Source organism: Nonomuraea sp. NPDC049309 (assembly GCF_043196965.1).
Taxonomy (GTDB): domain Bacteria; phylum Actinomycetota; class Actinomycetes; order Streptosporangiales; family Streptosporangiaceae; genus Nonomuraea; species Nonomuraea fastidiosa.
The window spans coordinates 744,428-856,009 of sequence record NZ_JBICSH010000003.1 but is presented as its reverse complement, the minus strand read 5'-3'; the positions used below and the strand labels follow the sequence as shown (position 1 = coordinate 856,009).

Annotated in this window: 108 protein-coding genes, 1 tRNA gene and 1 riboswitch (2 of these 110 only partly in view); of the genes, 38 read left to right on the top strand and 71 right to left on the bottom strand. The window is 71.3% G+C overall.

Annotated elements, in window-relative coordinates; genetic code table 11:
* From ACGFIM_RS24535 to ACGFIM_RS24525, 3 genes are all read right to left on the bottom strand, one after another.
* A protein-coding gene (locus ACGFIM_RS24535; RefSeq protein ID WP_393203923.1) for a [protein-PII] uridylyltransferase crosses the window boundary here: on the bottom strand, nt 1–1,932 show its 5' portion. Its footprint begins 294 nt before the window's first position; 1,932 of the gene's 2,226 nt are visible here — the first part of the coding sequence; its start codon is at nt 1,930–1,932; its stop codon lies off the left edge, out of view.
* A 160-nt stretch (nt 1,933–2,092) separates the two neighbouring features.
* Nucleotides 2,093–2,431, bottom strand: coding sequence for a P-II family nitrogen regulator (locus ACGFIM_RS24530; RefSeq protein WP_364061248.1), 339 nt, complete (start codon nt 2,429–2,431; stop codon nt 2,093–2,095).
* Nucleotides 2,428–3,744 carry an ammonium transporter gene (locus ACGFIM_RS24525; RefSeq protein WP_393203920.1) on the bottom strand — a complete coding sequence of 439 codons (1,317 nt, stop codon included), beginning with the start codon at nt 3,742–3,744 and terminating at the stop codon, nt 2,428–2,430. Before ACGFIM_RS24525 ends, ACGFIM_RS24530 begins: the two co-directional genes overlap by 4 nt.
* Nucleotides 3,745–3,948: 204 nt before the next feature.
* On the opposite strand from ACGFIM_RS24525, the gene ACGFIM_RS24520 reads away from it, so the two are divergent.
* The gene (locus ACGFIM_RS24520; RefSeq protein WP_393203918.1) at nt 3,949–4,875 is read left to right on the top strand and encodes an ABC transporter substrate-binding protein; all 927 of its coding nucleotides are present in this window, start codon (nt 3,949–3,951) and stop codon (nt 4,873–4,875) included.
* Nucleotides 4,876–5,020: 145 nt separating this feature from the next.
* Here ACGFIM_RS24520 and ACGFIM_RS24515 read toward each other — a convergent pair whose 3' ends face one another.
* The 7 genes from ACGFIM_RS24515 to ACGFIM_RS24485 form a co-directional block, all read right to left on the bottom strand.
* Nucleotides 5,021–5,782 carry an MOSC domain-containing protein gene (locus ACGFIM_RS24515; protein WP_393203916.1) on the bottom strand — a complete coding sequence of 254 codons (762 nt, stop codon included), beginning with the start codon at nt 5,780–5,782 and terminating at the stop codon, nt 5,021–5,023.
* 75 nt (nt 5,783–5,857) lie between these two features.
* Nucleotides 5,858–6,799: a sigma-70 family RNA polymerase sigma factor gene (locus ACGFIM_RS24510; protein WP_364061236.1), complete on the bottom strand. Its 942-nt coding sequence runs from the start codon at nt 6,797–6,799 to the stop codon at nt 5,858–5,860.
* A gap of 167 nt (nt 6,800–6,966) precedes the next feature.
* Nucleotides 6,967–7,653, bottom strand: a complete 687-nt coding sequence (locus tag ACGFIM_RS24505; protein WP_393203914.1) for an SDR family oxidoreductase — start codon at nt 7,651–7,653, stop codon at nt 6,967–6,969.
* Between the two features lie 232 nt (nt 7,654–7,885).
* Nucleotides 7,886–8,689, bottom strand: a complete 804-nt coding sequence (locus ACGFIM_RS24500) for a MurR/RpiR family transcriptional regulator (RefSeq protein ID WP_393203912.1) — start codon at nt 8,687–8,689, stop codon at nt 7,886–7,888.
* Between the two features lie 120 nt (nt 8,690–8,809).
* The gene (locus tag ACGFIM_RS24495) at nt 8,810–10,516 is read right to left on the bottom strand and encodes an ABC transporter ATP-binding protein (RefSeq protein ID WP_393203910.1); all 1,707 of its coding nucleotides are present in this window, start codon (nt 10,514–10,516) and stop codon (nt 8,810–8,812) included.
* Between the two features lie 566 nt (nt 10,517–11,082).
* On the bottom strand, nt 11,083–11,841 hold the full coding sequence (locus ACGFIM_RS24490; RefSeq protein WP_393203908.1) for a hypothetical protein: 759 nt from the start codon (nt 11,839–11,841) through the stop codon (nt 11,083–11,085).
* A gap of 103 nt (nt 11,842–11,944) precedes the next feature.
* The gene (locus ACGFIM_RS24485) at nt 11,945–12,649 is read right to left on the bottom strand and encodes a FadR/GntR family transcriptional regulator (protein ID WP_393204184.1); all 705 of its coding nucleotides are present in this window, start codon (nt 12,647–12,649) and stop codon (nt 11,945–11,947) included.
* A gap of 123 nt (nt 12,650–12,772) precedes the next feature.
* Between ACGFIM_RS24485 and ACGFIM_RS24480 the strand changes: the two genes are divergently transcribed.
* From ACGFIM_RS24480 to ACGFIM_RS24450, 7 genes are all read left to right on the top strand, one after another.
* On the top strand, nt 12,773–14,143 hold the full coding sequence (locus tag ACGFIM_RS24480; RefSeq protein WP_393203906.1) for a glutamine synthetase family protein: 1,371 nt from the start codon (nt 12,773–12,775) through the stop codon (nt 14,141–14,143).
* 9 nt (nt 14,144–14,152) lie between these two features.
* Complete coding sequence (locus ACGFIM_RS24475; protein WP_393203904.1) at nt 14,153–15,496, top strand: aldehyde dehydrogenase family protein; 1,344 nt, start codon at nt 14,153–14,155, stop codon at nt 15,494–15,496.
* A 5-nt stretch (nt 15,497–15,501) separates the two neighbouring features.
* Nucleotides 15,502–16,266 carry a 3-oxoacyl-ACP reductase gene (locus tag ACGFIM_RS24470; RefSeq protein ID WP_393203902.1) on the top strand — a complete coding sequence of 255 codons (765 nt, stop codon included), beginning with the start codon at nt 15,502–15,504 and terminating at the stop codon, nt 16,264–16,266.
* Nucleotides 16,267–16,279: 13 nt separating this feature from the next.
* Nucleotides 16,280–16,972: a gamma-glutamyl-gamma-aminobutyrate hydrolase family protein gene (locus ACGFIM_RS24465; RefSeq protein WP_393203900.1), complete on the top strand. Its 693-nt coding sequence runs from the start codon at nt 16,280–16,282 to the stop codon at nt 16,970–16,972.
* Between the two features lie 68 nt (nt 16,973–17,040).
* Nucleotides 17,041–17,138: riboswitch (glycine riboswitch) on the top strand.
* Nucleotides 17,139–17,268: 130 nt separating this feature from the next.
* Nucleotides 17,269–18,354 (top strand): glycine cleavage system aminomethyltransferase GcvT, encoded by a 1,086-nt coding sequence (gcvT, locus tag ACGFIM_RS24460; RefSeq protein ID WP_393203898.1) that lies wholly within the window; start codon nt 17,269–17,271, stop codon nt 18,352–18,354.
* Nucleotides 18,351–18,740: a glycine cleavage system protein GcvH gene (gcvH, locus tag ACGFIM_RS24455; RefSeq protein ID WP_364061203.1), complete on the top strand. Its 390-nt coding sequence runs from the start codon at nt 18,351–18,353 to the stop codon at nt 18,738–18,740. Before gcvT ends, gcvH begins: the two co-directional genes overlap by 4 nt.
* A gap of 57 nt (nt 18,741–18,797) precedes the next feature.
* Nucleotides 18,798–20,174 carry an L-serine ammonia-lyase gene (locus ACGFIM_RS24450; RefSeq protein ID WP_393203895.1) on the top strand — a complete coding sequence of 459 codons (1,377 nt, stop codon included), beginning with the start codon at nt 18,798–18,800 and terminating at the stop codon, nt 20,172–20,174.
* Here ACGFIM_RS24450 and ACGFIM_RS24445 read toward each other — a convergent pair.
* Both ACGFIM_RS24445 and ACGFIM_RS24440 read right to left on the bottom strand, forming a co-directional pair.
* Nucleotides 20,155–20,670: a hypothetical protein gene (locus tag ACGFIM_RS24445; RefSeq protein WP_393203893.1), complete on the bottom strand. Its 516-nt coding sequence runs from the start codon at nt 20,668–20,670 to the stop codon at nt 20,155–20,157. The two genes, ACGFIM_RS24450 and ACGFIM_RS24445, sit on opposite strands and share 20 nt — an antisense overlap.
* Nucleotides 20,671–20,734: 64 nt before the next feature.
* Nucleotides 20,735–21,337 (bottom strand): DUF6286 domain-containing protein, encoded by a 603-nt coding sequence (locus tag ACGFIM_RS24440; protein WP_393204182.1) that lies wholly within the window; start codon nt 21,335–21,337, stop codon nt 20,735–20,737.
* Nucleotides 21,338–21,474: 137 nt separating this feature from the next.
* Here ACGFIM_RS24440 and ACGFIM_RS24435 point away from each other — a divergent pair, with 137 nt between their 5' ends.
* A complete protein-coding gene (locus ACGFIM_RS24435) occupies nt 21,475–22,668 on the top strand; it encodes an amino acid deaminase/aldolase (RefSeq protein WP_393203891.1) in 1,194 nt (397 codons plus the stop codon).
* 53 nt (nt 22,669–22,721) lie between these two features.
* Here ACGFIM_RS24435 and ACGFIM_RS24430 read toward each other — a convergent pair whose 3' ends face one another.
* Nucleotides 22,722–23,048, bottom strand: a complete 327-nt coding sequence (locus ACGFIM_RS24430) for a DUF3618 domain-containing protein (RefSeq protein ID WP_393203889.1) — start codon at nt 23,046–23,048, stop codon at nt 22,722–22,724.
* A gap of 178 nt (nt 23,049–23,226) precedes the next feature.
* Between ACGFIM_RS24430 and bcp the strand changes: the two genes are divergently transcribed.
* Nucleotides 23,227–23,700: a thioredoxin-dependent thiol peroxidase gene (gene bcp / locus ACGFIM_RS24425; protein WP_393203887.1), complete on the top strand. Its 474-nt coding sequence runs from the start codon at nt 23,227–23,229 to the stop codon at nt 23,698–23,700.
* 302 nt (nt 23,701–24,002) lie between these two features.
* Nucleotides 24,003–24,075, top strand: a tRNA-Leu gene (locus ACGFIM_RS24420).
* 55 nt (nt 24,076–24,130) lie between these two features.
* On the opposite strand, the gene ACGFIM_RS24415 is transcribed toward ACGFIM_RS24420, so the two are convergent.
* Nucleotides 24,131–24,649, bottom strand: a complete 519-nt coding sequence (locus tag ACGFIM_RS24415; protein ID WP_393203885.1) for a hypothetical protein — start codon at nt 24,647–24,649, stop codon at nt 24,131–24,133.
* Nucleotides 24,650–24,813: 164 nt separating this feature from the next.
* Here ACGFIM_RS24415 and ACGFIM_RS24410 point away from each other — a divergent pair, with 164 nt between their 5' ends.
* The 4 genes from ACGFIM_RS24410 to ACGFIM_RS24395 all read left to right on the top strand — a co-directional run bounded on the left by ACGFIM_RS24410 (nt 24,814) and on the right by ACGFIM_RS24395 (nt 30,056).
* Nucleotides 24,814–26,013 carry a sensor histidine kinase gene (locus ACGFIM_RS24410; RefSeq protein ID WP_393203883.1) on the top strand — a complete coding sequence of 400 codons (1,200 nt, stop codon included), beginning with the start codon at nt 24,814–24,816 and terminating at the stop codon, nt 26,011–26,013.
* On the top strand, nt 26,010–26,699 hold the full coding sequence (locus ACGFIM_RS24405; protein WP_393203881.1) for a response regulator transcription factor: 690 nt from the start codon (nt 26,010–26,012) through the stop codon (nt 26,697–26,699). The genes ACGFIM_RS24410 and ACGFIM_RS24405 overlap by 4 nt, the downstream gene beginning before the upstream one ends.
* Nucleotides 26,700–26,809: 110 nt before the next feature.
* Entirely contained in the window at nt 26,810–27,568 is a 759-nt protein-coding gene (locus ACGFIM_RS24400; RefSeq protein WP_393203879.1) for an ABC transporter ATP-binding protein, read from the top strand.
* A 1-nt stretch (nt 27,569) separates the two neighbouring features.
* On the top strand, nt 27,570–30,056 hold the full coding sequence (locus tag ACGFIM_RS24395; RefSeq protein WP_393203877.1) for an ABC transporter permease: 2,487 nt from the start codon (nt 27,570–27,572) through the stop codon (nt 30,054–30,056).
* A gap of 274 nt (nt 30,057–30,330) precedes the next feature.
* Here ACGFIM_RS24395 and ACGFIM_RS24390 read toward each other — a convergent pair whose 3' ends face one another.
* The 5 genes from ACGFIM_RS24390 to rph all read right to left on the bottom strand — a co-directional run bounded on the left by ACGFIM_RS24390 (nt 30,331) and on the right by rph (nt 34,940).
* Nucleotides 30,331–30,600 carry a hypothetical protein gene (locus ACGFIM_RS24390; protein ID WP_393203875.1) on the bottom strand — a complete coding sequence of 90 codons (270 nt, stop codon included), beginning with the start codon at nt 30,598–30,600 and terminating at the stop codon, nt 30,331–30,333.
* Nucleotides 30,597–31,328, bottom strand: a complete 732-nt coding sequence (locus ACGFIM_RS24385) for a toxin glutamine deamidase domain-containing protein (RefSeq protein WP_393203873.1) — start codon at nt 31,326–31,328, stop codon at nt 30,597–30,599. The genes ACGFIM_RS24390 and ACGFIM_RS24385 overlap by 4 nt, the downstream gene beginning before the upstream one ends.
* A 193-nt stretch (nt 31,329–31,521) precedes the next feature.
* A complete protein-coding gene (locus ACGFIM_RS24380; protein WP_393203871.1) occupies nt 31,522–33,234 on the bottom strand; it encodes a molybdopterin-dependent oxidoreductase in 1,713 nt (570 codons plus the stop codon).
* 399 nt (nt 33,235–33,633) lie between these two features.
* Nucleotides 33,634–34,224: an RdgB/HAM1 family non-canonical purine NTP pyrophosphatase gene (gene rdgB / locus ACGFIM_RS24375; protein ID WP_393203869.1), complete on the bottom strand. Its 591-nt coding sequence runs from the start codon at nt 34,222–34,224 to the stop codon at nt 33,634–33,636.
* A complete protein-coding gene (rph, locus tag ACGFIM_RS24370; protein ID WP_393203866.1) occupies nt 34,221–34,940 on the bottom strand; it encodes a ribonuclease PH in 720 nt (239 codons plus the stop codon). Before rph ends, rdgB begins: the two co-directional genes overlap by 4 nt.
* A gap of 53 nt (nt 34,941–34,993) precedes the next feature.
* Between rph and ACGFIM_RS24365 the strand changes: the two genes are divergently transcribed.
* Nucleotides 34,994–36,250 carry an MFS transporter gene (locus ACGFIM_RS24365; protein ID WP_393203865.1) on the top strand — a complete coding sequence of 419 codons (1,257 nt, stop codon included), beginning with the start codon at nt 34,994–34,996 and terminating at the stop codon, nt 36,248–36,250.
* Between the two features lie 162 nt (nt 36,251–36,412).
* Here ACGFIM_RS24365 and ACGFIM_RS24360 read toward each other — a convergent pair whose 3' ends face one another.
* The 3 genes from ACGFIM_RS24360 to ACGFIM_RS24350 form a co-directional block, all read right to left on the bottom strand.
* Nucleotides 36,413–37,165, bottom strand: coding sequence for an MBL fold metallo-hydrolase (locus ACGFIM_RS24360; RefSeq protein ID WP_393203863.1), 753 nt, complete (start codon nt 37,163–37,165; stop codon nt 36,413–36,415).
* On the bottom strand, nt 37,162–37,986 hold the full coding sequence (gene murI / locus ACGFIM_RS24355) for a glutamate racemase (protein WP_393203861.1): 825 nt from the start codon (nt 37,984–37,986) through the stop codon (nt 37,162–37,164). The genes ACGFIM_RS24360 and murI overlap by 4 nt, the downstream gene beginning before the upstream one ends.
* A 159-nt stretch (nt 37,987–38,145) precedes the next feature.
* Nucleotides 38,146–38,937: a thioesterase family protein gene (locus ACGFIM_RS24350; RefSeq protein WP_393203859.1), complete on the bottom strand. Its 792-nt coding sequence runs from the start codon at nt 38,935–38,937 to the stop codon at nt 38,146–38,148.
* Between the two features lie 102 nt (nt 38,938–39,039).
* Between ACGFIM_RS24350 and ACGFIM_RS24345 the strand changes: the two genes are divergently transcribed.
* Both ACGFIM_RS24345 and ACGFIM_RS24340 read left to right on the top strand, forming a co-directional pair.
* Complete coding sequence (locus tag ACGFIM_RS24345) at nt 39,040–39,366, top strand: hypothetical protein (RefSeq protein WP_393203857.1); 327 nt, start codon at nt 39,040–39,042, stop codon at nt 39,364–39,366.
* 84 nt (nt 39,367–39,450) lie between these two features.
* Nucleotides 39,451–41,334 carry a DUF3352 domain-containing protein gene (locus ACGFIM_RS24340; protein ID WP_393203856.1) on the top strand — a complete coding sequence of 628 codons (1,884 nt, stop codon included), beginning with the start codon at nt 39,451–39,453 and terminating at the stop codon, nt 41,332–41,334.
* A gap of 232 nt (nt 41,335–41,566) precedes the next feature.
* On the opposite strand, the gene ACGFIM_RS24335 is transcribed toward ACGFIM_RS24340, so the two are convergent.
* The 5 genes from ACGFIM_RS24335 to clpS form a co-directional block, all read right to left on the bottom strand.
* Entirely contained in the window at nt 41,567–42,514 is a 948-nt protein-coding gene (locus tag ACGFIM_RS24335; RefSeq protein ID WP_393203854.1) for a PLP-dependent cysteine synthase family protein, read from the bottom strand.
* 1 nt (nt 42,515) lies between these two features.
* Nucleotides 42,516–42,788: a MoaD/ThiS family protein gene (locus tag ACGFIM_RS24330; RefSeq protein ID WP_364061134.1), complete on the bottom strand. Its 273-nt coding sequence runs from the start codon at nt 42,786–42,788 to the stop codon at nt 42,516–42,518.
* Nucleotides 42,789–42,994: 206 nt separating this feature from the next.
* A complete protein-coding gene (locus ACGFIM_RS24325) occupies nt 42,995–43,396 on the bottom strand; it encodes a Mov34/MPN/PAD-1 family protein (protein ID WP_378786812.1) in 402 nt (133 codons plus the stop codon).
* Nucleotides 43,397–43,405: 9 nt separating this feature from the next.
* A complete protein-coding gene (locus ACGFIM_RS24320) occupies nt 43,406–43,930 on the bottom strand; it encodes a DUF2017 domain-containing protein (RefSeq protein ID WP_393203851.1) in 525 nt (174 codons plus the stop codon).
* 112 nt (nt 43,931–44,042) lie between these two features.
* Entirely contained in the window at nt 44,043–44,342 is a 300-nt protein-coding gene (gene clpS, locus ACGFIM_RS24315; RefSeq protein ID WP_393203849.1) for an ATP-dependent Clp protease adapter ClpS, read from the bottom strand.
* A gap of 85 nt (nt 44,343–44,427) precedes the next feature.
* On the opposite strand from clpS, the gene ACGFIM_RS24310 reads away from it, so the two are divergent.
* From ACGFIM_RS24310 to ACGFIM_RS24300, 3 genes are all read left to right on the top strand, one after another.
* The gene (locus tag ACGFIM_RS24310; RefSeq protein WP_393203847.1) at nt 44,428–45,666 is read left to right on the top strand and encodes a nicotinate phosphoribosyltransferase; all 1,239 of its coding nucleotides are present in this window, start codon (nt 44,428–44,430) and stop codon (nt 45,664–45,666) included.
* Between the two features lie 15 nt (nt 45,667–45,681).
* Nucleotides 45,682–46,251: a nicotinamidase gene (locus ACGFIM_RS24305; RefSeq protein ID WP_393203845.1), complete on the top strand. Its 570-nt coding sequence runs from the start codon at nt 45,682–45,684 to the stop codon at nt 46,249–46,251.
* 166 nt (nt 46,252–46,417) lie between these two features.
* Nucleotides 46,418–46,942 (top strand): hypothetical protein, encoded by a 525-nt coding sequence (locus tag ACGFIM_RS24300; protein WP_393203843.1) that lies wholly within the window; start codon nt 46,418–46,420, stop codon nt 46,940–46,942.
* A 200-nt stretch (nt 46,943–47,142) separates the two neighbouring features.
* On the opposite strand, the gene ACGFIM_RS24295 is transcribed toward ACGFIM_RS24300, so the two are convergent.
* From ACGFIM_RS24295 to ACGFIM_RS24265, 7 genes are all read right to left on the bottom strand, one after another.
* Nucleotides 47,143–47,520: an STAS domain-containing protein gene (locus tag ACGFIM_RS24295; protein WP_393203841.1), complete on the bottom strand. Its 378-nt coding sequence runs from the start codon at nt 47,518–47,520 to the stop codon at nt 47,143–47,145.
* A 641-nt stretch (nt 47,521–48,161) separates the two neighbouring features.
* Complete coding sequence (locus ACGFIM_RS24290; protein WP_393203839.1) at nt 48,162–49,913, bottom strand: DEAD/DEAH box helicase; 1,752 nt, start codon at nt 49,911–49,913, stop codon at nt 48,162–48,164.
* Nucleotides 49,914–50,037: 124 nt separating this feature from the next.
* Nucleotides 50,038–51,453 (bottom strand): hypothetical protein, encoded by a 1,416-nt coding sequence (locus ACGFIM_RS24285; RefSeq protein WP_393203837.1) that lies wholly within the window; start codon nt 51,451–51,453, stop codon nt 50,038–50,040.
* 94 nt (nt 51,454–51,547) lie between these two features.
* Nucleotides 51,548–52,933 (bottom strand): MFS transporter, encoded by a 1,386-nt coding sequence (locus ACGFIM_RS24280; protein WP_393203835.1) that lies wholly within the window; start codon nt 52,931–52,933, stop codon nt 51,548–51,550.
* 23 nt (nt 52,934–52,956) lie between these two features.
* Complete coding sequence (locus ACGFIM_RS24275) at nt 52,957–53,904, bottom strand: zinc metalloprotease (RefSeq protein WP_393203833.1); 948 nt, start codon at nt 53,902–53,904, stop codon at nt 52,957–52,959.
* A 75-nt stretch (nt 53,905–53,979) separates the two neighbouring features.
* Complete coding sequence (locus tag ACGFIM_RS24270) at nt 53,980–54,237, bottom strand: DUF3039 domain-containing protein (protein ID WP_364061098.1); 258 nt, start codon at nt 54,235–54,237, stop codon at nt 53,980–53,982.
* Between the two features lie 138 nt (nt 54,238–54,375).
* Nucleotides 54,376–55,971: an MFS transporter gene (locus ACGFIM_RS24265; protein WP_393203831.1), complete on the bottom strand. Its 1,596-nt coding sequence runs from the start codon at nt 55,969–55,971 to the stop codon at nt 54,376–54,378.
* A gap of 152 nt (nt 55,972–56,123) precedes the next feature.
* Here ACGFIM_RS24265 and ACGFIM_RS24260 point away from each other — a divergent pair, with 152 nt between their 5' ends.
* Nucleotides 56,124–56,747 (top strand): TetR family transcriptional regulator, encoded by a 624-nt coding sequence (locus ACGFIM_RS24260; RefSeq protein ID WP_393203829.1) that lies wholly within the window; start codon nt 56,124–56,126, stop codon nt 56,745–56,747.
* A 39-nt stretch (nt 56,748–56,786) separates the two neighbouring features.
* Here the strand turns inward: ACGFIM_RS24260 and ACGFIM_RS24255 are convergent, their stop codons facing one another.
* On the bottom strand, nt 56,787–57,365 hold the full coding sequence (locus ACGFIM_RS24255) for a YqgE/AlgH family protein (protein ID WP_393203827.1): 579 nt from the start codon (nt 57,363–57,365) through the stop codon (nt 56,787–56,789).
* Between the two features lie 109 nt (nt 57,366–57,474).
* On the opposite strand from ACGFIM_RS24255, the gene ACGFIM_RS24250 reads away from it, so the two are divergent.
* Nucleotides 57,475–57,993 (top strand): hypothetical protein, encoded by a 519-nt coding sequence (locus tag ACGFIM_RS24250; protein ID WP_393203825.1) that lies wholly within the window; start codon nt 57,475–57,477, stop codon nt 57,991–57,993.
* Between the two features lie 49 nt (nt 57,994–58,042).
* On the opposite strand, the gene ACGFIM_RS24245 is transcribed toward ACGFIM_RS24250, so the two are convergent.
* The gene (locus ACGFIM_RS24245; protein WP_393203823.1) at nt 58,043–58,663 is read right to left on the bottom strand and encodes a TetR/AcrR family transcriptional regulator; all 621 of its coding nucleotides are present in this window, start codon (nt 58,661–58,663) and stop codon (nt 58,043–58,045) included.
* Between the two features lie 97 nt (nt 58,664–58,760).
* On the opposite strand from ACGFIM_RS24245, the gene ACGFIM_RS24240 reads away from it, so the two are divergent.
* The 3 genes from ACGFIM_RS24240 (at nt 58,761) to ACGFIM_RS24230 (ending at nt 62,616) form a co-directional block, all read left to right on the top strand.
* Entirely contained in the window at nt 58,761–59,510 is a 750-nt protein-coding gene (locus tag ACGFIM_RS24240; RefSeq protein ID WP_393203821.1) for an IclR family transcriptional regulator, read from the top strand.
* Between the two features lie 74 nt (nt 59,511–59,584).
* Nucleotides 59,585–61,069: a glycerol kinase GlpK gene (gene glpK / locus ACGFIM_RS24235; RefSeq protein ID WP_393203819.1), complete on the top strand. Its 1,485-nt coding sequence runs from the start codon at nt 59,585–59,587 to the stop codon at nt 61,067–61,069.
* Entirely contained in the window at nt 61,066–62,616 is a 1,551-nt protein-coding gene (locus ACGFIM_RS24230) for an FAD-dependent oxidoreductase (protein ID WP_393203817.1), read from the top strand. The genes glpK and ACGFIM_RS24230 overlap by 4 nt, the downstream gene beginning before the upstream one ends.
* A 1-nt stretch (nt 62,617) precedes the next feature.
* Here the strand turns inward: ACGFIM_RS24230 and rodA are convergent, their stop codons facing one another.
* The 4 genes from rodA to ACGFIM_RS24210 form a co-directional block, all read right to left on the bottom strand.
* Nucleotides 62,618–63,787 carry a rod shape-determining protein RodA gene (gene rodA / locus ACGFIM_RS24225; RefSeq protein ID WP_393203815.1) on the bottom strand — a complete coding sequence of 390 codons (1,170 nt, stop codon included), beginning with the start codon at nt 63,785–63,787 and terminating at the stop codon, nt 62,618–62,620.
* Complete coding sequence (gene mrdA, locus ACGFIM_RS24220; RefSeq protein WP_393203813.1) at nt 63,784–65,706, bottom strand: penicillin-binding protein 2; 1,923 nt, start codon at nt 65,704–65,706, stop codon at nt 63,784–63,786. The genes rodA and mrdA overlap by 4 nt, the downstream gene beginning before the upstream one ends.
* A 503-nt stretch (nt 65,707–66,209) precedes the next feature.
* Nucleotides 66,210–66,992 carry a rod shape-determining protein MreC gene (gene mreC / locus ACGFIM_RS24215; RefSeq protein WP_393203811.1) on the bottom strand — a complete coding sequence of 261 codons (783 nt, stop codon included), beginning with the start codon at nt 66,990–66,992 and terminating at the stop codon, nt 66,210–66,212.
* A 146-nt stretch (nt 66,993–67,138) separates the two neighbouring features.
* On the bottom strand, nt 67,139–68,167 hold the full coding sequence (locus ACGFIM_RS24210; protein ID WP_393203809.1) for a rod shape-determining protein: 1,029 nt from the start codon (nt 68,165–68,167) through the stop codon (nt 67,139–67,141).
* A gap of 192 nt (nt 68,168–68,359) precedes the next feature.
* On the opposite strand from ACGFIM_RS24210, the gene ACGFIM_RS24205 reads away from it, so the two are divergent.
* Nucleotides 68,360–68,857: a hypothetical protein gene (locus ACGFIM_RS24205; protein ID WP_393203807.1), complete on the top strand. Its 498-nt coding sequence runs from the start codon at nt 68,360–68,362 to the stop codon at nt 68,855–68,857.
* A 76-nt stretch (nt 68,858–68,933) separates the two neighbouring features.
* On the opposite strand, the gene ACGFIM_RS24200 is transcribed toward ACGFIM_RS24205, so the two are convergent.
* From ACGFIM_RS24200 to ACGFIM_RS24185, 4 genes are read right to left on the bottom strand one after another with little or no spacing between them, the layout of a single operon-like run.
* On the bottom strand, nt 68,934–70,343 hold the full coding sequence (locus ACGFIM_RS24200) for an NAD-dependent malic enzyme (RefSeq protein ID WP_393203805.1): 1,410 nt from the start codon (nt 70,341–70,343) through the stop codon (nt 68,934–68,936).
* A 56-nt stretch (nt 70,344–70,399) separates the two neighbouring features.
* Complete coding sequence (locus tag ACGFIM_RS24195) at nt 70,400–71,029, bottom strand: AAA family ATPase (protein ID WP_393203803.1); 630 nt, start codon at nt 71,027–71,029, stop codon at nt 70,400–70,402.
* Nucleotides 71,030–71,038: 9 nt separating this feature from the next.
* On the bottom strand, nt 71,039–71,971 hold the full coding sequence (locus ACGFIM_RS24190; RefSeq protein WP_393203801.1) for a tetratricopeptide repeat protein: 933 nt from the start codon (nt 71,969–71,971) through the stop codon (nt 71,039–71,041).
* Nucleotides 71,955–72,506: a MarR family winged helix-turn-helix transcriptional regulator gene (locus ACGFIM_RS24185; RefSeq protein WP_393203799.1), complete on the bottom strand. Its 552-nt coding sequence runs from the start codon at nt 72,504–72,506 to the stop codon at nt 71,955–71,957. The genes ACGFIM_RS24190 and ACGFIM_RS24185 overlap by 17 nt, the downstream gene beginning before the upstream one ends.
* A 229-nt stretch (nt 72,507–72,735) precedes the next feature.
* Here ACGFIM_RS24185 and ACGFIM_RS24180 point away from each other — a divergent pair, with 229 nt between their 5' ends.
* From ACGFIM_RS24180 to ACGFIM_RS24165, 4 genes are all read left to right on the top strand, one after another.
* The gene (locus ACGFIM_RS24180) at nt 72,736–74,124 is read left to right on the top strand and encodes a hypothetical protein (protein ID WP_393203797.1); all 1,389 of its coding nucleotides are present in this window, start codon (nt 72,736–72,738) and stop codon (nt 74,122–74,124) included.
* A gap of 102 nt (nt 74,125–74,226) precedes the next feature.
* Nucleotides 74,227–74,898 (top strand): DUF4230 domain-containing protein, encoded by a 672-nt coding sequence (locus ACGFIM_RS24175; protein WP_393203795.1) that lies wholly within the window; start codon nt 74,227–74,229, stop codon nt 74,896–74,898.
* A 154-nt stretch (nt 74,899–75,052) separates the two neighbouring features.
* Nucleotides 75,053–75,205: a hypothetical protein gene (locus tag ACGFIM_RS24170; RefSeq protein WP_393203793.1), complete on the top strand. Its 153-nt coding sequence runs from the start codon at nt 75,053–75,055 to the stop codon at nt 75,203–75,205.
* A 208-nt stretch (nt 75,206–75,413) separates the two neighbouring features.
* Nucleotides 75,414–75,716 (top strand): hypothetical protein, encoded by a 303-nt coding sequence (locus ACGFIM_RS24165; protein WP_393203791.1) that lies wholly within the window; start codon nt 75,414–75,416, stop codon nt 75,714–75,716.
* Nucleotides 75,717–75,850: 134 nt separating this feature from the next.
* On the opposite strand, the gene ACGFIM_RS24160 is transcribed toward ACGFIM_RS24165, so the two are convergent.
* Nucleotides 75,851–77,038: an acetyl-CoA C-acetyltransferase gene (locus tag ACGFIM_RS24160; protein WP_393203789.1), complete on the bottom strand. Its 1,188-nt coding sequence runs from the start codon at nt 77,036–77,038 to the stop codon at nt 75,851–75,853.
* 85 nt (nt 77,039–77,123) lie between these two features.
* Here ACGFIM_RS24160 and mce point away from each other — a divergent pair, with 85 nt between their 5' ends.
* The 3 genes from mce (at nt 77,124) to ACGFIM_RS24145 (ending at nt 80,497) form a co-directional block, all read left to right on the top strand.
* The gene (gene mce, locus ACGFIM_RS24155) at nt 77,124–77,546 is read left to right on the top strand and encodes a methylmalonyl-CoA epimerase (RefSeq protein WP_393203787.1); all 423 of its coding nucleotides are present in this window, start codon (nt 77,124–77,126) and stop codon (nt 77,544–77,546) included.
* Between the two features lie 204 nt (nt 77,547–77,750).
* Nucleotides 77,751–79,058 (top strand): DivIVA domain-containing protein, encoded by a 1,308-nt coding sequence (locus ACGFIM_RS24150; protein WP_393203785.1) that lies wholly within the window; start codon nt 77,751–77,753, stop codon nt 79,056–79,058.
* A gap of 143 nt (nt 79,059–79,201) precedes the next feature.
* A complete protein-coding gene (locus ACGFIM_RS24145) occupies nt 79,202–80,497 on the top strand; it encodes an AI-2E family transporter (RefSeq protein ID WP_393203783.1) in 1,296 nt (431 codons plus the stop codon).
* 815 nt (nt 80,498–81,312) lie between these two features.
* On the opposite strand, the gene ACGFIM_RS24140 is transcribed toward ACGFIM_RS24145, so the two are convergent.
* From ACGFIM_RS24140 to ACGFIM_RS24110, 7 genes are all read right to left on the bottom strand, one after another.
* Nucleotides 81,313–81,726 (bottom strand): VOC family protein, encoded by a 414-nt coding sequence (locus ACGFIM_RS24140; RefSeq protein ID WP_393203781.1) that lies wholly within the window; start codon nt 81,724–81,726, stop codon nt 81,313–81,315.
* Between the two features lie 5 nt (nt 81,727–81,731).
* Nucleotides 81,732–82,157, bottom strand: coding sequence for a helix-turn-helix domain-containing protein (locus ACGFIM_RS24135; protein WP_393203779.1), 426 nt, complete (start codon nt 82,155–82,157; stop codon nt 81,732–81,734).
* Nucleotides 82,158–82,671: 514 nt separating this feature from the next.
* Nucleotides 82,672–83,415 carry an alpha/beta fold hydrolase gene (locus ACGFIM_RS24130; protein ID WP_393203777.1) on the bottom strand — a complete coding sequence of 248 codons (744 nt, stop codon included), beginning with the start codon at nt 83,413–83,415 and terminating at the stop codon, nt 82,672–82,674.
* Between the two features lie 613 nt (nt 83,416–84,028).
* Complete coding sequence (locus ACGFIM_RS24125; protein WP_393203775.1) at nt 84,029–87,232, bottom strand: LamG-like jellyroll fold domain-containing protein; 3,204 nt, start codon at nt 87,230–87,232, stop codon at nt 84,029–84,031.
* Between the two features lie 430 nt (nt 87,233–87,662).
* A complete protein-coding gene (locus tag ACGFIM_RS24120; RefSeq protein ID WP_393204180.1) occupies nt 87,663–88,367 on the bottom strand; it encodes an alpha/beta hydrolase in 705 nt (234 codons plus the stop codon).
* Nucleotides 88,368–88,378: 11 nt separating this feature from the next.
* A complete protein-coding gene (locus ACGFIM_RS24115; RefSeq protein WP_393203773.1) occupies nt 88,379–88,669 on the bottom strand; it encodes an ATP/GTP-binding protein in 291 nt (96 codons plus the stop codon).
* On the bottom strand, nt 88,666–90,120 hold the full coding sequence (locus ACGFIM_RS24110; protein WP_393203771.1) for a 3-hydroxyacyl-CoA dehydrogenase family protein: 1,455 nt from the start codon (nt 90,118–90,120) through the stop codon (nt 88,666–88,668). Before ACGFIM_RS24110 ends, ACGFIM_RS24115 begins: the two co-directional genes overlap by 4 nt.
* A gap of 36 nt (nt 90,121–90,156) precedes the next feature.
* Here ACGFIM_RS24110 and nucS point away from each other — a divergent pair, with 36 nt between their 5' ends.
* The 3 genes from nucS (at nt 90,157) to ACGFIM_RS24095 (ending at nt 93,045) form a co-directional block, all read left to right on the top strand.
* Nucleotides 90,157–90,819, top strand: coding sequence for an endonuclease NucS (gene nucS, locus ACGFIM_RS24105; protein WP_364061003.1), 663 nt, complete (start codon nt 90,157–90,159; stop codon nt 90,817–90,819).
* A gap of 66 nt (nt 90,820–90,885) precedes the next feature.
* Nucleotides 90,886–92,358 carry an aldehyde dehydrogenase family protein gene (locus ACGFIM_RS24100; RefSeq protein WP_393203769.1) on the top strand — a complete coding sequence of 491 codons (1,473 nt, stop codon included), beginning with the start codon at nt 90,886–90,888 and terminating at the stop codon, nt 92,356–92,358.
* 144 nt (nt 92,359–92,502) lie between these two features.
* Complete coding sequence (locus ACGFIM_RS24095) at nt 92,503–93,045, top strand: TetR/AcrR family transcriptional regulator (RefSeq protein ID WP_393203767.1); 543 nt, start codon at nt 92,503–92,505, stop codon at nt 93,043–93,045.
* A gap of 112 nt (nt 93,046–93,157) precedes the next feature.
* On the opposite strand, the gene ACGFIM_RS24090 is transcribed toward ACGFIM_RS24095, so the two are convergent.
* From ACGFIM_RS24090 to ACGFIM_RS24075, 4 genes are all read right to left on the bottom strand, one after another.
* Nucleotides 93,158–93,475: an STAS domain-containing protein gene (locus tag ACGFIM_RS24090; RefSeq protein ID WP_393203765.1), complete on the bottom strand. Its 318-nt coding sequence runs from the start codon at nt 93,473–93,475 to the stop codon at nt 93,158–93,160.
* A gap of 79 nt (nt 93,476–93,554) precedes the next feature.
* Complete coding sequence (locus ACGFIM_RS24085; protein WP_393203763.1) at nt 93,555–94,526, bottom strand: sensor histidine kinase; 972 nt, start codon at nt 94,524–94,526, stop codon at nt 93,555–93,557.
* Nucleotides 94,527–95,636, bottom strand: coding sequence for an ABC transporter permease (locus tag ACGFIM_RS24080; RefSeq protein WP_393203761.1), 1,110 nt, complete (start codon nt 95,634–95,636; stop codon nt 94,527–94,529).
* Complete coding sequence (locus ACGFIM_RS24075) at nt 95,633–96,541, bottom strand: ABC transporter ATP-binding protein (protein WP_393203759.1); 909 nt, start codon at nt 96,539–96,541, stop codon at nt 95,633–95,635. Before ACGFIM_RS24075 ends, ACGFIM_RS24080 begins: the two co-directional genes overlap by 4 nt.
* Before the next feature lie 127 nt (nt 96,542–96,668).
* Between ACGFIM_RS24075 and ACGFIM_RS24070 the strand changes: the two genes are divergently transcribed.
* A complete protein-coding gene (locus ACGFIM_RS24070) occupies nt 96,669–97,259 on the top strand; it encodes a cob(I)yrinic acid a,c-diamide adenosyltransferase (protein WP_393203757.1) in 591 nt (196 codons plus the stop codon).
* A 46-nt stretch (nt 97,260–97,305) separates the two neighbouring features.
* Here ACGFIM_RS24070 and ACGFIM_RS24065 read toward each other — a convergent pair whose 3' ends face one another.
* The 15 genes from ACGFIM_RS24065 to ACGFIM_RS23995 all read right to left on the bottom strand — a co-directional run.
* Nucleotides 97,306–97,623, bottom strand: a complete 318-nt coding sequence (locus ACGFIM_RS24065) for a DUF2550 domain-containing protein (RefSeq protein ID WP_393204178.1) — start codon at nt 97,621–97,623, stop codon at nt 97,306–97,308.
* Nucleotides 97,624–97,718: 95 nt separating this feature from the next.
* Nucleotides 97,719–98,120 carry a F0F1 ATP synthase subunit epsilon gene (locus ACGFIM_RS24060; protein ID WP_393203755.1) on the bottom strand — a complete coding sequence of 134 codons (402 nt, stop codon included), beginning with the start codon at nt 98,118–98,120 and terminating at the stop codon, nt 97,719–97,721.
* A 66-nt stretch (nt 98,121–98,186) separates the two neighbouring features.
* Nucleotides 98,187–99,635, bottom strand: a complete 1,449-nt coding sequence (atpD, locus tag ACGFIM_RS24055) for a F0F1 ATP synthase subunit beta (protein WP_393203753.1) — start codon at nt 99,633–99,635, stop codon at nt 98,187–98,189.
* 1 nt (nt 99,636) lies between these two features.
* Nucleotides 99,637–100,539 (bottom strand): F0F1 ATP synthase subunit gamma, encoded by a 903-nt coding sequence (locus ACGFIM_RS24050; RefSeq protein ID WP_393203751.1) that lies wholly within the window; start codon nt 100,537–100,539, stop codon nt 99,637–99,639.
* A 3-nt stretch (nt 100,540–100,542) separates the two neighbouring features.
* Nucleotides 100,543–102,192 (bottom strand): F0F1 ATP synthase subunit alpha, encoded by a 1,650-nt coding sequence (atpA, locus tag ACGFIM_RS24045; protein WP_393203749.1) that lies wholly within the window; start codon nt 102,190–102,192, stop codon nt 100,543–100,545.
* A 23-nt stretch (nt 102,193–102,215) separates the two neighbouring features.
* Nucleotides 102,216–103,025: a F0F1 ATP synthase subunit delta gene (locus ACGFIM_RS24040; protein WP_393203747.1), complete on the bottom strand. Its 810-nt coding sequence runs from the start codon at nt 103,023–103,025 to the stop codon at nt 102,216–102,218.
* 88 nt (nt 103,026–103,113) lie between these two features.
* A complete protein-coding gene (locus ACGFIM_RS24035) occupies nt 103,114–103,662 on the bottom strand; it encodes a F0F1 ATP synthase subunit B (protein ID WP_393203745.1) in 549 nt (182 codons plus the stop codon).
* 28 nt (nt 103,663–103,690) lie between these two features.
* Complete coding sequence (gene atpE, locus ACGFIM_RS24030) at nt 103,691–103,921, bottom strand: ATP synthase F0 subunit C (protein WP_020546689.1); 231 nt, start codon at nt 103,919–103,921, stop codon at nt 103,691–103,693.
* 78 nt (nt 103,922–103,999) lie between these two features.
* On the bottom strand, nt 104,000–104,797 hold the full coding sequence (gene atpB, locus ACGFIM_RS24025) for a F0F1 ATP synthase subunit A (protein ID WP_393203743.1): 798 nt from the start codon (nt 104,795–104,797) through the stop codon (nt 104,000–104,002).
* Nucleotides 104,798–104,864: 67 nt separating this feature from the next.
* A complete protein-coding gene (locus ACGFIM_RS24020) occupies nt 104,865–105,080 on the bottom strand; it encodes an AtpZ/AtpI family protein (RefSeq protein WP_355429926.1) in 216 nt (71 codons plus the stop codon).
* A gap of 66 nt (nt 105,081–105,146) precedes the next feature.
* The gene (locus ACGFIM_RS24015) at nt 105,147–105,569 is read right to left on the bottom strand and encodes a hypothetical protein (protein WP_393203740.1); all 423 of its coding nucleotides are present in this window, start codon (nt 105,567–105,569) and stop codon (nt 105,147–105,149) included.
* Nucleotides 105,570–105,700: 131 nt separating this feature from the next.
* The gene (locus ACGFIM_RS24010) at nt 105,701–106,993 is read right to left on the bottom strand and encodes a glycosyltransferase family 4 protein (protein WP_393203738.1); all 1,293 of its coding nucleotides are present in this window, start codon (nt 106,991–106,993) and stop codon (nt 105,701–105,703) included.
* A 57-nt stretch (nt 106,994–107,050) separates the two neighbouring features.
* Nucleotides 107,051–108,316: a serine hydroxymethyltransferase gene (glyA, locus tag ACGFIM_RS24005; protein WP_393203736.1), complete on the bottom strand. Its 1,266-nt coding sequence runs from the start codon at nt 108,314–108,316 to the stop codon at nt 107,051–107,053.
* Between the two features lie 569 nt (nt 108,317–108,885).
* Nucleotides 108,886–109,263, bottom strand: coding sequence for a hypothetical protein (locus tag ACGFIM_RS24000; protein WP_393203734.1), 378 nt, complete (start codon nt 109,261–109,263; stop codon nt 108,886–108,888).
* A protein-coding gene (locus ACGFIM_RS23995; RefSeq protein ID WP_393203732.1) for a hypothetical protein crosses the window boundary here: on the bottom strand, nt 109,263–111,582 show its 3' portion. Its footprint extends 824 nt past the window's final position; 2,320 of the gene's 3,144 nt are visible here — the last part of the coding sequence; its start codon lies off the right edge, out of view; it ends in the stop codon at nt 109,263–109,265. The genes ACGFIM_RS24000 and ACGFIM_RS23995 overlap by 1 nt, the downstream gene beginning before the upstream one ends.

Below are 111,582 nucleotides of genomic sequence, written 5' to 3'. Positions count from 1 at the left end.
CGCGCGGCGGGCCAGCCGTTGCTCGATGTCAAGACGTCCAGCAAGGACGAGACGGAGGTCGGACTCCAGCGCCGCGGGGTCCGGCGGGGACCCGTACTCGGGGACGACGGAGAACTCGATCACCGCCGTGGAGCCGGCGGACGCCGACGAGGCCGAGCGCACCACGAGCCGGTGGGCCGACAGCACGCCCGCGGCGCTCCACAGCAGCCCCACCCGGTCGGGCGCGACGACCGTGACCGCTCCCCCGACCACGCGGACCGCTCCACCGCCGTGGCGGGCCAGCGCGGCCTGCTCGGGCGAGAGCGTCGGCGGCTTGGGCGGGGGCGAGCCGGCCAGCACCGAACGGACCCGGCGCACCAGATCGGCCACCAGACCGGCCTTCCACGAGTTCCAGGCGGCCGGGCCCGTCGCGACCCCGTCGGCCACCGCCAGCGCGGCCAGCAGGTCGAGCACCTCGCGCGAGCCGACCGTGGCCGCGACCTTCTCGATCGTGACGGGGTCGTCGAGGTCCCTGCGGGTGGCCGTCTCGGGCAGCAGCAGATGGTGGCGTACGACGGTGGCGAGCGTCTCGACGTCGGCCGGCGGCAGCCCGATGCGGGTGCCGATGTCGCGGACCACCACCTCGCCGGTCGCCGAGTGATCGCCCGGCCAGCCCTTGCCCACGTCGTGCAGGAGCGCGGCGATCAGCAGCAGGTCGGGCCTGGAGACCTCGCGGGTGTGGCTGGCGGCGTTGGCGGCCGCCTCGATAAGGTGGCGGTCGACCGTGAACCGGTGGATCGGGTTGCGCTGAGGGCGGTGGCGCACGCGTTCCCAGTCGGGGAGAAGCTTGACGAGGATGCCCGCCTGGTCCAGCTCCTCCCAGACGGGCACGGCGGCGCGGCCCGCGCCGAGGATCGACACCAGGGCGTCGCGGGCCTCCTCCGGCCAGGGCACCGGCATCGGCGGCGACTGAGCCGCGAGCACGGACACCGTGGCGGGTGCGAGCGGCAGCCCGGAGTCCGCCGCGGCCGCCGCGGCGCGCAGCACCAGCACCGGATCCTTGCGCGGATCGACACCCCTGGCGAGCACCACCTCGCCCCCGTGCTCCACCACGCCGTCCGCCAGCGGGCGGCGCCCGCGCGGAGCCGGCCCCGACACGAGCCTGTCGACCGTGCGCCAGGTGGCGTCGAAAGCATGTGAGATCGTGCGGCCCGCCTCGGCCAGCCGGCGCATCAGCGCCTCGGCGTCGAGGAGGCCGAGCACCCCGGCCACCGCGTCCTGCTCCTGGAGGACCAGCCGGTCGGTGCCGCGTCCGGTGACGATGTGCAGCGCGTGCCGCACATCGAGGATGAAGTCGTACGCCTCGCGGGCCCGCGGCCCCGGCGCCGAGGCGACCCAGGCGGCGGCCACCGCCTGCATGGCCTGGACGTCGCGCAGCCCGCCGCGTCCGTCCTTGAGATCGGGCTCCAGCAGGAACGCCAGCTCCCCGCTCACCTGAGCCCGCTGATCGGCGGCCTCCCGCAGCTCGCCCAGCCTGCGGCGCGAGTCGGCCCGCCATTCGGCCAGCACCGCCTCCCTGGCCTTCCTGGTCAGGTCGGGGTCGCCGGCCACGTGCCTGGCCTGGATCAGGCCCAGCACGGCCTTGAGATCCTGCCGGGCCACCGAGACCGCCTCTTCCACCGTGCGTACGGAATGGTCGAGGCCGATCGCCGCGTCCCAGATCGGGTACCAGATCCGGTCGGCGATCCTGGCCACATCGGCCCGGCCGTTGTGGAGCAGCACCAGGTCGAGGTCGCTGCCCGGTGCCGGCTCCCCCCTTCCCAAACTTCCGACGGCGACCAGTGAGACGTGGTCGCCGTCGGTCGCCGTGCGGAAGAGATCCTTGAGCCAGCGATCGGTGTCCGCGGTCCGCTCCTTGCGGGCCGCGGCGAACGAACGGGCCTCTCCCCTCACTCCTGTGCCCCCTTGCCGAGCTCCGCCCGGACGCCGTTGTCCAGGCTTCGCCTCGGATCCATCACAACCCTGTGAATTCCCCGCCGGACATCGTCGGCCGTGCGGGGCTCGCTCCGCGCGGACGCCCTCCGAGGGGTGCCCGCGCTTCGCCGCGGAATCATCACAGGGCTTCCGGACCCCGTTCGCCGGTGCGTACGCGGACGACGGTGTCGACCGGCACCGACCAGACCTTTCCGTCGCCGATCTTCCCGGTGTGCGCCGCCTTGGTGATGACGTCGATCACGTCCTCGGCGTCGTCCTCCTCGGTGAGGACCTCAAGGCGGACCTTGGGCACCAGGTCGACCTGGTACTCGGCGCCCCGGTAGACCTCGGTGTGGCCGCGCTGCCGGCCGTAGCCGCTGGCCTCGCTGACCGTCATGCCCTTGATGCCGAACTGTTCGAGCGCGGCCTTCACGTCATCGAGCTTGAACGGCTTGATGATCGCCGTGATGAGCCTCATGCGTCCACCTTCTTCGTGGCGGGAGCCGTGGTGACGGGACCGTTAGGGGAGCTCACGCCGGACGCGTGAACGGTGCCGAGGTCGTAACCGGTCTCGGCGTGCGTGGTGATGTCGACACCGGTGATCTCGTCCTCGGGCTTGATCCGGAAGCCCATCGTCTTGTCGATGATCTTGCCGATGATCCAGGTGATGACGAAGGAGTACAGGCCCGTGGCCACCGGGCCGAGCACCTGCAGGCCGAGCTGGCCGAAGCCGCCGCCGTAGAACAGGCCCTCGCTCTGCTCGTCGGTGGCGGGGTAGGCGGCGAAGAACCCGAGGGCGACGGCGCCGATCACACCGCCGACCATGTGGACGCCCACCACGTCGAGCGAGTCGTCGTAGCCGAGCTTGTACTTCAGGCCCACGGCGTAGGCGCAGATCGCGCCGGCGAGGAGACCGATGACCATCGCGGCCCAGGGGTCCACGAAACCACAGGCGGGGGTGATGGCGACCAGGCCGGCGACCGCGCCGGAGGCCGCGCCGAGGCTGGTGGCGTGGCCGTCACGCAGCTTCTCCACGACCAGCCAGGCGCCGACCGCGACCGCGGTGGCGACCTGCGTGTTCATGAAGGCGAGACCGGCGATGCCGTCGACCACCAGCTCGGAGCCGGCGTTGAAGCCGAACCAGCCGAACCACAGCAGCGCCGCGCCGAGCAGCACCAGCGGGAGGTTGTGCGGCCGCATCGGCTCCTTGCGCCAGCCCTGCCGCTTGCCGAGCACGAGGGCCAGAGCCAGGGCCGCGGCGCCGGCGTTGATGTGGACGACCGTGCCGCCCGCGAAGTCCTCGATGCCCATCGAGTTGAGCCAGCCACCGCCCCACACCCAGTGGGCGACGGGGAAGTAGACGATCGTGGCCCAGATGACGCCGAACAGCATCCACGCGCCGAACTTCGCGCGGTCCGCGATGGCACCGCTGATCAGTGCGACGGTGATGATGGCGAACGTCATCTGGAAGGCGGAGAAGACGAGGCTCGGCATGCCCGTGCCGTCGTCACTGGTCGCGGTCTCCACCAGGCTCTGCAGGCCTAGGGCGTCGAAGCCGCCGACGAAAGAGTTGAGCGCTGAGATGGGGTTTTCCGTGAATGCCAGTGAGTGCCCGTAGAGCATCCAGGCGACGCTCACGACGACGATGGCGCCGAACGACATCATCATCATGTTCAGGACGCTCTTGGCCCTGGTCATGCCCCCGTAGAAAAGCGCGAGGCCCGGAGTCATCAGCAGCACCAACGCGGTGGCCGCGAGCATCCAGGCAGTCGTGCCGCTGTCGATCTTCACGACGCGACCCTCCTTACGTGTGACGTGTGGCCACAGCGTGTTCGCCTGGAGTTTCGTGGCTCGACCAGGTGTGTTTCACATTCGTGAATCTCGCCGCACAGGTGTTTCGCCGACGTTTCGGATGCCTCACGGGCCTGATTTCGGCACAGCGATATCGGCCATGCGATACTTAGGCTAGCCTAACCTAACGATCAAGGACCGCCCATGCGCCTCCGCTTGGCCATCGCCGCCATGCTGCCCGTTCTGGCCCTCGCCGCCTGCGGCACCTCCACCGCGACGCAGGACGCGGGCCCCACCCGTACCGTCGAACACGCCATGGGTGAAACGAAGGTCCCCATGGCGCCGAAGCGGGTCGTCGTGCTCGACACCGACAAACTCGACTCGATGGTCTCGCTCGGCCTCGCCCCCGTGGGGGCCGCCCAGGCACAGGAGAACCAGACCTGGCCCGACTACCTCGGCTCCGCCCTGGCGAACACCAAACCCGTCGGCACCCTTCAGCAGCCCAACATCGAGGCCATCATGGCGCTGAAGCCCGACCTGATCCTCGGCTCGAAGTTCCGCCAGGCCGCCTTCTACGACAAGCTCTCCAAAATCGCCCCGACCGTGTTCACCGAGCGGGTCGGCATCACCTGGAAGGAGAACTTCCTGCTCGACGCCGAGGCGCTCGGCAAGAAGGAGCAGGCGCAGCAGCTGCTGTCGGCGTACGAGGCCAGGGCCAAGGAGGTCGGGGCCAAGTACTCCAAGCTGCAGGTCAGCATCGTGCGGTTCATGCCGACCGAGATCCGCATGTACGGGCCGGAGTCGTTCAGCGGCATCGTCCTCAAGGACGCCGGCATTCCCAGGCCCGAGGTCCAGCAGCTCAAGGACCAGGAGGACCGGCGCTTCGGCAAGCTGAGCCAGGAGAACATCGCCAAGGCCGACGCCGACGCGATCTTCTACACCGCGTACGGGGAGAACGCCGCCAAGGCGCAGGCCGAGGTCACCGGCGGGCCGCTGTGGAAGAACCTCAAGGCGGTCAAGTCGGGCAACGCCCACAACGTGGACGACGAGATCTGGATGACCGGCATCGGCGTCACCGCGGCCGGCAAGATCCTCGACGACCTCGACAAGTACCTCGCCCCACTGGCCTGACGCCAGGGCCCCGGCCGCTCGTGAAGACCCCCGCCGCGGGGAAGACTCCGGCCGCCCGGGAGATTCCGGCCGGCCGGAAGACCCCGGCCGGCCGGAAGGCCTCCGCCACTCGGGAAGACCCCGGCCGCGGGGAGCACCCGGTCGCTCAGATCAGGGTGACCGGATCGCCCGCTCTGATGCGGCCGGGGCGGGTCACCCGGGCGTACACGCCCGCGCACGGCTGCGGCTCCATGCCGAACACCGGCACCCTGTTGTGCCTGGCCACCGTGCGCAGCGCGTCGGTGTCACGCTCCAGCGCGCCGTGCGCGAGCGTCGGCACCGCGCAGCGCGGGGTGGCCACGATGACGTGCAGCTCCACCTCGTCGCCGACACGCAGCCGCCGCTCCACCCAGTCGTTCTCGACGAACCCGTCGCCTTCTGTGGCGATCACCAGGTTGGGCCGGTAGCGCTCGGCCTCGACGCGCCCGCGCGGCCCGAGCGCGCCGATCCTGCGCAGGGCCGAGGTGGTGATGAGGTGCACGGGCGCGAAGTCGAAGAACGTCCCCTCGGGAGCGCCCGCCCCGACCGGGCTCACCGTGTACGGCACCTCCGCCTCGATGCCCTCGGCCAGCACCTGCTCCGGCACCGACCGCAGCATCTCGGCGCCCTCGGGCGGCACGTCGATCAGCCGCACCTCCCGTCCGAGCAGCTCCGACAGCTCCGCGTCTCCGGGCGCCCGCGCGCCTTCGACGGTGAGCAGCCGCCGCCACAGCCGCGGGTTCTTCGCGCTGGCGATCCTGCCGGTCGCCACGTCGAGCACCGCTCGCGCCCGATCGCCCGCCAGCCCGCGCTCGGTCACCTCGGTCTCGGCGAGCTCCTCCCCCAGCATCGACTTCACCGGATAGCGCCTCAGGGCCTCGACATGCATGCCGCACAGCCTAGGGCCCGCCGGCGCCCTCCCCCTAGGGACGCCGGCGGGCCCTGAGTCCCCGCTGCCGCGCCGTCAGGCGGCCGCCGTGGCCATCTTGCGCAGCCGCGCCAGCGCGTCGCGCTCGATGCGGCGGGCGCGGTCGCGGCCGATGCCGTAGCGCTCGCCCACCTCGGTGAGCGTGTGCTCGCGCCCGTCGACCAGGCCGTAGCGCCAGCGCAGCATCTCGCTGGTCGGCCCCTCGAGCCCGGTGAGCCACTGGTCGAGCCGCTCGCGCTCGAGGATGTCGATCGCCTGCTGCTCGGGGTCGGCCCACGTCTCGTCGGCGATCATGTCGCCGAGCTCGGTCTCGTCCTCGTCACCCACGCCGAGCTGCAGCGACACCGGGTCGGACGCCCAGCGCCGCAGCTCCCGCACCCGCTCGATCGGCAGGTCGAGAATGCCGGCGAGGTCGTCGTCGGTCGGCTCCATGTCGAACTCGGCCAGCATGTCGCGCCTGACCCGCATGAGCCGGGTCATCTGCTCGCCCGCGTGGGTCGGGAGCCGTACCGGCCTCGCCTGCTCGTGGATGGCACGCCCGACGGCCTGCCTGATCCACCACGTGGCGTAGGTCGAGAACTTGTAGCCCCGCCGGTAGTCGAACTTCTCCACCGCCCGCACCAGGCCCAGGTTCCCCTCCTGGACCAGATCGATCAGCGGCATCCCCCGGCCGGAGTACTTCCTGGCCACCGCCACCACCAGGCGCAGGTTGGCCTGGATGAACTCCTCCTTCGCCCGCCGGCCGGATATCGCCAGCCGTTCGAGCTCCTCGTCGGCCGCGTCTCCGATGCGCGGCTCCGTGCCCCCGCTGTCGAGCAGCTGCTCGGCGAACAGGCCCGCCTCGATCCTCTTGGCGAGCTCAACCTCTTCCTCCGCCGTGAGCAGCGGGACCCGGCCGATCTCGGCCAGGTAGGTCCCCAGCAGATCGCGCTCGGCGATGTGCTGCTCCTGCGTGCGACTCCCCGTAGGCCTTGCCATCCCCAGGCACCTCGTTCCGCAGCTGCGTTCTATACCCGGGCAACGTCCGGCCAGAAGCAAAGATTCCCTAAAGCACTACGCCTGCGGGAGGGTTCTGCATGTCCTCCTCAAGGAGGAGGCCGCGATGAAACGCCTGGTGAACGAGGGGGAGCGCGGTCGAGTCCCGGTCAGTTGACCGGGCCGCCCCTGGGACGCACGGTCACCTCGGTGAGGTGGGCGTCGGGTCCGGCGGTGATGGCGGCGACGACGGCCCGCGCCACGGTCTCCGGCGTGAGGTAGCGCTCCGGCTCGAACGCGCCGCCCTCGTACTCCCGCACGCCGCGCTGCATGTCGGTCGCGACCCTGCCAGGGTAGACGGTGGTGACCCTGAGCAGGGGCTCCTCCAGCCGCAGCGCGTCGGCGAACGCCTTGAGCGCGAACTTGCTCGCCGCGTACGACGCCCAGTGGGGGTTGGCCCGCTGCCCCGAGCCGGAGTTGACGCACACGACGTGCCCTTCCGCCCGCCTGAGCGCGGGCAGCAGCAGCCTGGTGAGCTCGGCGACGGCGACGACGTTCACCTCGTACGTACGCCGCCAGGTGTCGGCGCTCAGGTCGGCGATGCGGCCGAGGGTGGCGATGCCCGCGCTGTGCACGAGCACGTCCAGCCGGTCGATGCCCGCCACGTCGGCGGCCGTCACCTTCGTCAGCTCCACCGGCCACGACCGCGCCCCGGGCAGCTCGGCGGCGAGCGCGGCCAGCGCCTGCTCGTCGCGGCCGCCGAGCAGGACGTCGTGGGTCGGAGCGAGGGCCCGCGCGACGGCCGCGCCGACACCCCGGGAAGCGCCGGTGACCAGCGCCTTCGGTCGTTCAGTCATAGCGGCAGCTTATTGACCTTGGCCGCCCCGCCGGTAGGAGGGCGGGCGCGCCCGGATGAGGCGCACGCCGTGTCTGGGCCGTGCCCGGCCCAGACACGGCCCAGGCCCGGCCCAGACGCGGCCCAGACACGGCCCAGACACGGCTCAGGACGCGGCCCAGCGCGGCCCAGGCCCGGCACGAGCACGGCCCAGGCCCGGCACGAGCACGGCCCAGGCCGGCCACGGGCGCGGCTCAGGTCGGGCCGGCGGTGCGGAAGGTGCCGTTCTCCTCGGCCATCCGGTCGTACTCCTCAAGCCTGGCCCGCGTGCGCAGCGGTACCGCCTCGGCCATGGCCTCCACCAGCGCCATGGCGAGGGCGAGCGGCGCTGCGTGCGAGTTGAAGACCAGCCCGTCCCCCACGGGCGCGTCGAGCACGACCTCGGCGGGCAGGCCGGCCCTGTCGGTGATGGCGGCGACCCGCAGGCCGAGCTTGGCGGCGTACTCCAGCGCGTCCAGCGTCTCGGCCGGGTAGCGCGGCAGCACCACGGCCACCACCCACTCGGCCCCCGCCCGCTGGGCCGCGTGCAGCCCTTCCGCCAGCTCGGAGCCGCCGTGGACGAGCAGCCGCACGTCGGGATGTATCCGGCGGGCGTAGTAGGCGAACGTGGTGGCGAGCCCGCAGGAGGCGTGCAGGCCGAGCACCGGCAGCGGCTCGGTGGCGGCGAGGTGCTCGCCCAGCTCCTTGATCGGGAAGGCGGACAGGCGTTCCCTGACGGTGGCGAGGTTGCGGATCTCGCAGTCGATGGCCCCGCGCAGCAGGCTGTCGTGCGGCGACTCCGGGCCCCCGCCGAGCACGAGGGGGCGCAGCGCCTGGCGCAGCTCGGGGTATCCGGCGAAGCCCAGCACCATGGCGAAGCGGGTCACCGAGGGCTGGCTGACCCCGGCCCGCTCGGCCAGCTCGACGCTGGACAGGAAGATCGCCTCATCCAGGTGCTCGCTGAGGTAGTCGGCGATCCTGTGCTGAACGGGAGACAGCCTCCGGCCGTCCAGCAGCATGTCAAGCCCACCGCGAAATCCGTCCGCCACGCAACGTGCAACGCACGGGACCCGCCGTTCTCATCCCGCGCACCAGTGGCGAAACGCGCCGCAGGTCACGTCAGCGCTGGTCAGAGCCTGTCACCCGACGAGGAACTGGGTGGCGGCCAGCTCCCGGTAGAGCTCGTCCTCGCCCACCAGCTCGTCGTGGCGGCCGACCGCGCGTACGGCGCCGCCCTCCATCACCACGATCCGGTCGGCGCCCGTCACCGTGGACAGGCGGTGCGCGATGACGAGCACGGTGGTCTCCTGCGCGACCTCGGCGATGACCTCGCGCAGCCGCAGCTCGTTGACCGCGTCGAGCTGCGAGGTGGCCTCGTCGAGCAGCAGCAGCCTGGGCTTGCGCAGCAGCGCCCTGGCGATGGCCACGCGCTGCCGTTCGCCGCCCGACAGCAGCACGCCGCGGTGGCCGACCGGGGTCTCCAGCCCGTCGGGCAGCCGGGCCACGAGGTCGTCGAGGCGGGTGCGCGCGATGACGGAGCGCAGCTCGTCCTCGGTGACGTCCTGGGCGGCGAACAGCAGGTTCTCGCGCAGCGTCCCGGCCAGGACGGGGGCGTCCTGCTCGACGTAGCCGAGCGCGGCGCGCAGCTCGCCGAGCGGCCAGTCGCGGATGTCGCGCCCGTCCACCAGAATTCGCCCGTCCTGGTGGTCGTAGAAGCGTTCGAGCAGCGCGAACACCGTGGACTTGCCCGCTCCCGACGGGCCGACCAGCGCGGTCAGCCCGCCCGCCGGCACCTCGAAGGTGACGCCGTTGTGCACGATCGGCCGGTCGTCGCCGTAGCGGAAGACGACGTCGCGGAACTCCACGCCGATCGGCGTGCTCTCCTCGTGCGGTACGACGCCCGCGGGCTCGGCCGGCAGGTCCTCGATCTCCTTGATGCGCCTGAGCGCGGCGAGGCCCTGCTGCAGCTCGACCGCGCCGTTGACGAGCTGCCCGATCGGCGCCACCAGGTAGAACAGATAGAGCAGGAACGCGATCAGCGACGAGACCTCCAGCGCGCCCGACGCGACCCGCGCGCCGCCGACGGCCAGCACGGCGAGAAACGCGATCTGCACCGTCATCCACGTCGCCACTCCCGCGAGCGACGTCCAGCCGGCGACCTGAAGGCCCCGGTCGCGGGCGCGCGTGGCGGCCCCCGCGACCTCGGCGATCTCGCGCTCCTCGGCGCCGCTGGCCTTGACCGTCCGGTACGCCTGCAGCGCCCGGTCGAGCACGGCGCCCATCTCCCCCACGGCCTCCTGGGCCTGGGCCTGCGCCCGCTGGATGCGCGGCATGATGAGCCCGACGAGACCGCCGATCACCACCACGACGAGCAGCGTCACCAGCAGCAGCACGCCGTCCATCGCGGCCATCATGACGATCGCGCCGACCAGCATGAACACCGAGCCGATCGAGTCCACCACGCCGTTGGTCAGCACCGAGCGCAGCAGCGTCGTGTCGCCGGTCACCCGCGACAGCAGGTCGCCGGGCTTGAGCCGGTCCACGTCGGCCACTTTGAGCCGCAGCATGCGGTCGACGAGCCTGCGCCGGGCGCCGAGCACGATGCCCTCGCCGGTGCGCTCCATCAGGTAGCTGCCTCCGGCCGAGACCGCGGCCCCGACCACCACCGCGATGGTCAGCCCGAGTAACGGCCCCGCCATGGAGGCGTTCCGGCCGAAGGCGTCCACGACGTACTTGGCCAGCAGCGGCATGGCCAGGCCCGCCGCCGAGCCGATCAGGCCGAGCAGCCCGCCGACGATGAGGATCTTCCGGTGCGGACGAAGGTAGGCGAGCAACTCCTTGACCACCGCGGCTCCTTTCACGACATTTCTCGACTCCCCCAACGAACGGGACCGCGCGATCCGCACCCGGGTGCAGCAGTCAACTTAGATTGACGACCTGAGTATGTCAACTTTGGTTGACTCTCCTCCTTGAGGAGGAGGCGGCGGGGCGACTTCTCCGGCGCTCCCGCGACAGCCCCGCGATCTCCGCATCCGGCGGCATCCGGTGCGGTCTTGGCGGACGACCAGGGCGTCGAGGAGCCCGGGACCGAGGCGAGCGTCTCGGCGCGCAGCCGGCCAGAAGCGCGCCCGGCCAGAAGGCGCCCGGCAACAGGGTCGCCCCGCGAAAACCCGCAAAGGATGCAACCGGCGAAAGGACGGGAACGGAAGGGACGGCCGAGAAAGGAGACGGCGAACGGAAGGAGCGGCCGGCGGAAAGGACGGCGAACGGAGGGGACCGCCGATGGAGAGGACGGCGAGCGAAAGGGACGGCCGACGGAAGGGGGCGAACGGGAGGGGCGGCGGGCGGCGGCGTCGCAGGTGATGGCGCCGGGGCCGCACATCCCGCCCCTAGAACGCGTTCCAGCCGGAGGCTACAGGGCCGAGCGGCGGGTGCGGCGGCTGGAGGGGAGGTCGTGGCGGCCGGACAGGAACTCCTGGAATGCGATCTTCGCCCGGATGACCGGCCGCCGCCACCGCTCCTCCCGGTGCACGGCCTTGGCGAGCTTGCGCGGCGAGCGCTCGACGATGAACCATCGCGCCCACGGCGACCCGGGCCGCGCCAGCCTGATGGCGCCGACGAGCAGCATGGGCGGCACGAACAGGCCTGCCATCCCCGTCCAGATCTTGCCCTTGAGCAGGGTGATGACGGCGAGCACGAGGTTGGCCACGATGAGCGCGGCGGGGTTGATGACGGGCGGGCCGTACTCCCAGGTGAGGGGGCGCAGGCCGATGAGCAGCAGGCCGCTGACGGCGATCGCGATGAAGACGGCGTCGACCGAGGTGCGGCCCTCTTCCTCCCAGTAGACGTCATGCAGGTGCAGGATGAGCGCGAACTCGTCGAGCACGAGGGCGGAGCCGATGCCGAAGATGGAGGCGGCGATCGCGGTGCCGGTCTGGGAGCCGGGCGAGACGATGAGCGTGACGCCGCCGATCAGCATGAGGATGACGCCGAACACCACGTGGTGGATGTGCATCTCGCCCACGGTGAAGTTGCGGAACCAGCCGACCTTCGCCCTGATGAGGCGGACGTTGATGCGGGTGGCGATGAACGACACGATGAGCATGACGAAGTAGCAGAACAGCGGCAGCCGTCCTGTGGCGACGATGCTGTGTTGAAACCAGTTCCCCATGGCTCTCGCCCTCGATGGTACGAGCCGTGCCGGGCCGTCGCGCCCGTCGTCCCCGCGCACATCCCGCCGTCACACCCCGCATCACATGGGGCGAACCCGCGCCTCACGCCAGGAAGCCGCGCAGCAGTGCGGCCGTGCCTTCCAGGTGCTCGGCGACTGCCCGTCCGGCGGCTTCGGGGTCGCCGGCGAGTATGGCGTCCACGATGGCCCGGTGCTGGACGGCGGCGTGGTCGAGGTTGACCTGCAGCATGGGGATGGCGTTGAGCAGGTCGCTGACCCGGGAGCGGGCGTCGGCGCAGGTGGCGGCGAGCAGGCCGGAGCCGGTCAGCTCGGCGATGGACAGGTGGAACGCGGTGTCGAGCCGGCGGTAGTCGTCGAGCCCGGCCGCGTTCAGCTCGTCGAGCCTGCGCAGCAGCAGCGCGCGCCCCGCGTCGTCGAGCTTTGAGGCGGCGAGCACCTGGGCGGCGCCGCTTTCGACGGCGAGGCGGAAGGTGAGCGCGTCGGCCAGCTCGTCGGGCCCCATCGCGTTGACGGCCTGACGGGCGGCGCCGGCGTCGGGCTCGGGCGGCCGGTACGTGACGAACGCCCCGCCGTACCGGCCCCTGCGGACGTCGAGGTAGCCGGCGTCGGACAGCGCCCTGATGGCCTCGCGCAGCGTCACCCTGCTGATGCCGAGCCGTACGGCCAGCTCGCGCTCGGGCGGCAGCTTGCCGCCGGGCGGGACGACGCCGAGCTTGATCGCCTGGAGCAGCCGCTCGACCGTCTCCTCGAAGGCGTTGCCGGCCCTGACCGGCCGCAACACCGTCATCAAGCGTGCCGACTCGTCCAACACGTCCTCAGACCTTGACAAGCGATCCCACCATGCACCTCAATGGTCTGAGACTAGCCCAATCAGCGGGTAAGCGCCCTGGCCGGATGGGAGCGACATACCGTGAGCGATGGAGCGAGCAGCGGGTTCCTGTCGGTGGCCGAGTTGCGCGACGAGGTCGCCGCGGGCCGGATCGACACCGTGCTCCTCGCGATCGCCGACATGCAGGGCAGGTTGCAGGGCAAGCGGCTGTCGGCGCGCTACTTCCTCGACGAGGTGCTGCACCACGGCAGCGAGGGCTGCAACTACCTGCTTGCGGTCGACGTCGACATGAACACCGTCTCCGGCTACGCCATGTCGTCCTGGGACAGGGGCTACGGCGACTTCGTCATGAAGCCCGATCTGAGCACGCTGCGCCGCATCCCGTGGCACGAGGGCACCGCGCTGCTGATGGCCGACCTGGCCTGGGCGGACGGCTCGGAGGTCGCCGCCTCGCCGCGCCAGATCCTGCGCCGCCAGCTCGCCAGGCTGGCCGAGCGCGGCCTGGCCGCGTACGTGGGCACGGAGCTGGAGTTCGTGATCTACGACGACAGCTACGAGGACGCCTGGAAGCGCGGGTACCGCGACCTGACCCCGGCCAACCTCTACAACGTCGACTACTCGCTGCTCGGCACCGCCCGCGTGGAGCCGCTGCTGCGCAGGATCCGGCGCGAGATGGAGGGCGCGGGCCTGTACGTCGAGTCCGCCAAGGGCGAGTGCAACCTCGGCCAGCACGAGATCGCCTTCCGCTACGCCGAGGCGCTGACGACCTGCGACAACCACGTCATCTACAAGACGGGGGCCAAGGAGATCGCCGCCCAGGAGGGCCGGTCGATCACGTTCATGGCCAAGCCGAACCAGCGTGAGGGCAACTCCTGCCACATCCACATCTCGCTGCGCGGCGTGGACGGCGAGCCGGTGCTGGCGGGCGAGGGTCCGTACGGGCTCTCCCAGCTCGGGGCGCGCTTCGTGGCCGGGCAGCTCGCCTGCATGCGGGAGCTGACCCTGCTGTACGCGCCCAACATCAACTCCTACAAGCGCTTCGTGCCCGGCAGCTTCGCCCCCACGGCGCTCAAGTGGGGGGTGGACAACCGCACCTGCTCGCTGCGCCTGGTGGGCCGCGGCCTGTCGCTGCGGGTGGAGAACCGCGTGCCGGGCGGCGACGTGAACCCGTACCTCGCGGTGGCGGCACTGATCGCGGCGGGCCTGCACGGCATCGACGAGGAGCTGCCGCTGGAGGAGCCGTACGCGGGCAACGCCTACACCTCGGGGGCGGAGACCGTGCCGCTGACGCTGCGCGACGCGCTGGCCGCGTTCGAGGGGTCGAAGCTGGCCAAGGCCTGCTTCGGCGAGGACGTGGTCGAGCACTACGCGAACAACGCGCGCGTGGAGCTGGCCGCGTTCGACGCGGCGGTGACGGACTGGGAGATGTTCCGTGGTTTCGAGCGCATGTGACGGGGGCGCATGAAGATCATCAATCCGGCCACGGAGGAGGTCCTGGCCGACGTCGAGCTCGCCGGCGCCGCCGAGGTCGACCGGGCCGTGGAGCGTGCCAAGAAGGCCTACGCGGGCTGGCGCGCGGTGGCGCCGGGCGACCGGGCGCGGCTGCTGCGCAGGTTCGCCGAGGTGGTGGACGCCCACGGCGCCGAGCTGGCCGAGCTGGAGCTGGCCAACGCCGGTCATCCGATCGGCAGCGCCCGCTGGGAGGCGGGCGCGGTACGCGACGTGCTGCACTTCTACGCGGCGGCCCCCGAGCGCCTGCACGGCAAGCAGATCCCGGTGCCGGGCGGCGTGGACATCACCTTCCACGAGCCGCTGGGCGTGGTCGGGGTGATCGTGCCGTGGAACTTCCCCATGCTGATCATGTCGTGGGGCGTGGCGCCCGCGCTGGCGGCGGGCAACACGGTGATCGTCAAACCGGCCGAGTGGACCCCGCTGACCGCCTTGCGGCTGGCCGAGCTGGCCCTGGAGGCGGGCCTCCCCGAGGGGGTGCTCCAGGTGCTGCCTGGGGCAGGGGAGGTCGCGGGCGCCCGATTGGTCGAGCATCCCGACGTACCCAAGATCGTCTTCACCGGCTCGACCGAGGTGGGCAAGGAGATCGCGGCCAAGGCCGCGCGCCACGTCAAGCGGGTCACGCTCGAGCTGGGCGGCAAGTCGGCGAACATCGTGTTCGCGGACGCCGACCTGGACAAGGCCGCGGCGACGGCGCCGTACGCGGTGTTCGACAACGCGGGGCAGGACTGCTGCGCCCGCTCCCGCCTGCTCGTCCAGGCGAGCGTGTACGACGAGTTCATGGCCCTGCTCGCCCCCGCCGTGCTCGGGGTCAAGGTCGGCGACCCGCGCGACGAGGCCACCGAGATGGGCCCGCTCATCAGTGCCGAGCACCTGGCCCGCGTGGCGGGCTTCGTCGAGGGCACCCCCTACCTGCAGGGCTCCTGCCCGCAGGGCAAGGGCTTCTGGTTCCCGCCCACCGTGCTGACCCCGGAGGTCACCGACCGGGCGTTCACCGAGGAGATCTTCGGTCCCGTGGTGTCGGTGGCCAGATTCGAGGACGAGGCCGAGGCCGTGCGCATCGCCAACGACACCCCGTACGGGCTGAGCGGCTCCATCTGGACCCGCAACGTGGGGCGGGCGCTGCGCGTGGCCAGGGCCGTCGAGTCGGGCGCGCTGTCGGTCAACTCCCACTCGTCCGTCCGTTACTGGACCCCGTTCGGCGGCTTCAAGCAGTCCGGACTCGGCAGGGAGCTCGGCCCTGACGCCCTGGCGGCGTTCACCGAGGTCAAGAACGTCTTCATCGCAACGGAGTGACACGGATGCAGCGCTTGCAGGATCGGGTGGCGGTCATCACGGGGGCGGCGAGCGGGATCGGGCTGGCCACGGCCCGGCGCTTGGCCGAGGAGGGCGCCAGGGTGGTCTGCGCGGACATCGACGAGGACGCGGGCGCCAAGGCCGCGAGCGAGGTCGGCGGCCTGTTCGTGCGGGCCGACGTGACCCGCGAGGACGACGTGGTCCGCATGTTCGCCACCGCCCACGAGACCTACGGCAGCGTGGACATCGCGTTCAACAACGCCGGCATCTCGCCGCCCGACGACGACTCGATCCTGGAGACCGGGCTGGACGCCTGGCGGCAGGTCCAGGAGGTGAACCTCACCAGCGTCTACCTGTGCTGCAAGCACGTCATCCCGTACATGCGGCGGCAGGGCAAGGGCTCGATCATCAACACGGCCTCGTTCGTGGCGGTCATGGGGTCGGCGACCTCGCAGATCTCCTACACCGCGTCGAAGGGCGGCGTGCTGGCGCTCTCGCGCGAGCTGGGCGTGCAGTTCGCCAGGGAGGGCATCAGGGTGAACGCGCTGTGCCCCGGCCCGGTGAACACGCCGCTGCTGCAGGAGCTGTTCGCCAAGGACCCGGAGCGGGCGCAGCGGCGGCTGGTGCACGTGCCGATCGGGCGCTTCGCCGAGGCGTCGGAGATCGCGGCGGCGGTGGCGTTCCTGGCCAGCGACGACGCGTCGTTCATCACGGCCAGCGAATTCCTGGTGGACGGCGGCATCTCGGGCGCGTACGTCACACCGCTGTAGGAGGGGGCACGCCATGCGGCGTCCGGTCATCGGCATCACCTGTTACGTCGAGCAGGCCACGTTCACGGTGTGGCGGGACACGCCCGCCGCGCTGCTGCCGTACGGCTACGTGGAGAAGGTGGCGGCGGCGGGCGGGCAGCCGGTGGTGCTGCCGCCGATCGGCGATCCGGCCGCGCTCGTGGACCGGCTCGACGGGCTGATCCTGGCGGGCGGCGGCGACATCGACCCGGCGAGGTACGCCGCGGCGCCGCACGAGCGCACCGGCTACGTGCGGGAGTTCCGCGACGCGGCCGAGTTCGCGCTGCTGCGCGCGGCGCTCGACGCGGGCCTGCCCTACCTGGGCATCTGCCGGGGCCTTCAGGTGCTGAACGTGCTGCTCGGCGGCAGCCTGCACCAGCACCTGCCGGACGTCGTGGGCCACACCGATCACTGCCCGGGCCCCGGCCGGTTCGGCGACCTGCCGGTCACACCCGTGCCCGGCTCGCGGCTGGCGAAGGCGCTGGGCGAGCAGCCGCTGCCGGTCCCCCACTACCACCACCAGGCCGTGGACCGCCTCGCGCCCGGCCTGGCGGTGACCGCGACGGCGGCGGACGGCGCGGTCGAGGCGGTGGAGCTGGACCGGGACGCCCTCACGATGGCCGTGCAGTGGCACCCGGAGGTGGCGGCCGACCCGAGGCTCTTCGAAGCCCTGGTGGCGGCCTGCTGAACGGCCCGCACCGGACGGGGAACGCGACAAGACCCCCATAACACCACTAGGCTGGCGGACATCACCGACGAAACCGTGCGGGAGAGCGCCCTGACAGCCGGTCAGGGCCCCTGAAGGAGCAAGCCCTCCCCGCGAACCTCTCAAGGCAAAGGACCGCACGGCTACGGTGTCTCTGGAAAGCAGGCCCCCGGGGCCTCGCCGAAGGTGAAAGTCCGGCAAAAGTCGGGCGAAGCTCTCAGGCACCGATGACAGAGGGGGAGGATGCTGGCATCCACTCCTGTCCTGAGGTGCGATCAATGTCCCGACCGACACCGCTCCGAGACGTTCACGAGAGCCTCGGCGCCACCCTGACCGACTTCGCCGGCTGGCTCATGCCGCTCCGGTACGGCAGCGAGTCCGCCGAGCACCGCGCCGTCCGCGAGGCGGCCGGGCTGTTCGACCTGTCGCACATGGGCGAGATCTTCGTCACCGGCCCGCAGGCCGGCGAGGCCCTCGACTACGCGCTCGTCGGCCACCTGTCGGCGCTGGCCGTCGGCCGGGCCCGCTACACCATGATCGTCAATGAGCGCGGCGGGGTGATCGACGACCTCATCGTCTACCGGCTCGGCGACGAGGAGTTCATGGTCGTCGCCAACGCCTCCAACTACGAGAAGGTCGCCGCCGAGCTGACCGAGCGCGCGAAGGCGTACGACGCGGTCGTCGAGGACCGCTCAGACCAGTACGCGCTGATCGCCGTGCAGGGCCCGCGCTCGCAGGAGATCCTGGCCACGCTCACCGACGCCGACCTGGACGGCCTCAAGTACTACGCCGGCCTGCCCGGCACCGTGGACGGCCGCGAGGCGCTCATCGCCCGCACCGGCTACACCGGCGAGGACGGCTTCGAGCTGTTCATCCGCAACGAGGACGCCGTCCCGCTCTGGCACGCGCTCACGGCCGCGGGCCAGCCGCACGGGCTCAAGCCGGCGGGCCTGTCCGCCCGCGACACGCTCCGCCTGGAGGCCGGCATGCCGCTGTACGGCAACGAGCTGACCACGGAGCTGACCCCGTTCGACGCGGGGCTCGGCAGGGTGGTGAAATTCGACAAGCCCGGTGACTTCGTCGGCCGGTCCGCGCTGGAGGCGGTCAAGGACGACCGGCCCAGGCGCAGGCTCGTCGGCCTGGTCGCGCGGGGCCGCCGGGTGCCGCGCCACGGTTACCCGGTCACCCGAGACGGCGCGGTGGTCGGCGAGGTCACCAGCGGTGCGCCTTCCCAGACCTTGGGCAAGCCCATCGCGATGGCCTACGTGGACAGCGGCGCCGATTCTGGCCTGGCTGTGGACATCCGGGGCAGCCATGAACCTGTGGACCTGGTCGAGCTGCCCTTTTACAGGAGGAACAAGTGAGCAACATCCCAGACGACCTGAGCTACACCAAGGAGCACGAGTGGGTGCGGGGCGTCGAGGACAGCGTCACCGTGACCGTCGGCATCACGGACTTCGCCGCCGAATCCCTTGGTGACGTCGTCTACGTGCAGCTCCCGGAGGTCGGCAGCAACGTCGAACCGGGCGACTCCGTCGGCGAGGTGGAGTCGACCAAGTCCGTGAACGAGGTCTACACGCCGGTCGGCGGCGAGATCGTCGAGGTGAACCAGGCGGTCGTGGACGACCCGAGCCTGGTCAACAGCGACCCGTACGGCGAGGGCTGGATGTTCAAGGTCCGTGTGGAGGGCGACCCCGAGGACCTGCTCTCGCCTGAGGAGTACGCCGCGCTCACCGCGGGCGACTCCTGACCCACCCGCCGGGGCCCGCACGGCCGGGCCCCGGCCTTTCATGAAAGGCGCACATCAATGGCGATCAGCGTCTTCGACCTGTTCAAGATCGGCATCGGCCCGTCGAGCTCGCACACCGGCGGCCCGATGGCCGCCGCGCACAAGTTCGCCCGCGGCCTGCACCAGGACGGCCTGCTCGACCGGGTGGCCCGCGTGGAGGTCATCCTGTACGGCTCGCTGGGCCTGACCGGCAAGGGCCACGGCAGCGACAAGGCCGTCCTGCTCGGCCTGTCGGGCGACAAGCCCGAGCTGGTCGACGTGGACACCGTGGACGCCCGCATCGCCGCCATGCGCGAGTCGGGCACCGTGCGGCTCTTCGGCCTCCGCGAGATCCCCTTCGTCGTCGGCGAGCACCTCGTCTTCGAACGCAAGATCACGCTGCCCGAGCACCCCAACGGCATGCGCTTCACCGCCTGGTCGGAGTCGGGCGAGCGGCTGCGGGAGAAGGTCTACTTCTCCGTCGGCGGCGGCTTCGTGGTGGACGAGCGGGCCACCGGCGCCGACCGCATCAAGCCGGACGACACCGTGCTGCCGTACCCGTTCGGCACCGCCGAGGAGCTGCTCAAGCACTGCTCGGCCACCGGCCTGTCGATCTCCGCGCTGATGCTGGAGAACGAGAAGGCGTTCGGCCGCACCGAGGAGGAGATCAGGAGCGGCCTGATGAACCTCTGGCGGGTCATGTCGGAGTGCGTCGCGCGCGGCATCTCCAAGGAGGGCGTGCTGCCCGGCGGGCTGAAGGTCAGGCGCCGCGCCAACCAGCTCCACCGCCGCCTGCAGTCGGAGCCGCCGGAGAAGGACCCGCTGCAGGCGATGGACTGGGTGACGCTCTTCGCGCTGGCGGTCAACGAGGAGAACGCGGCCGGCGGCAGGATCGTCACCGCCCCCACCAACGGCGCCGCCGGCATCATCCCGGCCGTGCTGACGTACTACACGCGCTTCGTCCCCCACGCCGACGACGACGGCGTCATCCGCTTCCTGCTCACGGCGGGCGCGATCGGGGTGCTGTTCAAGCAGAACGCCTCGATCTCCGGAGCCGAGGTGGGCTGCCAGGGCGAGGTCGGCTCGGCCTGCTCGATGGCCGCCGCCGGGCTCACCGAGGCCCTGGGCGGCACGCCCGAGCAGGTGGAGAACGCCGCCGAGATCGGCATCGAGCACAACCTGGGGCTGACCTGCGACCCGATCGGCGGCCTGGTGCAGATCCCGTGCATCGAGCGCAACGCGGTGGCCTCCAACAAGGCCATCACCGCGGCCAGGATCGCGCTGCGCGGCGACGGCCGGCACTTCGTCTCGCTCGACCGGGCGATCAAGACGATGCGCGACACCGGCCGCGACATGCTCGACAAGTACAAGGAAACCTCGCGCGGCGGCCTCGCGGTCAACGTGATCGAGTGCTGACCTGACGCCGTACGTGGAGCCGGACCACGGCCGGGCACTCGTCGTCGCGGACCTCGCGCCGGATCCGGCCCACGATGTCCTGGTCGAGCTTGCTCACGATCGCGCCGACGTCGGCGGCGGCCGGGCAGGTCAGGCCGATGCGCAGGCCGTCGGCGGCGACCCGGACGCCGGCCCTGCTCAGCCCGTCCACGCCCTTGAGCCCGACGAACAGCATCGCGGTGCCCGTGCCGTTGTGGGCGCCGCGGCGGCCCCAGCCGAGGCTGAGCAGCAGCCAGCGCAGCGCGAGCAGGGTGAGCAGCAGCAGGCCGAACGCGACGAACCACAGCGGCCACGGACTGTCGGCGAGCGACTTGCGTATGTGGGCGGGCAGCACCTTCGCGCCCGACGGCAGGTCGAAGAAGCGGTCCTGTCCGCGCAGCCACGCGTACGCGCCGAGTGCCAGCAGGATCGCCCCGACGACGGCGAGTCCCACACGGTTGCCTGCGTATTGGCGCATCAGACGGCCCTCCCGCTGCCTGCGTACCGGCCCATGACGGCCCTCCCGCCGCCTGTGTACCTGCTCATCGCACGGCCCTCCGGCGCAGGCGGACCACGACCTCGCAGGTGGTCAGTGTGCCGACGCCGGCCAGGCGGTCGCCCACGACGGTGCCGACCTGCCTGAGCATCTGGCCCGAGCTCTCGCCGTTCGTCATGACCGTCACCTCGATCGTGCGGCGGCGCAGCCGTACGCTCGCCCGCTCCACGCCGTTCACCTGCTGGGCCGCCGCGCGCAGGGTGCGGCGCAGCCCCGAGCGGGTGATGCCGATGACGATGAGCGGGTCACTGGTCTCCACCGGCACCAGCCGCGGACGGCCCGGCAGGATCGCGAGCAGCAGCATGAGCGCGCCCGCCCCCGCCAGGGCCAGCGCGAGCGTCTCCAGCTCCGGCCAGGTGCTCCGGCCGGCCAGCTCGATCAGCTCGTTGACCGGCACCCAGCCGAGCGGCGCGCCGAGCAGCGCCGCGACCACTTCGGCCGTCGTCGCCCCGAGCCCGGTCGCCAGCGTGAGCGCCACCAGGGCGCCCGGGACGGTACGCGCCGGCCGCAGCGCCCTGGTCGCCCTGCGCAGCCCGGTGCTCCGCGGGGCGACGACGGCATCGGGCAGGAGCTGCTGAAGCGTGGTCATCACACCGACAGACGTACATGGGCAGCGCCCGGCCCACACCGCGCCCTCGCCGCCGCTTTGCCCGATCCTTACGGGGACGAAGATTAAGGCGAACAAGCCTCATATTCTTTTGCCCGATATGCGGTTACGCTGCCGTTATGGATGACCGGCAGCGTTACGACCGGGCCACGGCCGGCCTCGAACCGCCGTTCGCGCTCCTCGACCTCGACGCCTTACGGGCCAACGCCGCCGACCTCGTGCGCCGCGCCGCGGGAAAGCCCATCAGGGTGGCCAGCAAGTCCGTGCGGTGCCGGGCGGTACTCGACCGCGTGCTCGCCATGGACGGCTTCCGCGGGCTGATGGCCTACACGCTGCCGGAGGCGCTCTGGCTCGCCGGGCACGGCCACACCGACATCCTCCTCGCCTACCCCACCGCCGACCGGCAGGCCCTGGCCGCCCTGGCGGCGGATCCGAAGGCCGCCGCGAGCATCGCCGTCACCATCGACTCGGCCGCCCATCTCGACTACATCGAGGCCGCCGTCTCCGGCGTGCGGCCGCGCGCCGAGATCAGGCTCTGCCTCGACATCGACGCCTCGTACGTCGCCTTCGGCGGCACATTCAGGGCCGGCGCGCTGCGCTCCCCCATCCGCGAGCCCGAGCAGGCCGCCGATCTCGCCGCGAGCATCGCCAAGCGTCCCGGCTTCCGGCTGGCCGGGCTGATGGCGTACGAGGCGCAGATCGCCGGGGTCGGCGACGACCCGCCGGGCAGCGCCGTCTACGCCCGGCTCATCAGGCTCATGCAGGCGCTGTCGGCCAGGGAACTGGTGCTGCGCAGGGGCAGGATCGTCAACGCCGTACGCCAGGTCGCCGAGCTGGAGTTCGTCAACGGCGGCGGCACCGGCTCCGTCGAGCGGACCGTACGCGAGAGGGCCGTCACCGAGGTGGCCGCGGGGTCCGGGCTCTTCCACCCCCGGCTGTTCGACTTCTACCGGAACTTCACCGGGCGGCCGGCCGCGCTCTTCGCGCTGCCCGTGGTCCGCCGCCCCGCCGGGGACGTCGTCACCGTGCTCGGCGGCGGCTACATCGCCTCAGGCCCCACCGGGCCCAGCCGGGTGCCGCAACCGTACCTGCCCGCCGGGCTGCGCTACGCGCCCGACGAAGGGGCGGGCGAGGTGCAGACCCCGCTGCTCGGCCAGGCGGCCGAGGACCTGCGGATCGGCGACCGGGTGTACTTCAGGCACGCCAAGGCGGGCGAGCTGTGCGAGCGGTTCGACACGCTGCACCTGGTCGAGGGGGACACGCTGGTCGCGTCGGTGCCGACGTACCGGGGCGAGGGCCGCACCTTCCTCTGACCCGCACTCGCACCACGCCGGGACCTGGGCCGCGCCCGGGGCAGGACCCCGGGTCAGCGGCGCCTGCGGCGGCGCAGGAGGACGATGGCCGCACCCACGACCAGCACCGCGCCGATGCCGATCAGCACAGGGCCCAGGTCGGGCTGCTCGTCCTCCCACACCTGGCCGTCGTCGCCGGGCCGCGCCGGCCGCGCCGCACCCCCCAGCGCGTCGCCGACCGCGGCGACGAAGTGACCTGCCCTGCTCTTGACGTCGGCGACCGTGCGCTCGGCGACCCTCTTGGGGCTCACCCGGTCGACGATGGCATCGACCGTCCGCGCCAGCTCCGCGCGCGTCCGCGCGATCTGCCGCTCCAGCTCGTCGGGATCGGTGTCGGCCATGGCTCTCCTTTCGACCGTACGCGTGCCCTCGCGGCGGGCCCGTCCGTTCTGGTCGCGATCAGTCTGTCAGGTCGGCGCACCGGACGGCACGGCGACCGTCGCGCACGGTGAGCCGGGCGACGCGGCGGGGCCGGTAGGTTGAGCCGGTAAGTTGGCGGCAGGTAATCAGGAGGGCCAAGTGACCGAAACCAAGCTCGCGCCCGGCGACGCCGCACCGGAGTTCACGCTCCCCGCCGCCGACGGCGCCACCGTCTCGCTCGGCGACTACCGCGGCAAGCGCGTGATCCTCTATTTCTACCCCGCCGCGATGACCCCCGGCTGCACCAAACAGGCGTGCGATTTCCGTGACAACCTCGACCAGCTCACCGCCGAGGGTTTCGTCGTTCTCGGTGTGTCCAAGGACAAGCCGGAGAAGCTGGCCAAATTCGCCGAGCGCGACGCACTGACCTTCCCCCTGCTGTCCGACCCCGAGCTGGCCGTCCACAAGGCCTACGGCGCCTACGGCACGAAGAAGCTGTACGGCAAGGAGGTCGTGGGCGTGATCCGCTCGACGTTCGTCATCGACGGCGACGGCAAGATCGAGCAGGCGCTCTACAACGTGAAGGCGACGGGCCACGTGGCCTCGCTCAAGAAGAAGCTCGGCCTGGCCTGACGCCCCGGCCCACGACGGCACCCGGAACGGTCCCGCGCGCGCCCTGACACGCGCGGGAGTCGTGCGGGAAGCGCGCCCCGACGAGTTCGGGCGACGCAGGAGAAACATGCTCGCCACGAGCTTTGGTCGGTGTGCAAGAGGCGCTGCCACAGCGGGCTTGAGCGACGTCATTCGCGCCATAAAGCCTGTGGCGGGCAGGGCGCCGGAGGCGAGCGCAGGCGGTAAGATTGGCGGCACGTGGCACTTCCCGTGCCCGAATTGTCATTTCCCGACTGAAACTCGCGGGACATGGCAATGGCAAAGGGGTCGTAGCCCAATGGCAGAGGCGCAGTCTTTAGGTGGCTGTTAGTGTGGGTTCGAATCCCACCGGCCCTACAAACGATTGGGTTTCCACGCCCCGACCGGCCACGGCCCGCCTCGACATCGCCGCTCAGCCGGTGAAGGTCCGCCGGGGCTCGTCCTCGTCCTCGTCAGGCGCCGACGGCAGCCGCGGTACGCGCGGCGCCCGCGGCACGGCGCAGCGCACCTCGTCCTCGCTGTCCCCGATGTCCTCGCTGTCCCCGATGTCCTCGCTTTCCCAGCAGTTCGGCTTCGGCGGCTCCGGAGGCTCGGGTACCACGAGGCCGCCGCCCAGCCACGACGGCTTCTCGTACCACACGCTGAACCTGCCGGGAGGCAGCGCGTCGGTGACGACGGCGACGGTGCAGCCGCCGATCAGCACGCCCGCGACCAGGCCGGCGAGGCCGGCGCCGACGAGCCGCCCGCGCCTGTCGCGGCCGCTCACCTGGGGCGCCTCCCAGGCCGCCGGCGGCTGCGTGAACGGGATGTCGGCGTACGGCTGATCCGCACGTTCGCCGTATTTGAGCTGCCGGTCCTGCCACTCAGGGGCCGGGCCGCGCGGCGCTTCCTCACCACCGCGCGGCCCGGCGTAGCGATCATGATCCGCCATCACGATCTCCCTTTACTCGCCCCGCAGGGGCGCTCCCGATAAGGAGGGTGCCAAAACCCCCGTAAGCCGCCCGTAAGCCGCTCGGCCCTGTCAGACCTGGGTCGTACACGCACTTCACCCTTGAGGCGGACAGAAGCCGGAAAGCGCCTGCATATCGTGAGGTTGTGTTCGGCAGGGTGCAGGAGTGGTCGCGACACCACGAGAAGCTGGCCAACGCCCTCTGGGCGAGCCCTCTGGCGCTGTTCTGCCTGCTGAGCGCATTCGCCGTCCGCGGTGCCGGCACCTCGGACGGCGGCGCGGTGCCCGGCCTCGGCGGCTACCTGGGGCTGTCGGCGCTCCTGCTGCTGCCGCTGCTGTGGCGGCACCGGCCGGTGGCGTCGTTCGCCGCGGTGGCGCTGGTCAGCTTCGGCCAGTGGCTGGCCGGGCTGGCCCCGATGCCGGCCAACCTGGCCGTGCTCGTCGCGCTCTACGCGGTGGCCTGCCGATGCCGCTTCCGCTGGGCGCTCGCGGCCTGCCTGGTGGCCGAGCTGGGCATCGCCATGGTCATGATCAACTGGGACGACCCGAGCCTCGGCCTGTTCTTCAGCAGCTCGATCTTCGTGGTGACGATCTGGCTGACCGGCCTGTACGCCGGCACCCGCCGCCGCTATCTGGAGAGCCTGGAGGAGCGCGCGGAACGCGCCGAGCGCGAGCGCGACCAGCGGGCGCGGATGGCCGCGGCGGCCGAGCGGGCCAGGATCGCCAGGGAGCTGCACGACGTCGTGGCGCACAACGTCAGCGTCATGGTGGTGCAGGCCGACGGCGCGGGCTACGCGCTCGACAGCGACGTCGAGCAGGCCCGTACGGCCGTCAAGGCCATCTCCGCCACCGGCAGGGCGGCGCTGGCCGAGATGCGCAGGCTGCTCGGCGTGCTGCGCAGGACCGAGGCCGAGTCGGAGGCGGCGGAGTCCCGGGAGGAGTCCGCCGCGTACGACCCGCAGCCCGGCCTGGCCCAGCTCGCCGAGCTGGTGTCGACGTTCGCGGTGCCCGCCACGCTGCGGATCTCCGGAGATCCCGCCGGGCTGCCCGAGGGGCAGCAGCTCGCCGTCTACCGGATCGTCCAGGAGGCTCTGACGAACGTGCTCAAGCACGGCGGGCCGGACGCGAACGCCGCCGTCGAGATCGAGGTCGGCGGCCGGGACGTGCTCGTCCGGGTGACCGACGACGGCCGGGGCGCCGCCGCGCCGCGCACCGGCGGCGGTCACGGGCTCATCGGCATGCGCGAGCGGGCCGGCATGTACGGCGGCGCGGTCACGGCGGGCCCCCGCCAGGGCGGCGGCTTCGAGGTGGTGGCCAGGCTGCCCGTGGCGAGGGAGGCGGCGTGATCAGGGTGATGCTGGTCGACGACCAGGAGCTGCTGCGCGCGGGCTTCAGGATGGTGCTCGCGGCGCAGCCGGACATCGAGGTGGTGGCGGAGGCAGGGGACGGCGCGGCGGCCCTGGAGCTGCTCCGGCGCGTCGAGGTGGACGTCGTGCTCATGGACGTCCGCATGCCGGGCATGGACGGCGTCGAGGCCACCCGGCTGATCAGGGGGCCGAAGGTGCTCATCCTGACCACGTTCGACCTCGACGAGTACGCCTTCGCGGCGGTCAAGGCGGGCGCGGCCGGCTTCCTGCTCAAGGACGTGCCCCCTGCCGATCTCGTCAGCGCGATCCGTGTGGTGCACGCGGGCGAGTCCGTGATGTCGCCGAGCACGCTGCGCCGCATGCTGAACCGCTTCGCCGAGCACCTGCCCGACGGCCAGGGGCCGCCGGAGGCCGCCTCGCTGACGCCGCGCGAGCGCGAGGTGCTGCTCATGGTGGCGCGCGGCCTGTCCAACGCGGAGATCGCGGCCCGCCTCGCGGTGGCCGAGGCGACGGTCAAGACGCATCTCGGCCGGGTGCTGGCCAAGCTGGGGCTGCGGGACCGGGCGCAGGCCGTCGTGTACGCGTACGAGGCGGGCCTGGTCGTGCCCGCCCACGGGCCCGATCGAAACTCTTCACCGCCGCCCGCGCATCGGCCGGAAGTCTGACCCGGGGTCATCTGGCGGCGCAGGTGAAAGCCATCCTCAAGGCCCACCAGACGGGACATTTCCGCTCCTAGCGTTGGTCGCGTTCCGCATCCGTGACCTGCGATCGAGGAGTGACCGTGACGCTCACCGAGACCCGGCGGCGCGCGCCCGCCGCCGTGGTGGCAACCGAACTGACCAAGGTGTACGGCCAGGGCGACGCCCGGGTCCACGCCCTGCGCGGGGTCACCGTCTCCTTCGAGACGGGCGCGTTCACCGCGATCATGGGCCCGTCGGGGTCCGGCAAGTCGACGCTGATGCACTGCCTGGCCGGGCTCGACACGGCGACGTCCGGCACCGTGCACATCGGCGACGTCGAGCTGACGGGGCTGAGCGACCGTCGGCTCACGCTGCTGCGCCGTGAGCGGATCGGCTTCATCTTCCAGGCGTTCAACCTGCTGCCCACGCTGACCGCCGAGCAGAACATCCGGCTGCCGCTGGACATCGCGGGCCGCCAGGCCGACGAGGCGCTGTTCGAGCGGGTCATCGACACCGTCGGGCTGCGCGACAGGCTCGCGCACCGGCCCGCGCAGCTGTCCGGCGGGCAGCAGCAGCGGGTGGCGGTGGCCAGGGCGCTGATGAGCAAGCCTCAGGTGATCTTCGCGGACGAGCCGACGGGGAACCTGGACTCGCGCAGCGGCGCGGAGGTGCTGGCGTTCCTGCGCTCGTGCGTACGCGAACTGGGCCAGACGATCGTCATGGTCACCCACGACCCGGTGGCGGCCTCGTACGCCGACCGCGTGGTGTTCCTGCGCGACGGCGAGCTGGTCACCGAGGTCACCGCGCCGACGCCGCAGTCCGTGCTGGACACGCTCGTCCGGCTGGAGGCGTGAGGTGCTGAAGACCACTCTGGCCGGGCTGCGCGCGCACCGGCTGAGGCTCATGCTCACGTCGCTGGCGATCGTGCTGGGTGTGGGCTTCATCGCGGGCACGTTCGTGCTGAACGACACCATCGAGGCGGGCTTCGCCCAGCGGGTGACCGCGAACGCCGGCAAGGTGGACGTCGCCGTGCTCGCCAAGAGCCAGGACGAGCCGCTGCCCGCCGATCTGCTCGACCGCATCAGGAACCTGCCCGGCGTCACCGAGGCGCAGGGCCTCATCCGCGGCAGCGCGCCCGTCCTCGGCAAGGACGGCAAGACCGCGGGCAACGCGCCCACCACCGCCGTCTCGGTCGTCACCGGCCCTCTCGGCCGCACCGACGTGGTCGCGGGCACCGGACCGGGCACCGACGACCAGGCGGCCGTGCTGGACGAGAACACCGCCAAGGCGCAGGGCCTGCGCCTCGGCGACACGATCACCGTGCTCGACTTCAGGAAGCGGCGGCACGACTTCCGCCTCGTCGGCCTCATCGACGTGGGCCTCGACCAGCAGCTCGCCTTCACCGGCGCGGTCGGCTTCACCCCGGAGACCGCGCGCCGCATGACCGGCGCCGAGGGGTACGCCGAGATCGACGTCAAGGGCACCGGCCCCGGGCTCGAGCAGGCCGTCGCGGCGGCGGCCGGGAGCTCCTACCAGGTCATGACCGGCGCGGAGCTCGCCGACCGGCTCGCCGAGCAGGCGGGCGTGGAGCGGCGGGTGTTCACGGTGGGCCTGCTGCTGTTCGGCGTCGTCGCGATGCTGGTGGCCGCGCTCGTCATCTACAACACCTTCACCATCCTCGTCGCCCAGCGCACCCGCGAGATGGCGCTGCTGCGCTGCATCGGGGCGACCCGCCGTCAGGTGTTCGGCCAGGTGCTGCTGGAGTCGGCCGTCGTGGGCCTGCTCGCCTCGCTCGCCGGCCTCGCCGCCGGGTACGGCCTGGCCACGGTCGCGCTGGCCGTGCTCGGCGCGTTCGACGTCCCGCTGCCCACCGACGCGGCCGTCTCGCTCTCCCCCGCCACGGTCGGCGCCGGGCTGGGAGTGGGCGTGACGGTCACGGTGTGCGCGGCCGTGCTGCCCGCCAGGGCGGCGACCCGCGTCGCGCCGATCGCCGCGCTGCGCAGCGAGCCGGAGGAGCAGGTGTTCCGCACCGGGAAGGCGCGCATCGCGTTCGCGGCGCTCTTCCTGCTCGCGGGGGCCGCCGCGAGCGGCGCGGGCGCGTTCGCGATGCCGTCGGGCGAGGCCGCGCTGATCGTCGTCATGGCGGGGGGCGCGCTGACGTTCCTGTCGGTGCTGATCCTCGGGCCGGTGCTCATCGGGCCGCTGAGCGCGATCGTGGGCGCGCTGCCGCGCCGGCTCTTCGGGATGCCGGGGCGGCTGGCGGTGGACAACGCGGCGCGCAACCCCAGGCGGGCCGCCACCACCACGGTCGCGCTGACGGTCGGAGTGACGCTGATGACGCTCATCTCCGTGGTCAGTGCCTCGACCAGGCTGACCATGACGGGCAAGCTGGACGAGCAGTTCCCCATCGACTACGTGCTCGTCGACCAGGAGCGCGGCTCCGTCATCCCGCGCTCGGTCGGCGAGGAGCTGGGCGCACGGCCCGAGCTGGACGCGGTGGGGCGGATCCGCCGGGTGCGGGCCGTCTTCGGCGGCGGGGAGCAGCAGGTGGGCACCTTCAGCGGGCAGGTGGAGCCGTACGTGACGGCCGGGTCGCTGGACGGCTTCGCGGCCGGTCAGGTTGCCGTGGACGAGCGTACGGCGGCCCGGCTCGGGCTGCGGCTCGGCGGCACGGCGGAGCTGGTGACCGAGCGGGCGGGCACGGTCTCCTTGACGGTGGTCGCGCTGCTCGACGGAGATCAGACCCTGCTGCCCGCGGTCACGGTGCCCGAGCGGGCGTTCGACGCCTACTTCGGCGCGGTGCCCGACGCGCAGGTGCTGGTCTCGATCAAGGACGGCGTGCCCGCCGAGCGGGCCCGCGCGGTGGTGGACGCCGCCGCCGCTGCCTACCCGAACGTGCACGTCACCAGCGCGGCGGAGGTGCGCGGGCAGTTCGACGAGACGCTCGACATGCTCGTGATGATCATGATGGGGCTGCTCGGCCTGGCCATCCTCATCTCGCTGCTCGGCATCGCGAACACGCTGTCGCTGTCGGTGCACGAACGCACCCGCGAGTCCGCCCTGCTGCGGGCGCTCGGCCTCACCCGGGCGCAGCTACGCCGGATGCTGTCGGTCGAGGCGCTGCTGCTCGGGCTGATCGGGGCGCTGGTCGGCGTCGCGCTCGGGCTCGTCTTCGGCTGGGTGGCGATGCGGGCGCTGCTGCCGGACGCGCGCTACGCGGTGCCGGTCGCGCAGGTCGTGGTGTTCGTGGCGCTGTCCGGGGTGGCGGGGGTGCTGGCGGCCGTCCTTCCGGCGCGGCGGGCGGCGCGGGCGTCCATCGTGGGCTCACTCTCCGCCGAATAAAACCGACAGCCGAATAAAACCGACATTCGTGAATAAATCCTGAAAAAGCGGATAGGAGGGAACGCGCAGGTCGGGCGCCACATGGGGGCGGCGCCCGGCTTCGCGCGTACAGGGCCTCCCGGCGCGGGATCGCGCGTACGGTGCCTCTCGGCGCGGGATCACGCCCGGCGCGGGCCGTTTCAGCGACGGGCTCCGCCGGGCTTCGGGCACCCGAGGCGGGCGCGGCCAGGCCTGGGGCGCGGACCGTGTCCGGCCGGCGGGCGTACGGGGGCGTTCAGCGCGGGGTCGGGCCGGGCCAGAGCTCGGCCACCGTCTCCACGTCGAGCAAGGGCCGCACCACCACCTCGCCCGTCGCCCGGTCGATCACGATGCACCCCGCGCCGGCCGTGTCCGGCAGGCAGGCCGGGTCGTCGGGCTCCAGATCGCGCACCCACCCGACGTACCCGCCTTCGAAGCCGTAGACGCCCACGGGCACCGCCTCCTCCGGCGGCCGGACCCCGTTGAAGTACTCCTCAGCCAGCGCTCTGGCCTGCTCCAGGTTCATCGCGGCCGTCCCTGCCTGTCGAGGATCACGCAGAACACCCCGGTCACCGTCCGGTACGGCGGCTCGACCGACATGTGGCCCCGCTGCGCGTCGATCCAGATCACCTCGCCCTCGAAGTTGACCGCGTTCCACGCGTGGCTGCCGCCGCCCGGCCAGCGCACCACGATCACGGCGCTCGCGCCGTGGCCGGCCTCGGCGAGCCGGTGGGCGATCATCGGGTAGGCGTGCCTGCCCTGTCCGGCGTACTGCAGGCGATGGCCGACCCAGCGCTCGATCCGCGCCACGCTGCCCTGCTCGCCGGTCAGCACCGGGCGGCCTATCCGGTCGTACTCGGGCAGCCGGGGCGCGGCCGCCGCGGGCTCGCCGTGCCACGTGGACAGCACCGCGAGGGCGCAGTCGGCGGCGTTGGACGCCCTGAACGGGTCGTCGGCCGGGCCGCCGCCGTTGATCAGGCGCACCCACGTGCCGCGCGGGTCGGGAAAGCGTGCGCAGCCGCGCACCGCCTCGGCGAGATCCCGCTCCACCTGCGGGTCGGGGTGCACGAGCCCGCCCGGCACGCCGTAGGGACGGCTGTCGGCCAGCCTGGGCGGCCGGTGCGGGCCGTCGAACCAGTCGCCGCCGTCAGCAGGCCGCGCGGCCGCCGCGGGCACGAGCTCGTCCGATGGCGCGGCGGAGAATGCGGAATCGGCATCGCTCTCGGCGGCGTGCTCGTAGTCGAGCCACCGCATGCCACCGGCGACGACGGGGTTGTATCGGCCATCTGGAAGGACCCACCGGACACTCGGCTTGTGCTCGCGAAACACGGCCTGCCTCCTGTCATGCTTCGACGACGATCGTAGAGGCGGCGCGGTGACAAGGGGGCGAAGTCGGCGAGATTCCCCGCAAGAGCCAGGCCATCTACCTGGGCAAACGTCGCATACCTCAGCTCACGCGCACGGTGATCGTGTGATAGCCGGTGGCGCCGTCGGGGGCGGGCGGAGCCTGCTGCTCGGTCTGCGTGCGCCCGGCCGCGTCGGTCGCGCGCACCTGGATGGTGTGCTCGCCCGGCGTCGCGTCCCAGTCGATCGACCACTGCCGCCAGGTGTCCGGTCCCGGCACCTCGGCGAGCTTCGCCACCCGCCACTGGCCGCCGTCCACCCGCACCTCGACCGCGTCGATGCCGGTGTGCTGCGCCCAGGCCACCCCGGCGATCGTGGTGCGGCCCGCCCGCACCTTGTCGCCGGAGCCGGGGACGTCGATGCGCGACTGCGTCTTGATCGGGCCCTTCTCCGCCCAGCCGCGCGGAGTCCAGTACGCCACGTCGGTGTCGAACCTCGTCACCTTGATGTCCACGACCCACTTGGTCGCCGAGACGTAACCGTACAGGCCGGGCACCACCTGCCGTACCGGGAAACCGTGATCGACCGGGAGCGGCTCGCCGTTCATCGCGATCGCGAACAGCGCGTCGCGGCCGTCCATGACGACGTCCACCGGGGTGCCGCAGGTGAAGCCGTCGGCGGAGGTGGACAGCAGCATGTCGGCGTCGGAACGCAGGCCCGCCTCGCGCAGCACGTCGGCCATGCGCGCGCCGAGCCAGCGGGCGTTGCCGGCGTACGGGCCGCCCACCTCGTTGGAGACGCAGGTCAGGGTGACGTCCGCCTCGGTGAGCGGGCGCTTGAGCAGCTCGGCGTACGTCAGCTCGATCGGGCGATCCACCAGGCCGTGGATGCGCAGCGTCCAGTCGCGGGGGTCCACCTGGGGGACGACGATGGCGGTGTCCACCCGGTAGAAGTCGCTGTTGGGCGTGACGAACGGCGTCAGCCCCGGGATCTTGAAGTCCAGGCCGGCGGGGAGCGGCCTGGCCGGGGTCGCGGGCCTGGGCAGCGCCACGCCGGCCCTGGCCGCGTCCACCGCCTGCCGCCCGCCGAGCTGACGGCCCAGCAGGGTCGCCGCGCCCGCCACGGCCACGCCTCCGGCGACGCCGGTCAGCAGCCGCCGCCGGTCGAACTCGGCCACCGTGCCGCCCGGCCGCATCACCGCCGGGCGTTCGGGCTCGCCGGCGGGCGCTTCACGCCGGCCGTCCGCGGCCCCTCCTCGCACCACGGCGGGCTCGGGAGCGCGGTCAGGAGCGCGGTCAGGAGCGCGGTCAGGGGCGCGGTCGGGAGCGCGGTCGGGGGCGCGGTCGGGGGCGCGGTCGGGGGCCAAGGCGGGGACGGCGGTGGTGGCACGGCCCAGCAGCCACCGCAGGGCCCACACACCGGCCAGCGCGCCGAGGACGGTGGGCAGCGGATCGACCGCTCCGGCGCCGGGCCGGGTGAGCACGGCCAGCGCACCGATCACCCCGAACACCGCGAACCCGGCGATCCCGAGGCCCGGCCTGCGCCTGGCGAGCACGCCGATGGCCGCCGCGACCGCGGCCAGCACCACCAGCACGCCACCGACCAGCACGGCCTTGTCGTTCTCACCGAAGGTCCTGATGGCGAAGTCCTTCAGCGGCGCGGGCGCGGCGTCGATCGCGGTGTCCCCCACCGCCACCACGGGGAACGACGAAGGCCCGACGGCCCCGGCCACGAGCTGCGCGACCCCGAGGGCCACGCCTCCTGACACCAGCCCCGCAAGCCCGCCCGCCCAGGCGGGAACGCTCGAATTGCTCACTCCCCGACGCTACGCCCGCAGGCCCCGCGGGATTCTTACGCGATGGTTACGTCTCCTCCGCTCCCCGCCGCCCGAGCCGCCTGGAGACCGTCCAGAAGGCACCACACGCCTCTCTGAGTCCGCCCCGCATCACAAAAAGCCTTGGGGGCCGTGAACGCCCGCAGAACGCGCGCTGACGGCCCGCAGGCGCCCTTCTGGGGTGCGTGCCGGCCGACCGCGCGATGGCGCCGCGCCGTCGGGGGCGGCAGGGCATCTCGCATCGGCCACGTGCCGCGGTGGCGCGCCGCCTCCCGGTCACGTACCGCGACGGCGCACCGTCTCCCGGCCAGCCGCCGTCCCGGGCCGCCGGGCACGTCGCACCGCCAGGTGACGGTGACGCGGCTCCCGGAAGCGTCCGGGTCAGGAGGTGAGGAGGTCGCGGACGATCGGGGCGAGGGCGCGGAAGGCGCGCCCGCGGTGGCTGATCGCGTCCTTCTCCTCGGGCGCCATCTCGGCGGTGGTGCGCTCCTCACCGTCGGGGACGAGGATCGGGTCGTAGCCGAACCCGTTGGTGCCCCTCGGCGTCTTGATGAGCCGGCCGGGCAGCGAGCCGGTGACGACGCGCTCCTCGCCCGAGGGGAGCGCCAGCGCGGCGGCGCAGGCGAAGTGGGCGGTCAGCTTGTCGTCGGGCACGTCGGCGACCTGGGCGAGCAGCAGCTCCAGGTTGGCGCGGTCGTCGCCGTGCCGGCCGGCCCAGCGGGCGGAGAAGACGCCCGGCATGCCGTTGAGCACGTCGACGCAGAGCCCCGAGTCGTCGGCGACAGCGGGCAGCCCGGACGCCTTGGCCACGGCGTGCGCCTTGATGAGGGCGTTCTCCTCGAACGTGACCCCGGTCTCGGCGACCTCGCCGATCGAGGGGAACTCCTCGAGCCCGACGATGTCGAATCCGTCGAGGATGCGCCGGAGCTCCGCGATCTTGCCCTGGTTGCGGGTCGCCAGCACGATCTTCATGAAGCGAGTGCCTCCTGCTGCAGCCGCGTCAGCTCCGCGCAGCCGGTCGCGGCGAGGTCGAGAAGCCTGTCGAGCACGTCGCGGTCGAACGGCGTGCCCTCGGCGGTGCCCTGCACCTCGACGAAGCGGCCGTCACCGGTCATCACGACGTTCATGTCGGTCTCGGCGGCGACGTCCTCGGTGTAGCAGAGGTCGAGCATGGGGACGGTGCCGACCACGCCGACGGAGACGGCCGAGACGGAGTTGATGAGCGGCTCGCCGGGGCACATGCCGCGCTGGCGCATCCACTCGACCGCGTCGGCGAGCGCGACGTAGGCGCCGGTGATGGCGGCCGTTCGCGTGCCGCCGTCGGCCTGGAGCACGTCGCAGTCGAGCAGTACGGAGTTCTCCCCCAACGCTTTGTAATCGACGCAGGCACGCAGCGATCGGCCGATCAGCCGGGAAATCTCGTGAGTACGTCCACCGATTTTTCCCCGAACCGATTCACGATCGTTACGTGTATTGGTCGCCCTTGGCAGCATCGCGTATTCGGCCGTAACCCAGCCCTGGCCGCTCCCCCGACGCCAGCGAGGCACGCTGTCCTGCACGGACGCCGCGCACAACACCCTCGTGCCGCCGAATTCGACCAGCACCGATCCTTCGGCATGGGAGAGCCATTGCCTGGTGATGGTTATGGGACGAAGCTGGTCAGGGTTGCGGCCATCCTGTCGGGACATACAGATCACCCTATCTCCGTGCCACCACACGCTTGACCAAATGTGTCCATCACATGGATCCTGACGCAATGACAACGGGGGTGTTGCGAAACCCTGACTTTCTCCGGTTCCTCGGTTCGCACGCCGCGAACGAACTCGGAGCGAATATTTCGCGTGTGGCGCTGCCGCTCGTGGCGGTGGTGACGCTGCACGCCGGTCCGGCGCAGGTCGGCCTGCTGTCGTCGCTGCAGACGGTGGCGTTCCTCCTGCTCGGCCTCCCCGCCGGGGTGTGGGTCGACAGGATGCGCAAACGCCGGGTGATGATGGCCTCCGACCTCGCACGATTCGTGCTGCTCGGCAGCATCCCGCTGGCGGCCGGCCTTGACCTGCTCAGCATCGAGATGCTGCTGGTGGTGGCCCTGCTGGCGGGCGTGGCCCAGGTGTTCAACGACGTGGCGGACTCGACGTACCTGCCCAACCTGGTCAGCACGACGCAGCTCGGTGACGGCAACGCCAAGCTTGAGACGGTGCGGTCGGGCGCGTTCCTCGCGGGCCCGGGCGTCGGCGGCACGCTGGTGCAATTACTCGGCGCGCCCCGGACGGTCCTGACCACCGCTCTCGGGGCGCTTGCGTCAGCGCTCTTCCTGTCCGCGGTGAAGGTGCCGGACAAGCCGCCGATCGAGAAGGCGGAACGCGGCCCGCTGCTGCAGGACATCAAGGAAGGCGTGGCGTACGTGTGGCAGGACCGCCTGATGCGGGCCTTCAGCGCCTCGTCCGCGCTCGGGAATCTGTGCGTGAGCGGCGTGACGGGCCTGTCGGTGCTGTTCCTCGCCGAAACGGTCAAGCTGGCCCCGGGCGGTATCGGGGCATTACTCATGTCCGGCGGCATAGGCGGTCTGCTCGGCGGGCTGACCGGCGGGTGGCTGATGCGGCGCTTAGGCACCGCCAGGGCGACCCTGCTGGCCACCGCCATCGGGGCGCCCTTCGGGTTGCTGCTCCCGATGACGCAGGCCGACTGGCGGGTCGTCTTCTTCGCGCTCGCGTCGATGATGATCTCGTGGGCCGCCGCCATGTCGAACGTCGGCCAGAGCACCTACCGCCAGACCGTCACGCCCGACCACCTGCTCGGCCGGGTGAACGCGTCGGTGCGGTTCGTGACCTGGGGCGTGATACCGCTCGGCGCGCTGCTCGGCGGCCTCGTCGCCCAGGAGATCGGGGTGCGGCAGGCGTTGTGGCTGCTCATGCTGGGCCGGGCGGTGGCGTTCGTGCCGTTGCTGTTCTCGCCGCTGCCGCGCATGCGCGACTTCGCCGAGGCGCAGCCCCGCCAATGACGCGCGCGGACGGAGCGGACGGAGTCGTGGTGGGCCGCGCGGATGGAGCCGTGGCGGGCCGCGCGGATGGCGTCGTGGCGGGCCGCGCGGATGGAGCCGTGGCGGGCCGCGCGGATGGCGTCGTGACGGGCCGCGCGGATGGAGCCGTGGCGGGCCGGCCGGTCAGGACAGCTGGTAGACGGCGCCGCTGCGGGCCAGCTCCACCGGCCCCGCGTAGCCGCCGGTGGACGCCTCCTCCAGCACGGTCGCCTGGTCGTTCCACGGCACGAGGTGCGTCAGCACGAGCCGGCCCACGCCCGCCTTGGCCGCGTGCTCGGCCGCCTGGCGTCCGGTCAGGTGCAGGTCGGGCGGCAGGTTGGGGCGCTCGACGAACGACGCCTCGCACAGCAGCAGGTCGGTGCCCGCCGCCAGCCTGACCAGCTCCTGCGACTCGCCGGTGTCGCCGGAGTAGGCGATGCTGCTGCGGCCGTTGGTGACGCGGAAGCCGTACGCCTCGACCGGGTGGTTGACCAGGCCGGCGGTCAGCGTGAACGGCCCGATCTCGAACGAGCCCGGACGCAGCGGGACGAACTCGAAGGCCGTCTCCAGCCCGGGCTCGTCGGGCATGCCGTACGCGCCCGCCAGCCGCCTGGGCGCGTCGGCCGGGGCGTAGACGGGGACGATGGGGTACGGCGCGTTCGGCCCGTACGTCCTGGCCACGTGGTAGCCGCAGATGTCGAGGCAGTGGTCGGCGTGCAGGTGGGACAGGCAGATCGCGTCCACGTCGTACAGGCCGATGTGGCGCTGCAGCGCGCCCAGCGAGCCGCTGCCGAGGTCGAGCACCATCCTGAACCCGTCGGCCTCGAGGAGGTAGCAGGACGCGGGACTGTCGGGCCCGGGGTAGCTGCCCGAGCATCCGACGATGGTCACCTTCATGTGGGCCTCCCGTTAGCGGTGGTACCCCCCACTGGTGCGACTTCGACCGCATCGATCTCCGGCCCCAGGAAACGCCGCCCGAGCCGGGCGAAGAGCAGGGAGTCGCCAGTGGCGCGGAAACGGTGCCGGGGGGTGGCGTCGCTTCCTGCCGCCAGACCGCGGTCGTGCAGGATCCGGTAGACGTCCTTGGCCGTCTCGTCGGCGCTGGAGATGAGCGTGACGCCCTCGCCGGCGACGTAGGAGATGGCCCCGGTGAGCAGCGGGTAGTGGGTGCAGCCGAGGATGAGCGTGTCGCAGCCCGCGGCCCTGATGGGCTCCAGGTAGCCGCGCACGACCTCGATCAGCTCGTCGCTCATCGTCTCGCCGCGCTCGACGAACTCCACCAGGCGCGGGGCGGCCACGCCGGTGAGCTCCACGTCGGGGGCGGCGGTGAAGGCGTCGTGGTAGGCCATGGACTCGATCGTCGCCCTGGTGGCGATCACGCCGACCTTGCCGTTGCGGGTGGCGCGCACCGCGCGGCGGGTGGCCGGCATGATCACTTCGACGACGGGGACGTCATAGCGCTCGCGCGCGTCGCGCAGCACGGCGGCGCTCGCGCTGTTGCACGCGATCACGAGCATCTTGACGCCCTGCTCGACCAGGTGGTCCATGACCTCGAGCGCGTACGCCCGCAGCTCCGCGATGGGCTTCGGCCCGTACGGCTGGCGTGCCGTGTCGGCCACGTAGGTGATGGACTCGTGGGGGAGCTGATCGATGATCGCTCGCGCGACCGTCAGGCCGCCCACCCCGCTGTCGAAGATCCCAATGCTCGCGTCCGGCACGTTCTAGAGGGTAGGCGACCTGCGCCGATCAGCACTGCGTAAGAATGCTCACACCGGTGACCCATGAGCATGTCGGGGTGTTGCCTTGGTCACAGTGCGACCCTCGGCTCTGTGATCTTGCGATCGGCTCCGCCTTGAGCCCTGCCCGGTCGGCGTCCGTCAGCCGCGGCCGACGCGGGCGAGCTGGCGCGACTGGGCGACCAGGCGGCCGGTGGAGTCGCGTACCTCGACCTCCTCGTCGAACCAGCCGTCGGCGACCAGCCGGCCGCTGCCGAGCACCGTCAGCCAGCCGGGGGCGGGCAGGGCGCGCAGGTGCCAGGTGAGGTCCACGGTGGGGGCCCAGCCGCGGGCTCCGGAGGAGAAGACGACGGGCGGCAGCGCGTCCACGGCCAGCGCCAGCACGTACGGGTCGGGGTCCTGCGGCTCGGCCATCCTGAAGTACGCGCGGGACTCGGGGCGGCCGGTGGGGCTGCCGTGCAGCCAGCCGATCGTGGGCGGGTCGAAGACCAGCTCGATCTGGGCGTTGAAGGTCATGTTCGACTCGGGCTTGGGGTCGGGGAGCTTGGCGCACTCCTCGATCGGCGGCATCGCATAGGCCGGTTCATCAGCATAAATCGGCTCGACGTCGTGCAGCGTGGCCGTCGTGATCAGGCTCTCGATCTGCGTCACGCCGTCCTGCACCAGGCTCGCACGGGCGAACGCGACCGTCTTGCCCGCCTTCAGCGGCTCCACGATCACCTGGGCGGGACCCGCCACGGGCGCCCTGTGGAACTGCGCCGTCGTGCTCACCGGATGCTCGAACGGCGAGGCGTCCACCGCCGCCCGCAGGATCGTCGCCATCAGGTAGCCGCCGTTGAGCGGCCCGCCGATCGCATATCCAGGGTCGAGACAGACGTCATAGGTGTGATCATCGACTTTGATCGCCTGCGTGGCCTCGTCGAACTTGGTCATCCGCTCCCGCCTCACGTCCGAACTATGTTCTAGACATGCTAGAGCATTCGCCCATCAGCGCGCCTACCTGCGAAAATGTGATTCGGCTGACACCGTTTGATCATGGCTACTGTCACCGAACTCATCGGACAATCCGTTTGGGACTCCAACGGCGTGTGGGTCGGTTTCGTGGTGGACATCCGCGTGGTCAGGCACAAGGGCGAGCTCCAGCAGAGCCACACCGTCTACGGACTGGTGGTCTCCAGCGTGCGCGCGCCGCTCCTGCTCGGCCTCACCCGCGAGCGCCAGGGCCGGTCGCCCTGGCTGTCCCGCCTGCTGGCCCGCATCGTCTACGCCGGTTGCACCTTCGTGCCGTGGGAGAACGTCGTCGACTACGGAGGCGGTGAGGTGCACATCGGCGTCCTGCGAAACGAACTGAATCGGGTCTAATCCGACTTCAGTGCATTGCAAGCGCACATCTAGCAACATCAGCTAACTTCTCTGTGGTCAAAAGTCCACATTGTGAGTTGAGTGATGTCTGCTAACAATCCCCCCTATGGCCAGGATCCTGACCGGACCACGGCGTACAACTGGAACCAGGGGCAGCAGCCGGAGAACCAGCCGACGGCACAGTATCCGGGGCCGCCCTACCCTCCCCAGCAGCCATACGGCCAGCAGGCGGCACAGGGGCCGGCACAGGGGCAGGGTGCATACGGGCATCAGGGGGCCTACGGCCAGCAGCAACAGCCCCCCTACAACCCCCAGTACGGCCAGCAGCCGCAGCAGCAGCCGTACGGCAACCAGCAGGCGCAGGGCGCCTGGCAGCAGCAGGGCTGGCAGCAGCAACCCCAGCAGCAACCCCAGCAGGGCTGGCAGCATCCCCAGCAGCAGTACCAGCAGGGCGGCTGGCAACAGGAGCAGCAGGGCTGGCAGCAGGGCGGCTGGCAGCAGCAGGGGCCTGAGGGCTTCGGCCCGGCCGAGCCCGCGACGAAGGGCCGCAAGAGCTGGATCATCGCGGTGGCGGCGGCGCTGGCCGTCGTCCTCCTCGGCGGCGGCGCGGTGTGGGCCGTCGGTGCGCTCGGCGGCGGCGGCGCCCAGCCGAGCGACGTGCTGCCCGCGAACTCCATCGCCTACGCCCGCTTCGACCTCGACCCGGCCGCGAACCAGAAGGTGGCGCTCTTCCAGATCGCCAGGAAGTTCTCCGCGACCAAGGACGCCTTCTCCGGCGAGGACCCCCGCAAGGCCCTGTTCGACCTGCTGAACGAGGACGGCAGCGCCAAGGCGGACTTCGCCAAGGACATCGACCCCTGGCTGGGCAGCCGCATCGGCATCGCCGCCGTACCGTCCGGCAAGGACGAGCCCGACTTCGCGGTGGCCGTCCAGGTCACCGACCAGGAGGCCGCCAAGGCCGGCATCGCCAAGCTCATGGACGACGACGAGTACGGCATCGCCTTCCGTGACGACTACGCGCTGATCACCAAGTCCCAGGACCTCGCCACCAAGTACGCCGAGGCCGAGGACAGCCTGACGGACAACGCCCAGTTCAGCGAGGACATGGGCGCGGTCGGCGAGCAGGGCGTGCTGTCGTTCTGGGCCTCCCTGGGCGGCCTCGCCGACCTCGCCAAGGGCGAGATCCCGGCCGACCAGGTCAAGCAGATCGACCAGATCAAGAACGCCAGGTTCGCCGGCGCCCTGCGCTTCGACAGCGCCTACGTCGAGCTCGCCGGCGTCATTCGCGGCGCCCAGGGCATGGCCCCGGACGGCGACCTGCCCCACGCGAACATCGCCACGCTGCCCGACACCACGGCGGGCGCCATCTCGATCTCCGGCCTCGACCAGATGGTCGCCAAGCAGTGGACCGAGATCGAAAAGCAGGCGGCGGCCACGGGCAACACCCAGATCTCGCAGACGCTGCAGCAGTTCAAGACCCAGTTCGGCCTGAACCTGCCCGCCGACCTCGCCACCGTGCTCGGCCAGAACTTCACCGTCGCCGTCGACAGCGAGGGCCTGGACAGCAACCAGATCAAGGGCGGCGTGCGCGTCACCACCGACGCGGCCAAGGCGCAGGCGATCGTCGACAAGGTGCTGAACAGGTTCGCGCAGAACGGCCAGCCCGCCCCGCGGATCGCCAAGGTCGCCGGGGACGGCGTCTTCACCGTCGCGACCACCGACGACTACGCCAAGAAGCTGGCCGCAGAGGGCACGCTGGGCGAGTCGGAGACGTTCCAGACGGCCATCCCGAACGCCGACGACGCCAACTTCGCCATCTTCGTCGACCTCGACAAGATCGAGCACCTCTACCTCAACTCGATGCAGGGCGACGACAAGGCCAACGCCCAGGTGCTGCGGGCGGTCGGCCTGAGCGGCGGCTACACCGACACCGAGGCGAACTTCTCGATGCGCCTGCTGTTCAATTGAGCGCATCCGGAGGACGGCGCCTGCTGTTTCGGCCGAACGCTTCCGGAGAACGGCGCCTGCTGTTCAACGAAGCCCTCCGGAGAACGCGAAAAGGCGGCCGGCCCCTGTGCAGGGGGCCGGCCGCCCGCCGTTTTCACGACCTATCGGTGAGCGCGAGGGACCGCACGGAGCCCGCCTGGGCACACCGCGCTCGCCCCCACCCCGGCCCGGGACCGGAGCGAGATCCGCCGGCTCAGGCCCAGAGCTGGCCTTCGAGGCGTTCCTCGGCCTCTTCGAGCGTCCCCTCGTACGCGCCCGTCGACAGGTACTTCCACCCGCCGTCGGCCACGATGAACACGATGTCGGCCCGCTCCCCCGCCTTGACCGCCTTCTTCGCCACCCCCAGCGCCGCGTGCAGCGCGGCCCCGGTGGAGACGCCCGCGAAGATGCCCTCGGAGGCGAGCAGCTCGCGGGTGCGCCGCAGCGCGTCCGCGGAGCCGACCGAGAAGCGGGTCGTCAGCACGGACTCGTCGTAGAGCTCGGGGATGAAGCCCTCGTCGACGTTGCGCAGTCCGTAGACCAGCTCGCCGTAGCGCGGCTCGGCGGCCACGATCTGCACGCCGGGCACGTGTTCGCGCAGGTAGCGCCCGACGCCCATGAGGGTGCCCGTGGTGCCGAGCCCGGCCACGAAGTGGGTGACCGTCGGCAGGTCGGCGAGGATCTCCGGGCCGGTGGTCTCGTAGTGTGAGCGCCAGTTGGCCGGGTTGCCGTACTGGTAGAGCATCACCCACGACGGGTTCTTCGCGGCCAGCTCCTTGGCCACCCGCACGGCCTCGTTGGAGCCGCCGGCAGCGGGCGAGGAGATGATCTCCGCGCCCCACATGCGCAGGAGCTGGCGGCGCTCCTCGGAGGTGTTCTCCGGCATCACGCAGATCAGCTTGTAGCCCTTGAGCTTGGCCGACATGGCCAGCGAGATGCCGGTGTTGCCGCTCGTCGGCTCGAGGATGGTGCAGCCCGGCGTGAGCAGCCCGTCCTTCTCGGCCTGCTGGATCATCCACAGGGCCGGTCTGTCCTTGATCGACCCGGTCGGGTTGCGGTCTTCGAGCTTGGCCCAGATGCGCACCTCGTCCGAGGGCGACAGCCTGGGCAGCCCGACCAGCGGGGTGCGGCCGACCGAGTCGATCAGCGAGTCGAAACGCATGTCACCCGCCGGCCACGGCAGGCAGGACGGTCACCGTGTCGCCGTCGGACAGCGGGGTGCCGAGACCGCCGAGGAAGCGGACGTCCTCGTCGTTCAGGTAGACGTTGACGAAGCGGCGCAGGCTGCCGTCGTCGACGAGCCGCTCCTTGATGCCGGGGTGGCGGGACTCGAGATCGCTGATCAGCTCTTCGAGCGTGGCGCCCTCGGCGCTCACGGCCTTCGCGCCGTCGGTGTAGTTACGCAGGATGGTCGGGATGCGAACCTCGATGGCCATCGCGGTCAGTCTCCTCAGGTCAGTCGTCGTCCCATCGGCAGCAACGCCGATGGAGTGGTGCGGATTCCATGGGCTCGTACGCCGGCCGCACCGCCCGCCGGACGAAGTGTCCTACGGGCGGGAGACCAGCGGGTCTCCGGCCGGACAGTCGTAGACGACGACGGCAGGAGTGTGTGCGAACAGGAAGCTCTGCACCGGCCTGACCATCATGGGAGAAACCTTACCTCTTCCTCGGTGATCTCCCCATCGAGGATCCGGAAGGAGCGGAACTCCACCTCGTTCTCGTCCCGCGTGGAGACCAGGACGTAGTGGGCGTTCGGCTCGGAGGCGTAGGAGACGTCGGTGCGCGACGGGTACGCCTCGGTGGCCGTGTGGGAGTGGTAGATGACGACCGGCTCCTCGTCGCGCTCGTCCATCTCCTTCCACACCCGGAACTGCTCCATCGAGTCGAAACGGTAGAAGGTGGGCGAGCGTTCGGCGTTCTGCATCGGGATGAAGCGCTCGGGCACGCCGTTACGGCCCGCGATGACGCCGCACGCCTCGTCCGGGTGATCGGCGCGGGCATGCGCGACGATCTTGTCAGCCAGTTCCTGCGAGATCGACAGCATGCCCGGAAGTTACCAGAGCGCCCGGACCAGGCTGTCCTGGAGGTAGGTCAGCCAGTCGTAGGTGACGTACGCCGGGTAGCGGGGGTCGTCCTCCGACATCACGGCGATCTCGTCGTGGACCTCCTCGGTCACGTCGAGCTTGGTGCCGAGCGTCAGGCGCAGGTCGTTGAGCGAGCGCAGCCACGCCTGCGCCTCCTCGGCCGTCAGCTCGGCGCGGCCCGGCCGCGCGGTGTCGCGCACGGTCTGGGCGTCGGCCCGCTTGCCGTCGCGCAGCGTCGCCTCGGTGTAGCGGCGGAACTCCGCGGCGTCCTTCTCGTCCTCGTACGCCGACGGGAACAGCCGGGCGAGCACGGGGTCGGACGGCGCCGCGCTGTCGCCGATGCCGAGCGCGCGCTCGAGCGGGTCGTCGCTGGTCTGCCCCGGCGAGACGATGCCGAGCATCATGGAGACCAGCGAGCGCAGCAGCGAGACCTCCGCCGCCTCGAACTCGGCGACGACCCCGCCGTCCTTCCCCCGCGAGAACCCCGAACTCACCTGTGCCTCTTCCTGGTAGTGCCGCAGCCCGTGCGCCTCACTCTGCCGGGCCCCGCTTGACCGGACCCCACGAGATCGAGCCCCGTTGGATCGGGCCCCACCCGACCGGGTCTCACTTGTTCGAGTCCGGCTGGAGCGTCGCCCACAGGCCGTAGGAGTGGAGAATCTGCACATCCCTTTCCATCTCCTCGCGCGTGCCGCTCGACACGACGGCCTTGCCCTTGTGGTGCACGTCGAGCATCAGCTTCTCGGCCTTTTCGCGGGTGTAGCCGAAGACCGTTTGGAAGACATAGGTCACGTAGGACATGAGGTTGACGGGGTCGTTCCAGACGATGGTCACCCAAGGCAGATCGGGTCGGACGTCCGATGACGGACGCTCAACGGCGATTGGAGCGGTGCTACCCACATTCATGAGTCTGCCCTATCTGGGCCGTAGTCTTCGAGTCGTGAGAATGACCATGAGCACTGCGTTGCTCACAGATCACTATGAGCTGACAATGTTGCAGGCCGCCCTGCGCAGTGGTGCCGCGCACCGGCGGGCGGTCTTCGAGGTGTTCGCCCGCCATCTCCCCGGCGGGCGGCGATACGGGGTCGTCGCGGGGACGGGACGTGTCCTCGACGAGCTGGAGAACTTCCGTTTCGGTGACAATGAACTCACCTTCTTGCGCGAGCACAACATCGTCGACGACGAGACCCTGGCGTTTCTCGCCGATTACCGATTTTCCGGCAACATCTACGGCTACCGGGAGGGCGACCTCTACTTCCCCGCCTCCCCGATCATGGTCGTGGAGGGCACGTTCGCCGAGGCCGTGCTGCTCGAGACGCTGACGCTGTCGATACTCAACCACGACTGCGCCATCGCCTCGGCCGCCTCGCGCATGACCAACGCGGCGGGCAAGCGGCCGATCATCGAGATGGGCTCGCGGCGTACGCACGAGCACGCCGCCGTCGCCGCCGCCCGCGCCGCCTACATCGCCGGGTTCGCCTCCACCTCCAACCTGATGGCCGGGAAGATGTACGGCGTGCCCACGGCGGGCACGGCGGCTCATGCGTTCACGCTGCTGCACGACTCGGAGCGGGCGGCGTTCGAGGCCCAGGTCGCCTCGCTCGGGACCGGGACCACGCTGCTGGTGGACACCTACGACGTGGCCGAGGCCGTGCGCACGGCCACCGAGGTCGCCGGGCAGAAGCTCGGGGCGGTCCGCATCGACTCGGGCGACCTGGCCGCCGCCGCCCAGGAGGTGCGCGAGCTGCTCGACTCGCTCGGCGCGTTCGACACCCGGATCATCGTCACCTCCGACCTCGACGAGTACGCCATCGCCGCGCTCGCCGCCGCCCCCGTGGACGGCTACGGCGTCGGCACCTCCCTGGTGACCGGCTCGGGCGTGCCCACGGCGGCCCTGGTCTACAAGCTGGTGGCCAGGGAGACGGCGACGGGCAAGCTGGAGGCCGTGGCCAAGCGGTCGGTGGGCAAGCCGTCGCGCGGCGGGCGCAAGAACGCGTACCGGATCATCAACGACTCCGGCCACGCCGAGGTCGAGCTCATCACCACCAGCGGGCTCGTGCCGGAGGGCGGCGTGCCGCTGCTGCACGAGCTGGTGCGCGACGGCGAGATCGTCGGGCGCGAGCCGCTGTCCGCCGCCCGCGAGCGCCACGCCGCGGCCGTCGCCACGCTCCCCCAGGAGGCGCTCCAGCTCGGCCGGGGGTACGCGGCGATTCCCACCGAATTCGCCTGACGTATCGTGCTACCTATGGGCACCGCGTTGATCGTCGTCGATGTGCAGAACGACTTCTGCGAAGGCGGCAGCCTGGCCGTGGCCGGCGGCTCGGAGGTGGCCGCGGCGATCTCCCGCCACGTGGCCGAGCACCCCTACGACCACGTCGTGGCCACCCGCGACCACCACATCGACCCCGGCGACCACTTCGCCGAGAACCCCGACTACGCCGCGAGCTGGCCGGCCCACTGCGTGGCCGGCACGCCCGGCGCCGAGTTCCACCCCGCGTTCGACGCCTCCCGGGTCGAGGAGGTCTTCAGCAAGGGGGCCTACGAGGCGGCCTACAGCGGCTTCGAGGGCCGCTCCGAGGACGGCGTGCCGTTGGTGCGGTGGCTGGCCGACCGCGGCGTGACGGAGGTGGACGTGGTGGGCATCGCCACCGACCACTGCGTCCGCGCCACTGCGCTCGACGCGGCCGAGCACGGCCTGTCCGTACGGGTGCTGCTCGATCTGACGGCCGGCGTGGCGCCCGAGACGACCGAGGCGGCGCTGGCGGAGATGGAGCAGGCCGGCGTCACCCTCGAAGGCACCCCCGTCGTGCGCTGAGCCCCGGACCCGGCACCGGGCCGCTCTGCCGCGCGCCCGCACGCGCTCACCCAACGTATACGGTTTGCAACGCTGCGGTCATGTGATATCGAGGAGAACGGACCCCGCTCCGAAGCCGGAGTACCACGGAGAGTGATCACTCTTCCTCAGCGGTGGGAGGTTCTCCATGCTGCTCGTGTCACTCGGCGTGGCCTGGCTCGTTCTCGGGCCGCTCGCCCTGTGGTTGCTGGTCAGGGGCACCTGGGCCGACCGCACGGCGGCCGTCGTGACGCTGGCGCTGCTCGAGGCCGGCACCATCGCGGTGAGCGCGCTGCGCCCGCCGCCCGCCCCCGCTCACGCGGGGACGGGGCCCGCGACCGAGGTCGCCGCCGCCCGGCCGCCCGCCGCTCCGCCCTGCCAGGCCCACGAGCCCGTCCCCGCCTCCGCCGAGGTGGGCCGGCACCTCGTGCTGACCTGGCCGGCCGTATCCGGCGAGTGCGACCGGGCCGAGGTGGTCCTGCTCCCCCGCGGCAAGAAGCTGATGATCTGGGTGTACGCACCGCCGCGCACCGGCCGCCACCCGTCGCGCCACGCCTACACGCGGCCGGTCCACGTGCGCGGCGGCACGGCGTCGCTGTCGGTGCCGCTGCACTTCGAGGCCGGCGTGACCCCGGTCGACGGCCACAGCGGCCGCCCGATCCCCGCCGCATGAGCCAGCCCGATCGAGCAGCCGGTGGCCGGGGCCGATCGGACTGCTCGCGAGGCGCCCATGGCAGGGGCCGGCAAGACGGCGGTCGCAGGCCGGGGCCAGGAAGCCGCTGCGCATGCCGGCGGCGGTAGGCCGGGACCGGGAAGCCTCTGCGCACGCCGGCGGCCGCAGGCCGAGACCGTGGGAGCCGGTGCTCGCGCCGGTCAGGCGTGGGTGACGGCCAGCCGCATCGCGTCGTCGAACCGGGCGTACACCTCGAACGCGTGCCGCAGCCCGGTGATCGACAGAACCCGCGCCATCACCCCCTGCACCCCGCCGAGCAGCAGCCGGGTGCCCTGCGCCTCGCAGCGCTGCATGAGGTGGACGAGCTCGTTCATGCCCATGGAGTCGCAGAACGAGAGCTCGCCGAGGTCGAGGATGAGAAAGGGCTTGGGAGACAGCTCCCAGATGCGCTGGATGTGCTCCTGGAAGATGGGCAACGCGTTGACGTCGAGCTCGCCTTCGAGCTTGATGATGATCGCATTTCGAGAGAGGCCAGAGGTGACGGTGAGCGTCGGCTTTCCGGTGGCCTCAGACGACATGGGCAAAGTCCTTCTGCGTATCCCAAGACAGCCAAGAGTGTTGTTGCCGGTTCCGTCGGGCTTCTAACAGAAGGCCAGCGCTCTGTGACCAAATGCGCATAGCCACGTAACGTGACGGCCAGCCTCATATCCCTTGACCTGGGATGACCAGGAACATGCCCCACGTCCCAGGCACAGAACCCCCAGGCAAGGGGCCCGCCCCGGACACAGACCCACCCCAGGCAAGGAGCCCACCTCGAACGCAGAACCCCCCAGACGAGGAGCCCGCCCCGGACACAGACCCACCTCAGACGAGGAGCCCGCCCCGGACGCAGAACCCACTTCGGGGGTGGAGGTCGCCTCGGGCATGGGGCACCGCACGGAGTTCGTCCCAGGCGCAAAAGGCACACCACCTGGGGCTTTCCCCAGGGCGCAGAGCACTGCGTGCCGCCCAAGGCGCGGTGGCCGCGCGGACCGTGTCCCGGCGCGGGCCATCGAGCAGGGCTGATCCGAGCACGGGGCGCTTTGCCGGGCTCCTCCCAGAAGCCGAGCGCCGCACCGGACCCCTCCCGAAAACCGGACGCCGCACCGGACCCCTCCCAGAAACCGGGCACCGCACGGGACCCCTTCCGGGAGGCCGGGCGCGATCGGCTGAGGGGGGGTCAGCGGCGCTGGGTGGCCCAGCGGCGGATCATGGCGATGCGCTCCTGGATCTGCTCCACCGTCGCCTGCGCGATCGGGGGCCCGCCGCAGGCCCGCCGCAGCTCGTTGTGGATCACGCCGTGGGGCTGGCCCGTACGGTGGTTCCACGCGCCGACGAGGCCGTTGAGCTCGCGGCGCAGCTCGGCGATCTGCTCGTGCGGGGCCGGCTCCTGCTTGGGCTGGGCCGCCTGCTGCTTGCGCCGCGCCGCCTGCTGCTCGGACTGCCGCTTGCGCAGCAGCGTGGCCACCTGGTCGGGCTCGAGCAGGCCGGGCAGGCCGATGAAGTCCTCCTCCTCGGCCGAGCCGACCGCGCCGCCGGTGCCGAACTCGCCGCCGTCGAACAGCACGCGGTCGAAGGTGGCGGTGGCCTCCATCGTCTCGAACGGCAGCTCGTCGCCCAGGACGTCGGGGTTGTCCTTCTGGCGGTTGGCCTGTTCGAGCAGGGTGTCGTCGAGGCCGTCCTCGGGCGGCCGCTTGTTGAGCACGTGGTCGCGCTCGGCCTCCATCTCGTTGGCCAGGCCCAGGAGGGTCGGCACCGAGGGGAGGAAGACGGACGCGGTCTCGCCGCGCTTGCGAGCGCGGACGAAGCGGCCCACGGCCTGGGCGAAGAAGAGCGGCGTGGAGGTGGAGGTGGCGTAGACGCCCACGCACAGGCGGGGGATGTCGACGCCCTCCGACACCATGCGCACGGCCACCAGCCAGCGGTCCTGCGAGGCCGAGAACTGCTTGATCTTCTTCGACGCGCCAGGGTCGTCGGAGAGCACCACCGTGGCGGTCTCGCCGGTGATGTTGCGCAGGTGGCGGGCGTAGGCGCGGGCGGCCTCGTGGTCGGTGGCGATGACGAGGCCCCCGGCGTCGGGCACGCCCCTGCGCACCTCGGTGAGCCGGCGGTCGGCGGCCTGCATGACCTGGCGGATCCAATCGCCCTTGGGGTCGAGCGCGGCCCGCCACGCCTGGGAGAGCTGGTCTTTGGTGAGCGGGGTGCCGAGCGAGGCGGCGATCTCGTCGCCCGCGCGGGTGCGCCACTTCATCTCGCCGGAGTACGCCAGAAAGATCACCGGGCGGACGACCCCGTCGGCGAGCGCGGGGCCGTAGCCGTAGGAGTAGTCGGAGACGCTGCGCTTGACGCCCTCGGCGTCCTCCTCATAGGTGACGAACGGGATCGGGTTGTCGTCGGACCTGAAGGGAGTGCCGGTGAGCTGCAGCCGCCTGGTGGCGGGCTCGAACGCCTCGCGGACGCCATCGCCCCACGACTTGGCGTCGCCCGCGTGGTGGATCTCGTCGAAGATGACGAGCGTCTTGCGGGCCTCGGTGCGGGCCCTGTGGAGCGCCGGATGCATGGCGACCTGCGCGTAGGTCACCGCCACCCCGATGTAGTCGCGCGAGGTGGTGCCCTGGCTGTTTTTGAACTCGGGATCGATGGCGATGCCCACCCGCCCTGCGGCGTCGGCCCACTGGCGCTTGAGGTGCTCGGTGGGCGTCACGATCGTGACCGCCCTGACCACGCCCCTGGCGAGCAGCTCGCTGGCGATGCGCAGGGCGTAGGTCGTCTTGCCCGCGCCCGGCGTCGCCACGGTGAGGAAGTCGCGCGGCTCGCGGCTGAAGTAGAGGTCGAACGCCTGCTGCTGCCAGGCGCGCAGCTTGGGAGCGGTGCCCCAGGCGGCCCGATCTGGATAGGAAGGCGAAAGGTGGGACGCGGCGAAGGTGCTCACCGCATCACCTCTGGGGTTGGTGTGCTTCGCTCTCTCACAGTGATCCAAGGGTAATCGGGGCCACCGACAAGACGTGCCGTGAGACGGGGATTCTGGCCAAGGTTCTCCTCACGTGCTATGCGGCTTATCGGAGGCTCGTCATGACCGCCTCGAGCGCCTGCCTGCGGGCCTGGTCCTCGGGGTGCAGCAGCCCGACGAGCAGCACCGGCCGCTCCTCACGAGTGACGAGCATCACGCGCAGGAACGCCGGTCGGTTGACCACATCGCGGTACTCGGCGCGCAGCGCCCGCGTGTAGCCGTCCTGGGTGCCGCGATCGTCCACGACCGTCACGCGGTCGCCCTTGAGCAGCAGCCTGGAGTAGAGCTGGGCGGCCTGCGCCGCGGTCTTCTTCGCGTCCTCGATCGGCCCCGGCAGCGGGCGGGCCATCACCACCGCGCCGGCGCCGTCGCGGGCGGCGGACGTGAAGCCCGTCGCCGGCGGCACCTGGTCCGTGCGCCAGCCCTCGGGCAGCGTCGCCGCCACCCCGGCCTGCGTGTCGCTGAGACGGTCCGTCTCCTGCTGCGGGGCGACGAACCGCAGGGCGGCGCTCGTGGCCGCCGCGACGAGCGCCGTACCGGCCGCCAGGGCCACGAGCACGGCCGCGACCTTCTTGGCCGTCCCTGCCGTCCCAGCGCCGCTCTGGGCGCGCGTCGCGTGCTGCCTGGGCGCCGTGGGCGAGCGGTAGAGGTGGGCCGAGGGAGGCAGGTCGTCGTCGGCGGCGCCGCTCCTGCGGACGGCGCCGCGGATGCGCGGCTTCCAGGACGGCTCGTCGTCGTCCGCGTCGTCGTCCAGGTCGTCGTCGCCCCAGAACTCCCTGTCCGGCTCCAGATCCAGCGGATGCCGCCGCCTCCGCCCCGCGTCCTCGTCACGGCCCCGAGCGGGGTCGTGATCCCAGCCGCCGTCGCCGTCACTCCCGGAGCCCCCGGTCCCGGCACGCCCCCAGCCGCCGCCGTCCCTTCCCGAGCCCTGGCTCTCGGCACGCCCCCAGCCGCCGCCGTCCCTTCCCGAGCTCTGGGCCTCGGTGCGCGCCCAGCCGGAGCCGTCGGAGCTGCCCCAGTCGGAGTCGTCGGAGCGCCGACGGGCCGGCCCACCGTCCTGCTGCCACGCCGGTCCCTCGTCCTGCGGCCAGGCCGGTACGTCGTCGTGCGGCCTGCGGCGGCTCCCCTCACCCCTGAAGGGGCCTGGTTCCGCGCCCTGGCCGGGCTCGCCGGCGTGGTCCTGCGCCCTCCTGCGCCCCCAGGCGGGCGGCGGCTGCTGCCGAGGCGCGCGGCTCTCCGCCCAGTGCTGCTCGGCCCGGCGGCGGTCGTCCTGGTACGGGGGCCGGATGGTCTTGGGGCGCGGGGACGGTACGCCCCGGGGCGGTGGCTGGTCGGCCCGGGGCGGTGTCCGATCAGACGGCGCCTGATCAGAAGGGGACTCTTCTGGAGAAGGCGAAGGAGCCGAAGGACGGCGGTGCCTGGGCCCCGGCAGCGGGGGCCAGACCCGGTGATCACCCTCCATGTCACCTCCTCGTCCGCTGTCCTATCACTCCTTGCGATCGACGGCAGGCGAACTGTGACGGCTGTGACGGGAGGGACGGAATTACAGCGGGATCTCAGCGGGTACGCCCGGCCAGCAGGGTCCCGCTGAACGCGATGGCCGCCATGAGGCCGGAGATGACGAGGAATCCGGTGGCGATCTGCGACGGGGCGTGGCCGATCACGTTCACCAGCGCGCCGCCGATCCCGACCGACAGCGCCGAGCCGAACTGGTCGGACACCGACAGCGCGGCCGAGTTCGCGCCCTGCTCGTTCAGCGGCGACTGCTTGAGCGCGGTGACGTTGACCGTGGTGATGCCGTAGCCCATGCCGAGGCCGGCGATGATCCACGCGGGCACGGCGATCCACCCCGTCACGCCGGGCAGCACCGACAGCAGGCTGACGAGGATGCCGGTGGTGACGCAGCCGGCGCCCAGCCTGATCCGCTTGTGCGCATCGGTGGAGTGCCTGGCCTGCAGGTACGCCCCCGCCGACCAGCCCAGCGCGCCGGTGGTGAGCGCGATGCCCGCCGAGGTGGTGTCGAAGTCCTTCACCTCCTGCAGCGCCAGCGGGATGAAGCTGTTGACGCCGAAGAAGGAGGCGGAGAAGAACCCGCGCATGAGGACGGTCGTGGGCAGCCCGCGCCGCAGCAGCAGCGCGCCCGGCGGCAGCAGCCGGTACAGGCCGAAGACGAGCAGCGCGAGCCCGGCCGCGCTCTCCAGGGCGGCGGGCAGGGCGTCGCGGTGCAGCCCGTCCACGCCGTACAGCAGCAGCCCGGCGCCGCCGGCGGTCGCGGTGGCGGCGAGCGTCATCGCCACGGGCTTCGAGCGCGGTCCGCTGGCGGGCTCGGCCTCGTGCTCGGAGCCCATGCGCAGCGCCGGTACGAGCATCACCAGCGCGGGCACGACCAGCGGCACGATGCCGTAGAAGACGTAGCGCCATCCCCACGTGTCGCCGACGAACCCGGCCACGGACGGTCCCACCATGGCGGGCACCACCCAGGCGGCGGAGATCGCGGCGAACGCCTTGGGCCGGATGTCCGCGGGGTAGACGCGGGCGATCATCACGTACAGGGCGACGATGGCGGAGCCGCCGCCCAGCCCCTGCACGGCCCGCGCGAGCAGGAACATCCCGGCGCTGGACGCCGCCCCGGCCAGCGCCATGCCGGCGGCGAACAGCACCACGCCGGCCAGGAACGGCGCCGGGTACCCGCGCCGGTCCGACCAGAGCCCGGCCACGACGTTCATGAACAGGCTGGCGATGAGGAAGGCGGAGAAGCTGATGCCGTACAGATCGAGGGCGTTGAGCTCGTCGGCGACGGACGGCATGACCACTCCGACCGACATGCCCTCGAAGGCGATCAGCGTGACCACCAGCAGGATCCCTAAGGTGGCCGTCCGGTATGCGGAGTTGAAGATGCCCGGCGGCTTCGTGGGAGTGTCGAGTGCTTTTGGTGCTGTCACCCGCACATCGTAGTTCGCCCGGTTCAGGCCGCCGACCTGCCCCTGGCCGGGGTGCGGAACGCCGCCCACATCTCGTGCATGCGGCGGGCCTGACCTGCGGTGAACTCCCACATGCAGCGGTCGTGCGCGTAGTCCATGAAGTTGTGCACGGGGTCCTTGCCCGGCCGGTCGGCGCAGGTGTCCTTGTCCTGCGGGCACGCCTCGGTGGGCCGGGCCTCCGGCGGGGTGTCGTCGATGCCGTCGCCGGGCTCGCGGCAGCCGTTCTCGAACGTGTGGAACAGGCCGAGCCAGTGGCCGATCTCGTGGACGCCGGTGAAGCCCCGGTTGTAGTCGGTCATCGCGCCGCCGGGCAGGCTGCGCCAGTCGATCACGACGCCGTCGAGCGCGGGCGCGCCCTCGTACCAGTACGGGTAGCTGGCGAAGCCCAGCATCAGCTCGCTGAGCTGGGCGATGTAGAGGTTGAGCGTGTCCGGCCCGCCCGCGTGCAGGGCCCTTTTCATGACCTTCTCGTTGCCGACGGGATCGGCGAACCAGGCCTCGCTCTGCCGGACCGTGATGCGGTCGAGGCGAAAGCGCACGCCGGTGTCGACGCCGCCGAACTTGCCGGCGTACGCGGAGTTGAGCACGTCGATCTGGGCCTTGACCGCCTCGTCGGAGACCGGGCGGCCGGCGGCGCCGGCGATCACGTGGACCCGGGTGGGCACGGTGATCCGCGACGGCGGGGTGACCCCGGCCAGGCGGCGGCCGAGCTCGGCGATGACCTTGGCGACGTCTTCGGGTGCGGGCGAGCGCGGGGCGGGGGCGCGGGCAGGAGCGGCCGCCTCAGGCCGCCCGTCGCCGCACCGCTCCCCCGGCTCGGTCTTCGACCTGGACGCCGATCCGTGCGAGAGCGCCGCGCCCGGCCGCGGCGGCGGGATGAGCCCGGCCGCGAGCAGGCATGCCAACGAGACGGCGGTCGCGCGCCGGACCATGCAATCCCCCACGGTAGCGAGACGATCTGGCTACAGACCGTAACGCTCCGCGCGGGGATTACCGCTCAGCAACACTCACTGCTTGTCGTCGCCCTCGCCGCCGCCGGGCGGCAGGCTCTCGTAGATCTCCTTGCACTCCGGGCAGACCGGGTACTTCTTGGGGTCACGGCTGGGCACCCAGACCTTGCCGCACAGGGCACGGATGGGCGTGCCGGTCACCATGCTCTCGGTGATCTTGTGCTTGTCCGCGTAGTGGGCGAACCGCTCGTGATCGCCGTCGCCGTGCGACGTCCGCGGAGTGGTCTCCTGCTCTGGGAGGATCTTCGTGCTCACCCCATCGAGTTTATGCCCGTCCAGGACCTCGCAGAGCGCGTACGGCCCCCGCCGGGAAAGGGACGGAGGCCGTACGGACGCGCACCGCTGCGCGGCGCGCCCAGGGACCACGGGACGTGCGGGCGCGCGCGCCGGGGTTCAGCCCACGTGGACCGGGGCGCCCTCGGTCTTCCTGCCGGCCTTGACGAACATCGTCAGAGCGGCCGTGATCACCGCGATGACGGTGCTCACGACGAAGGCGAGGTGCATGCCGTCCATGAAGGAGTTGTGGACGGCGCTGACGATCGGCTCGGGCAGCCCGGGGGGCGCCGCGCCGAACGCGGCGGCCTTCTCCAGCGCGCTCATCTGCGCCGGCGGGATCTGCTGGGCGATCGGGCCGAGGTAGCCGGGCATCTTGCTGGAGATCTCCGAGGCCATCACCGCGCCCAGGATGGCGGTGCCGAGCGCGCCGCCGACCTGCATGGCCGACTGCTGCACACCGCCCGCGACGCCGCTCAGCTCGACCGGCGCGTTGCCCACGATGACTTCGGTGGCGCCGACGAAGACCGGCGAGAGGCCGAAGGCGAGCAGCACGAACGGGATGGCGCTCTCGATGAACGTGGCGTCGATGCCGAGCCGCGACATGAGGAACATCGCGAACGCGGTGATCAGCAGGCCGCCGGCCATGGTGAGCCTGGGGCCGAACCTGCTGAGCGCCATGCCGGCCAGCGGCGATGCGAAGATCATGCCCGCGCTCATCGGCAGCATGCGCAGGCCCGCCTCCAGCGGCGTCAGGCCGTGCACGCCCTGGAAGAAGAAGCCCAGGAAGAACATCGCGCCGAACATGGCGAAGGCGACCATCATCATCAGGAAGGTGCCGATGGAGATGGACGGGTTGGCGAACAGCGACAGCGGCACCAGCGGCTGCTTGGCGCGGCTCTGCCAGAAGATGAACAGGCCGATGAGCACCGCGAACACGGCGAGGAACGTCAGCGTCGTACTGTCGCCCCAGCCCCAGTCGGGGGCCTTGATGATCATCCAGACCAGCGAGAACATCGCGCCCGACAGCAGCACCACGCCCAGCCAGTCGATCCTGGCGAGGGTCTGCGCGCGGTTCTCCTTGATCAGGAGGATGCCCATGATGAGCGCGATGACGCCGACGGGGGCGTTGATGAAGAAGACCGACTCCCAGCTGACGGCGTCGACGAGCAGGCCGCCCACGATCGGGCCCGCGGCGCTGGACAGACCGATGATGGCGCCCCACGCGCCCATCGCCTGGTTCAGCTTGGGGCCGGGGAACGCGCCGCGCAGCAGCGCCAGCGCGGCGGGCTGCAGCAGCGCGCCGAACAGACCCTGGGCCACCCGCAGGCCGATCAGCGTGCCGATGGGGGTGACACCGGGAACGATGTCGGCGAGCTCGGCACTGAAGCCGATGCCCACCGACGACAGAGCGAAGCCCGCCACGCCGATGAGGAAGACCCGCTTGTGGCCGAAGAGGTCACCGAGCTTGCCGGCGGTGATCAGGAAGACCGCGAGCGCCAGCAGGTAGCCACTGGTCACCCACTGCAGGTCGGACAGCGACGCCTTCAAGTCGGCCTGAATGACCGGATTCGCGATGCCGACGACCGTGCCGTCGAGCATCACCATGATGACCCCGAGGCTGACCGCCAGCAGAACAAGCCACGGGTTACCCCCGGTCCCCGTCTCGGCCGGGCCGGGCGACGACGGTGTGTCGACCGCCTTCGCGTGAGCCATAAATCCCCCTATTTCCCACGTGTCGCCCCAGATCAGGGCACATGCATGTCAAAGTGCCAGCTAATCTAATGACACAGCATGACACTTCACAACTGACTTTTATGCGGCTGGCTATGACTTATGGCACACTGTGACAGTTTGATGTCGAGGAGGTGACGACCGTGGGTCTGCGGGAACGTAAGAAGGAGAGAACGCGCGCCGCCATCCTCGACGCCGCGCTCGACCTCTTCCTCGAACAAGGGTACGAGTCGACCACCGTGGAGCAGATCGCGGGGGCGGTCGAGATCTCCCCTCGCACCTTCTTCCGCTACTTCACCAGCAAGGACCACCTGGTGCTGTGGTTCCACGACCACGGCGAGGCGATCATGCTGGACATCCTGGCCGAACGCCCGCACGACGAGCCGCCGTTCGCCTCCCTGATGAGCGCGCTGCGCGCCGTGCTCGCCGACCTGGAGGAGTCAACGCCGGAGGATGCGGAGAGGTTCCTCAAACTCCGCAGATTGTTCGAGCGCTATCCGCACCTGGTCGGGCTCTCGGCCGCCCGAGGCGCCGAGACCGAGCGGCGCCTGGCCGCGGAGATCGCCGCCCGCCGCGGCACCGACCCGGACGAGGACCGGTTCGCCCACCTCATCGTGGCGTTCGCGATGTCGGTCATGCGCGTCGGCATGGAGTGCCCGCGTGACGCCGCGTCACTGACGGAGCTGAAGGAGCGCACGGCGCAGACGCTGGAGATGGCCGAGCGCTGCCTGCGCCCCGGCTGGGACCAGCAGCCCTGACCGCCGACGTGACCACTGACGCCCGCACGGGGGCGGGCGTCAGTTCATGGTCGGATCGTCGGGGCAGGTGGCCACGAACGCCAGCTCCCCGCGCTGGCGGCGCAGCACCTGCCGCCACAGGGACGCGGGGTCGGCGTGGAAGGTGTCGCCGACCTCGGAGTCGACGAGGTACCAGGCGCCTTCGGCTATCTCGCTTTCGAGCTGGCCCGCCGACCATCCCGCGTACCCGGCGAAGATGCGCATCTGCGCGATCTCGCCCTGGAGGATCTCGGGGGGCGCGTCGAGATCGACCGTGCCCAGCCTGGCCACCGAGTCGGTGCCGGCGTGCAGCCGCCGCCAGCCCAGGGGCTCCTCGCCGCTCGGGACCGCGGCCAATGCGAGCGCGCTGTCGGTTTGCACGGGCCCGCCCTCGAACAGCACCGGCGGCCCGGTGACGAGAGGATCCCAGACCGGGAGCACCTGGGTCACCGAGATGTCGCTCGGCCTGTTGAGCACGACGCCCAACGTTCCGCCGTCGTGGTCGTGTTCCAGAATCAGCACGACACTACGCCGGAAGTTGGGGTCGTCGAGAAGCGGCGTCGCCACCAACAACCCGCCGACGTAGATCGCTTCCGCCATACATCCATCATGAAGGTTCACAGGGGGTGCGCGCTCCCCCGATCCCTCCATGTTACTTTTCGTACACGCTTGGGAACTTTAGGTAGCGAAGATCGCGTTGGGGGGAGCCATGCGCATCGGTACTCGTTTGGTCCTTGCCTGCCTGCCACTGGCGGCTCTCGCGCTCCTTCCCGCCCTGCTGCTGCCGTCGCCCGCCCATGCCTGGCCGGGACAGGACACCGGCGACCCGTTCACGATGACGGTGGACGACGTGGCCTGCCGTACGGGCCGGGCGACCGTGCGGCTGCGCAACCAGACCCGCCAGATGGTCAGGTTCGACCTGAAGGCCGACGGCGAGAGCGTGGCCAGCGGCTCGATCCCGGCCCGCAAGTCGATCGTGCGGCACGTGAAGGTGCGCAAGGGCAGCAGCGCCCACATCGAGGCGTTCGCGGTGAGCGACAGCGCGCCGGAGACGCTCATCGACTCGACCCGGGTGGAGAACGACTGCCCGTGGGGCCACCACCGCAAGCAGCTTCCGTTCACCGGCCCGCCCGCCGACTGGCTGGGCAGGCTCGCCACGGCGGGCGGCATGGTCGTGATGGGCGGGATCCTGTGGTGGTACGGCTCGATCTGGCCGCGCTCGTCGTGACACGGCTTCACGCCCGTTCCGCGGCGGACCCGCCGTCACGGCCGCATCGTCACTGATCCTCCGTCACGAACGCGCCCGCCTTCGCGGCGGCGAGCGCGCGGGCCACGGAGGCCATCGCGACCTCCCGCGTGACCGGCTCGCGCGTGACGACCAGCCGGTAGTACAGCGGCGCGGAGATGGCCTTGATCAGCTCCTTACCGTCGGTGCCCGGCGGCAGCTCGCCCCTGGCGACGGCGAGGTCCACGACGGCGGCCCACTCCTCGATGCGGCGCCGATAGAAGGTGTGCAGCGCGCGTGCCGCCTCCGCATCGCCGGTGGCGGCGGCGATGACGGCCTGGAACGTGGCCCCGAGGCGCGGGTCGGTGATCGCGTCCAGCACCATGATCGCGTTCGCGCGCAGGTCGCTCTCGATGCCGCCGGTGTCGGAGTGCGGCGCGGACTGGTTCGCGAGCTCGTTCATCAGATCGGTCACCAGGCCCGCGGGGCTGCCCCAGCGCCGGTAGACGGTCGTCTTGCCGACGCCCGCCCTGGCCGCGATCTGATCCATGCTCAGCGCGTGGAAACCGTGCTCGACCAGCGCGTCCTGGGTGGCCTCGAGCACGGCGGCGCGCACCCGCGCGGTGCGGCCGCCCGGCCGCACGGTCCCCGCGGAACGGGAAGGTCGGTCCATCGAGTCTCCTCGCCGTGTGCCGGGATACTATCGAAACCATTGTTCCATTAAGTTCACGTTCGGCATTGCCGAACGAAAGTGCGCTAGTGTCCCTCACGTGGGAGAGACGATTCAGTCCGTCGAACGAGCCGCCGCGATCCTGCGGCTGCTCGCCTCCGGCCCGCGCCGGCTCGGGGTGGCCGAGCTGGCCAGAGCGCTCGGCCTGCCGAAGGGGACGCTACACGGCATCCTGCGGACCCTCGTGCGGGTGGGCTTCGTCGAGCAGGACCAGGAGACCGGCAAGTACCGCCTGGGCGCCACCCTGCTCCACCTCGGCAGCAGCTACCTCGACGTCAACGAGCTGCGCGCCCGCGCCATCAACTGGGCCGACGCGCTGGCCGGCCGCAGCAGGGAGAGCGCCTGGATCGGCACCCTGCACGAAGGCCACGTGCTCGTCATCCACCACGTCTTCCGCCCCGACGACAGCATGCAGACGCTGCAGGTGGGCACGTACCTGCCGACGCACGCGAGCGCCCTGGGCAAGGTGCTGCTCGCCTACGACCCCTATGACGAGCCGCCGGCCGGCCCCCTCGAGCCCTACACCAAGAACACGCTGGCCGACCCGGCCGCCCTGGAGCGGGAGCTCGACCTGGTGCGCTCGCGCGGCTGGGCGGCGGAGATGGAGGAGCTGACGGAGGGCGAGGTCGCCATCGCCGCGCCGATCAAGGACCCGCGCGGCCTGGTGGTGGGCGCGATCGGCATCCGCGGCGCCGTCGAGCGGCTCGCGCCCGGCGGCGCACTGCGCATGGAGTACGTCTCCTACGTACGGGACGCCGCCCGGGCGATCACCCGTGACCTCGCGAGATGACACTTGAACACCTATCACCCACCACATAGCATTCGTTCGGCATTGTCGAACCCGGAGCACTAGCGAGGAACCCAGTGCCTGGACCCCACTACATCGCAGCCATCGACCAGGGCACCACGTCCAGCCGGTGCATCGTCTTCGACGAAGGCGGCCACATCATCTCCGTCGCCCAGCGCGAGCACCGGCAGATCTTCCCCAGGCCGGGCTGGGTCGAGCACGACGCCGGCGAGATCTGGCAATGCGTGCGCGGCGTGCTGGCCGAGGCGGTGAACGGGGCCGGCGTCGGCAGCGGCCGCATCGCGGCGCTGGGCATCACCAACCAGCGCGAGACCACGGTGCTGTGGGAGCGCGACACCGGACGTCCCGTCTGCCCCGCGGTGGTCTGGCAGGACACCCGCACCGACGCGCTGACCAGGTCGCTGGCCGACCAGGAGCCGCTGTTCAAGGAGCGGGCGGGGCTGCCGCTGCACACCTACTTCTCCGGGCCCAAGATCCGCTGGCTGCTCGACGAGTACGACCTGCACGAGCGGGCCGAGCGCGGCGAGGTGCTGTTCGGCACGATGGACAGCTGGCTGCTGTGGAACCTCACCGGGCGTCACATCACCGACGTGACCAACGCCAGCCGCACCATGCTGATGAACATCCACACCCTGGAGTGGGACGACGAGCTGCTGGCCGCGCTCGGGGTGCCGCGCGCCATGCTGCCGGAGATCCGCCCGTCGGCCGAGATCTACGGGCGCACGCAGGACGGCGTCCCGGTGGCGTCGGCGCTCGGCGACCAGCAGGCGGCGCTGTTCGGCCAGACCTGTTTCTCCCCCGGCGAGGTGAAGAGCACGTACGGGTCGGGCAGCTTCCTGCTGATGAACACCGGGCACGAGCCCGTGGTCTCCAAGCACGGCCTGCTGACCACCGTGGGCTACCAGATCGGCGCGGGACCGGCCACGTACGCGCTGGAGGGCGCCATCGCGGTCACCGGCTCGCTGGTGCAGTGGCTGCGCGACAACCTCGGCCTGATCTCCAGCGCGGCCGAGATCGAGACGCTGGCGCGGACCGTCGACGACAACGGCGGCTGCTACTTCGTCCCCGCCTTCTCCGGGCTGTTCGCACCGCACTGGCGCTCCGACGCGCGCGGCGTGATCGCGGGGCTGACCGGGTTCGTCACCAAGGGACACATCGCGCGGGCCGTGCTGGAGGCGACCGCGTGGCAGACCCGCGAGGTCGTCGACGCCATGAACGCCGACTCCGGACTTGCGCTGACGACGCTGCGCGCCGACGGCGGCATGACGGCCGACAACCTGCTCATGCAGACGCTCGCCGACGTGCTGGCCGTGCCGGTGATCAGGCCGATGGTGTCGGAGACGACCGCGCTCGGCGCCGCGTACGCCGCGGGCCTCGCCACCGGCTACTGGCCCGATCTCGACAGCCTGCGCGCCAACTGGCACAAGGCCGCCGAGTGGCGGCCGGCCATCGACGAGCAGGTCCGCGAGCGCGAATACCGCAACTGGAAGAAGGCCGTGGCCAGGACCCTCGACTGGGTCGAGCAGGAGGAGTGTGCATGACCACCACGATCGGCACCGACCGGGCACAGGTCCGCGAGGAGCTCTCCACCACCACATTCGACCTGCTGGTGATCGGCGGCGGCATCCTCGGCACCTCGGTCACCTGGATGGCCGCCCAGGCAGGGCTGCGGGTGGCGATGGTGGACGCGGGCGACTTCGCCGGCGCCACCTCCAGCGCCTCGTCCAAGCTCGTCCACGGCGGCCTGCGCTACCTGCAGACGGGCAACGTCAAGCTGGTGGCGGAGAACCACCGCGAGCGCCGGGCGCTGGCCGCCGACATCGCGCCCCACCTGGTCAAGCCGCTGACGTTCCTGGTGCCCATCTACAAGGGCGGGCCGCACGGCGCGGCCAAGCTGGGCGCGGGCGTGTTCCTGTACTCGGCGCTGTCGGTGTTCGGCGACGGCATGGGCAAGGTCATCACGCCGAACCAGGCCGTGGCCAAGGTGCCGGCGCTGCGCACCGAGGGCCTGCGCGGCGCGGCCGTCTACGGCGACCACCAGATGAACGACTCCCGCGTGGCCGTCATGACCGTGCGGGCCGCCGTCGACGCGGGCGCCACCGTGCTCAACCACGCCGAGGTCGTCGATCTGCGCAAGTCGAACGGCACCGTGTGCGGCGCCGAGCTGCGCGACCGGCTCGACGGCACCGAGTTCGGCGTCTCGGCCAGGCTCGTGCTCAACGCCACCGGGCCGTGGGTGGACCACCTGCGGCGCATGGAGGACCCGGCCGCCGCACCGAGCATCCGCCTGTCCAAGGGCGCCCACCTGGTGCTGCGCCGCCACGAGCCGTGGAAGGCGGCGCTGACCACGCCCATCGACAAGTACCGGGTGTCGTTCGCCATCCCGTGGGAGGACCACCTGCTGCTCGGCACCACGGACGAGGAGTACGTGGGCGACCCGGCCGACGTCCGCCCCACCGAGGCCGACATCGCGCAGATCCTCGACGAGGCGGGACACGCCGTACGCGACACCCAGCTCAGGCGCGAGGACATCACCTACGCCTTCGCCGGCCTGCGGGTGCTGCCCGGCGGGCCGGAGGACGTGACGGCGGCCAAGCGGGAGACCGTGCTGACCATGGGCTCCGGCGGCATGCTGTCGGTGGCGGGCGGCAAGTGGACGACGTACCGGCACATCGGCAAGCACGTCTTCGACATCCTCGCCCACCTGCCCGACCGGCCGCTCGGCGACGACCTCGTCACCCCGCTGCCCGCGGTGCCGCTGCCGGGCCTGGCCAGCCCCGACGCGGTGGCCATGCGGCTGTGGACCGACCGCGAGCGCGACGCCCGCATGGACCCGCTGGTCGCCAGGCACCTCGCCACCCACTACGGGTCGATCGCGTTCGACCTGGCCAGGATGATCCGCGAGGACCCGTCGCTCGGCGAGCGCATCCACCCCGACGGGCCCGACATCTGGGCGCAGGCGGTCTACGCCCGCGACCACGAGTGGGCGGCGACGGTGGACGACATCGTCCGCCGCCGCACCACGCTCACCGTGCGCGGCCTCGACACGCCCGAGGTCCGGGCCAAGATCGCCGAGCTGCTGGCCTGAGTCACCGGCTCGCCTGGCGGCGCACGGACATCAGCACGCCCACCGCCGCCAGGCAGGCCACGATCGACGAGCCGCCGTAGGAGACGAACGGCAGCGGCACGCCCACGATCGGGGTCAGCCCCACCACCATGCCGACGTTGATGAACGTCTGCGCGGCCAGCCAGCACACGATGCCGGCGGCGGCCAGCCTGCCGTACGGGGTGGCGGCCACCGCCGCGATCGCCAGCGCCCTGTGCAGCACCAGCCAGAGCAGCACGAGCAGCAGCGCCGCCCCGGCGAAGCCCAGCTCCTCCCCCGCGACCGTGAAGATGAAGTCGGTGTGCTGCTCGGGGACGAACCTGCCGCCGGTCTGGTCGCCCTGGAACAGCCCGCGCCCGAACAGCCCGCCCGAGCCGACCGTCACCAGCGCCTGTGCCGCGTTGTAGCCGGCGCCCTGCGGATCGGCCATCGGATCGGCGAACGTGAGCAGCCGCTGCACCTGGTGCGGGCGGAGCAGGCCGAGGAACCAGGCCGCGACCGCCGCGCCGGCGCCCGCCCCGGCCAGCAGCGCCAGCCACCGCCAGCGCACCCCGGCCACCACGAGCATGCCGCCGGTCGTCACCACCATGATCATCGCGGTGCCGAGGTCGGGCTGGAGCATGATGAGGCCGAGCGGCAGCCCGGCCGCCGCCAGGGCGAGCGGCACCCGCCGGCGCGAGCGCTCGGCGAGCAGCACGGCCAGCATGAGCACCAGCGTGACCTTGGCCGGCTCCGACGGCTGCAGCTCGAACCCGCCGATGCTCAGCCACGACTGCGCGCCGTTGGCGGTCCTGCCCAGCGGGGTCAGCACGGCCGCCAGGCAGAGCACGCTCACCAGGTAGGCGGGCAGCGCCCAGATGCGCAGCGCGCCGCGTCCCGGCAGCGCGGCCACCGCCATGACGGCCAGGCCGATCAGGACGTTCACGAACTGCCTGACGAGGTACGTCTGCGGGTCGTCACCGGCCGCGGCCATCCTCGGCCGGGTCGCCGACCAGACCAGCAGCACGCCCGCCAGCGAGAGCGCCAGCGCGGGCAGCAGCAGGAGCCAGTCCACGGCCTTGACCAGCCGCAGCAGGCGGCGGCGGCGCGGGCCCGGCAGCGCGCCGTTCGCGCGCAGGCGGCGCAGGACCTGGGGATCCTGGGTGGCGGTCATCGGCGGCTCCGCTCGGGCAGCGCGGCCTTGTGGCCCTCCAGGCCGTACATGCCGGACCAGATCTCCCTGACGGCGGGCGCCGCGGCCTCGCCGCCCGAGCCGCCCTTGGAGACCACGGCCACCACGACGTACTTGGGCTTCTTCACGGGAGCGAAGGAGGCGAACCAGGACGTGTCGGTGGCGTCGTACGCCTCGGCCGTACCGGTCTTCCCGGCCACCGCGAGCTTGTCGAACGGGAACCCGTCGAACGCCCCCGCCGCCGTGCCCGACTTCGGCACCTCGGCCAGGGCGTCGCGCAGGTAGCGCAGGGTCTCGGCGGGCACCGGCAGGCGTCCCGCGACCGGCGGGACGATCTTCCGTACGAGGGCACCGTCGGGGCCGCGCACCTCCTTGCCGACGCGCGGGCTGAACAGCGTGCCGCCGTTGGCCAGCGCCGCGTACGCGCGGGCCAGCTGCAGCGGCGTGACCAGCACGTCGCCCTGGCCGATGGAGAAGTTCGCGGCGTCGCCGGCGCTCCAGGAGTAGCCGCCCGCGCAGTTCTCGGCGGCCACCGCCTTCAGGTAGGCGGCCCTGCGGGGATCCTTCTTCGCGAGCTCGGGGTAGCCCTTGCGCGCCGCCTCGCACGTGTCGTCCTTGGTCGCCTCCCAGAACGCCTTCTTCCACGCCCGGTCGGGCACCCGTCCCGCGGCCTCGCCCGGCAGGTCCACGCCGGTCTTCGCGCCGAAGCCGAACGCCCGCGCCATGCGCTGCATGGCCTCGTCGTCGCCCTTGCGCCACAGCTCGTCGGCGAAGCGGTAGTAGATCGTGTCGCACGACACGACGAGCGCGCGGTGCAGGTCCATGGTGCCGTGGCTCGCGCCGCCCGCGTTGCGGAACGCGCGGTCGCCCACCCGGTAGGAGCTCGGGCAGTCGTAGCGGCCGCCGAGCGGGTAGCCGGAGGCCACGGCGGCGGCCGTGGAGACGATCTTCCAGGTGGACGCGGGCGGCCACTGGCCCTGGACGGCCCGCGACAGCAGCCGGTCGTCCCTGGTCAGCTTCCGGTAGTCGGCCTTGTCGATGCCGCCCGTCCACACGCGGGGGTCATAGGCGGGGACGGAGGCCATCGCGACGATCCTGCCGGTGCGCGCCTCCATCACCACGGCCGCGCCCGAGTCCGCGCCGCGCGCGCCGCGTACCGCCTTGCTCAGCGCGCGCTCCACGACCCGCTGCACGTCCGCGTCGATGCTGGTGACCAGCGTCGAGCCGGGCACCGGCGGCTGCTCGCGCACCGTGCGCAGCACCTGGCCCGCGCTGTCCACCACCACCTCCCTGCTGCCCGGGCGGCCCTTCAGGTCGGCCTCGTAGGCGGCCTCCAGGCCGTCCGCGCCCTTGCCCTCGCCGGGCGACAGGTAGCCGAGCACGTGCGCGGCCAGCTCGCCGCGCGGATGGTCGCGTACGGGGGCGGGCGCCGCGCTGACGCCGGGGAACTTCTCGGGGCGCTCGACGATCTGCATCGCCTTGCGCTCCGCCACCCCCTCGGCGACGGGAATCGGCTGGTACGGCGAGCCCGCCCAGCACGGCTTGCCCACCTTCGGCCCGCACAGCCGGATCCGCTTGGCCAGCTCCTTGTACGGCCGGTCGAGCAGCGCGGCCAGCGCGCGCAGCGTGGCGCGGCCGCCGTCGGGCTGGCGGCGCAGCGCCACCCGGTCCACCGAGACCGTCATCTCGGCGCGGTTGCGGGCCAGCGGGCGGCCCCGGTCATCGAGGATGCGCCCGCGCACGGGCGGGATGGCGACGCGGCGCACGTGGTCGGCGACCGCGGCCCGGGTGTAGCGCTCGCCGTCCACCATCTGCACCTGCCACAGCCGTCCGAGCAAGGTGATGAAGAGCGCCGCCACCAGCAGGTGCACCAGTGACAGCCGGAAGCGTGAGTGTCGCATCGGGAAGTCTCCGTGAAGCCCGGCGGCGCCAGATCAGCAGGCGCCACATCAGCGGGCCGGCGATCAGGTTGCACGGGAAGGCGGCGAGCGCCGCTCCCACGTCCGGGACTGCGATGGCGGCCGTGGCGTCCGCCACGTGACCGGGCTCCGGCGCGGGCTCACCCGGCCAGACGCCCAGGAGCAGCGCGGCGAGCACCGGGAGCAGGCCGCCGGCCGCGCTCGCGGCGAACACTCCTGCCGTGCCCGGCAGCCTGCGGGCGATCCAGCCCGCGGCGTACCCGGCCAGGCAGAACAGCAGCGCGCTGCGCCCGGCGGGCGGCAGCGCGGGCGGCACCAGGTCGGCGACCAGCCCGGCCGCGAAGCCGGTCACCGCCCCGGGGACCGGTCCCGTCAGCACGCCGGCCGCCACCGCCACGGCCAGGGGCAGATCGGGCGCGGGGAACGGCAGCCGCCCGAGCAGGGTCACGTCGAGCAGCGGGGCCAGCGCCACCGCCGCGGCGAGCCTAATCCGCATCCTTGATCACGCCCACCACGTCGAGGGTGCTGAAGGTGACGGCCGGGCGCACCAGTGCGGTGCGGGTGAGCTGGTCGCGGGCGAGGTCCACGCGCTCGACGGTGCCCACGGGCACGCCTGGCGGGTATGGCCTGCCCCCGCTCGACCCCAGCGTCTCCACCCGCTGGCCCGGCCGAAGCTCGGTGTCGGCGTCGAGCAGCCGCAGCGCGAGCATCCCGTCGCGGCGGCCCTCGACCGTGCCGATCACGCCGGAACCGGCCATCCGCACTCCGGCGGCGGCCGACGGCGCGGTGATCGACAGCACGGTGGCGACGTCGGGCCCGGCCTCGACGACCCGCCCCGCCAGGCCGTCCGCGGTGACGACGGCCATGTCGGCGGCCACGCCCTGCCGGGTGCCCGCGTCGATGGTGACGCTGTCGCCGCGTACCGCGACCACTCGGGCGTTGACCAGCGACACGCTCGGATGCGCCGCCTCGATCCGGTGGCGCTGGGCGTCGCGGGCGTGGGCCGCCCGCTCGGCCCACAGCTCGGCGGCCAATCTGTTGGCGCGCCGCTCGGCCTCCTCGGCGCGGCGGACCGCGTCACCGCCGCCCGCGAGCGAGCCGAGCGGCCTGGTGGCGCCGCCGAGCAGCTCCTCGGCCGGCCCCACCACGGCGGCGGAGGCGGCACGCATCACGGACGCGTGCCCGCGCAGGTCCAGCGTGACCAGCACAGCACCGGCGACCAGCAGGATCACCAGTACCCGGTGACGCCGCAACGGACGCCCACGCATCGCTCACCACCTCTCGAAAGCTGAACGTGCCGGAACGACTCCGGGGAGGGGGCGCTGCCGCCGCCCTCCCCAGCGGGTCAACGGGGATCGGCCGGGCGCGCCCGCTCCGAGGGGGCGCGCCCACCACGTGAAGAAGGACGATGGGCCTACCGTCTGGGTTCGGGGATCAGCACGCCGTGGAGCCGGTCGAACTCCTCCACGCAGCGCCCAGACCCCAGCGCCACCGAGTGCAGCGGGTTGTCCACGGTCCGGATCGGCATGCCGGTCGCCTGGCTCATCCGCTTGTCCAGGCCGCGCAGCAGCGCGCCGCCGCCGGTCAGCACGATGCCGGTCCTGACCAGGTCACCGGCCAGCTCGGGCGGGCACTGGTCGAGCGCCGTCTGCACGGCGTCGATGATCATGTGGACCGGCTCCTCGATGGCCTCGCGGACCTCTCCCGCCGAGATCGTGACGGTCCTCGGCAGCCCGCTGACCAGGTCGCGGCCCCTGATCTCGGTCTTCGGCTCCTGATCCTGCGGCCAGGCGAAGCCCAGCTCGATCTTGATGCGCTCGGCGGTGCGCTCGCCCAGCAGCAGCGAGTGCTCCTTCTTGACGTACGAGATGATCGCCTCGTCCAGCTCGTCACCGCCGACCCGCAGCGAGCGGGCTGTCACGATGCCGCCGAGCGAGATCACCGCCACCTCGGTCGTGCCGCCGCCGATGTCGACCACCATGCTGCCGACCGCCTCGTGCACCGGCAGACCGGCTCCGATGGCGGCCGCCATGGGCTCCTCGATGATGTACACCTTGCGGGCGCCCGCCTGGTATCCCGCCTCCTTGACGGCGCGCTGCTCCACCCCGGTCGTCCCGCTCGGCACCGCCACGACCAGGCGCGGCTGGGTGAAGTGGCGGCGGCGATGCACCTTCTGGATGAAGTAGCGCAGCATGCGCTCCGCCACCTCCAGGTCGGTGATGACGCCGTCGGCGAGCGGGCGAATGGCCACGATGTGCCCCGGCGTTCTGCCGATCATCTGTTTGGCCTCGGCTCCGACCGCGACGATCTTCTCAGTCCTGGTGTTGAGCGCCACGACCGAGGGCTCATCGAGGACGATGCCCTTGTTGCGTACGTAAACGAGCGTGTTGGCCGTGCCGAGGTCTACTGCCATGTCACGGCCGAGGAAATCCAGCACAGACATGTCCCCCCAGGAAAAGGACTGGACCCGCGGTGACAGAGGAACAGCACTCTGGGCGGTGTGACGATTCGCCCGTATCTGAAAAACTTATAACTCCATGAGCAAGTTTTCGCAACATGAGAGTAGAGCTTTTCTGTAGCGGGAGTTGCACCCAAGGTGAGGTGGCGGGCGCCCGTGACAGGGCAGGGGGTGGGCATGCGTACACCGATGAACGAAGCCCTGATCAGGCACTTCACGGATCTGCGCGACGGCGTGCACGGCGGGGCCGTCACGCGCGACGACAAGGAACGCCTCTTCGCCCGTGCCGTCGAGCTGCTCGACCCGGTGGCGCGCCAAGCGCTCGACGAGGCCGACACCGACCTGCTGCTCGGCACCGGAGAGGTGGTCGCGAGCGGCGTCACCCGGTCACGGGAGGGCGGGCTGAACGCGATGTGGTCGCTCACCTGGCCGGAGCAGCGCGCCGCGCACGTGCAGCCGATCGCGATCGTCGCCCACTTCGGCTGCGACTTCCTCCACCCGCACCTGCGCGGCAATACGGTCGGCGACTGGCCGCTGAACGTCTTCGACGAGTCCGACGCGGCCGGGCAGCTCGACACGCTGCGCGCGATCGCCGCCGCCGACGCCCACAACCTGGTCTTCCAGGAGACCTACCGCCTGATGCCCGTGACGACCAGCGCCGTCACCGCCTCATGACCGGCCGCGCACGCGCGACCGCGGGCGGACCGGCACGGGCATCGGCGCGCGCGGTGCGACCCTTCGCGCGGGAGGGTCAGGCCTCGGTGAAGCCCCTCGCGCGGCCGCCCGCCGACTCGCGGACGGCGGCGGCCACCGCGGTGGCGACGTCGGGGTGGAAGACGCTGGGGATGATGTAGTTGGGCCCCAGCTCCTCGGGCGTGACGACGGCGGCCAGCGCGCCGGCGGCGGCGAGCAGCATCTCCTGCGTCACCCCCGCGGCCTGCGCGTCGAGCAGCCCGCGGAACACGCCGGGGAAGGCCAGCACGTTGTTGATCTGGTTGGGGTAGTCGGAGCGGCCGGTGGCGACCACGGCGGCGTGCTGGCGCGCCTCGTCGGGCGAGACCTCGGGCTCGGGGTTGGCCAGCGCGAACACGACCGGGTCCGGCGCCATGGCGGCGATGTCGTCACCGGTGAGGATGCCGGGCGCGGACACGCCCACGAACACGTCGGCGCCCTTGACCGCGCCGCGCAGATCGCCGGAGTAGCCCTCGGTATTGGTGTGCTCGGCGATCCAGCGCAGCGACTCGTCGAGGTCGTCGCGGCCCTTGTGGACGGCGCCGAGGTAGTCGCAGACGATGACGTTGCGGGCCCCGGCCGCGAGCAGCAGCCGCAACACGGCGTTGCCGGCCGCGCCCGCGCCCGCCATGGTGATCTTGACGTCTTCGATGTTCTTGTCGACCACCCGCAGCGCGTTGGTGAGCGCCGCGAGCACGCAGATGGCGGTGCCGTGCTGGTCGTCGTGGAAGACGGGGATGTCGAGCAGCTCGCGCAGCCGCCGCTCGACCTCGAAGCAGCGCGGCGCGCCGATGTCCTCGAGGTTGATGCCGCCGAACCCGGGAGCGATCACCTGAACGGTGCGGACGATCTCGTCGACGTCCTGGGTGTCGAGGCAGATCGGCCAGGCGTCGATGCCGGCGAAGCGTTTGAACAGCGCCGCCTTGCCCTCCATGACGGGCAGCGCGGCCTCGGGCCCGATGTTGCCCAGCCCCAGCACGGCCGAGCCGTCGGTGACGACCGCCACGGTGTTGCGCTTGATGGTCAGGCGCCGCGCGTCCTCCTTGTTGCGCGCGATCGCCATCGACACCCGCGCCACGCCGGGCGTGTAGGCCATGGACAGCTCGTCGCGGTTGCGCAGCGGCACCTTCGACTTCATCTCGATCTTGCCGCCGAGATGCATGAGGAACGTGCGGTCGGAGACCTTGTGGATGACGACGCCCTCGATCGCCTCGAGGCTGTCGACGATCGCCTGAGCGTGGTCGGTGTCCCTGGCCGCGCAGGTCACGTCGATGCGGAGCTTCTCGTGCCCCGCATTGGTCACGTCGAGGGCGGTGACGACACCCCCGGCCGACTCTACGGCGTGGGTCAGCTGGCTGACGGCGCTGCCGCCGGCCGGCACCTCCAGCCGCACGGTGATGGAGTACGACACACTCGGGACGGTCGTCACGTCAATCGCTCCTTCGAGACTGACCAAGAATGCCTCCCATGTTAGGGGGCATTCGGTCAATCCAGTGCCTCGGCGGCCGTGACGATCAGCTCCACGCACGCGGGGATGGGAATCGTGGTGCTGTCGAGAACCATGTGGTAGAGGCACGGATCGGACGGATCGACGCGGTAGAAGTGGCGTACGTACGCGGTCCTCGCGCGGTCGTTGTCCTCGATGATGTCGCGCGCCTCACGCTCGCTCATCGAGCCGAGCGCGGCCGTCTGGCGGACGCGCCGCCGCAGCGGCGCGTCGAGCCGCACGTGCAGCGCACCGGGATGGTCGGCGAGCACCACGGCGCCCGCCCGGCCGAGGAAGACGCCGCCCTGGCCACGGGCCATCTCCTTGAGCAGGCGCTCGGTGTGGCGGACGAACTCCTCGGGCGCGAGCGGCATCGCGCCGGGGACGTACATGTCGACGCCCCCGAACGTCACCGTCGGCAGCCGCATGGCCCCGGAGAACAGCCGCCCCAGGCCGTGCTCGGCGCGGTCGTCGTGGGCGAGCGCCTCCTCGAGCGTGCAGCCCAGCTCCTCGGCCACCGCACTGGGAATCGCGCGGTCGACGAACGGCACGCCGAGCCGCTCGGCCACGGCCGGGCCTATCTGGCTGCCGGCCGTGCCGTATGTGGCCGATATGGTGACGACCCGCATACCCCCAGGCTAGAACAGGGCGCTCGCCAATGCTCTGCGCGCTTTCCCCAAAGACGGGTCGTCGGCCGGCAGGGTCTCGAAAAGACCGAGCAAATGCTTCCTCACCCGGTCGCGCTCATCGCCGGAGGTGCGCTTGACCACCGCGATGAGGCGGTTGAACGCCTCGTCGACCTTGCCGGCCAGCATCTCCAGGTCGGCCGCGTCGAGCTGGGCGTCGATGTCGTCGGGGTTCTCCTGGCGCCGCTGCACGTCGGCGGGGTCGAGCCGTGATGTGCGCTTGATCAGGCTGACCCCCGCCAGCCCCATCTTGGCGTCCTCGTTGCCGGGCGCGCGGGCCAGCAGCCGCTCGTAGGCCGCGATCGCCGCGTCGTAGTCGCCCGCCTCGATGGCCTGCTCGGCGGCGACCAGGTCGGGGTCGGCGGGCGGCCCCGCCTGCGCCTGGGCCTCGCCCTGCGCCGGCGGCCTGGCACCCGGGTTGGCCTGGTAGAACTGCTCGACGGCCTTCATCAGCTCGTCGAGCCAGCGCCGCACCTCCTGCTCGGGCAGCACCTGCTGGAAGCCGGTCACGGCCTGGCCCTGGAAGATCGCCAGCACGGTCGGCACCGCCTGCACCCGCAGCGCCTGCGCGATCTGCGGGCTGGCGTCGACATTGACCTTCGCCAGGACGGCCTTGCCGCCCAGGTCGCCGACCACCTTCTCCAGGACGGGACTGAGCTGTGCGCTGCCCGGCGCCCTCGGCGACCACAGGTCGATGACGACCGGCACGGTCATCGACCGCTCGATCACCTCCGCCGAGAACGTCTCCTCGGTCACATCGACGACCGAGGCCGACGCCGCCTGGGGACCTGCCGCCTCCCGCCGGGCCTGCGCCTCAAGAGCCTGCTTGCGCGCGCCCAGGTCCACCGCTCCGTAGAGTGACCCGGGCCTAGAGAAGTCCGCCATGCTCTTCATCTTGCCGTATGGACGAAGCCGGGAAGTCACCCGCCGCCACCCGCAACGTGCGCAACTGGTCGAACATCTGGTGGAGTTCGTCCTCGGCGTACATCCCGAGGCCGAACTCGGCCTCCATGAGGTCGGCGGTGGCGCGGCGCACGACGTCCCTGCCCTTGTCGGTGATCTCGGCGAGCACGCCGCGGCCGTCGCGCGGGTTGGGCATGCGGCACACGAAACCGGACTTCTCCAGCCTGTCCACCGTGTTCGTGACGCTCGTGGGATGAACCATGAGACGTTCCCCGATCTTGGACAGCGGGAGCGCGCCCGTTCTGCTGAAGGTCAACAGGACAAGTGCCTCGTATCTGGCGAAGGTCAAGTCATAGGGCTTCAGGAGCGAGTCAAGTTGCGACAGCAGGATCTGATGCGCTCTCATGATCGACGTGACGGCGGCCATGGCGGCGGAAGGCCCGAAATGAGCGCGCCAGCTCTCCGCGGCGCGGTCGATGGGATCGAACGGCAGGTTGAGCGGCTTGGGCTGCGACACAGCGCTACGGTAGCGCGCCGCTCGTCCCGGTTCGTCTGATTACTCTCGGCGACTGCTCTCTTTGCTTGACCAAGAATCCGGACGTCAATCATCACGCTCAGTTATGGTTCTCGTACGTATGGTGACGCGGACGCCAAGTCCACGGCCTGTGGGGACCGGCTGTGGGCTGCCCGGCTCCGCGTCACCTCGGGGCACGGGGGGTGCTTGATGAACTTCAACGGGGATAAGGGTGCGTGAGCACGCGGGCGTTTCACGGGAGGAGCTGAAGCACAGCGCGGCCGTCACCGTCGCCGTCCTGCTTGCTGTCGGCCTGATCGCGGCGTGGAACGTCCTGATCCCGGGCGTAGACGCGTGGGAGAACATCGTGGCCGCGGTCATCGGCTCGCTCCGGCTGACCGGGCCCGTGGCCGCGGCCTTCGCCGCCTGGGTGGCGCTGCGCAAGCGCCGCGCGCTGCGCGGGCGCTCGCTGACGACGTGGCGGGCGCTCAAGGCGCCGCTCGCGATCGTGGTGGTGGTGCTGGGCTCGTTCGGCGCCACGGTGCTGGTGCTGGCCGTCAAGACGGTGCTCACCGACCAGGCGGGCCGGCTCAGCTTCTCGGGCCTCGGCATGGGCATGGCCGGGCTGGCGCTCTACTCGGTCATCGGATGGGTGGCCGGCTGGGTCGCGCCGCGGCCGTACACGCCGCCGATCGCCGGGCTCGCCTGCTACGGGCTGTTCTCGTGGCTGGCCGACGACCGGGGCTGGGCCGACAAGCTCGCGCCCGGCACCGGCGAGCCGTACGACCTGTTCCAGGGGCTGAGCGGCACCATGTTCCTCGACCAGACGATCTGGCTGCTCGGCGTCACGGCCGCGCTGCTGCTCGGCTGGGCGGCGCTGGTGACCAGGCAGGCCATGGTGCTGGCGTGCGCGCTGCTCGCCGTCCTCGCGGCCGGCATGGGGGTGTCGCGGGTGCTGACCCAGGCCAAGCCGGCCGCGGCGGCCGACATCGCCTACAGCTGCCAGGAGTGGCCGATCACGGTGTGCGTGCATCCCGGCATGCGGGCGGGCCTGACCGAGCTGGGGGCGACGTTCACGCAGATCGCCTCCAGGCTGGCGGGCACGCCCGCCGCGTTCACCCGGGTGGAGCAGCGCCCGCTGGACGACGAGCTGAAGCCGGCCAACGGGCTCGCGCCGGTGCACGTGCCCGACCTGTCGGCCGGGTTCGCCGAGGAGGCGGCGTACGAGTACGTCGAGTCGCTGGCGCCCCGCTGCCAGACCACCGTGGCCGAGGGCTACCGGCAGATCGTGACGGCCTGGCTGCGCGGCGAGCCGCTGCCGGGCACCCCGCTGCCCGAGCACCAGTACGCCACGCAGTGGTTCTCCTCGCTGAGCGAGCCGCAGCGCCGTGAGTGGCTGCGCATGTTCTACACCGACTTCCAGGGCTGCCGCCTGTCGAGCACCCACTTCGGCGGCGGCCCCGGCCACGCGCGCATGGCGCCGCAGGTGCGCCCGGCGCCGGAGTCGAGCCACGTCTACCCCGTCTACCCGGGTCCCGGGGCCACGGTGGACGCGGCGCCCGGCACCACGTCGCAGACTCCGTCCGCGGCCCGGCCCGAGGCGGCGGGCGGCGCCTCCTGAGGCGCTCCTCAGGGGCCCCTCGGTGGGCGGCATGTCCTGAAGGGAGCCAAGTTGTCACCGGAAAGCGGGCACTGATGATCGCTCAGCGGGTACTCATGCCGCATGACGACTTCCCAGACGTCGCCGCCCGCGGTGAGTCCCGGGCGGCGACGGTGGTGGCGCTACGCGGCGGGCCTGCTCGTGCTGGCCGTGCTGCTGGTGGTGGGCGGGCGGCTGGCCTGGTCGTGGCTCGACCCGCTGGGCGAGCGGACCATCGACCGCAGCCAGCCGGTGGTGCTGCAGTCCATCAAGGACCTGGCCAGGTTCGAGGCCGCGACGGGGAACTTCCAGGTGGTCGTCGATCTCGAGAAGGACGCCGCCTTCCTGCCCGACGCCATCAAGGGCACCCGTACGTTGTTCGTGGGGGCGGGCGGCGTGGACGCCTACGTCGACTTCTCCACGCTGGCGGCCGACGGCGTGACGGTGTCGCAGGACCGCACGGAGGCCACCGTACGCGTGCCGCGGGCGCAACTGGAGAAGCCCAACCTGGACAACGCGCGCTCCTACGTCTTCGCCCAGCAGCGCGGCCTGATCGACCGGGTGAGCGACTTCCTGTCCGGCTCCCCCAGCGACCAGCGGGAGCTGTACCTCCTGGCCGAGAAGAAGATCACCGAGGCGGCCGTGGCCAGCGACCTGCGGGCCAGGGCCGACGCCAACACCAAGGCGATGCTGTCCGGGCTGCTCAGATCGCTCGGCTTCACCAAGGTCACGGTCACGTTCACCGACGAGCCCTAGACGCTCCTGACCTGCACCTTAGGCGCTCAGTGCACCCGTCTAAGTACTCCTCATCTGGGCGGATGCCGGGAGATAAGGCATCCGCCCGATGTGCGGGAGGGGGCCTTAGGCGGAGTCTTGAGAGTGCAGGGGAACGAAGCGAAGGGGCATCGGGATGAACGCCGAATTCGACTACACGGTCATGCAGTACCAGGCATCGGAGCTGCGCCGCGCCGCCGCCGAGGAGCGCCGCGCGCGGCAGGCGGGCCGCGAGCGGACGGCCGGGCGCCGCCACCGCTCGGTCCTCGCCCGGCTGCTGTCCTCATGACCGCCCACAGACGGCCCGGCCGCATCCTCCCTCGCGGCCGGGCTGAAGCGCCCCCTTAGGGGCGGCCGCGAGCTTCCGTGCCGGAGTCCTGGCCGGCGCGGGAGGCGGCATCGACGAGGCCCCGGTCCCTCAGCACGGACCGGGGCACTCGTCATGCACGGCGACCGTCACATTGTGTGATCGCGCATGTGCGAACGATGATGCGGGTATGAGCAGGCGCGCACTGGTGTGGAGCGGCTCCGTGGTCGCGGTCGTCGCCCTGGCGGCGCTCTGTGTCCACGCGGGGATGGGGCTCGAGGGGATCGACACCCTGACCGGCGTGATCGGGGCGTTCGTGGGGCTGGCCGGGCTGGGGATCTCGGTGTACGGGATGATCCGCGGCGACCCGCCCCGGGGGCCCGGAGCGGGGTCCGTGGTGGTCAAGGGCGACAACTCGGGCGTCATCGTGACCGGCGACGCGACCGACGTACGCATGACCGCCGAACCGCCACGCGAAGACGGCCCCACCTGAGCGAACGCGAGGACTTCGGGACGCATCACCCCGACCACCGCCGCACCGGCCGACCGCACCTGAGCGAGCGCCAGGGCCAGGGAGCGCACCATCCTGACCGCCGCCGCACCGGCCGGCCCCGGCCAGGGCGGGCGTCAGGACTTCGGGACGCTGATCAGCAGCGCGTCGCCCTGGCCGCCGCCGCCGCACAGGCCGGCCGCGCCCAGGCCGCCGCCCCTGCGGCGCAGCTCGTGCGCCAGCGTGAGCACGATGCGGGCGCCCGAGGCGCCGATCGGGTGACCGAGCGCGATGCCGCCACCGTTGACGTTGACCTTCTCCAGCGGCACGCCCAGCTCCTTGACCGACTGGAGCACCACGCTCGCGAACGCCTCGTTGATCTCCACCAGGTCGAGGTCGTCGGCCGTGACGCCCTGCCGCTTCATGGCGTGCTTGATGGCGTTGGCGGGCTGCGACTGCAGCGAGGCGTCGGGACCCGCGACGTTGCCGTGGCGGCCGATCTCGGCCAGCCAGGGCAGGCCCAGCTCTTCGGCCTTGGCCTTGGACATCACGACGACCGCGCAGGCGCCGTCGGAGATCTGGGAGGCCGAGCCCGCGGTGATCGTGCCGTCGGGGGCGAAGGCCGGGCGGAGCTTGGCCAGCGTCTCGACGGTGGTGTCGCCGCGTACGCCCTCGTCCTCCTTGACCACGACGGGGTCGCCCTTGCGCTGCGGGATCTCGACGGGGACGATCTCGTCGTCGAACACGCCGTTCTTGATGGCGGCGGCGGCGAGCTGATGCGAGCGGGCCGCCAGGCGGTCCTGCTCCTCGCGGCCGATGCCGAGCCTGGCGTTGTGGCGCTCGGTGGACTCGCCCATGGCGCACTGGTCGAACGCGCAGAACAGGCCGTCGTGCGCCATCGAGTCGATCACCTGCGAGCCGCCGTACTTGACGCCCTTGCGCAGCCCGGGCAGCAGGTGGGGCGCGTTGGTCATGGACTCCATGCCGCCCGCCACCACGATCTCGAACTCGCCCGCCCTGATGAGCTGGTCGGCGAGCGCGATGGCGTCGAGGCCCGACAGGCAGACTTTGTTGATGGTGATCGAGGGGACGGTCATCGGGATGCCGGCCTTGACGGCGGCCTGGCGGGAGGGGATCTGCCCGGCACCGGCCTGGAGGACCTGGCCCATGATCACGTACTCGACCGCGTCGGGGGCGACCCCGGCCCTTTCGAGCGCCGCCTTGATCGCGATGCCGCCCAGCTCCACGGCCTGCAGTCCGGACAGGGAACCGAGCAGCTTGCCGATGGGGGTGCGAGCTCCGGCGACGATGACGGAACTGGACATGACAACGGCCTCCTGTGCTCGCGCGTCGGGTCTTTGACACCATACCCACGAGTAAGGCGCCGCTCGCCATGGAGGTGGACCACACATGTTCATGCGCATCGACCACATCGGGATCGCATGTCGCGATCTCGATGAGAAGATCGAGCTGTTCTCCCGGCTGTTCGACCTCGAGGTCGTCGCCAGGGAGGTCAACGAGGAGCAGGGGGTGAAGGAGGCCATGCTGCACATCGCCGACGGCGAGGGCGGGGGCTCCTACATTCAGCTCCTTGAACCGCTCTCCGACGACTCGCCTGTGGGAAAATTCCTGGCGAAGCGGGGAGAGGGCGTCCATCACGTGGCATTCGGGGTGCCCGACGTCGCTGACGCCATGTCGAAAATCGGAGAGAAGGGTGTGAGATTGCTGGACGAGCGCCCCCGGCACGGGTCCATGGGCTCGCAAATCGCGTTCCTGCACCCTAAAGATGTGGGCGGAATGCTGACAGAGCTGGTAGAAGCCGCCAAACGATAGCAACCCGCCACAAAACGTAAAATCCGCTCATATGTAACTAGTCACGCAGAAAGTTGGACGGGGCTTCGCACGCGGCACCAGCGGAGTACGCTTGACCTTCCACCGGACATGGGGCCTGCCGAGAGGCACAGGCTCCTGGTACGGATGCCCCGAACCCCCCGTCCGGCCCGTGTAGCCGTCTCGACAACCCAGGATCGAGCCTCCATGCAGTCCGACATCGACGCCCAGCTCAACAACTTCTTCGAGGACGCCCCAGCACGCGAGTTCGACGTCGTGCTGCGCGGCTACGACCGGCACCAGGTCCACGACCATCTCAAGCAGCTCGACGGGGAGCTCCGCCAGGCCAAGGAGCAGATCGCCGCGCTCCAGCGCGACCTGTCCGACTCCCAGCGCCAGCTGCAGGAGCAGGAACGCCCCACCTACTCCGGTCTCGGCGCCCGCATCGAGCAGCTGCTCCGCCTGGCCGAGGAGCAGGCGACCGAGCTCGTCCAGGCCGCGCGGTCCGAGGCCAACGAGATCAAGGCCGCCGCGAAGGTGGAGGCCGCCGAGATGCGCGCCGCCGCCGAGGCCGAGGCCGCGGAAAAGCGCGCCCAGGCCACCCGCGAGGCCGACGAGATGCGTTCGAGCGCCGAGCGCGATGCCGAGGACATCCGCTCGACCGCCCGCCGCGAGGCCGAGGAGCTGACCAACACCACCGAGCGCGAGGCCGCCAAGCTGCGCGCCACCGCCGACCACGAGGTCGCCGAGAAGCGCGCCGACGCCGAGCGCGAGATCGCCAAGCTCCGCACCACCACCGAGCGCGAGGTCGCCCAGCTGCGGGCCTCGACCAAGCGCGAGCGCGACGAGATCCTCACCGCCGCCAAGCGGCAGGCCGACGAGATGCGCGCCCAGGCGCAGCGCGTGCTGGAGGAGTCCGAGGCCAAGCGGGCCCAGGACGAAGCCGAGTTCGAGATCCAGCTCGCCGCCCGCCGCGAGGAGGCCGAGCGCCAGGAGGCCGAGCGCCACGCCACCGCCCAGGCCGCCACTCAGAAGCTGGTCGCCGAGGCCGAGCAGCGCGCCGCCACCGCCGAGTCGCGGGCCACGAAGGCCACGCAGCAGGCCGAGCAGACCCGCCGCGAGGCCGACCTGCACGCCAAGCAGCTCGTCGCCAACGCCCGCAAGAGCGCCGAGAGCATCGTCGCCGAGGCCAAGGCCAGCGCCGAGACCATCGTCACCGAGGCGAAGAACGAGGCCGAGCGCACCCGCACCGCGATGCAGCGCCAGGTCGACGAGCTGACCCGCCAGCGCGACAGCATCACCAGCCACCTCGCGCAGCTCCGCCAGCTCCTCGGCGGCGCCCCGCTCCCGGGCATGGACGCCCCGTCCCCCGAGCCGGCGGTCGCCGCGGCCCCGGCGAAGCCCGCACTCGCCGCCGCCTCGGCGTCGTCTTCGGAGGCGTCCGCCTCGTCGGCGGCCTCCGGTTCGAAGGCCGAGGCCAAGGCCGAGGACGACGCGGAGTGGTGGCAGGAGTAACAACCGCTCACGGGGGCTGAACGACGGCTGGGGAGAGCCTGGCGACCGCGCGGTCGCTAGGCTCTCTCTTTGCCGATGGGCGCGTACGCACCGAGACGGGCCCGTCATGCACAGTCGTCACCGAACCCCCTGGAGTTCCCTCCTTGTCCGCAGACGTCGGGCCCGCGACCGCGCGGGACACAGCGCCACCCCCGCCGCCTCCGGCCGACCGGCCATCGAACGCCGAGCCAGGAGGGTCCCCCGAACGCGAACCGGCGGAGCGCCTTTCCACGCCACGCGAGCAAGCCGGCGCCGAACCAGGGCAGACCCCCGGCCACGAACCGGCGGAGCCGCCTTCCCCGCCGGAGGACGGCTTCTCAGGACGCGAGGAGAGCACCGGCAGCGCGAACGGGCGGGCCTACGGAGCCCCCGGTAAGCCGCTGGCCCGAGGCCCGTTCCTGTTCGGCCTGGTCGGCGGGCTCGGCGTGCTCACGGCGATCGCGCTCGCCCAGATGATCGTGGCCTCGCTGAGCACGATCGTCCTGGTCGTCGTCGCGATGTTCCTGGCCGTCGGGCTCAACCCGCTCGTCGAGGCGCTCCAGCGCCGCGGCCTGGCCAGGCGGGGCGCCATCGCGATCGTCTTCATCGGCGTCATCGTGGCGTTCGTGCTGTTCGGGCTGGCGATCGTGCCGCCGGTCAGCAAGCAGCTCACCGAGTTCATCGACGCCCTGCCGGGCTACATCACCGAGCTGAGCAACCATCCCACGCTGCGCAGGCTCGACGCCGAGTACCAGATACTCCCCCAGGTCCGTACGTTCGTCACCACCACGCTCGGCCCGGCGCTGGCGAGCGGCATCATGGGCGCGGGCCTGGTGGTGCTCAACGGCGTGTTCACCACGGTGACGCTCGTGGTGCTCATGCTGTACTTCCTCGGCTCGCTGCACACGATCAAGGAGTACCTGCTCAAGCTGGTCCCGGCCTCGCGGCGGGCGCGGACGCGGGCGATGACCGAGGAGATCCTCACCGGCATCGGCGGGTACGTCGCGGGCAACGTGCTCATCTCCGCCATCGCGGGCGTGCTGACCTGGATCTTCCTGTCGATCATCGGCGTCCAGTACGCGCTCGCGCTCGCCCTCGTCGTGGCGCTGACCGACCTCATCCCGCTCGTGGGCGCCACCATCGGCGCGGTCATCGTCACCGGCGTGGCGCTGCTCGACTCCCTGCCCGCGGGCATCGCCTGCGCGATCTTCTTCGTGGTGTACCAGCAGATCGAGAACTACTTCGTCTACCCCAGGGTGATGAAGCGCTCGGTGGACGTCACGCCCGCGGTGACGGTGATCGCCGCGCTGTTCGGCGGCGCCCTCCTCGGCATCGTCGGTGCCCTGCTCGCCATCCCGGTGGCCGCGGCGATCGCCCTGATCATCCGCGAGGTCGTCGTCCCCCACCAAGACCGCATCTGACCCACCCCGCCGAGCCTCACCCCGGCCGCACCACCCAGCCTGGCGGCTTCCCCCGACACCACCCAGCCGGCGGCTTCCCCCGGCACCGCCGAACCGACCGCTCCGCCCAGCACCGCCGAACCGGCGACTCCGCCCGGCACGGCCGGGCCGCTGACCTTGCCCGGGCGCCATCGGACCTCCGCCCCGCCCGGGCTCCACCCGGCCACTCACCCGCGGCCCCGCACCGGCGAGTTCCCGTCCCTACCGGCGAGTTTCCGTCCCTGGCCCGCACCACCCAGCGGGCGCCTGTCCTCAGCCGGGCCCGCCGACAAGGGTGCCTCGGAGAGCCCTCCGCCGGGCCGCCACGAGCGAGCACACCGCCCCTGGCGAGCCGCAGGGAGCAGCGCGACACCCCACGCCAACCAGAGAGAGCAGCGCGACACCCCACGCCAACCGGACGGAGCAGCGCGACACCCCACGCGAACCGGTTCATGCGCGGCAGGAGGCCGAGCCACCCCGAGCAACGCCGCCACTGGCGCGACGGCCGAGGTGCAACAGGTCACGCGCGCCGCGCGCTCTCACGCCGGTGCGCCCACGGGCCGAAAGGACGCCGCGCGAACTCCCACACCAGCACACCCACCGACCGAAACGACCCCGCGCGAACTCCCACACCAGCACACCCACCGACCGAAACGACCCCGCGCGGCCAGGTCCGACCGTCGAAGTGCCGAGCAGGCCCTTGAGCGCACGGTCGCCGAACCGCCGGGAAAGTCGCCAGGGCGCCCGGTCGACCCGAGGCGCACCAAGTCGCCCCGGCGGCCGAACCACCCGGAGAGTCACTTGACCGCCTGGTTGATGCGGAGCATGTTGCCCGCCGGGTCGCGGACGGCGAAGTCGCGCACCCCGTAAGGCTGGTCGGTCGGCTCCTCCAGCACCTCGTAGCCGGCGTCCCTGATGCGCTCGAACGTCGCGTCGCAGTCGTCGGTCTCGAAGATGACCGCCCGCAGCAGCCCCTTGGCAAGGAGTTCCGCCATGGCCTGCCGGTCGGCGGGCGAGGCATCGGGGTCGGCGAGCGGCGGCTCCAGGACGATGTTGACGCCGGGCTGCGATGGCGAGCCGAGCGTGATCCAGCGCATGCCCTCGAAGCCGACGTCCTGGCGCACCTCCAGGCCGAGGCAGTCGCGGTAGAAGGCGAGCGCCTTGTCGTGGTCGTCGACCGCGATGAAGCAGGTGTTGAGTCGGATGTCCATGCTGGTCACGTTACGTGTCGGGACGCTGGTCGCGCCGCCTGCCGCCGCACCGGCCGCAAATAGATCTTGGCGTAGCAGGACGGGACGGCGGCCGCCTCGCGATGGTCACGGGCGCGGTAGGCGCTCGGGCTCTCGCCGACCAGCTCGGTGAAGCGCGAGCTGAACGAGCCCAGCGACGTACAGCCGACGGCGAAGCACACCTCGGTCACCGTCATGTCGCCGCGCCGCAGCAGCGCCTTGGCCCGCTCGATGCGGCGCGTCATGAGGTAGCTGTAAGGCGTCTCCCCGAACGCCTCACGGAAGCTGCGCGAGAAGTGCCCAGGCGACATGTGGGCAACGCAAGCCAGCGCGGGCACGTCGAGCGGCTCGGCGTAGTCGCGGTTGATCACATCGCGCGCCCGCCGCAGCCGGACCAGGTCCTCAAGCGTCACGTCCTCAGCATGGCACACCCCACCGACAATCCCCGCCCCAGCTCAGCCCCGCACTCGCCGGATCACGACCCCCTCGACACGCCGGCTCACGACGCCCCCGCACCCACCGGGGCCCGGCGACCCTGCACTCACCGTGGCCCGGTGGCTCTGCGCTCGCCCGGGCCCGGCGGCTCTGCACCCACCGAGCCACGACAGCGCGCCCTTCCGCAAGCACACCAGGTCGCCTACTGCGCCACCATCACCGGGTCCGGTACGGCCGAGCAGCGCCCCGCATCGCACGCGCCCCGGCCCGGTCGCCGCACGGCTTCCCGCACGCCGCCCAGTCGCCGCGCGTGCCCGCGAACACGTCGCCGGTCGCCGCACAGAGCCTGCACGCAGGTCAGCCGGTCACCGCACAGAGCCTGCACGCAGGTCAGCCGGTCACCGTACAGAGCCTGTGCGAAGATCGGCCGGGCGTCGTGTGCGGTCGTACACACCGAGGCCGGTCGCCGCGAGCGTGCGCGGGCGGCGAGTGTCAGGGGAGGTGGTTGCGCAGCTCCGTGCGGAGGAACTCCGTGACGGCCGCGTTGAACGCCTCCGGCTGCTCGACCGCCGTGAGATGCCCCGCCTTCGGGATGACCTCCAGCCGGCCGTCGGGTGCGGCCTTGGCCATGGCGGCGGCGTCGGAGGGCGGCGAGAGCTCGTCCTCCTCCCCCACGATGACCAGCAACGGCACCTTGAGCGCGGCCAACGTGTCGGTGGAGTCGGGCCGGGCCGCCATCGCGCGCTGCGCCCAGGCGACCGCGCCGGGAGGCGCCGACTGCACGAGCCCTTTGACCCGGCCGAACACCATGGCCCTGCGTTCCTTGGTCGTCGGCCCGATGAGCCCGGGCAGGACCTCGCGGACCAGCACCTCGCTGCCGGAGGCGAGCACGGCCTGGGCGATGCGTTCTCTGTTCTCCCTCGCCTGTGGCGGGTCCGGGCTGGCCTTGGTGTCGGCCAGGATGACGCCGAGCACCCGGTCGGGGTGCCGTCTGCAGAACGCCATGGTCACGTAGCCGCCCATCGACAGCCCGCCGATCACGGCCTTGTCGATGCCCTCCTCGTCGAGCAGCGCGGCGACGTCGTCGGCCATCAGGTCGAGTGACGGCTCGTCGTCGCCCAGCCGCGACCCGCCGAAGCCGCGCAGGTCGGGCGTGATGACGCGGCAGACCCTGGCCAGTCCTTCCCGCTGGGCCAGCCACATGGCCGACGAGAGCGGGAATGCGTGAAGCAGCACAAGCGGGATCCCGGTCCCGGCCGATCTCGTGTAGAGCTGCACGGACCTCACGGTAACGCGGTTCACGGCGACATTCACTCAATGGCCCAAGCTGAATATCGCCTTAAATGCCGCACACGGCTAATGTCCGCCCTAAAACTGGCATTGCTCGGCGATTAAATCACCCGCATCCTCTCGCCTCGGCCGCCCCGTGTTTCGGCTTCCCGTGCCGGATGCCGCCTCCGGTTTCGGGCTCCCCGTGCCGGACGCCGGCATGCGGTGCCAGGCTCCGGGGTCCCCTTCACACGCGTCCGGGGTTCCCCGCCGTGCGGGGTTCCGGCTTCCTGGCTTGCCGCTTCCGGTGCCCGCGTTGGGGCTTCCCGGCTCCGTCTCCGGCTCTCGGGGTGCCGGCTTCGGTTCCCGGCGCCCAGGGCTCCGGCTTCCGCCTCCGGCTCGCGGAACGCTCCCCGGTGCGGGAGCGGGTCCCGTTTCCAGCGCCACCGGCGGCGATCGAGGCCAGGCCGGGGCCGAAGACGGTGACGGAGCCCAAGACGGTGACGGTGATGGGGCCGAAGACGGTGACGCCCGGCACCGGGAGGTACGCCGGTGCCGGGCGCCGCCCGTCCGGCGGCGGTCACTGTGCGGCCAGCTGGGCGATCTGCTCGGCGCTCAGCGCGGAGTCGTAGACGCGGACGTCGTCCACGGCCCCCGGCCAGTACCCGGTGAACGCCCCGGCCGCCTTCGTCCTGCCGAGCTGCAGCGGCCCCGTGGCGTTCCAGGTGCTCACGTGGTCCACGACGGTGCTGGATGCCAGCCCACCGTTGACGTAGATCCGCAGCTGCCCGGCGAGCGCGTCGTACACGCCGGCGAGGTGCGTCCATTCGAGCGGGGAGGGGATGGCGTCGGACCGGGTCCGTACGACCGATGCCGCGTCGGTGTCGGCGGTGGCCATGCCGAACACCCACCGGCCCTGCTCCTGGTCGAAGCCGAGCTGGAACCCGGCGGCCCGGTCACCGGCCTGGGCGACGGCGGTGACGTTGCCGTCGGGGAGGTGGTCGAGCTGGGCCCAGGCGGTGACGGTGAAGCTGTTCCTGGTGTCGGCCACGGGGCCGCCGGTCTGGGCGTGGCCGTCCACGCCGTCGAGGGCGAGCGCCCCGTCGAGCCAGCCGTAGGTCCACGAGGCGGCTCCGGACAGCGTCGCGGCGGTCGCCCGGCCCGAGGAGTCGGCCGCCGTGGTGCCGGACTCCTCGTCCAGCTTCCAGTGCCCGACCAGCGTGGCAGCGCTGTGGACCAGTTCGGCGACCTCGTCGGCGAAGATCGCGCGGTCGTACACGCGCACCTCGTCGACGTCTCCCGGCCAGTTGTCCGAAGCCGCCCCGGCGACCCTTCCGCGGCCGATCGTCAGGGGGCCTGTGGCGTTCCATGTGGTGGTGACGGCGGCGGTGCCTTCACGCCTGCCGTTGACGTAGAGGGTGATCCGGCCGGCGGCCGCGTCGTAGACGCCGGTCAGGTGGGTCCATTCGCCGACGCGCGGCGCGGCGGACGACAGCGCCCGCACGGCCGGGGCGGAGTCCGCGTCTGCGCCGGTCACGGTCAGCGCCCAGCGGTCGTCGGCCTTGGCGTACTGCAGGGCGAACGCGCCGGTGGCGGTGCCCTCCTGGGTGATGAGGGTGGCGTCGCCGTCGGTGCCGGTCAGCCGGGCCCATGCGGAGACGGTGAAGTTGCGGGTGGTGTCGACGACCGGCCCTGAGGTCTGGGCGTGGCCGCCGGCCAGTCTGATCGCGCCGCCGGTGCGGCCGGAGGCCCAGGTGGCGCCGTGCAGCGTGGCGGGGTGGGCGCCGCTCTCGTCGGCGGCCGTGCCGCCCTGGCCTTCGTCCATCTTCCAGTGCGCTGCGGGGGCCCGCCCCGCGTTGACGTTGAAGACATAGGTGCGGATGGGCCCGAGCTGGCCGGCGCGGTCCTTGCTCCGTACGGAGAGCACGTTCGGCCCGTCGTGCGAGGGCGTGATCCGGATCGTGGCCGTGCCGTCGGCTCCGGCCGCCACCTCGGTCGTCGGCGTGGTGTCCAGGCCGTAGAGGTAGGAGACGACGTCGGTGACGCCGTTGGGGGCGAAGGTGAACGTGCCCGCCAGGCCGACGCCGTCGCTCCAGGCGTTCTCCGTGAAGTCGGGCGAGCTCACGACGGGTTCCTTGCCGGGGGCTTCGGCGTCCACGGTGGCCTCGCACCACGGGCTCCATTCGCTGTTGGCGGTGCCGTCCTCGGCGCGTGCGCGCCAGCGCAGCAGCGCGCCGTCGGCGTAGTACGCCTGCGGAATCAAGGCGCTGAACGCGGTGCCCGACGACCCCTCAGGGGTGGTGTAGTCGCCGACCTTGTTGCCGTCCTCGTCGAACCACTGGAAGCGGGCCTTGAGCGTGTTGTCGCTGTCCTTCAGCCTGGCCCACAGCCGGGGCGTGGGAGTGCTGATGACCGGCCGGTCGTCACCGGAGACGCAGGGGCCGCCCGGGTCGGACCAGACGTCGGCGGCCGACGGGTCGTCGGGGAAGGTGTTGTACTCGACGACCAGGCTCGGGTTGTTCTTGAACTTCTTCCACGCGTAGACGTCGGTCTCGCTGGTGGCGCGCAGGCCGATGGTGACGTTCGGCCAGTTCAGCGCGGCGGCCTGGATCACCTGCTGGGTGACGTCGAACTCCACGCCGCCGGCCTGGCAGCTCGAGCCCCAGCCCTTGGCGACGTTCTTGGTGTCCAGCAGGGTGTTCCAGGCGGGCTGGTTCTTCCAGGTGGTGGACTTGCTGATCGAGCCGGTGCCCCATGCCTCGACCTTGCGGGCGTTGCAGGAGTACGACCACGTCTCGTACGTGCGCAGCGTCGCCTTCATGATCTGCTTGCCGTGGATGGTCGAGCCGGTGTTCATCTGGAAGAACGAGCGGTTCGTCTGCGACTCGACGTGCCCCACCCTGGCGACGTCGCTGGAGTTGAGGTAGTTGGAGCTCGGCCAGTTGCTCCAGACGGCCGTCCAGGCGTTGCGGGCGGCGGAGAAGTACGGGTCGAGGTAGACGGGGAACTTCGTGCCGGGGTCGGTCAGCATGTCGCGGTCGGGCCGCAGCCGCAGCTTCGTGCCCGCCAGCTCCACTCCCATGGTGGCCTCGCGGGCCTCGGGCGAGCGGCCTTCCTTGAGCGCCTTCTGGCTGGTGACGCCCTTGGAGTCCCACATCTTGGGCGTGGGCGCGATGAACAGCGTGCCGCCGCCCTTGTCGGTGGCCTCCAGGTTGCCCGCCTTGTCGATCTCCAGGTTCAGGTTCTTCGCCGAGAGCGGGTAGGACAGCTCGGTCAGCTTCTCCGCGGCCTCCCGCGACTTGACGACCAGCAGGTGGGAGAAGCCGTCCACGTCGGCGGTGACCTGGAGGTCCACGCCGGGCATGACCTCGGCGTAGGTGGCGGTGTCGCCGTTCAGCGTGGGCTTGGGGAGCGGGCCGGTCCAGCCCAGCTCCATCGACTTGGCGCCGCGCGCGAGCCGGGCGAGCGGGGCGTCTCCGCCGCCGGAGAAGGTCAGGTCGACGGCGGCGGCGGCCGGCTCCACCGCGCCGTCGGGGCGCAGCCGCAGCGTGGTGTCCACGGGCATCCAGCGGCCGTCCTTACGGACGCGGACCGGGCGCACGTTCAGCTCCATCTTCATGGTGCCGTCCGGCTGGGCGAAGACCGTGCGGATCTCGCTGCGCAGCGCCTCCACCTCGGCAGGACGTCCGGTGTCACGGGCCCTGGCGAGCGCCGCGCGTTCAGGGTTCTCCGGCCCCGCGACGGGCGCCGGCTCCTGCCGGGCCGCCTGGCCTGGACGCGGCACCTGTTCGGCCTCCGATGGAGGCGCTGCCGCCAAAGTCGTGATCGATGTCGTGATCGATAACGCCGCCGCCACCAGCCCGTGCACTACTCGCATACGCGCCTCGCCCACGCTGAGCGGGAATGACGCGCGGACGGTGAACGTCGTCCGGCGTCTCCGCGATCTTCAGTTGACGATCGGATTCTCACCTGCGGAGATCGCGAAGACCAGAGTTCTGCTCATAATGCTCAAGAAATTCTTCAGCGTGGGCGAGAGCGACGGAGAGTTTCGCCAGACCCCGGTGAAGTGGCGCCGGCCGCGGCCGGTTCGAGCGGGCGGGCGCGACCGGACCGGGCCAGGCGAGGGACCCGGGCCGAGCCGCGCGAGCGAGCGCGGCCGGACAGCGCGAGCGAGCGCGACCCGACAACGCGAGCGGACGCGGCAGGGGGATGCGTCAGATCTCGGTGGGGAGCGGCGCCGCGGCGGGGTTGACGCGCTTGACGATCTCGTTGAGCACGATCCGTACGTACGTCTCCCCCACCCACAGGTGCTTGGCCCCCTCGACGCCGATGACCTCGGCCTGCGGCACCCGCGCGAACCTGGCCTTGGCCTCGTCGGGCCGCAGGTAGTCGTCGAACTCCGGCACCAGCGCCACCAGGGGCCTGCCGAACTCGGCCCACGCGTCGAGGTCGGCGTCGGTGGCCCTGTGCAGCGGGGGCGACAGCAGGATCGCGCCTTCCACCAGCGGGTCGTGCGCCCACTTCAGCGCCAGCTCGGTGCCGAACGACCAGCCGACCACCCACACCCTGGGCAGGTCGTTGAACTCGGCGTACTCCAGAGCGGCGGCCACGTCGTACCGCTCGCCCTCGCCGCCGTCGAACGCGCCCTCGGAGGTGCCGCGCTCGGACGAGGTGCCGCGCGTGTTGAAGCGCAGCACGGCCAGGTCGGCCAGGGCGGGCAGCCGGTTGGCGGCCTTCTTGTAGACGTGGCTGTCCATGAACCCGCCGTGGGTGGGCAGCGGGTGCAGGGTGACCAGCGTGGCCACCGGCGGCCTGTCGAGGGGCTGGGCCAGCTCGCCGACCAGGGTCAGGCCGTCGGCCGTGTGCAGCTCGATCGGCTCGCGCCGGGCGGGCAGCACGGTCGCCGCGCGAATCTCCACCATCGATCCCTTCAGTAACGCGTGCGGCCCGGGCCGCGGTCGAGTCTCTTACGCCAGCAGGCCTGGTGCCAGTGGCGGCGCTCCTCGTCGCCGCCCGGCCAGTTGGGCCAGGCCACCAGGTGGGGCTGCCCGCTGCGGATCTCCTGGTCGCAGCCGGGGCAGCGGTAGTTCTTCGTGGAGGTGGCGCCGGTGAGCATGCGGACCTTCCACTCTCCGTCGGGCCACTCCTCCACCTTGTCGATCCCGGTCGGGAACGAGAACGGGCGGGTGGACTCCCTGCGGCGGGTGCGGCGGGGGCTCATGAGCGGGGGAACGCGCTCGCGCCGGCGACGACGAGCTGATCGAGCAGGGGTGCGGGGGCGAAGGCGGGCTCGCGGTATTCGGCGTAGAGCGCGCGCAGCCCGTCGCGTACGCGCTCGAGCCCCATGGCCTCCAAGGTCTCGAAGGGCCCCGCGGGGTAGCCGCAGCCCAGCCGCATCGCGGTGTCGATGTCGACGATGGAGGCGTAGCCGGCGTCGTGCATGCGGACGGCGTCGTTGAGGTACGGCAGCAGCAGCGCGTCGGCGACGAACCCGGCGCGGTCCTTGCACGGCACGGGCGTGATGCCGAGCACTTTCATCAGGTCGGACGCGCCGGACACGGCCTCCTGCGAGGTGAGCGCGGTGACGGCGAGCTCGGCCACCCGGTCGCCGTGCAGCCGCACGCCGACCAGCCTGGCCGGGTCGCGCAGGCGTACGGCGTGCTCGACCACGGGCCGGTCGCCCAGCCGCAGCACGACGTCGGCGTCCTCGCCCGAGCGCTTGAACCCGGCCGCGCCGAGCCGCTCGGCCAGCTCGTCGGCACCCGGCCCGGCCACGTCGAACGTTCTCACCCGCGAAGTGCCCGCGCCTTGCGGTTGCGGCGGCTCTCCGGCGTAGAAGCCGCCTCCCGACTTGCGGCCGAGCCGCCCGGCCGTGACCAGCTCGCGCAGCAGGGGCGACGGCGCGTGCCGCCGATCGCGGGTCTCGTCGTAGAGGACTTCCATGATCTCGTACGCGGTGTCGAGCCCGATGAGGTCGAGCAGCTCGAACGGCCCCATCGGCAGCCCGGCGCCCTGGCGCATGACGGCGTCGATGCCGTCGCGCGTGGCCACGCCCAGCTCCAGCAGCACGGCGGCGTGGTTGAGATAGGGCAGCAGCAGCCGGTTGACCACGAACCCGGCACGGTCGCCCACGGTCACCGCGGTCTTGCCGAGCCGCCCGGCGAGCTCCTCGGCCGCGCGTGTGACGCCGGGGTCGCTGAGCACGGTGCACACCACCTCGACCAGCCGCATGACCGGCGCGGGGTTGAAGAAGTGCAGGCCGATCACCCGGCCGGGCCGCCCGGTGGCCGCGGCGATGGCGGTGACCGGCAGCGACGAGGTGTTGGTGGCGAGCACGGTCTCGGGCTTGCAGATGCGGTCGAGGTCGGCGAACAGCCCGAGCTTGAGCTCCAGGTGCTCGGGGATGGCCTCGACGACGAGGTCCGCCTCGCGCAAGTCCTCCCTGGAGGTGGTCAGCGTGACCCGGCCCAGGATCGCCTCGCGCTCCTGCGCGGTGAGCCTGCCCTTGTCGAGGGCCCGCGCCGTGGACTTCTCCAGCAGGGCACGGCCCCTCGCCAGAGCCTCGGCGTCGGCCTCGACGCCGAGCACGCGCAGCCCGGCCCGTGCGAACACCTCCGCGATGCCGGCCCCCATCGTGCCGAGGCCGACGACACCCACCCGTTCGAACGCCATGCGTCCAGTTTTCCAGAGGCATTAAGGTGGACGGTCATGCGGCTGGTCATCGCGCGATGCAGCGTGGATTACATCGGACGGCTCACGGCACATCTGCCCATGGCGCCCAGGCTGGTGCTCATCAAGGCCGACGGCAGCGTGAGCATTCACGCCGACGACCGCGCGTACAAGCCGCTCAACTGGATGAACCCGCCGTGCAAGCTCAAGGAGGACGGCGACACCTGGACGGTCACCCACGGCAAGACCGGCGAGAAGCTGGTGCTGACGATGGCCGAGATCCTGCACGACTCCTCCCACGAGCTGGGCGTCGACCCCGGCCTGATCAAGGACGGTGTCGAGGCGCATCTGCAGGAGCTGCTGGCCGAGCACATCACGACGCTGGGCCCCGGCTACACGCTGATCCGCCGCGAGTACATGACGGCCATCGGCCCGGTCGACATCCTGTGCCGCGACGCATCGGGCGCGACGGTGGCGGTGGAGATCAAGCGGCGGGGTGAGATCGACGGGGTCGAGCAGCTGACCCGCTATTTGGAGCTGCTCAACCGCGATCCGATCCTGGCGCCCGTACGCGGGATCTTCGCCGCCCAGGAGATCAAGCCGCAGGCCCGGGTGCTGGCCGCCGACCGCGGCATCGACTGCGTCACGCTCGACTACGACGCGCTGCGCGGCATCGAGCCGGAGAATCCGACCCTGTTCTGAGCCCGCGCTCCGGGCCCGGCTCGGACATTTCTGGTAAGCGGTGCCTTACCGGTCTATCGTGACGCCATGAGCACCGTGACGTTCGACTCACTCAACCCGGCGACCGGCGCGGTCGTCGGCACCCACCCCAAGGCCGGTCCCGAGGCCGTTCACGAGGCGGTGGGCCGGGCGGAGACCGCGGCGGCGTGGTGGGGCGCGCTGGGCCACGCCGAGCGCAAGCGCCGGCTGCTGGACTACAAGGCGGTGCTCACCCAGCACATCAGGGAGCTGGCCGCGCTCGTGCACGAGGAGAACGGCAAGCCGGTGGGCGACGCCACGCTGGAGCTGGTGCTGGCGATCACCCACCTCGACTGGGCGGCGCGCAACGCGGCCAAGGTGCTCGGCCGCCGCCGGGTCGGCACCGGCATGATCGGCCTCAACCTGGCCGCCACCCTCGAGTACCTGCCGCTCGGCGTGGTCGGCGTCATCGGGCCGTGGAACTACCCGGTCTTCACCCCGATGGGCTCCATCGCGTACGCGCTGGCGGCCGGCAACGCCGTGGTGTTCAAGCCCAGCGAGCTGACCCCGGGCATCGGCGTGCGGCTGGCCGAGCTGTTCAAGGAGTCGGTGCCCGAGCACGAGGTGTTCCAGACCATCACCGGCCTGGGCGAGACGGGCGCGGCGCTGGCCGGCGACCCTCGGGTGAAGAAGGTGGCCTTCACCGGCTCGACCGCCACGGCCAAGCGGGTGATGGCCGCCTGCGCCGAGAACCTCACCCCGATCGTGGCCGAGTGCGGCGGCAAGGACGCCTTCATCGTGGACGCCGACGCCGACCTCGCCGCCGCCGCCGACGCCTGCCTGTGGGGCGCGATGTCGAACGCCGGGCAGACCTGCGTGGGCGTGGAGCGGGTCTACGTGGTGGACGCCGTCTACGACGGCTTCATGCGCGAGCTGACCGAGCGGGCGGCCAGGCTGAAGGCCGGCGAGGACTACGGCCCGATCACCATGCCGGGCCAGGTGGAGATCATCAAGCGGCACATCGACGACGCCACCAAGGCGGGCAAGGCGGTCACCGGCGGCCCCGGCGCGGTCCGGCCGCCGTACGTCGACCCGGTGATCGTCGAGGACGTGCCCGAGGACTCCCCGGCGGTGCGCGAGGAGACGTTCGGCCCGACCATCACCGTGCGCCGCACCCGTGACGCGCAGGAGGCGCTGGAGCTGGCCAACGCCTCGGCGTACGGGCTGGGCGGCACGATCTTCAGCCGCAACGCCCGCCGCGCCATGGAGCTGGCCCGGCTGATGCGCAGCGGCATGACGGCGATCAACTCGGTCATCTCCTTCGCCGGGGTGCCCGCGCTGCCGTTCGGCGGGGTCGGCGATTCGGGGTTCGGCCGCATCCACGGGGCCGACGGATTGCGGGAGTTCGCCAGGCCGAAGGCGATCTCGCGGCAGCGCTTCGCGATGCCCGGGATGAACCTCACGTCGTTCAATCGAGGGCCCGCGGAACTTGAGCGGCTGGTCAGACTTATCACGTTCTTGCACGGAAGACGCAAAAGGTAATCTTCCTGCCCTTTTCCTTAGGCGATCATCCGTCCATAATTGTGTGCTCTGGGGGCCACGATCATGTTGGACGGGTGGAATGTGAACCGGTCTTACCGGGGAATGACGGCTGAGCAAAGGCTGGCAGACAGACGAGAGCGGCTGATGACGGCCGCGTACACGCTATACGCGAAGCCCGGATTCGCGGCGACGACGATCGAAAGGCTGTGTTCGGAGGCCAGGATCTCCAACCGGGCCTTCTACGAATGTTTCGGCGGCCGTGAAGAGCTGCTGCAGGCGCTGCACGAGCGCTGCGTGGACGAGAGCCTGGCCGTCGTCGCGAAGGCCGTGCAGGAGGCCCCTGCGACGCTCGACGGCAGAATCAGGGCCGGCATTCGCGCATATATCGAGTTCGCCACCGCCGATTGGCGCCGGGCGCGGATCATGCATGTCGAGGTGCGCCGATCCGGCGACGTTCTGGCGGCGTCGCGGCAGCGCGCCATCGAGGCCTTCGCCAGGCTCGTAGAGGACGCCTCAGCCGATTTCCCGATCATCTCAGGGGTCAATCGCCGGCTGGTCGCACTGGGCGCCATAGGGGCGTTACAAGAGCTGCTCATCGAATGGCTGCTGGGCGACGATAAGCCGGACATCGACGAACTCGTGGACGTCGCGGTGCACATCTTCAACCGCGCGCTCGGCCCCGCCTGATCGCCTCAATACCATTGCACATTTCGCCGGAGCGGTCCGGCCGAAATCACGACGCTGAAAGCGAAAAGAGCGGGCGACGGCTGATCGTCACCCGCTCTTTCGATATGACACATCAGGCCACCGCGGCCTGCGGAACCTCCACGTTCAGCACCCGATTCAGCCGGGTCACCGCGAGGATCCGCATGATCCGCGGGGGCACCCCCCGAAGAATGAGGCGGCGTCGCACGCTGATCGCGCGCCGATGAGCGCCCACGAGCACGCCGAGCCCGGTCGCGTCGATCACCTCCAGCTTCGAGAGATCAAGGATCAGATCCCCCTCGCCGGAGTCGAGCGCCTCGTGCAGGCGCTCACGCACCCCTGCCGACGTGCCGGCGTCGAGCCGGGCGCCGATCACCGCCACCTGGGACCCCGGATTGCCCCGGACGCGCATGCCACCTCCTCAGTCACGCACTCGGCGTGGTCACAGCACTGCGGACAGCGCTTGACGAGGTAAAACCTCAACCTCACCCCTACCCAGCCATCGGAAGTGACACGACCGCACGGAGCAGGAAATGTCCGTCCCCGGTCGGCTGGGCCGTCATGACTCCCCCGACGGCCGCCAGCCGCTCGCTCACCCCGGCCAGACCGCTGCCCGGATCGGCCGCCTTCCTGCGCGCCACCCCGTCGTTGCGCACGACCAGCTCAGCCTCGTCCGCGGTGACCCGGAAGGTGATGTCGCAGAATGTCGCCGTGCTGTGCTTGAGCACGTTCGTCGCCGCCTCGCGCACCGCGAAGGCGAACACCGGCGCCACGCCGTCCGGCGTCTCGCGGTGGGGCAGGCCCACCTCGCAGCGGACCCCCGCCGCTTCGAGCACACTCTTCACGCTATTCAGCTCGGCGGCCAAGTCAAGCTCGCGCAGCCCGCGTACGGCCTGCCGCAGCTCCTTGAGCGCCTTCCTGGTCAGCGCGTTGACCTCGGCCATCTCGGCCCTGGCCGCCTTCGCGTCCTTGTCCGACAGCCGTACCGCGAGGTCGGTCTTGACCGCGATGGCCGAGAGCTGGTGCCCCACGAGGTCGTGCACCTCACCGGAGGAGCGCAGCCGCTGCTCGGCCAGCGCCAGCCGGGTGCCCGCCTCGCCGGCCTGATTCGCCTCCAGCGCGAGCCTGCGCAGCAGCACGGCCATGCACAGCAGGCACAGCAGCAGCACGCCCCATCCCAGGGGATCCGCCCCGCCCGCGACCGCGGCGGCCACGAGGAGGAGCGCCGCCGCCGCCATCCGCCAGGCGGGGTAGCGGCGGCGGTCCAGCAGCTCGTCCACGACCTGCCAGGCCGTCCAGGTGAAGCCGGCCGCGGTGACCGCCGCGAGCGGCACCCGCCACCAGGCGATCCGGCCGTCCGCGGCGTCCCCGGGCAACCTCAGCGCGATGAGGGCCCAGCAGGCGAGGAGCCCCAGCCCGAGCACCTTCCTCGCGGCCGAGCGCGCGCGTTCCATCGTGTCCATTCAGTGCGAGCGGAGGACTTCCATGAGCTTGAGCCGCGCCCCCGTCCGCAGCACCGCCCGCCGGTACACCGTCGCCCCGAAGGCCAGCACGGCCACCACGCCCGCCGCCATGAGACCCATCGACAGCAGCACCTGCCACAGCGGCACCTCGGTCGCGGCCATCCGCACCGGCATGATCATCGAGGAGAACGGCGGGATGAACGACGCGACCGTGGCCAGCGTGCCCGTGGGCTCGTTGCCGGCGTAGAAGGCCACGAAGTACGTGCCCATGATCACCATGGTGAGCGGCGTCATCACGGTGTTGACCTCTTCCTGGCGCGAGACCAGCGAGCCGGAGGCCGCCGCCAGCGTGGCGAAGAAGGCGTAGCCGAGCACGAACCAGACCACGACCGCCACCACGAGCCCGGCCATGCCGGGCGGGAAGTCGGCCGACAGGCCCGACACCGCCGCCGCGCCCAGGCCGACGACCAGGATCGCCGCCAGGTTGATCAGGCCGACCACGCCCAGGCCGAGGATCTTGCCGCCGAGCAGCTGCCACGGCCGCACCGAGGCCAGCAGGATCTCGACGATGCGGCTGCCCTTCTCCTCGACCACGCCCATGGCCACCATCACGACCTGGCCGAGGATCATGAAGAAGAGCACGAAGACGAGGATCGTCGCGATGGCCGTCCTGGCCGCCTCGTAGCGCGTGTCCGCGCCCACCGACTGCATCCGCAGCGGCTCGATGTTCACCCCGGCGGCGCCGAGCTTGACCTCCCGGTTCACGCTCTGCATGAGCACGCCGAGCTGCTGGTCGATCTCGCCGTCCGTGAGCACCCTGGTGCCGTCCACCAGCACCGCGTCCACGTCCCCGTCCAGCACGGCCTGCTTCGCCGCCGCCTCGTCGGGGAACTCGCGCCACTCGACCTCGACGTCCGGCGCGGCCTGCTGCAGCGGGAGCGGCTGGGAGTTGACGGTGCCCAGCGTGTACGAGTCGCCGCCGCCGAACACCTTGGGCGCGAACGACAGCGCTCCCACCAGCACGACCGTGATCAGCAGGCCGATCACGAACCCCTTGGTCCTGACCTGGGTGCTGATCTCGCGCTCGGCGACCAGCATCAGTCCGTTCACGCCACGGCCTCCTTGAAGATCTCGGTGAGCGACGGGTGCTCGGCGCCGAAGCGCTCGACCACGCCCGCCTTCATGGCCCGGCGCAGGATCTCCTGGCCGTCCTCGCTCGTACGCACGTCGCTCGTACGCAGGATGTGCCGGTCGCCGTCCACGGTGACCGTGCCGGGGATGCCGTCGGCCCAGCCGGGGGCCGGATCGCGGACGACCACGACCAGCGTGCCGCCCTCGGCGGCGCGCAGCTCCTCCACCGTGCCCGTGGCCACCATGCGGCCGCCCGAGACGATGCCCACCGAGTCGCACAGCCGCTCCACCAGTTCGAGCTGGTGGCTGGAGAAGATCACCGGTACGCCGCTCCTGCACCGCTCCTGCAGCGCCGTGGCGAGCGCGTCCACCGCGATCGGGTCGAGCCCGGAGAACGGCTCGTCGAGGATCAGCACCTCGGGATCGTGCACCAGCGCCACCGCGAGCTGCACGCGCTGCTGGTTGCCCAGTGACAGCGCCTGCACCGGGTCGTTCCTGCGCTCGGTCAGCCCGAGGCGTTCGAGCAGGTCGTCGGTGGCCTTCTTGGCGGCGGTGGCGCTCAGGCCGTGCAGCCGGCCGAAGTACTCGATCTGCTGGCCCACCCGCATCTTCTGGTACAGCCCGCGCTCCTCCGGCATGTAGCCGAAGCGCTGGCGGGCGTCGTAGCCGAGCGGCCTGCCCTGCCAGCTCACGGTGCCCGAGTCCGCCTGGAGCACGCCCATCACGATGCGCATGGTCGTGGTCTTGCCGGCGCCGTTCGCGCCGACGAAGCCGTACATCTCGCCGGGCCGCACGGTGAAGCTGATGCCGTCCAGGGCGAGCTTGCCGCCGGGGGCGCCGGCACCGCCCGAGAAGCGCTTGCGCAGCTCGCTGATCTCGAGCATCAGGTCATCTCCTTCGTCATGCGTCCATGGTGGCCTTTGCCCTATTAGCCCTGGTAGTCGGAGAAATCACCGGCTCGATGTGCATCCCGCGTCCGTTCCCGATGACATTTGTCATTACGCTGAGCCCATGACGCGCGCCGATAAGGACAAACCGGTCGTTCTCTCCCGCATCTACACCCGCACCGGCGACGACGGCACGACCGCGCTGGTCGACGGGAGCCGCACCGCGAAGACCGACCCCAGGCTCGTCGCCTACGCCGACGTGGAGGAGGCCAACGCCCACCTGGGCTTGGCGCTGTCGTACGGCACGCTGCCCGCCGAGCTGGCCGAGGTGCTGGGCAGGGTGCAGAACGAGCTGTTCGACGTGGGGGCCGACCTGGCGACGCCGGTCGTGGAGAACCCCGAGTTCCCGCCGCTGCGCGTGGAGGCGCCGTACATCGCCTGGCTCGAGGAACAGTGCGATCGCTTCAACGCAGGGCTCAAGCCGCTGCGGAGCTTCATCCTGCCGGGCGGCGACCCCGCCACGGCGGCGCTGCACGTGGCCCGCGTCACCGTACGCCGCGCGGAGCGGTCGGCATGGGCGGCCATCGAGGCGCACGACGACACCAACCCGCTGACCGCGAAATACCTCAACCGCCTGTCGGACCTGCTCTTCATCGCCTGCCGGGTCGCGCACGACGGCAAGGAGATCCTCTGGAAGCCCGGCGGCACGCGCTGAGAGGCCGCTCTCCGGGCCGGGCAGGGGCGTCCCCGGTCGTCAGGGCTCAGGCGACGTCCAGGTACGCGCTCGGGGGCGCCGACTCCAGCCAGGCCAGGAAGCCGGTCATCGCGTCGGCGCTCATCGCGAGCGAGATGTTCTGCGTGCTGCCGGAGCAGTCGACGGCGTACAGCCCGCCGTCGATCTCTCTGCGGGCGGAAACGACAAGGCCGCGCCTCGCAATAGCGTGACGCGGCCTGAGTCGGACGCCCAGCAGCGGAATCCAGTGGAGCTCACCGTCGGCGTAGCGGGCCACCCCGCTCTGCCAGCCGCGCTCCCCCACGCGCAGCCGACAGGGTACGCTCCCGCGGGCGCGCGAGAGCATGACACCGCGAACGACGATGAGGGCGGCAAGTAGCACTACGAGAATCACAACCGTCGCCACCATGCCGCCCCCCTGAGCCCGCTTGATAGGTGCTATTAAACCTCTTCGCCCGCCGCGCGCAGGCGGGCCCTGGCACGCTTGGCCTCAAGGGCCGCGTCGGCGTCCTCCTGGTTGGCCTCGATCGAGGCCTGGGCCCGGTCGAGAGCGTCACGAGCCGCGGCGACGTCGACCTCGGAGCCGAGCTCGGCCTGCTCGGCCAGCACGGAGACCTCGTCGTCGGCGACGGAGATGAAGCCCCCGTGCACCGCGGCGACCAGCTCCGGCTCGCCTTCCCGCTTGACGCGCAGCACCCCGCCCTCGACGAGAACGCCGAGCACAGGTGCGTGTTGCGGCATAATACCGATCTCGCCGTCCACGGTCTTGGCAATCACCATGTCGGCCTCGCCCGACCAGATCTCACGCTCGGGTGAGACAACCCCTACGCGTAGCTTCGCCACTTGTGTAGGTTCCTTTCCGATCAGGTGGTGGCACGGCGGGCGTGCCGCGCCACCACCGTGGGGCGATTAGCGACGCTCGAGTTCCTTGGCCTTGGCGATGGCCTGATCGATGCCACCCACCATGAAGAACGCCTGCTCGGGCAGGTGGTCGTACTCACCGGCGCACAGACCCTTGAAGGAGGCGATGGTCTCGTCCAGCGGCACGGTCTCGCCGGGCTGGCCGGTGAAGGCCTCGGCCGCGTACATCGGGTGCGACAGGAAACGCTCGATGCGGCGGGCCCGCTGAACGATGACCTTGTCCTCCTCGGACAGCTCGTCGATACCGAGGATCGCGATGATGTCCTGGAGCTCGCGGTACTTCTGCAGGATCCGCTTGGTCTCCTGGGCCACCTGGTAGTGCTCCTCGCCCACGATCTGCGGGTCGAGGATCCGGGAGGAGGAGTCGAGCGGGTCCACCGCGGGGTAGATGCCCTTCTCGGAGATGGGCCGCGAGAGCACGGTCTGCGCGTCGAGGTGCGCGAACGCGTTGTGCGGCGCCGGGTCGGTGATGTCGTCCGCGGGGACGTAGATCGCCTGCATGGAGGTGATCGAGTGGCCGCGGGTCGAGGTGATGCGCTCCTGGAGCACACCCATCTCGTCGGCCAGCGTGGGCTGGTAACCCACGGCGGACGGCATACGGCCGAGCAGCGTCGAGACCTCGGAACCGGCCTGCGTGAAGCGGAAGATGTTGTCGATGAACAGCAGCACGTCCTGCTTCTGCACATCGCGGAAGTACTCCGCCATCGTCAGCGCCGACAGCGCCACGCGCAGACGGGTGCCCGGCGGCTCGTCCATCTGGCCGAAGACGAGCGCGGTGTCCTTGAGCACGCCGGCCTCGGCCATCTCCAGCCAGAGGTCGTTGCCCTCACGGGTGCGCTCGCCCACACCGGCGAAGCAGGACGTACCACCGAAGTTACGGGCGACGCGGCGGATCATCTCCTGGATGAGCACCGTCTTGCCCACGCCGGCGCCACCGAACAGGCCGATCTTGCCACCCTGCACGTACGGGGTGAGCAGGTCGATGACCTTGATGCCGGTGACCAGCAGCTCCGTGCGGGACTCCAGCTGGTCGAAGGAGGGCGACGGCCGGTGGATCGGCCAGCGCTCCTCGACCTTCAGCGTGGAGGTCGGGACGTCGAGCGTCTCGCCCAGCGCGTTCCACACGTGGCCCTTGACGACGTCGCCCACGGGCACCGAGATCGGGGCGCCAGTGTCGACGACCGGCGCGCCGCGGACCAGGCCGTCGGTGGGCTGCATGGAGATGGCGCGGACGAGGTTGTCACCCAGGTGCTGGGCGACCTCGAGCGTCAGGGTCTTGGTCTCGCCACCGAGGGTCACCTCGACTTTGAGCGCGTTGTAGATGTCGGGCATCGCATCGACGGGGAACTCCACGTCGACGACGGCGCCGGTGACACGTGCCACGCGGCCAGTGCCGGCCGCGGGGGCTTCGGTAGTTTCTACAGCCTCTGCAGTCATTTCACTCTTTCCCCGCTGCGGCGTCAGCGAGCGCGTTGGCGCCACCGACGATCTCGCTGATTTCCTGGGTGATCTCGGCCTGGCGAGCCTGGTTCATCTGCTGGGTGAGCACCCGCATCAGCTCGTTGGCGTTGTCGGTCGCCGACTTCATCGCACGCCGCCGCGCGGCCTCCTCCGAGGCGGCGGACTGCAGCAGCGCCGTGAAGATGCGCGACTCCACATAGCGCGGCAGCAGCGACTCCAGCACATCGCCGGCGGTCGGTTCGAACTCGAAGTACGGCGGGATCGCAGTGGACTCCGTCGCCTCGGTCTCCTCGATCTCCAGCGGGAGGATGCGCTTGACCACGACGTTCTGCGACAGCATCGAGACGAACTCGGTCGAGACGATGTGGATCTCGTCGATGCCGTTGTCGTCCTTGAACGACTCGATCAGCGTGCCGGCGATCTCCTTGGCGTCGGCGTAGGACGGCTTACGGGTGAAGCCGGTCCAGCTGCCGCCCATCTCCCTGTTGCGGAAGGTGTGCCAGGTGACGCCCTTCTGACCGGTCACGAACGGCACGGCCTCGATGCCGCGGCCCTCCAGCAGCCCGCGCAGGGCCTCGGCCTCGCGCAGCACGTTGGCGTTGAAGCCGCCGCAGAATCCGCTGTCGCTGGTGACGATGAGCACGCCCGCCTTGGCGGGGTTCTCCTTCGCCACGATCAGCGGATGGTCGATGCTGGCCGCGTTGCTGACGACGCCCGTGACGGCGCGCGTGATCTCGCGCTCGTACGGCAGCGCCGCCTGCATCCGCTGCTGCGCCCGGACGATCCGTGAAGAGGCGATGAGCTCCTGCGCGCGGGTGATCTTCGCGGTGGACTTCACCGAGTTGATCCGCCGCCGCAGCTGCCTTAGCTGGGCACCCATCTGCTACTTCTTCTCCGCCGGACGGACGACCTTCTTGATCTTCTCCTGGCCGACCTCGTCGGAGGCCAGCGGAGCGACCGGCTCGTCCTTGACCAGCAGCTCACCGGAGGAGGTGGTGAAGCCCTTCTTGAACTCCGTGATGGCGTCCTTCAGAGCGGTCACCGTGTCGTCGGACAGCTCGCCCGTCTCGCGGATGGTGTCGAGGATGCCCTTGTGCGAGGAGGCCAGGTAGTCGAGGAACTCGGCCTCGAACCGGCGGATGTCCTCGACCGGGACCTCGTCCAGCTCACCCGTGGTGCCGGACCACACCGACACGACCTGGCGCTCGACCGGGAACGGCTGGTACTGCGGCTGCTTGAGCAGCTCGACCAGTCGCTGACCGCGCTCGAGCTGGGCGAGCGAGGCGGCGTCGAGGTCGGAGGCGAACGCGGCGAACGCCTCCAGGTCGCGGTACTGCGACAGCGACAGCTTCAGCGTACCGGCGACCTTGCGCATGGCCTTGACCTGCGCCGAGCCACCGACTCGGGAGACCGAGATACCGACGTTGATCGCCGGGCGGACACCGGCGTTGAACAGGTCGGTCTCCAGGAAGCACTGGCCGTCGGTGATGGAGATGACGTTGGTCGGGATGAACGCCGACACGTCGTTGCCCTTGGTCTCGATGACCGGCAGACCCGTCATCGAGCCACCGCCCATGTCGTCGGAGAGCTTCGCGCAGCGCTCCAGCAGCCGGGAGTGGAGGTAGAAGACGTCGCCGGGGAAGGCCTCACGGCCCGGCGGGCGACGCAACAGCAGGGACACGGCGCGGTAGGCGTCGGCCTGCTTGGTCAGGTCGTCGAAGACGATCAGAACGTGCTTGCCCTGGTACATCCAGTGCTGGCCGATGGCCGAACCGGTGTACGGGGCGAGGTACTTGAAGCCGGCCGGGTCGGAGGCCGGGGCGGCGACGATGGTGGTGTACTCCATCGCGCCTGCCTCCTCAAGGCGGGCCCTCACCTGCGCGATCGTCGAGCCCTTCTGGCCGACGGCGACGTAGACGCAGCGGACCTGCTGCTCGGGGTCGCCCGAGAGCCAGCCCTCGCGCTGGTTGAGGATCGTGTCCACGGCGATCGCGGTCTTGCCGGTGCCACGGTCACCGATGATCAGCTGGCGCTGGCCGCGGCCGATCGGCGTCATGGCGTCGATCGCCTTGATGCCGGTCTGCAGCGGCTGCTTCACCGGCTGCCGCTGCACGACGGAGGGGGCCTGCAGCTCGAGGGCGCGGATGCCCTCGGCCTCGATGGCACCCTTGCCGTCGAGCGGGTTGCCCAGGGGGTCGACCACGCGGCCGAGGAAGTTGTCGCCGACGGGCACGGACAGGACCTCGCCCGTCCTGCGGACCGTCTGGCCCTCCTCGATGCCGGCGAACTCGCCCAGGATAACGGCACCGATCTCGCGGGTGTCGAGGTTCAGTGCCAGGCCGCGCGTGCCGTTCTCGAACTCCAGCAGCTCGTTCGCCATCGCCGAGGGAAGGCCGGAGACATGGGCAATGCCGTCGCCGGCGTCGACGACGGTCCCGATCTCCTCGCGCGCGGCGCCTTCCGGTTCGTACGCCTGGACGAAGCGCTCAAGCGCGTCCCGGATCTCGTCCGGCCGGATCGTAAGCTCCGCCATCTCTACTCTGTCTCCCTATTCGCCTAGCCGGCCAACCGGCGGCGGACTTCTTCGATTCGTCCCACAATGGTGGTGTCGATGATCTCGTCGCCGATGCGGACCGAGAACCCACCGAGCACTCGCTTGTCCACCTCGACGTTCAGGTGCACGTCCCGCCCGTACGAGGCGCGCAGCCACGCCTTCAGGCGCTCCTTCTGCGCGTCGGTCAGCTCGACCGCGCTGCGCACCACCGCCACCAGGCGCTGGCGCTGCTGGGCGACCAGTCGGCCGACCTCTTCCAGGCCGGCTTCCAGACTACGTCCTCGCGGATGCACAACGAGCTGCGTGATCAGGCGCAGGCTGGTCGGCGCGACCTTGCCCTCAAGGAGGCTGCGCAGCAGCGCGCGCTTGCCCTCCTCGGGAGCGGACGCGTCGGCGAGCGCCCTGCGCAGGTCGGGGTTGGCGGCGACGATGCGGCCGAAGCGGAAGATCTCGTCCTCCACGTCGTCGAGCCTGCCCTGGCCCTCCGCCTCCGCCGCCGCGGCCACGACACCGAGCCGCTCGAGCACGTCGGCCAGGTCGCCCGTGCGCGACCAGCGCGCCGAGACCGCGGCCTCGGCCGTGGCCAGGGCGGCCTCGCCGACCTTGCCCTGCAGCAGCGAGCGCAGCACGCCCGCCTTCTGCTCGGCCAGCCTGGCCGGGTCGGACAGGGCGCGGCGCAGGCCGTGCTCGCGGTCGAGCAGGTCCGCGATGGCGAACAGCTCGTCAGAGAGCGCGCCGAGGTCGGCGCTGCCCGCGACCGCGTTGAACCGCTCTTCGACCTCGACAAGCGAGGCCCTGCTCAAACCCCTCATCGATCGCTCACCCGCTCCTCGTTCGCCGCGCGGACGCGCACGCCGCGCGCGTGTCCGCTCCGCTCACCGCGGGGGGTTCGCTCCAGCATCAGCGCACCGCCTGCGCGTTGCTGTTCTCCAGCTCGTCGAGGAACCGGTCCACGATGCGGCTCTGGCGGACCTCGTCCTCCAGGGACTCGCCGACGATGCGGCCGGCCAGCTCGGTCGACAGGCGGCCGATCTCGGCGCGGAGCTGGGCGAAGGCCGCCTGGCGGTCGGCCTCGATCTGGGCGTGCGCGGCCTCCACGAGACGGCGGGCCTCGGCCTGCGCCTCCTCGCGGAGCTCGGCCTTGATCTGCGCGGCCTGCTCACGCGCCTCCTCGCGCAGCCTGGCGGCCTCGCGACGGGCCTCCTCGAGCTGCTCCTGGTAGCGCTTCTGCAGGGCCTGCGCCTCGGCCTGCGCCTCCTCCGCCCGCTTGATGCCACCCTCGATGGCGTCGGTGCGCTCGGCCAGCGTCTTCTGGATGCGCGGGACGAGCAGCTTGCCGACGACGAGGAAGACGACGAGGAACGCGAAGATACCGACGACGAGCTCGTACGTGTGCGGAATGAGCGGGCTCGATTCCGCCGCAAGGAGCGTAGCTGCCTTGATGACCATGTTGCAGCCTTCCGTCAGTTGGGGGCGATCAGATGCCCGAGAAGATGAACGGCGCCACCAGGCCGATCAGGGCGAGGGCCTCGGTGAGGACGAAGCCGAGGAGCATGTTCTGGCGGATCAGGCCGTAAGCCTCCGGCTGACGGGCGATGGCCTGCACGCCCTGACCGAAGATGATGCCGACGCCGATGCCGGGGCCGATGGCGGCGAGACCGTAACCGATGGCGGTGACGTTGCCGGAGACCTCAGCGAGAACGCTCATTGTTCGTATTCCTTTACTTAACGGCCGGTGGATTGGGTATCACCGGTCATGGACATTCCGTGAGTCGTGCGGTGGTTCTCAGTGCTCCGCGTGGAGCGAGTTGCCGATGTACATCGCCGCCAGCATCGCGAACAGGAAGGCCTGCAGGAACTGGATGAACATCTCGAAGCCGGTCAGGATGATCGTCATCACCACGCCGATCACGCCGACGGGGGCGCCCAGCGGCGTCAGCTTCTCGAACAGGAACCAGAAACCGACCAGGCTGAAGAAGGCCAGCAGCATGTGGCCGGCGAACATGTTCGCGAAGAGTCGGACCGCGTGGGTGAAGGGGGCGATGATCAGGTTCGACAGGAACTCGATCGGAGCCAGCAGGACGTAGATGAACTTCGGCAGCCCCGGAGGGAACATCATGTTCTTGAAGTAGCCGAGCGCGCCCTGGTGCTTCATGCCGAGGTAGATCTTGAGGATGTAGATCAGACCGGCGAGCACGGCGGGGAAGGCGATGTGCGAGGCCACCGGGAACTGCAGGATGGGGATGACGCCCATGAGGTTCCACAGCAGGACCACGAAGAAGATCGAGACGAGCAGCCCCATCCACTGGTCGGCGTCCTTGCCCAGGAAGGGCCGGGCGACCTGGTCGCGGACGAACATGTAGCCGTACTCGACGACGTTCTGCAGGCCCCTGGGCACGACCTTCGGGTTGCCGAAGGCGCCCCAGCACACGGCGATCACGACGATCGACGTGAGGATCGCGAGCAGGACCGGCTTGGTGAACCAGTCGACACCCGCGATGATGGGGGGCAGGTCGAACAGCTCTTCAGGCGTAGGCGCCCCGAACTGATCGCCATGTGGAGCGAGGACCGTCAGCGCACTCACGCGGCGTTCCCTTCAACGTCGTAGTGGATCACAAGAGTTACCTCGGCGAAGTGATCGCTGCGCCGGGTTAGCGACTGAACTTGCGGTAGGCCAGGTAGCCGGCGAGCACAACCCCCAGAACCACGCCTATGGGGAAGAACGCGGACATGTCCAACCACCGGTCCAGCAACCACCCGAGACCGCCGTAGACGGCCATCCCCGCGAGCAGATAGCTGGGGACTGACCACATGGCGTCGGCGAAGTCGCGACCGTCTTCTTCCGGTCGGCGTTCCTGTGCGCTCATCGCGGCCCCGACGATAGCAGGCGGACAGAGGGCTAGTCATATCGGACCCCGCCTGGTCACCAGGGTTCATGAGTCGCCCCTACCGGGGACCCGGGCCTCGGGGTCGACGTACAGCATCTTGGTCTTCATGAAGGCGCGGGCCTCGAAGCCGGTCCACACGAGAGTGCAGATCACCACCGACCACGCGAAAGCGAGCGTGTTCCACGCCGTGGTGTCGCGGAACGCGTTGAGCACGACCATGATGACGACGACCTTGACGAGGTAGCTCAGCATCGCGGCGATCGCCATCAGCTGGGGAGAGACGCGGGCGGCGTACGACACCACCACCACGCTGACGCTGAAGAAGACCCCGACGAGCGCAGTGCCGAGGGCTGCGCCGAGCGCTCCCTTGCCACCTGCCACCACGAGGGACACGAGCACGGCGACCACCCCGACCGCGAGAGTCGGAAGCGCGGCGCTCTTGAGTACGCGCACGTCGTTGGCCTGCATCAATGCTCCATCGGCAAGTTATCAAGCGAGCGTTTGCTACCTCCAGAACCGGTGCATCTGGAGGCCCCTGCTCGTGAAAGATATCACAAGCTCACGGAAGACCGCTTTTACCTGCCGTTTCTAGTTCACGATCACGGACGATACGGAAATGCGGTGATGACCGTTTTGCCGTCTTCTGTCGCTCTTTCCTGAGCGGCGCCGCCCGGCGGCGGCATCTGCCCTCTGACCTGCCGGTCCGGCAGGACCGGCGGCATCGGGCCGGTCGGGGGGCCGTCGTCGTCGCCCGGCTCGCCGCCGCCCTGGGACGGCGGGCGCGAGCCGCCCCTGCCGCGCCAGCGCGGCGCCGCCATCAGCACGAGCACGGCCAGCGCCAGCACGATGAAGACCGGGAACAGCAGCACCGGCACGCCCTGGCGGGACATCAGCACCACGACGAAGGCGAACAGGAACGCCCACGCGTACATGATCAGCACCGAGCGGCGCTGCGAGTGGCCGATGTCGAGCAGCCGGTGATGCAGGTGACCGCGGTCGGGCGCGAACGGCGACAGGCCCTGCGACGTACGCCGCACCACCGCGGTGATCAGGTCGACGAGCGGCAGCACCAGGATCGCGGCCGGCAGGATCAGCGGCAGCAGCACGCCGAACTTGTTCATGTTCTCGATGGCCGCCGGGTCGAGCGGCGTCACCGTGACGATCGACGAGGCCAGCACCAGGCCGATCAGCATGGCGCCGGTGTCGCCCATGAAGATCTTCGCCGGGTGGAAGTTGTGCGGCAGGAAGCCGACGCAGGTGCCGATGAGCACGGCCGCGATGGCGGCGGTCGTGGTGATGTTGCCGACCGCCATGCTCTGCGCGAGGAAGATCGAGTACGCCCAGGTCGCCAGGGCCGCGATGCCGACGATGCCGGCCGCGAGACCGTCGAGCCCGTCGACGAAGTTGACCGCGTTGATGGTGACCACCACCACCAGGATGGTGATGATCGTGCTGAGCGTGTAGTCGAGGCTGGTCGAACCGCCCCAGTCCTTCGGCAGCGGGATGTACAGCAAGCGCAGGTTGTAGGCCACGAGCACGCCGGCCGCCGCGATCTGCCCGCCGAGCTTGATGAAGGCGTCCATGCCCCACCAGTCGTCGAGGAAGCCCGTCACCGTGATGAGGGCACCGGCCACGATGAGCGCCGTGACCACGTTCGCGTCGTACTCCGCGAGCGCCGCGCCGCTGTGCGGCAGCCGGCTCGCCACCAGCAGGCCCACCACCAGGCCGCCGTACATCGCCAGCCCGCCCAGCCTGGGCGTCGGCGTGGTGTGCACATCTCGCTCGCGAACCTCGGGCATGGCGCCGATGCGGATGGCGAAGCGGCGTACCAACGGCACCAGCAGGTAGGTCACCGCCGCTGAGATGAGCGCCATGAACAGGTATTCGCGCACGACCCTAGTTTCCCGGATCCACCGGCCAGTTGTGACCGGAAAACGACACAGACCAGCTTAATGTTCGCCGAGATATGGCCGATGTATGGCGAGAAGCGCCGCGGCTCTTTCCCTGACCTCCCGCACCGTCCCCGGCCTGCGCACCGCCGCCGCCACCAGCCTGCCCACCTCGGCCAGGTCGTCCTCGCCCATGCCCTGCGTGGTCACGCACGGCGTCCCCACCCTGATGCCCGACGTCACCGCCGGGGGTTCCGGATCGTACGGGACCGCGTTCCTGTTCAGCGTGATCCCCGCGGCCGCGCACCTGAGCTCCGCCTCGGCCCCCGTCACGCCCGCCTCGCGCAGGTCGATGAGCGCCAGATGCGTGTCCGTGCCGCCGGACACCGGCCGCAGCCCCTCCGCCGCCAGCGACTCCGCAAGCGCCCGCGCGTTCGACACCACCCGCCTTGCGTAACTCGCGAACTCCGGCCGCATCGCCTCGCCGAACGCCACCGCCTTGGCCGCCACCACATGCATCAGCGGCCCGCCCTGCACGAACGGGAACACCGCCCGGTCGATCCGCCTGGCCAGCTCCGACGTGCACAGGATCGCGCCGCCGCGCGGGCCTCTCAGCGTCTTGTGCGTGGTGAACGTGACCACGTCCGCATGCGGCACCGCCGACGGGATCGCGCCGCCCGCCATCAACCCCACAGGATGCGCCACATCCGCCAGCAACCACGCCCCCACCTCGTCGGCGATGCAGCGGAAGATCGAGTAGTCGATCAACCTCGGGTACGCCGTCGCCCCGCACACGATCAGCTTCGGCCGGTACCGCAGCGCCAGATCGCGCACCTCGTCGTAGTCGATCAGTTCGGTGTCGCGACGCACGCCGTACGACACGACGTCGAACCAGCGTCCCGAGAAATTCACCTTCGAGCCGTGCGTCAGATGGCCGCCGTGCGGCAGCGCCATCGCCAGCATCGTGTCACCCGGCTGCAGCAGCGCCGCGTACGCGGCCAGGTTCGCCGACGCACCCGAATGAGGCTGCACGTTCGCGTGCTCCGCCCCGAACAACCTCCGGGCCCGCTCCACCGCCAGGTGCTCCGCCCGGTCCACGACCTCGCAGCCGCCGTAATAGCGCCGGCCCGGGTAGCCCTCGGCGTACTTGTTGGTCAACGTGGAGCCCAGGGCGGCCAGCACGGCGGGCGAGGTGAAATTCTCGCTCGCGATGAGCTGGATGCCGCCGCGCACCCGGTCCAGCTCGTCGAGCAGCACCTGCGCGATCTCGGGATCGCGCTCCTGCAGCAGCCCGAAGTCCGGGCCGTAGTAGGGCTCCGCACCCATTTCCCCACTGTACGACCGGATGTCCGTTTTTCCCATACACGATGGCTGCCCCGAAATCCGCCCTCATGACAACCCACCCCCACCCGTTCGGGACTCCCCCGCTCCGCACCGCCGACGCCCGTGCGCCGCCCCCCGGCACACGCCTCCCGGCGGCTCACCCGCCACCGGCCGCGCAACCGCAGCCCCTCCGGCTCCCCCGGTTACAAGCCGGCCAGGTCCCTCTCCCCACGCTGAGCACCCGCCCTCAGGAACGGCGGGCCGCGACCTTCGTGGGCAGCGCGGGTCCCGCAGACACCAGCGAAGGTACGAAAAGGCGCACCCACCGAAGGCGCGGCTCTCGGCGAAGGTCGTCGGCGGCGGCTCGTGGGCGGTGGGCCACCGCAGCGGTGGCTGGTCTGCTCCGGCTCCTCCAGCCGGTCGGTGGCGAGTCAGGACGAGCAGACGTGGGCCGTTCCCGCGCCTTCGAGGCGGGCAGGCGCGAAGGCCGGTGACGGAGACAGGACGGGTGGGCGCTCGATGTCGCTGCCTGCGACTCCGGACGGACAGGCGGGAGAGGCCGGCGGCGGCGGTCAGGACGGGTAGGCGTGAGGGGCGTTGGCGGTGGTGGGGAGCCAGCGCGGGGTGTCGGAGGCCTCGTCACTGATCGTGGTCAGCACAGCGTGCCGGTAGAGGGCCAGGCGGTTGCGCCACTCCCTGATGTCCTCGACGTACCGCTTCCCGACCGGGGCGTCCCACGTCTGAGGGCTGGTCGCCATCTGGTACGCCTTGTCCAGCACGGCCCTGAGCTCGTCGAGCTGCGGCTTGACCGTCTGCCAGGCGACGACCAGGCGTTCGTAGTCGGGGTTGAAGCGCCAGGCGCGCTGCGGGTCTTCGAGCGGGCCGGTGGTGTTGATCGGCGGCGTCTCGTAAGGCCCCCTGGGCTTGGGCGCCGGCGGGTCGACGTACATCACGCTCTCCTCTCCGGGTCCACCTCACCGGGCGGGCCGTCCGGCCTGATGTCCTCGGGCGCCCAGGCGCCTCTGCCGTACTCTCCGGGCGGAACCCGCACGGACGGCATCTCCTGGGGCAGGACGTCGCGGTGGTGCTCGATGACGGTCCCGATGGCCTCCAGGTCCGGCGGGCTTACGTCGATCGACACGACCTCGTCGCCGTCGCCCGCCGCCCTTGCGCCGTCCTGGCCGGTCGCGGTGTCGGGGCCTGGGTCGACGTCGTACGCGATCAGCACGTTGTACGCACCGGTCCCGCCATCTTGACCCGCGCCCTCGCCGCCCCGTCCCAGAGCGTCGTAGACCGCCTCCGCCCCGTAACCGGCCCCTTGGCCCGCGCCGAGGTCGTAACCCGCCTCCTGGGCCGACACGGAGCCGTATCCGGCGCCTGACGCGGCTCCACCCCCTGCACCAGCGCCCGGTACCGTGTCCGAGCCCAGAACCACCCCGGCCCCAGCCTCCGAACCTGGAACCGCCCCGGGTGCTGCGCCCGCTCCTTGCGCCGCACCGTAACCCGCGTCCGAACCCGGGCCCGTACCGGATCCTGCGCCCGCTGCCTGCGCCGCACCCGCGTTCGGGCCCAGATCCGTGCCGGGCCCTGCGCCCGCTCCTTGCACCGCACCGTAACCCGCGTCCGAAACCGGACCCGTACCGGACCCTGCGCCCACTGCCTGCGCCGCACCGTAACCCGCGCTGGAGCCGGGTACCGTGCCGGAGCCCGCGCTGGAGCCGTGTCCTGTGCCGGTCTGGCCGGTTCCCTGCGTTGCGCCGCCGGTCCCTCGGTCGGGTGTCGTACTCGACGGGTCGGTGGCGGTGCCGTTGGGGGGTTCGACGGACGGGTCGGTCGGCGGGATCGTGACGGGCCTGCCCCGGCCATCCGCACTCTGGCCATCAGCCCCGGCACCTGTACCCTGACCACCCGGCTCGCCGCGTCCCCCGCCCCCATCGGCACCCTGGCCCCCGCCGCCCGCACCCCGATCTCCACTCCCACCACTGACGCCCTGCTCACCGGACCCGGTCCCACCGGTCCCCCGGTCGCCCGCTCCGGCGTCGCCCGCGCCGCGCTCACCGTTCCCCGTGCCGGCGGCACCGCGATCGCCGGTCCCCTGGTCAGCGGATCCCGTTCCGCCCGTCCCCCGGTTTCCGGTTCCCGCGTCACCCGTGTCGCAGTCGCCGGTCCTGCCGCCACCAGCAGGACGATCCCCGTTGCCGTTGCCATCGCCGCCGCGATCGCCGGTCCCGGTGCTGCCGGTCCCCTGGTCGCCGGCACCCGCGTTCCCGGAACCCTGGCCGCCGTTCGGCCGGTCGCCGGTCCCCGTAGCGCCTGTCCCACGCTCGCCGGTCCCGGTGTCGCCCGCACCGCGAGTCCCAGACCCGGTGTCGCCCGCGCCGCGATCCCCGGTGCCGGTGCCACCCGTCCCCTGGTCGCCGGTGCCCGCGCCGCCGGGGCCTTGGCCGGCGGGGTCTCCGGTGCCCGTGCCGCGGTCGCCTGAGGGCTGGCCGGTGGCGGGTTGGTCGCCTGCGGGTGGGCACGTTCCGCCGGATGGCGTGCCGGTGGAGGTGTCCGCCGGGGCGTGGCCTCCCGCCACCGTGCCCGCTGACGTGCCCGCCACCGTGCCCGCTGACGTGCCTGCTGACGTGCTTCCCGCCGCCGACGACACGTGGCCGTCCCCCGCGGGACCGCCCGAGGTCGCTTCGGCGGGCGGGTACGTGCGTACGGGGTCCGCCCCGCCGGCCGGGTCGCCGGGGGCGATCGAGCCTGATGGGCCGTCGGGGCGGATGGCGCGTTCGGCCCACTCGCCCCTGCCGTACTCGCCCGGCTGGGCCTGCACGCCGGGCATGTCCTGGGGCGCGAAGTTGCGGTGATCGTCGGTGATCGTCCGGTAGGCGTCCACGTCCGGGCGGCGGGCCCCGGCCGAGACGACGTCACTGCCGTCGTTCACGTAGCCGCCGATGTTCGCCGTGCCGGTCGAGGTGCTCCCGGTGCCGGTCGAGGTGGACGAGCCGTCGTTCGGCGGAAGGGCGGCGTTGTCGGCGCCGACCTTGGGCATCTCCGCCGGTTGGACCTTGTCGGGGTTGCGCAGCATGTCCTCGATGACCGCGGCGGACGGCGGGTCGAGCGGCACCTGCAGCACCTTGACGCCGTCCACCACCACGACCTGCGGCTTGCTCGCGTCCTGGCCGTCCCCGACGGGCTGCCCGTTCGCCGTCCCGTCGTTGGAGGTCCCGTTGTCCGCAGCCCCGTCGCCCGTGGTGCCGGTGTCCCGGGTGCCGGCGTCG

Excerpts from the sequence above, each read along its gene's own strand:
- ACGFIM_RS24530 (WP_364061248.1), bottom strand. The coding sequence starts at position 2,431 with ATGAGGCTCATCACGGCGATCATCAAGCCGTTCAAGCTCGATGACGTG.
- ACGFIM_RS24520 (WP_393203918.1), top strand. The coding sequence starts at position 3,949 with ATGCGCCTCCGCTTGGCCATCGCCGCCATGCTGCCCGTTCTGGCCCTC.
- ACGFIM_RS24515 (WP_393203916.1), bottom strand. The coding sequence starts at position 5,782 with ATGCATGTCGAGGCCCTGAGGCGCTATCCGGTGAAGTCGATGCTGGGG.
- ACGFIM_RS24510 (WP_364061236.1), bottom strand. The coding sequence starts at position 6,799 with ATGGCAAGGCCTACGGGGAGTCGCACGCAGGAGCAGCACATCGCCGAG.
- ACGFIM_RS24505 (WP_393203914.1), bottom strand. The coding sequence starts at position 7,653 with ATGACTGAACGACCGAAGGCGCTGGTCACCGGCGCTTCCCGGGGTGTC.
- ACGFIM_RS24500 (WP_393203912.1), bottom strand. The coding sequence starts at position 8,689 with ATGCTGCTGGACGGCCGGAGGCTGTCTCCCGTTCAGCACAGGATCGCC.
- ACGFIM_RS24490 (WP_393203908.1), bottom strand. The coding sequence starts at position 11,841 with ATGGGGAACTGGTTTCAACACAGCATCGTCGCCACAGGACGGCTGCCG.
- ACGFIM_RS24485 (WP_393204184.1), bottom strand. The coding sequence starts at position 12,649 with ATGACGGTGTTGCGGCCGGTCAGGGCCGGCAACGCCTTCGAGGAGACG.
- ACGFIM_RS24475 (WP_393203904.1), top strand. The coding sequence starts at position 14,153 with ATGAAGATCATCAATCCGGCCACGGAGGAGGTCCTGGCCGACGTCGAG.
- ACGFIM_RS24470 (WP_393203902.1), top strand. The coding sequence starts at position 15,502 with ATGCAGCGCTTGCAGGATCGGGTGGCGGTCATCACGGGGGCGGCGAGC.
- ACGFIM_RS24465 (WP_393203900.1), top strand. The coding sequence starts at position 16,280 with ATGCGGCGTCCGGTCATCGGCATCACCTGTTACGTCGAGCAGGCCACG.
- gcvT (WP_393203898.1), top strand. The coding sequence starts at position 17,269 with ATGTCCCGACCGACACCGCTCCGAGACGTTCACGAGAGCCTCGGCGCC.
- ACGFIM_RS24450 (WP_393203895.1), top strand. The coding sequence starts at position 18,798 with ATGGCGATCAGCGTCTTCGACCTGTTCAAGATCGGCATCGGCCCGTCG.
- ACGFIM_RS24445 (WP_393203893.1), bottom strand. The coding sequence starts at position 20,670 with ATGCGCCAATACGCAGGCAACCGTGTGGGACTCGCCGTCGTCGGGGCG.
- ACGFIM_RS24440 (WP_393204182.1), bottom strand. The coding sequence starts at position 21,337 with ATGACCACGCTTCAGCAGCTCCTGCCCGATGCCGTCGTCGCCCCGCGG.
- ACGFIM_RS24435 (WP_393203891.1), top strand. The coding sequence starts at position 21,475 with ATGGATGACCGGCAGCGTTACGACCGGGCCACGGCCGGCCTCGAACCG.
- ACGFIM_RS24430 (WP_393203889.1), bottom strand. The coding sequence starts at position 23,048 with ATGGCCGACACCGATCCCGACGAGCTGGAGCGGCAGATCGCGCGGACG.
- ACGFIM_RS24415 (WP_393203885.1), bottom strand. The coding sequence starts at position 24,649 with ATGGCGGATCATGATCGCTACGCCGGGCCGCGCGGTGGTGAGGAAGCG.
- ACGFIM_RS24390 (WP_393203875.1), bottom strand. The coding sequence starts at position 30,600 with ATGAACCTGGAGCAGGCCAGAGCGCTGGCTGAGGAGTACTTCAACGGG.
- ACGFIM_RS24385 (WP_393203873.1), bottom strand. The coding sequence starts at position 31,328 with ATGCGGTGGCTCGACTACGAGCACGCCGCCGAGAGCGATGCCGATTCC.
- rdgB (WP_393203869.1), bottom strand. The coding sequence starts at position 34,224 with ATGAAGATCGTGCTGGCGACCCGCAACCAGGGCAAGATCGCGGAGCTC.
- rph (WP_393203866.1), bottom strand. The coding sequence starts at position 34,940 with ATGTCCCGACAGGATGGCCGCAACCCTGACCAGCTTCGTCCCATAACC.
- ACGFIM_RS24365 (WP_393203865.1), top strand. The coding sequence starts at position 34,994 with ATGGATCCTGACGCAATGACAACGGGGGTGTTGCGAAACCCTGACTTT.
- ACGFIM_RS24360 (WP_393203863.1), bottom strand. The coding sequence starts at position 37,165 with ATGAAGGTGACCATCGTCGGATGCTCGGGCAGCTACCCCGGGCCCGAC.
- ACGFIM_RS24350 (WP_393203859.1), bottom strand. The coding sequence starts at position 38,937 with ATGACCAAGTTCGACGAGGCCACGCAGGCGATCAAAGTCGATGATCAC.
- ACGFIM_RS24345 (WP_393203857.1), top strand. The coding sequence starts at position 39,040 with ATGGCTACTGTCACCGAACTCATCGGACAATCCGTTTGGGACTCCAAC.
- ACGFIM_RS24340 (WP_393203856.1), top strand. The coding sequence starts at position 39,451 with ATGTCTGCTAACAATCCCCCCTATGGCCAGGATCCTGACCGGACCACG.
- ACGFIM_RS24335 (WP_393203854.1), bottom strand. The coding sequence starts at position 42,514 with ATGCGTTTCGACTCGCTGATCGACTCGGTCGGCCGCACCCCGCTGGTC.
- ACGFIM_RS24330 (WP_364061134.1), bottom strand. The coding sequence starts at position 42,788 with ATGGCCATCGAGGTTCGCATCCCGACCATCCTGCGTAACTACACCGAC.
- ACGFIM_RS24325 (WP_378786812.1), bottom strand. The coding sequence starts at position 43,396 with ATGCTGTCGATCTCGCAGGAACTGGCTGACAAGATCGTCGCGCATGCC.
- clpS (WP_393203849.1), bottom strand. The coding sequence starts at position 44,342 with ATGAATGTGGGTAGCACCGCTCCAATCGCCGTTGAGCGTCCGTCATCG.
- ACGFIM_RS24310 (WP_393203847.1), top strand. The coding sequence starts at position 44,428 with ATGTTGCAGGCCGCCCTGCGCAGTGGTGCCGCGCACCGGCGGGCGGTC.
- ACGFIM_RS24305 (WP_393203845.1), top strand. The coding sequence starts at position 45,682 with ATGGGCACCGCGTTGATCGTCGTCGATGTGCAGAACGACTTCTGCGAA.
- ACGFIM_RS24300 (WP_393203843.1), top strand. The coding sequence starts at position 46,418 with ATGCTGCTCGTGTCACTCGGCGTGGCCTGGCTCGTTCTCGGGCCGCTC.
- ACGFIM_RS24295 (WP_393203841.1), bottom strand. The coding sequence starts at position 47,520 with ATGTCGTCTGAGGCCACCGGAAAGCCGACGCTCACCGTCACCTCTGGC.
- ACGFIM_RS24285 (WP_393203837.1), bottom strand. The coding sequence starts at position 51,453 with ATGGAGGGTGATCACCGGGTCTGGCCCCCGCTGCCGGGGCCCAGGCAC.
- ACGFIM_RS24275 (WP_393203833.1), bottom strand. The coding sequence starts at position 53,904 with ATGGTCCGGCGCGCGACCGCCGTCTCGTTGGCATGCCTGCTCGCGGCC.
- ACGFIM_RS24265 (WP_393203831.1), bottom strand. The coding sequence starts at position 55,971 with ATGGCTCACGCGAAGGCGGTCGACACACCGTCGTCGCCCGGCCCGGCC.
- ACGFIM_RS24255 (WP_393203827.1), bottom strand. The coding sequence starts at position 57,365 with ATGGCGGAAGCGATCTACGTCGGCGGGTTGTTGGTGGCGACGCCGCTT.
- ACGFIM_RS24250 (WP_393203825.1), top strand. The coding sequence starts at position 57,475 with ATGCGCATCGGTACTCGTTTGGTCCTTGCCTGCCTGCCACTGGCGGCT.
- ACGFIM_RS24245 (WP_393203823.1), bottom strand. The coding sequence starts at position 58,663 with ATGGACCGACCTTCCCGTTCCGCGGGGACCGTGCGGCCGGGCGGCCGC.
- ACGFIM_RS24230 (WP_393203817.1), top strand. The coding sequence starts at position 61,066 with ATGACCACCACGATCGGCACCGACCGGGCACAGGTCCGCGAGGAGCTC.
- rodA (WP_393203815.1), bottom strand. The coding sequence starts at position 63,787 with ATGACCGCCACCCAGGATCCCCAGGTCCTGCGCCGCCTGCGCGCGAAC.
- mrdA (WP_393203813.1), bottom strand. The coding sequence starts at position 65,706 with ATGCGACACTCACGCTTCCGGCTGTCACTGGTGCACCTGCTGGTGGCG.
- mreC (WP_393203811.1), bottom strand. The coding sequence starts at position 66,992 with ATGCGTGGGCGTCCGTTGCGGCGTCACCGGGTACTGGTGATCCTGCTG.
- ACGFIM_RS24210 (WP_393203809.1), bottom strand. The coding sequence starts at position 68,167 with ATGTCTGTGCTGGATTTCCTCGGCCGTGACATGGCAGTAGACCTCGGC.
- ACGFIM_RS24205 (WP_393203807.1), top strand. The coding sequence starts at position 68,360 with ATGCGTACACCGATGAACGAAGCCCTGATCAGGCACTTCACGGATCTG.
- ACGFIM_RS24195 (WP_393203803.1), bottom strand. The coding sequence starts at position 71,029 with ATGCGGGTCGTCACCATATCGGCCACATACGGCACGGCCGGCAGCCAG.
- ACGFIM_RS24190 (WP_393203801.1), bottom strand. The coding sequence starts at position 71,971 with ATGGCGGACTTCTCTAGGCCCGGGTCACTCTACGGAGCGGTGGACCTG.
- ACGFIM_RS24175 (WP_393203795.1), top strand. The coding sequence starts at position 74,227 with ATGACGACTTCCCAGACGTCGCCGCCCGCGGTGAGTCCCGGGCGGCGA.
- ACGFIM_RS24170 (WP_393203793.1), top strand. The coding sequence starts at position 75,053 with ATGAACGCCGAATTCGACTACACGGTCATGCAGTACCAGGCATCGGAG.
- ACGFIM_RS24165 (WP_393203791.1), top strand. The coding sequence starts at position 75,414 with ATGAGCAGGCGCGCACTGGTGTGGAGCGGCTCCGTGGTCGCGGTCGTC.
- ACGFIM_RS24160 (WP_393203789.1), bottom strand. The coding sequence starts at position 77,038 with ATGTCCAGTTCCGTCATCGTCGCCGGAGCTCGCACCCCCATCGGCAAG.
- mce (WP_393203787.1), top strand. The coding sequence starts at position 77,124 with ATGTTCATGCGCATCGACCACATCGGGATCGCATGTCGCGATCTCGAT.
- ACGFIM_RS24150 (WP_393203785.1), top strand. The coding sequence starts at position 77,751 with ATGCAGTCCGACATCGACGCCCAGCTCAACAACTTCTTCGAGGACGCC.
- ACGFIM_RS24140 (WP_393203781.1), bottom strand. The coding sequence starts at position 81,726 with ATGGACATCCGACTCAACACCTGCTTCATCGCGGTCGACGACCACGAC.
- ACGFIM_RS24115 (WP_393203773.1), bottom strand. The coding sequence starts at position 88,669 with ATGAGCCCCCGCCGCACCCGCCGCAGGGAGTCCACCCGCCCGTTCTCG.
- ACGFIM_RS24110 (WP_393203771.1), bottom strand. The coding sequence starts at position 90,120 with ATGGCGTTCGAACGGGTGGGTGTCGTCGGCCTCGGCACGATGGGGGCC.
- nucS (WP_364061003.1), top strand. The coding sequence starts at position 90,157 with ATGCGGCTGGTCATCGCGCGATGCAGCGTGGATTACATCGGACGGCTC.
- ACGFIM_RS24100 (WP_393203769.1), top strand. The coding sequence starts at position 90,886 with ATGAGCACCGTGACGTTCGACTCACTCAACCCGGCGACCGGCGCGGTC.
- ACGFIM_RS24095 (WP_393203767.1), top strand. The coding sequence starts at position 92,503 with ATGACGGCCGCGTACACGCTATACGCGAAGCCCGGATTCGCGGCGACG.
- ACGFIM_RS24090 (WP_393203765.1), bottom strand. The coding sequence starts at position 93,475 with ATGCGCGTCCGGGGCAATCCGGGGTCCCAGGTGGCGGTGATCGGCGCC.
- ACGFIM_RS24085 (WP_393203763.1), bottom strand. The coding sequence starts at position 94,526 with ATGGACACGATGGAACGCGCGCGCTCGGCCGCGAGGAAGGTGCTCGGG.
- ACGFIM_RS24075 (WP_393203759.1), bottom strand. The coding sequence starts at position 96,541 with ATGCTCGAGATCAGCGAGCTGCGCAAGCGCTTCTCGGGCGGTGCCGGC.
- ACGFIM_RS24070 (WP_393203757.1), top strand. The coding sequence starts at position 96,669 with ATGACGCGCGCCGATAAGGACAAACCGGTCGTTCTCTCCCGCATCTAC.
- ACGFIM_RS24065 (WP_393204178.1), bottom strand. The coding sequence starts at position 97,623 with ATGCTCTCGCGCGCCCGCGGGAGCGTACCCTGTCGGCTGCGCGTGGGG.
- atpD (WP_393203753.1), bottom strand. The coding sequence starts at position 99,635 with ATGACTGCAGAGGCTGTAGAAACTACCGAAGCCCCCGCGGCCGGCACT.
- ACGFIM_RS24050 (WP_393203751.1), bottom strand. The coding sequence starts at position 100,539 with ATGGGTGCCCAGCTAAGGCAGCTGCGGCGGCGGATCAACTCGGTGAAG.
- atpA (WP_393203749.1), bottom strand. The coding sequence starts at position 102,192 with ATGGCGGAGCTTACGATCCGGCCGGACGAGATCCGGGACGCGCTTGAG.
- ACGFIM_RS24040 (WP_393203747.1), bottom strand. The coding sequence starts at position 103,025 with ATGAGGGGTTTGAGCAGGGCCTCGCTTGTCGAGGTCGAAGAGCGGTTC.
- ACGFIM_RS24035 (WP_393203745.1), bottom strand. The coding sequence starts at position 103,662 with ATGGTCATCAAGGCAGCTACGCTCCTTGCGGCGGAATCGAGCCCGCTC.
- atpE (WP_020546689.1), bottom strand. The coding sequence starts at position 103,921 with ATGAGCGTTCTCGCTGAGGTCTCCGGCAACGTCACCGCCATCGGTTAC.
- ACGFIM_RS24020 (WP_355429926.1), bottom strand. The coding sequence starts at position 105,080 with ATGAGCGCACAGGAACGCCGACCGGAAGAAGACGGTCGCGACTTCGCC.
- ACGFIM_RS24015 (WP_393203740.1), bottom strand. The coding sequence starts at position 105,569 with ATGCAGGCCAACGACGTGCGCGTACTCAAGAGCGCCGCGCTTCCGACT.
- glyA (WP_393203736.1), bottom strand. The coding sequence starts at position 108,316 with ATGGGTGCGGAGCCCTACTACGGCCCGGACTTCGGGCTGCTGCAGGAG.
- ACGFIM_RS24000 (WP_393203734.1), bottom strand. The coding sequence starts at position 109,263 with ATGTACGTCGACCCGCCGGCGCCCAAGCCCAGGGGGCCTTACGAGACG.